This window comes from Streptomyces sp. NPDC050625 (assembly GCF_040654755.1).
Taxonomy (GTDB): Bacteria; Actinomycetota; Actinomycetes; order Streptomycetales; family Streptomycetaceae; genus Streptomyces.
This window is the reverse complement of record NZ_JBFAIQ010000001.1, coordinates 707,344-821,216: the sequence shown is the minus strand read 5'-3', so window position 1 is coordinate 821,216 and position 113,873 is coordinate 707,344. Positions and strand designations below refer to the sequence as shown.

Annotated in this window: 99 protein-coding genes and 3 pseudogenes (1 of these 102 running past the window's edge); 54 read left to right on the top strand and 48 right to left on the bottom strand. The window is 71.0% G+C overall.

Annotated elements, in window-relative coordinates:
- Positions 1-13 precede the first annotated feature (13 nt).
- Positions 14-277, top strand: a complete 264-nt coding sequence (locus AB0I54_RS03795; protein ID WP_363294231.1) for a CopG family transcriptional regulator — start codon at positions 14-16, stop codon at positions 275-277.
- Complete coding sequence (locus AB0I54_RS03790; RefSeq protein WP_363294230.1) at positions 274-687, top strand: PIN domain-containing protein; 414 nt, start codon at positions 274-276, stop codon at positions 685-687. The genes AB0I54_RS03795 and AB0I54_RS03790 overlap by 4 nt, the downstream gene beginning before the upstream one ends.
- Positions 688-936: 249 nt before the next feature.
- Here the strand turns inward: AB0I54_RS03790 and AB0I54_RS03785 are convergent, their stop codons facing one another.
- The 4 genes and pseudogenes from AB0I54_RS03785 to AB0I54_RS03770 form a co-directional block, all read right to left on the bottom strand.
- Entirely contained in the window at positions 937-1,719 is a 783-nt protein-coding gene (locus AB0I54_RS03785; RefSeq protein WP_363294228.1) for a hypothetical protein, read from the bottom strand.
- Positions 1,720-2,019: 300 nt separating this feature from the next.
- Positions 2,020-2,268 (bottom strand): annotated as a pseudogene (locus tag AB0I54_RS03780) (site-specific integrase); the annotation flags it as partial.
- 554 nt (positions 2,269-2,822) lie between these two features.
- Positions 2,823-4,019: an NAD(P)/FAD-dependent oxidoreductase gene (locus AB0I54_RS03775; protein WP_363294227.1), complete on the bottom strand. Its 1,197-nt coding sequence runs from the start codon at positions 4,017-4,019 to the stop codon at positions 2,823-2,825.
- Positions 4,020-4,053: 34 nt separating this feature from the next.
- A complete protein-coding gene (locus AB0I54_RS03770) occupies positions 4,054-4,545 on the bottom strand; it encodes a hypothetical protein (RefSeq protein WP_363294225.1) in 492 nt (163 codons plus the stop codon).
- 106 nt (positions 4,546-4,651) lie between these two features.
- Here AB0I54_RS03770 and AB0I54_RS03765 point away from each other — a divergent pair, with 106 nt between their 5' ends.
- Positions 4,652-5,311 carry a PadR family transcriptional regulator gene (locus AB0I54_RS03765; RefSeq protein WP_363294224.1) on the top strand — a complete coding sequence of 220 codons (660 nt, stop codon included), beginning with the start codon at positions 4,652-4,654 and terminating at the stop codon, positions 5,309-5,311.
- A 267-nt stretch (positions 5,312-5,578) separates the two neighbouring features.
- Here AB0I54_RS03765 and AB0I54_RS03760 read toward each other — a convergent pair whose 3' ends face one another.
- Entirely contained in the window at positions 5,579-7,258 is a 1,680-nt protein-coding gene (locus AB0I54_RS03760; RefSeq protein ID WP_363294223.1) for a hypothetical protein, read from the bottom strand.
- 810 nt (positions 7,259-8,068) lie between these two features.
- On the opposite strand from AB0I54_RS03760, the gene AB0I54_RS03755 reads away from it, so the two are divergent.
- The 10 genes from AB0I54_RS03755 (at position 8,069) to AB0I54_RS03710 (ending at position 21,041) form a co-directional block, all read left to right on the top strand.
- A complete protein-coding gene (locus AB0I54_RS03755) occupies positions 8,069-8,401 on the top strand; it encodes a hypothetical protein (RefSeq protein WP_363294222.1) in 333 nt (110 codons plus the stop codon).
- Between the two features lie 68 nt (positions 8,402-8,469).
- Positions 8,470-8,781, top strand: a complete 312-nt coding sequence (locus AB0I54_RS03750; protein ID WP_363294221.1) for a pore-forming ESAT-6 family protein — start codon at positions 8,470-8,472, stop codon at positions 8,779-8,781.
- 58 nt (positions 8,782-8,839) lie between these two features.
- The gene (locus AB0I54_RS03745; protein ID WP_363294220.1) at positions 8,840-9,253 is read left to right on the top strand and encodes a DUF6507 family protein; all 414 of its coding nucleotides are present in this window, start codon (positions 8,840-8,842) and stop codon (positions 9,251-9,253) included.
- Complete coding sequence (locus tag AB0I54_RS03740) at positions 9,250-11,580, top strand: hypothetical protein (RefSeq protein WP_363294219.1); 2,331 nt, start codon at positions 9,250-9,252, stop codon at positions 11,578-11,580. Before AB0I54_RS03745 ends, AB0I54_RS03740 begins: the two co-directional genes overlap by 4 nt.
- 122 nt (positions 11,581-11,702) lie before the next feature.
- A complete protein-coding gene (locus tag AB0I54_RS03735; RefSeq protein ID WP_363294218.1) occupies positions 11,703-12,596 on the top strand; it encodes a hypothetical protein in 894 nt (297 codons plus the stop codon).
- A gap of 216 nt (positions 12,597-12,812) precedes the next feature.
- Positions 12,813-13,109 carry a hypothetical protein gene (locus tag AB0I54_RS03730; RefSeq protein WP_363294217.1) on the top strand — a complete coding sequence of 99 codons (297 nt, stop codon included), beginning with the start codon at positions 12,813-12,815 and terminating at the stop codon, positions 13,107-13,109.
- A gap of 13 nt (positions 13,110-13,122) precedes the next feature.
- Positions 13,123-14,505, top strand: coding sequence for a type VII secretion integral membrane protein EccD (gene eccD, locus AB0I54_RS03725; protein ID WP_363294216.1), 1,383 nt, complete (start codon positions 13,123-13,125; stop codon positions 14,503-14,505).
- A gap of 31 nt (positions 14,506-14,536) precedes the next feature.
- Complete coding sequence (locus AB0I54_RS03720; protein WP_363294215.1) at positions 14,537-15,676, top strand: hypothetical protein; 1,140 nt, start codon at positions 14,537-14,539, stop codon at positions 15,674-15,676.
- The gene (gene eccCa, locus AB0I54_RS03715; RefSeq protein WP_363294214.1) at positions 15,673-19,653 is read left to right on the top strand and encodes a type VII secretion protein EccCa; all 3,981 of its coding nucleotides are present in this window, start codon (positions 15,673-15,675) and stop codon (positions 19,651-19,653) included. The genes AB0I54_RS03720 and eccCa overlap by 4 nt, the downstream gene beginning before the upstream one ends.
- Positions 19,650-21,041 carry a DUF6177 family protein gene (locus tag AB0I54_RS03710; RefSeq protein WP_363294213.1) on the top strand — a complete coding sequence of 464 codons (1,392 nt, stop codon included), beginning with the start codon at positions 19,650-19,652 and terminating at the stop codon, positions 21,039-21,041. The genes eccCa and AB0I54_RS03710 overlap by 4 nt, the downstream gene beginning before the upstream one ends.
- Before the next feature lie 100 nt (positions 21,042-21,141).
- Here AB0I54_RS03710 and AB0I54_RS03705 read toward each other — a convergent pair whose 3' ends face one another.
- Entirely contained in the window at positions 21,142-21,534 is a 393-nt protein-coding gene (locus AB0I54_RS03705; protein ID WP_363294212.1) for a hypothetical protein, read from the bottom strand.
- Positions 21,534-24,029: a DUF4132 domain-containing protein gene (locus AB0I54_RS03700; RefSeq protein WP_363294211.1), complete on the bottom strand. Its 2,496-nt coding sequence runs from the start codon at positions 24,027-24,029 to the stop codon at positions 21,534-21,536. The genes AB0I54_RS03705 and AB0I54_RS03700 overlap by 1 nt, the downstream gene beginning before the upstream one ends.
- A 140-nt stretch (positions 24,030-24,169) precedes the next feature.
- On the opposite strand from AB0I54_RS03700, the gene AB0I54_RS03695 reads away from it, so the two are divergent.
- Entirely contained in the window at positions 24,170-24,928 is a 759-nt protein-coding gene (locus AB0I54_RS03695; RefSeq protein ID WP_363294210.1) for an IclR family transcriptional regulator C-terminal domain-containing protein, read from the top strand.
- Between the two features lie 102 nt (positions 24,929-25,030).
- On the top strand, positions 25,031-26,302 hold the full coding sequence (locus tag AB0I54_RS03690) for a PP2C family protein-serine/threonine phosphatase (RefSeq protein WP_363294209.1): 1,272 nt from the start codon (positions 25,031-25,033) through the stop codon (positions 26,300-26,302).
- Between the two features lie 12 nt (positions 26,303-26,314).
- Here the strand turns inward: AB0I54_RS03690 and AB0I54_RS03685 are convergent, their stop codons facing one another.
- Positions 26,315-27,442, bottom strand: coding sequence for a Ku protein (locus AB0I54_RS03685; protein WP_363294208.1), 1,128 nt, complete (start codon positions 27,440-27,442; stop codon positions 26,315-26,317).
- A 66-nt stretch (positions 27,443-27,508) separates the two neighbouring features.
- On the opposite strand from AB0I54_RS03685, the gene ligD reads away from it, so the two are divergent.
- Complete coding sequence (gene ligD / locus AB0I54_RS03680) at positions 27,509-28,390, top strand: non-homologous end-joining DNA ligase (protein ID WP_363294207.1); 882 nt, start codon at positions 27,509-27,511, stop codon at positions 28,388-28,390.
- A gap of 106 nt (positions 28,391-28,496) precedes the next feature.
- Here the strand turns inward: ligD and AB0I54_RS03675 are convergent, their stop codons facing one another.
- The gene (locus AB0I54_RS03675) at positions 28,497-29,300 is read right to left on the bottom strand and encodes a nuclease-related domain-containing protein (protein WP_363294206.1); all 804 of its coding nucleotides are present in this window, start codon (positions 29,298-29,300) and stop codon (positions 28,497-28,499) included.
- 100 nt (positions 29,301-29,400) lie between these two features.
- On the opposite strand from AB0I54_RS03675, the gene AB0I54_RS03670 reads away from it, so the two are divergent.
- The 6 genes and pseudogenes from AB0I54_RS03670 (at position 29,401) to AB0I54_RS03645 (ending at position 35,523) form a co-directional block, all read left to right on the top strand.
- Positions 29,401-29,904 carry a protein phosphatase gene (locus AB0I54_RS03670; RefSeq protein ID WP_363294205.1) on the top strand — a complete coding sequence of 168 codons (504 nt, stop codon included), beginning with the start codon at positions 29,401-29,403 and terminating at the stop codon, positions 29,902-29,904.
- A gap of 161 nt (positions 29,905-30,065) precedes the next feature.
- Positions 30,066-30,788 (top strand): hypothetical protein, encoded by a 723-nt coding sequence (locus AB0I54_RS03665; protein WP_363294204.1) that lies wholly within the window; start codon positions 30,066-30,068, stop codon positions 30,786-30,788.
- Positions 30,785-32,074 carry a HAMP domain-containing sensor histidine kinase gene (locus AB0I54_RS03660; protein WP_363294203.1) on the top strand — a complete coding sequence of 430 codons (1,290 nt, stop codon included), beginning with the start codon at positions 30,785-30,787 and terminating at the stop codon, positions 32,072-32,074. Before AB0I54_RS03665 ends, AB0I54_RS03660 begins: the two co-directional genes overlap by 4 nt.
- Before the next feature lie 67 nt (positions 32,075-32,141).
- Positions 32,142-33,503 carry an FtsW/RodA/SpoVE family cell cycle protein gene (locus AB0I54_RS03655; RefSeq protein WP_363294202.1) on the top strand — a complete coding sequence of 454 codons (1,362 nt, stop codon included), beginning with the start codon at positions 32,142-32,144 and terminating at the stop codon, positions 33,501-33,503.
- Complete coding sequence (locus AB0I54_RS03650) at positions 33,500-34,957, top strand: penicillin-binding transpeptidase domain-containing protein (RefSeq protein ID WP_363294201.1); 1,458 nt, start codon at positions 33,500-33,502, stop codon at positions 34,955-34,957. The genes AB0I54_RS03655 and AB0I54_RS03650 overlap by 4 nt, the downstream gene beginning before the upstream one ends.
- A 45-nt stretch (positions 34,958-35,002) precedes the next feature.
- Positions 35,003-35,523: pseudogene (locus AB0I54_RS03645) on the top strand (DUF3291 domain-containing protein).
- On the opposite strand, the gene AB0I54_RS03640 reads toward AB0I54_RS03645, so the two are convergent.
- Together AB0I54_RS03640 and AB0I54_RS03635 are read right to left on the bottom strand one after the other, a co-directional pair.
- Positions 35,468-36,106, bottom strand: coding sequence for a Uma2 family endonuclease (locus AB0I54_RS03640; protein ID WP_363294200.1), 639 nt, complete (start codon positions 36,104-36,106; stop codon positions 35,468-35,470). The pseudogene AB0I54_RS03645 and the gene AB0I54_RS03640 sit on opposite strands and share 56 nt — an antisense overlap.
- A gap of 80 nt (positions 36,107-36,186) precedes the next feature.
- Positions 36,187-37,299: a ferritin-like domain-containing protein gene (locus AB0I54_RS03635; RefSeq protein WP_363294199.1), complete on the bottom strand. Its 1,113-nt coding sequence runs from the start codon at positions 37,297-37,299 to the stop codon at positions 36,187-36,189.
- A gap of 122 nt (positions 37,300-37,421) precedes the next feature.
- Here AB0I54_RS03635 and AB0I54_RS03630 point away from each other — a divergent pair, with 122 nt between their 5' ends.
- Positions 37,422-38,360: a diiron oxygenase gene (locus tag AB0I54_RS03630; protein WP_363294198.1), complete on the top strand. Its 939-nt coding sequence runs from the start codon at positions 37,422-37,424 to the stop codon at positions 38,358-38,360.
- A 165-nt stretch (positions 38,361-38,525) separates the two neighbouring features.
- Here AB0I54_RS03630 and AB0I54_RS03625 read toward each other — a convergent pair whose 3' ends face one another.
- Positions 38,526-38,987: a hypothetical protein gene (locus AB0I54_RS03625; RefSeq protein ID WP_363294197.1), complete on the bottom strand. Its 462-nt coding sequence runs from the start codon at positions 38,985-38,987 to the stop codon at positions 38,526-38,528.
- Positions 38,988-39,036: 49 nt separating this feature from the next.
- Here AB0I54_RS03625 and AB0I54_RS03620 point away from each other — a divergent pair, with 49 nt between their 5' ends.
- The 3 genes from AB0I54_RS03620 to AB0I54_RS03610 all read left to right on the top strand — a co-directional run bounded on the left by AB0I54_RS03620 (position 39,037) and on the right by AB0I54_RS03610 (position 41,264).
- On the top strand, positions 39,037-39,690 hold the full coding sequence (locus AB0I54_RS03620; RefSeq protein WP_363294196.1) for a TetR/AcrR family transcriptional regulator: 654 nt from the start codon (positions 39,037-39,039) through the stop codon (positions 39,688-39,690).
- A gap of 10 nt (positions 39,691-39,700) precedes the next feature.
- Entirely contained in the window at positions 39,701-40,015 is a 315-nt protein-coding gene (locus AB0I54_RS03615) for a hypothetical protein (protein ID WP_363294195.1), read from the top strand.
- A gap of 112 nt (positions 40,016-40,127) precedes the next feature.
- The gene (locus AB0I54_RS03610) at positions 40,128-41,264 is read left to right on the top strand and encodes an NlpC/P60 family protein (RefSeq protein ID WP_363294194.1); all 1,137 of its coding nucleotides are present in this window, start codon (positions 40,128-40,130) and stop codon (positions 41,262-41,264) included.
- Here the strand turns inward: AB0I54_RS03610 and AB0I54_RS03605 are convergent.
- From AB0I54_RS03605 to AB0I54_RS03585, 5 genes are read right to left on the bottom strand one after another with little or no spacing between them, the layout of a single operon-like run.
- Positions 41,225-42,490 (bottom strand): styrene monooxygenase/indole monooxygenase family protein, encoded by a 1,266-nt coding sequence (locus AB0I54_RS03605; protein ID WP_363294193.1) that lies wholly within the window; start codon positions 42,488-42,490, stop codon positions 41,225-41,227. The two genes, AB0I54_RS03610 and AB0I54_RS03605, sit on opposite strands and share 40 nt — an antisense overlap.
- A gap of 28 nt (positions 42,491-42,518) precedes the next feature.
- On the bottom strand, positions 42,519-43,166 hold the full coding sequence (locus tag AB0I54_RS03600; protein WP_363294192.1) for an ATP/GTP-binding protein: 648 nt from the start codon (positions 43,164-43,166) through the stop codon (positions 42,519-42,521).
- Positions 43,147-43,572 (bottom strand): DUF742 domain-containing protein, encoded by a 426-nt coding sequence (locus tag AB0I54_RS03595; protein WP_363294191.1) that lies wholly within the window; start codon positions 43,570-43,572, stop codon positions 43,147-43,149. The genes AB0I54_RS03600 and AB0I54_RS03595 overlap by 20 nt, the downstream gene beginning before the upstream one ends.
- Positions 43,569-44,072, bottom strand: a complete 504-nt coding sequence (locus tag AB0I54_RS03590) for a roadblock/LC7 domain-containing protein (RefSeq protein WP_363294190.1) — start codon at positions 44,070-44,072, stop codon at positions 43,569-43,571. Before AB0I54_RS03590 ends, AB0I54_RS03595 begins: the two co-directional genes overlap by 4 nt.
- Positions 44,069-47,413 (bottom strand): nitrate- and nitrite sensing domain-containing protein, encoded by a 3,345-nt coding sequence (locus AB0I54_RS03585; protein WP_363294189.1) that lies wholly within the window; start codon positions 47,411-47,413, stop codon positions 44,069-44,071. Before AB0I54_RS03585 ends, AB0I54_RS03590 begins: the two co-directional genes overlap by 4 nt.
- Before the next feature lie 418 nt (positions 47,414-47,831).
- On the opposite strand from AB0I54_RS03585, the gene AB0I54_RS03580 reads away from it, so the two are divergent.
- Positions 47,832-48,641, top strand: a complete 810-nt coding sequence (locus AB0I54_RS03580) for a protein phosphatase 2C domain-containing protein (RefSeq protein WP_363294188.1) — start codon at positions 47,832-47,834, stop codon at positions 48,639-48,641.
- On the opposite strand, the gene AB0I54_RS03575 is transcribed toward AB0I54_RS03580, so the two are convergent.
- Positions 48,628-49,119, bottom strand: a complete 492-nt coding sequence (locus AB0I54_RS03575) for a MarR family transcriptional regulator (protein ID WP_363294187.1) — start codon at positions 49,117-49,119, stop codon at positions 48,628-48,630. The two genes, AB0I54_RS03580 and AB0I54_RS03575, sit on opposite strands and share 14 nt — an antisense overlap.
- A 261-nt stretch (positions 49,120-49,380) precedes the next feature.
- Here AB0I54_RS03575 and AB0I54_RS03570 point away from each other — a divergent pair, with 261 nt between their 5' ends.
- Complete coding sequence (locus AB0I54_RS03570) at positions 49,381-50,205, top strand: lysozyme (protein WP_363294186.1); 825 nt, start codon at positions 49,381-49,383, stop codon at positions 50,203-50,205.
- Between the two features lie 68 nt (positions 50,206-50,273).
- Here the strand turns inward: AB0I54_RS03570 and AB0I54_RS03565 are convergent, their stop codons facing one another.
- From AB0I54_RS03565 to AB0I54_RS03555, 3 genes are all read right to left on the bottom strand, one after another.
- Positions 50,274-52,355, bottom strand: a complete 2,082-nt coding sequence (locus AB0I54_RS03565) for a hypothetical protein (RefSeq protein WP_363294185.1) — start codon at positions 52,353-52,355, stop codon at positions 50,274-50,276.
- 210 nt (positions 52,356-52,565) lie between these two features.
- Entirely contained in the window at positions 52,566-54,998 is a 2,433-nt protein-coding gene (lon, locus tag AB0I54_RS03560) for an endopeptidase La (protein WP_363294184.1), read from the bottom strand.
- Between the two features lie 137 nt (positions 54,999-55,135).
- Positions 55,136-56,068, bottom strand: a complete 933-nt coding sequence (locus tag AB0I54_RS03555) for a rhomboid-like protein (protein ID WP_363294183.1) — start codon at positions 56,066-56,068, stop codon at positions 55,136-55,138.
- Positions 56,069-56,300: 232 nt separating this feature from the next.
- Between AB0I54_RS03555 and AB0I54_RS03550 the strand changes: the two genes are divergently transcribed.
- The 4 genes from AB0I54_RS03550 to AB0I54_RS03535 all read left to right on the top strand — a co-directional run bounded on the left by AB0I54_RS03550 (position 56,301) and on the right by AB0I54_RS03535 (position 63,025).
- Positions 56,301-56,978, top strand: coding sequence for a spermidine synthase (locus AB0I54_RS03550; RefSeq protein ID WP_363294182.1), 678 nt, complete (start codon positions 56,301-56,303; stop codon positions 56,976-56,978).
- Between the two features lie 124 nt (positions 56,979-57,102).
- Complete coding sequence (locus tag AB0I54_RS03545; RefSeq protein ID WP_263212538.1) at positions 57,103-57,843, top strand: response regulator transcription factor; 741 nt, start codon at positions 57,103-57,105, stop codon at positions 57,841-57,843.
- Complete coding sequence (locus AB0I54_RS03540) at positions 57,840-58,949, top strand: ATP-binding protein (protein WP_363294181.1); 1,110 nt, start codon at positions 57,840-57,842, stop codon at positions 58,947-58,949. Before AB0I54_RS03545 ends, AB0I54_RS03540 begins: the two co-directional genes overlap by 4 nt.
- A 281-nt stretch (positions 58,950-59,230) precedes the next feature.
- On the top strand, positions 59,231-63,025 hold the full coding sequence (locus tag AB0I54_RS03535; RefSeq protein WP_363294180.1) for a multifunctional oxoglutarate decarboxylase/oxoglutarate dehydrogenase thiamine pyrophosphate-binding subunit/dihydrolipoyllysine-residue succinyltransferase subunit: 3,795 nt from the start codon (positions 59,231-59,233) through the stop codon (positions 63,023-63,025).
- 86 nt (positions 63,026-63,111) lie between these two features.
- Here the strand turns inward: AB0I54_RS03535 and fxsT are convergent, their stop codons facing one another.
- The 8 genes and pseudogenes from fxsT to AB0I54_RS03495 form a co-directional block, all read right to left on the bottom strand.
- Positions 63,112-66,123: an FxSxx-COOH system tetratricopeptide repeat protein gene (gene fxsT / locus AB0I54_RS03530; protein WP_363294179.1), complete on the bottom strand. Its 3,012-nt coding sequence runs from the start codon at positions 66,121-66,123 to the stop codon at positions 63,112-63,114.
- 140 nt (positions 66,124-66,263) lie between these two features.
- Positions 66,264-67,727: an HEXXH motif-containing putative peptide modification protein gene (locus AB0I54_RS03525; RefSeq protein ID WP_363294367.1), complete on the bottom strand. Its 1,464-nt coding sequence runs from the start codon at positions 67,725-67,727 to the stop codon at positions 66,264-66,266.
- Positions 67,727-68,923 carry an FxsB family cyclophane-forming radical SAM/SPASM peptide maturase gene (locus tag AB0I54_RS03520; protein ID WP_363294178.1) on the bottom strand — a complete coding sequence of 399 codons (1,197 nt, stop codon included), beginning with the start codon at positions 68,921-68,923 and terminating at the stop codon, positions 67,727-67,729. The genes AB0I54_RS03525 and AB0I54_RS03520 overlap by 1 nt, the downstream gene beginning before the upstream one ends.
- Positions 68,924-69,062: 139 nt before the next feature.
- Positions 69,063-69,290 (bottom strand): FxSxx-COOH cyclophane-containing RiPP peptide, encoded by a 228-nt coding sequence (fxsA, locus tag AB0I54_RS03515; RefSeq protein ID WP_363294177.1) that lies wholly within the window; start codon positions 69,288-69,290, stop codon positions 69,063-69,065.
- A gap of 41 nt (positions 69,291-69,331) precedes the next feature.
- The gene (locus tag AB0I54_RS03510) at positions 69,332-72,766 is read right to left on the bottom strand and encodes an SAV_2336 N-terminal domain-related protein (RefSeq protein ID WP_363294176.1); all 3,435 of its coding nucleotides are present in this window, start codon (positions 72,764-72,766) and stop codon (positions 69,332-69,334) included.
- Positions 72,767-72,773: 7 nt separating this feature from the next.
- Positions 72,774-73,802 (bottom strand): MoxR family ATPase, encoded by a 1,029-nt coding sequence (locus AB0I54_RS03505; RefSeq protein WP_363294175.1) that lies wholly within the window; start codon positions 73,800-73,802, stop codon positions 72,774-72,776.
- Positions 73,803-73,944: 142 nt separating this feature from the next.
- A complete protein-coding gene (locus AB0I54_RS03500) occupies positions 73,945-76,020 on the bottom strand; it encodes a trypsin-like peptidase domain-containing protein (protein ID WP_363294366.1) in 2,076 nt (691 codons plus the stop codon).
- Between the two features lie 761 nt (positions 76,021-76,781).
- Positions 76,782-77,135, bottom strand: a pseudogene (locus AB0I54_RS03495) (CU044_2847 family protein); the annotation flags it as partial.
- Between the two features lie 1,057 nt (positions 77,136-78,192).
- Here AB0I54_RS03495 and AB0I54_RS03490 point away from each other — a divergent pair.
- The gene (locus AB0I54_RS03490) at positions 78,193-78,372 is read left to right on the top strand and encodes a DUF6104 family protein (protein ID WP_003992906.1); all 180 of its coding nucleotides are present in this window, start codon (positions 78,193-78,195) and stop codon (positions 78,370-78,372) included.
- 52 nt (positions 78,373-78,424) lie between these two features.
- On the opposite strand, the gene AB0I54_RS03485 is transcribed toward AB0I54_RS03490, so the two are convergent.
- A complete protein-coding gene (locus AB0I54_RS03485; protein WP_363294174.1) occupies positions 78,425-79,282 on the bottom strand; it encodes a hypothetical protein in 858 nt (285 codons plus the stop codon).
- 152 nt (positions 79,283-79,434) lie between these two features.
- Here AB0I54_RS03485 and AB0I54_RS03480 point away from each other — a divergent pair, with 152 nt between their 5' ends.
- Both AB0I54_RS03480 and AB0I54_RS03475 read left to right on the top strand, forming a co-directional pair.
- Entirely contained in the window at positions 79,435-80,472 is a 1,038-nt protein-coding gene (locus tag AB0I54_RS03480) for a DUF4097 family beta strand repeat-containing protein (RefSeq protein WP_363294173.1), read from the top strand.
- A gap of 1 nt (position 80,473) precedes the next feature.
- A complete protein-coding gene (locus AB0I54_RS03475; protein WP_363294172.1) occupies positions 80,474-81,562 on the top strand; it encodes a helix-turn-helix transcriptional regulator in 1,089 nt (362 codons plus the stop codon).
- Positions 81,563-81,621: 59 nt separating this feature from the next.
- On the opposite strand, the gene AB0I54_RS03470 is transcribed toward AB0I54_RS03475, so the two are convergent.
- From AB0I54_RS03470 to AB0I54_RS03455, 4 genes are all read right to left on the bottom strand, one after another.
- Complete coding sequence (locus AB0I54_RS03470; RefSeq protein WP_363294171.1) at positions 81,622-82,179, bottom strand: Clp protease N-terminal domain-containing protein; 558 nt, start codon at positions 82,177-82,179, stop codon at positions 81,622-81,624.
- Positions 82,179-82,388 carry an HTH domain-containing protein gene (locus tag AB0I54_RS03465; protein WP_018571396.1) on the bottom strand — a complete coding sequence of 70 codons (210 nt, stop codon included), beginning with the start codon at positions 82,386-82,388 and terminating at the stop codon, positions 82,179-82,181. Before AB0I54_RS03465 ends, AB0I54_RS03470 begins: the two co-directional genes overlap by 1 nt.
- 134 nt (positions 82,389-82,522) lie before the next feature.
- Complete coding sequence (locus AB0I54_RS03460; RefSeq protein WP_363294170.1) at positions 82,523-83,488, bottom strand: zinc-binding dehydrogenase; 966 nt, start codon at positions 83,486-83,488, stop codon at positions 82,523-82,525.
- 190 nt (positions 83,489-83,678) lie between these two features.
- Positions 83,679-84,902 (bottom strand): NADP-dependent malic enzyme, encoded by a 1,224-nt coding sequence (locus tag AB0I54_RS03455; RefSeq protein WP_363294169.1) that lies wholly within the window; start codon positions 84,900-84,902, stop codon positions 83,679-83,681.
- Between the two features lie 555 nt (positions 84,903-85,457).
- Between AB0I54_RS03455 and AB0I54_RS03450 the strand changes: the two genes are divergently transcribed.
- From AB0I54_RS03450 to AB0I54_RS03440, 3 genes are read left to right on the top strand one after another with little or no spacing between them, the layout of a single operon-like run.
- Positions 85,458-86,417, top strand: coding sequence for an ABC transporter substrate-binding protein (locus AB0I54_RS03450; RefSeq protein ID WP_363294168.1), 960 nt, complete (start codon positions 85,458-85,460; stop codon positions 86,415-86,417).
- 31 nt (positions 86,418-86,448) lie between these two features.
- Positions 86,449-87,378 (top strand): amino acid ABC transporter permease, encoded by a 930-nt coding sequence (locus AB0I54_RS03445; RefSeq protein WP_363294167.1) that lies wholly within the window; start codon positions 86,449-86,451, stop codon positions 87,376-87,378.
- The gene (locus tag AB0I54_RS03440; protein WP_363294166.1) at positions 87,375-88,175 is read left to right on the top strand and encodes an amino acid ABC transporter ATP-binding protein; all 801 of its coding nucleotides are present in this window, start codon (positions 87,375-87,377) and stop codon (positions 88,173-88,175) included. Before AB0I54_RS03445 ends, AB0I54_RS03440 begins: the two co-directional genes overlap by 4 nt.
- A gap of 129 nt (positions 88,176-88,304) precedes the next feature.
- On the opposite strand, the gene AB0I54_RS03435 is transcribed toward AB0I54_RS03440, so the two are convergent.
- Positions 88,305-89,081, bottom strand: coding sequence for a class I SAM-dependent methyltransferase (locus tag AB0I54_RS03435; RefSeq protein ID WP_363294165.1), 777 nt, complete (start codon positions 89,079-89,081; stop codon positions 88,305-88,307).
- A 101-nt stretch (positions 89,082-89,182) separates the two neighbouring features.
- On the opposite strand from AB0I54_RS03435, the gene AB0I54_RS03430 reads away from it, so the two are divergent.
- Entirely contained in the window at positions 89,183-89,812 is a 630-nt protein-coding gene (locus tag AB0I54_RS03430) for a CGNR zinc finger domain-containing protein (RefSeq protein WP_363294164.1), read from the top strand.
- On the opposite strand, the gene sodX is transcribed toward AB0I54_RS03430, so the two are convergent.
- A complete protein-coding gene (gene sodX, locus AB0I54_RS03425) occupies positions 89,716-90,150 on the bottom strand; it encodes a nickel-type superoxide dismutase maturation protease (RefSeq protein WP_363294365.1) in 435 nt (144 codons plus the stop codon). The two genes, AB0I54_RS03430 and sodX, sit on opposite strands and share 97 nt — an antisense overlap.
- Positions 90,151-90,295: 145 nt before the next feature.
- Between sodX and sodN the strand changes: the two genes are divergently transcribed.
- The 7 genes from sodN to AB0I54_RS03390 all read left to right on the top strand — a co-directional run bounded on the left by sodN (position 90,296) and on the right by AB0I54_RS03390 (position 95,658).
- The gene (gene sodN, locus AB0I54_RS03420; protein WP_020136639.1) at positions 90,296-90,691 is read left to right on the top strand and encodes a superoxide dismutase, Ni; all 396 of its coding nucleotides are present in this window, start codon (positions 90,296-90,298) and stop codon (positions 90,689-90,691) included.
- Positions 90,692-90,840: 149 nt separating this feature from the next.
- Positions 90,841-91,239, top strand: a complete 399-nt coding sequence (locus tag AB0I54_RS03415; protein ID WP_363294163.1) for a helix-turn-helix transcriptional regulator — start codon at positions 90,841-90,843, stop codon at positions 91,237-91,239.
- A 107-nt stretch (positions 91,240-91,346) separates the two neighbouring features.
- Positions 91,347-91,721 (top strand): hypothetical protein, encoded by a 375-nt coding sequence (locus tag AB0I54_RS03410; RefSeq protein ID WP_363294162.1) that lies wholly within the window; start codon positions 91,347-91,349, stop codon positions 91,719-91,721.
- Position 91,722: 1 nt separating this feature from the next.
- Complete coding sequence (locus AB0I54_RS03405; protein WP_363294161.1) at positions 91,723-93,042, top strand: tetratricopeptide repeat protein; 1,320 nt, start codon at positions 91,723-91,725, stop codon at positions 93,040-93,042.
- Entirely contained in the window at positions 93,035-94,348 is a 1,314-nt protein-coding gene (locus AB0I54_RS03400) for a Clp protease N-terminal domain-containing protein (RefSeq protein ID WP_363294160.1), read from the top strand. The genes AB0I54_RS03405 and AB0I54_RS03400 overlap by 8 nt, the downstream gene beginning before the upstream one ends.
- A 37-nt stretch (positions 94,349-94,385) precedes the next feature.
- Positions 94,386-94,802, top strand: coding sequence for a VOC family protein (locus AB0I54_RS03395; RefSeq protein WP_363294159.1), 417 nt, complete (start codon positions 94,386-94,388; stop codon positions 94,800-94,802).
- 103 nt (positions 94,803-94,905) lie between these two features.
- Positions 94,906-95,658 (top strand): VOC family protein, encoded by a 753-nt coding sequence (locus AB0I54_RS03390; RefSeq protein ID WP_363294158.1) that lies wholly within the window; start codon positions 94,906-94,908, stop codon positions 95,656-95,658.
- 246 nt (positions 95,659-95,904) lie between these two features.
- Here AB0I54_RS03390 and AB0I54_RS03385 read toward each other — a convergent pair whose 3' ends face one another.
- The 5 genes from AB0I54_RS03385 to AB0I54_RS03365 all read right to left on the bottom strand — a co-directional run bounded on the left by AB0I54_RS03385 (position 95,905) and on the right by AB0I54_RS03365 (position 98,872).
- Entirely contained in the window at positions 95,905-96,237 is a 333-nt protein-coding gene (locus AB0I54_RS03385) for a DUF952 domain-containing protein (RefSeq protein WP_363294157.1), read from the bottom strand.
- A gap of 9 nt (positions 96,238-96,246) precedes the next feature.
- A complete protein-coding gene (locus tag AB0I54_RS03380; protein ID WP_363294156.1) occupies positions 96,247-97,455 on the bottom strand; it encodes a sigma-70 family RNA polymerase sigma factor in 1,209 nt (402 codons plus the stop codon).
- A 60-nt stretch (positions 97,456-97,515) separates the two neighbouring features.
- Positions 97,516-97,932 (bottom strand): YciI family protein, encoded by a 417-nt coding sequence (locus AB0I54_RS03375; protein ID WP_363294155.1) that lies wholly within the window; start codon positions 97,930-97,932, stop codon positions 97,516-97,518.
- An 85-nt stretch (positions 97,933-98,017) separates the two neighbouring features.
- Positions 98,018-98,215: a hypothetical protein gene (locus AB0I54_RS03370; protein WP_363294154.1), complete on the bottom strand. Its 198-nt coding sequence runs from the start codon at positions 98,213-98,215 to the stop codon at positions 98,018-98,020.
- Positions 98,216-98,287: 72 nt separating this feature from the next.
- Positions 98,288-98,872, bottom strand: a complete 585-nt coding sequence (locus tag AB0I54_RS03365) for a dihydrofolate reductase family protein (RefSeq protein WP_363294153.1) — start codon at positions 98,870-98,872, stop codon at positions 98,288-98,290.
- Between the two features lie 124 nt (positions 98,873-98,996).
- Here AB0I54_RS03365 and AB0I54_RS03360 point away from each other — a divergent pair, with 124 nt between their 5' ends.
- On the top strand, positions 98,997-99,587 hold the full coding sequence (locus AB0I54_RS03360) for a TetR family transcriptional regulator (protein ID WP_363294152.1): 591 nt from the start codon (positions 98,997-98,999) through the stop codon (positions 99,585-99,587).
- Positions 99,588-99,634: 47 nt separating this feature from the next.
- Here AB0I54_RS03360 and AB0I54_RS03355 read toward each other — a convergent pair whose 3' ends face one another.
- From AB0I54_RS03355 to AB0I54_RS03345, 3 genes are all read right to left on the bottom strand, one after another.
- The gene (locus AB0I54_RS03355; protein ID WP_363294151.1) at positions 99,635-100,222 is read right to left on the bottom strand and encodes a GNAT family N-acetyltransferase; all 588 of its coding nucleotides are present in this window, start codon (positions 100,220-100,222) and stop codon (positions 99,635-99,637) included.
- A 216-nt stretch (positions 100,223-100,438) separates the two neighbouring features.
- Positions 100,439-101,578 carry a family 2 encapsulin nanocompartment cargo protein polyprenyl transferase gene (locus tag AB0I54_RS03350; RefSeq protein ID WP_363294150.1) on the bottom strand — a complete coding sequence of 380 codons (1,140 nt, stop codon included), beginning with the start codon at positions 101,576-101,578 and terminating at the stop codon, positions 100,439-100,441.
- Positions 101,579-101,690: 112 nt separating this feature from the next.
- On the bottom strand, positions 101,691-103,097 hold the full coding sequence (locus AB0I54_RS03345) for a family 2B encapsulin nanocompartment shell protein (protein WP_363294149.1): 1,407 nt from the start codon (positions 103,095-103,097) through the stop codon (positions 101,691-101,693).
- Between the two features lie 207 nt (positions 103,098-103,304).
- Here AB0I54_RS03345 and AB0I54_RS03340 point away from each other — a divergent pair, with 207 nt between their 5' ends.
- Entirely contained in the window at positions 103,305-104,219 is a 915-nt protein-coding gene (locus tag AB0I54_RS03340) for a pyridoxal-phosphate dependent enzyme (RefSeq protein WP_363294148.1), read from the top strand.
- A gap of 13 nt (positions 104,220-104,232) precedes the next feature.
- Here AB0I54_RS03340 and AB0I54_RS03335 read toward each other — a convergent pair whose 3' ends face one another.
- Complete coding sequence (locus AB0I54_RS03335; protein ID WP_363294147.1) at positions 104,233-105,828, bottom strand: Na+/H+ antiporter; 1,596 nt, start codon at positions 105,826-105,828, stop codon at positions 104,233-104,235.
- Between the two features lie 60 nt (positions 105,829-105,888).
- Here AB0I54_RS03335 and AB0I54_RS03330 point away from each other — a divergent pair, with 60 nt between their 5' ends.
- The 3 genes from AB0I54_RS03330 (at position 105,889) to AB0I54_RS03320 (ending at position 107,905) form a co-directional block, all read left to right on the top strand.
- A complete protein-coding gene (locus AB0I54_RS03330) occupies positions 105,889-106,149 on the top strand; it encodes a UBP-type zinc finger domain-containing protein (RefSeq protein ID WP_363294146.1) in 261 nt (86 codons plus the stop codon).
- Between the two features lie 251 nt (positions 106,150-106,400).
- A complete protein-coding gene (locus AB0I54_RS03325; RefSeq protein ID WP_019058277.1) occupies positions 106,401-106,814 on the top strand; it encodes an anti-sigma regulatory factor in 414 nt (137 codons plus the stop codon).
- Positions 106,811-107,905, top strand: a complete 1,095-nt coding sequence (locus AB0I54_RS03320) for an RNA polymerase sigma factor SigF (protein WP_363294145.1) — start codon at positions 106,811-106,813, stop codon at positions 107,903-107,905. Before AB0I54_RS03325 ends, AB0I54_RS03320 begins: the two co-directional genes overlap by 4 nt.
- Before the next feature lie 793 nt (positions 107,906-108,698).
- On the opposite strand, the gene AB0I54_RS03315 is transcribed toward AB0I54_RS03320, so the two are convergent.
- Positions 108,699-109,154: a hypothetical protein gene (locus AB0I54_RS03315; protein WP_363294144.1), complete on the bottom strand. Its 456-nt coding sequence runs from the start codon at positions 109,152-109,154 to the stop codon at positions 108,699-108,701.
- 116 nt (positions 109,155-109,270) lie between these two features.
- Between AB0I54_RS03315 and AB0I54_RS03310 the strand changes: the two genes are divergently transcribed.
- On the top strand, positions 109,271-110,239 hold the full coding sequence (locus AB0I54_RS03310) for a diacylglycerol kinase family protein (protein WP_363294143.1): 969 nt from the start codon (positions 109,271-109,273) through the stop codon (positions 110,237-110,239).
- A 319-nt stretch (positions 110,240-110,558) separates the two neighbouring features.
- Complete coding sequence (locus AB0I54_RS03305; protein WP_003992873.1) at positions 110,559-110,816, top strand: WhiB family transcriptional regulator; 258 nt, start codon at positions 110,559-110,561, stop codon at positions 110,814-110,816.
- A gap of 281 nt (positions 110,817-111,097) precedes the next feature.
- Here AB0I54_RS03305 and AB0I54_RS03300 read toward each other — a convergent pair whose 3' ends face one another.
- Together AB0I54_RS03300 and AB0I54_RS03295 are read right to left on the bottom strand one after the other, a co-directional pair.
- Entirely contained in the window at positions 111,098-112,564 is a 1,467-nt protein-coding gene (locus AB0I54_RS03300) for a PAS domain-containing sensor histidine kinase (RefSeq protein WP_363294364.1), read from the bottom strand.
- 346 nt (positions 112,565-112,910) lie between these two features.
- On the bottom strand, positions 112,911-113,543 hold the full coding sequence (locus AB0I54_RS03295) for a TetR/AcrR family transcriptional regulator (protein WP_363294141.1): 633 nt from the start codon (positions 113,541-113,543) through the stop codon (positions 112,911-112,913).
- A 98-nt stretch (positions 113,544-113,641) separates the two neighbouring features.
- Between AB0I54_RS03295 and AB0I54_RS03290 the strand changes: the two genes are divergently transcribed.
- Positions 113,642-113,873, top strand: partial view of a glucose 1-dehydrogenase gene (locus AB0I54_RS03290; protein ID WP_363294140.1) — the 5' portion only. 521 nt of this gene lie beyond the right edge of the window; 232 of the gene's 753 nt are visible here — the first part of the coding sequence; the start codon lies at positions 113,642-113,644; its stop codon lies beyond the right edge, outside the window.

The following is a 113,873-nucleotide window of genomic DNA, read 5'->3' as shown; positions in this document are numbered from 1 at the left end:
TAGCATAAAGGGTATGAGCGAGCCCACCCAGAAGTACTCGATCACGATGCCCCGGGACATCGCTGACGCCGCCCGCGCCCGCAGCGGTCCCTCCGGCCTGTCCGCCTACGTCGCCGCCGCCGTCGCCCGGCAGATCGAGCGCGACAACCTCAACGAACTCATCCAGGTCGCAGAAGCGGAACACGGCCCCATCACCGATGACGAGGTGCAGGCACTTCGCGATCAACTGCACCAGGCACGCGCGCAGCAGACCAGTGACGGGAAGAACGCGGCGTGACACGCTCCTCCGCCACCCCGGGTGGCACGCTGGTACTCGACAGCGAAGGGCTGGCCAAGGCCGTGCTGCGCGATCGAACGGTCACCGCCTGGCTCGCCCTCGCCCGCGCCGACGACCTGCGCGTGATCACGTCCGCGGCCACCTTGGTGGAAGTGGTCCACCCACGCATCAATCGCCCCGCACTGGAATGGAGCCTCTCCCGCCTCGTCGTGGAGCCGGTCAGTGAGCCGATCGCCCGCCACGCCGCCGCCCTACTGGCCGATGCCGGCCTACACGGCCACAAATATGCGATCGACGCCATGCTGAGCGCGACCGCCCTCGCCGCCCCCGGGCCCGTCACCGTACTCACGTCCGACCCGGAAGACCTCACCGCACTTTGCGGGTCGCGCACGACGGTCATCAAGATCTGAGTCGCATATCGGAATGAACGCACTTTTCTAAATCACAGGACATGCGTGGGATGGCATCCCTGACGGGACCCCGTCACCAGCGGAAACGCTGAGCCGGGGTGTTCGCGTATGTGCCGGCGTATGTAGCTCGGAGCGGGCGTATGTCGGGGTCTGTGGACGAGGCGTGGACGGGATCTTGGAGCATCGTCGCAGGTGAGGCCCAGAAAATGGCGAGGCCCCTCACGAGCACGCCGACACTCACCAGGGCCGTCACGCTCCGCCCGCGGCTCGGAGCCGTAGACGGTGATGCATCAGCCCCGCCACGCACACCACGACCGGGACTCCGATAGCGGGCACGGTCCACCACGGGATGCCGATCCACACGGCCGGGAGCCCCACGCCGAAGCAGGCGCCAATGCTGGTGAAGAGCAGCCGCCTGCCGTACGGATCCCAGCTAAACGGCTCGTAACCGCGAGGCCTGACAAGGCGTACCGCGCCGAACACGAACGCCTGAGCCGCGACAAGCGCGGCGAGCATGCCGAGGGCGGCGTTCATCTGAAGCTCGTCACGGGGCGCCTCGGAGCTGTTCTGCCGGACCCCGTCCTTGCTGAGCACGACGATGTCGCGGCGCCAGACGGTGGCAGTGACCCGGTCACCCGGCTCCAGCCGCTCCAGGAGCGGTCCCGGGTCGCCGAAGGCCACGACTCCCCGCCAGGAGTCCTCATCCTTCAGGGTCGCCTTGTAGCTGGAACTCTTCCCAGCGCTCTTGATGACCGTCTTCACGACGGTGAAATGCCAGGTGCTCAGGCAGTCACTCTCCACCGGCACCGTCGCATGAGCGGGACAAGGCTCGGCTGCCTGGTAGTCCCGGTAGCGCTCCCTATCGGAGGGCAACCACGCAGCGAATGCGACGTAGCAGAGCACCGCCGATATCAGTGACAGCAGGATCAGCAGCACGCCCACGAACCGCACCCGACCCGGCGACCGCCGGTCGGCACCGCCCTTGCCCGGCAGTCTGCCCCCACTGTGAGCCTTCGCCCGTGCCGTTGGCATCTCCTACCCCCTCTGCCCCAGCGTCCATCAGCCAGAGACAGGAATACACCGAGGTCGTCCGGCAGTCTGTGAGAGGAGCCGGCTTCCGCATCCCGGCAAACCCAACACGAGGGGCGGACGCACAGAGTGAGGTTTGTTCTGATTGTCAGCATTTGATGGAGGTCGGATCACGAGAGAGGCCAGTCTCACCCCCGGCTGCTGAAGCCCCGACAGTGCCGACGACGTAAGGGGCCGTAACACCTCGGGGTGTTTCGGCCCTGTAGTCAGGTCGGCCCGCTGCCACGCTGGCGAAACTCGCTGTCACTCGTACTCGCGGAACAGGTCCTCGATACGTCGGTTGGCAACCTCCTGACGCCCGTCGAGACACTTCGCGTAGCGGGTCAGCAGGACCTCGACACTGTTGCCGGCCCGTTCGACCGCCTCCGTGGGATCAACGCCCGCGTTCAGCCATGTCGAGAGGGCCGAGTGCCGAAGGTCGTACGGACGGCACGCGAGCGGCGAGGCCGCTACGGCCGGCGGTAGCGCGAGGAGACGAGCTTCCTGCCACACACCAGAGGGCCCCCGCGTGCGCGTTCCAGAGGACGGCTGCTGCGTAGTCGTAGCACTTGTCTCGGTACTGCTGCATCGACAGGACACGGAGCCTGATGTCTGGGCGTTGACCAGCCGGCAGGAAATCCATCCGGATGATTTCGATCGCACTGGTGAACTCCTCAGTCGGCTCGCGGCCAGGGCCCGCGAGCGGCACCGAGACTCCGACGGCAGCGTTGGCCCAGGATGGATCCGGTTTCACGAAGAGCGTCGGCCCGAGCCACTGGTTGTACCTGACAGCACAGTCGTCTGGCCGTCGTAGATCCGCGTCCACGCCGTACGCCGGTGTGATGGGGGTGGCGATAGAGATACTGATCGTGGACTGGTCGCGTGCAGAGGCAGCAGCGTCCGGCGATCCGGAAGATCTGCTGAGCGATGCCTGGACGACCGGCACCTGCCGGCGCTGCTCGACCTGAAGGAGCCCTCCGAACTCGGCATGGGCCCGCACGGGCTGTGCGTCGGTGCAACCGGCTCGTGCAAGAGCGAACTGCTGCATGTCGGATGTCGCCTGCGCATCAGGCCGGCACCACGGGCGCGTCCCAGTCGATCCGGTACCGGTGCGTCCAGCCGAACATCTTCTCCGGCTTCAGGAACGTCCGCGTCGCCAGCGGCATCAGCAGGGCCGTGATCCTCGTCGCGACCGGGCCCATCGACTTCTGGCTGTTGGTCCTCGCGGCCTGGGCCGCGACCTTTTCCACCCGGTCCCGCCTCAGCTGCTCGTACGTCGCGAAGGCCGCGCGCACGTCGGGGATGTCCCGCAGACACCGCGCCAGTTGCACCGCGCTCTCCATCGCGAGGGACGCGCCCTGTCCCGAACTGGAGGACGGCGCGTGGGCCGCGTCGCCGACCAGGACCATCCGTCCCCGGTACCACTTCGGCACCGAAGGCAACGTCTCCAACCCTCCGAACGTGAGCAGTTCGTCGTCGCCCGTGCCCCGGAGCAGGTCGCGGCCGGGCACGTCCCCGGCGAACTTCTCCCGCAGGATCCGCATCCATGCGGCCGGCGGTGTCGCACGGGCCTGCTCCGCGCTGAGCGGCTCGTCGTACGGCAGGTTGGCGAACCAGGCGGTGCCCGATCCGGGCACTGGCCAGTAGCCGAGGAACGCGTGCTCGCCGAAAGCGAAGTACATGGTGTCCGGCCGCGCCTGACGGACCTCCGCCGTCGAGTACGCGCCGAAGCCGAGCAGGCCGGCGTACCGGGGGCCGGGCGCTGCCGGGTCGATCAGCTGCCGGACCGTCGACCGGATGCCGTCGGCCCCGATCAGGACGTCCGCGGTCACCTGGGTCCCGTCGGTGAACTCGGCGGTGACGCCCGCCGGGGTTTCCTCGACCCCGGTCAGCCGCTTGCCGTACACGGTCCGTACGCCCGCCGCGGCGGCCCGCTCGCGCACCGTCCGGTACAGGTCGGCACGCCACATCACCTGGCTGGGCGGCAGGCCCGTCAGCCCGCCGAACTCGCCCATCCGTCGGCCCTGCCCGTCGGTCATGGCCATACGGTGAATCGGCTGCCCCGCCAAGCCCTGGTCCACACCGACGACTTCCAGGGCGCTGAGCCCGTTGGGGGCGACCATCAGCATGCCGCCGATGCCGTCCGCGGTGTTCTCGTAGGCCTCGTAGACGGTCGCCTCGATGCCCGCCCTGAGCAGTGCGAGGGCCGTTACCGGGCCGGCTATGCCGCCTCCGATGACGGCCGCCGTCTTGATCGCGCTCATGGGTCTGTCCCTTTCCCGTACCTGGGCCGGATGTTCAGTGGCCGTGCGAACGCGTCGGGTCGTCGACGGTCGGGTGACCGCCGGTCCGGTGGGCAAGCCGTAGGTCCTGGAGGTAGGCGCGGGAGCACATGGCGCTGAGGACCGCGATGCCGCCGCGGTGCACGCGAACCTCGCTGTCGGTTGCGACTCCGGTCAGACGGATCCGCCGGGCGCCGGCGAGGGCCGGTTCCTCCGCGGTCCGGCCCTGCGCGTCCTTGACCTTGCCGCGGGCCCTCCAGCGCAGGTCCCAGTGCTCGACGACGGCGTCGTCCGGCACCAGCAGCTTGATCGTGGCGCGCTCGAGTTCCACGCGCAGCTCGATGTCGTCGGGCAGGTCCGGCGAGCGCAGGTCGAGCACGGCCAGCCCCCGGCGGGTGCGCACCTGGATGTCTCCGGCGCGGGTCCAGTTGCCCAGCCGCTTGACCACGGCGTGGTCGGCGTGAATGCGCTCGGTGGCGACGGTCGCCTCAGTGCGGGTGGTGGTCATCTCCGTGGTCTCCGTCCGTTCGTGGTCCCTGCTCCACTGTCGGGTCGATAGTTGCAGTGCAACTAGTTCTGAGTCAACTAGTTTCGCCGTAGGTAGTATGCGAGGCATGAGCACCCCCTCCCGCAGCTCCCCGCTGGCCCTGACCGTGCTGGCCCTGCTGCATTTCCAGCCACTGCACCCGTACGGAATCCAGAGACTGATCAAGCAGTGGGGGAAGGACCAGGTCGTCAACGTCGGCCAGCGCGCGAGTCTCTACCGGACGATCGACCGGCTGCTCACGACGGGCCTGGTCACGGTCCGGGAGACCGGCCGCGACCAGCAGTACCCCGAGCGGACGGTGTACGAGCTGACCGACGCGGGACGCTCGACCATGCGCGTCTGGCTCAACGAGATGCTGGGTGCGCCGAAGCAGGAGTTCCCGCAGTTCCCCGCCGCGCTGTCCTTCGTCCTCATGCTCGCCCCGGAGGAGGCCCTCGACGTACTGGAACAGCGCGCCGAGGCTCTCGCGCAGACCCTTGACGCGCACGACAAGTCCTTGGCGGAGGAGTCGGATGTCCACGGCCTGCCGCGGGTGACCATGCTCGAAGGGGAGTATCTGCGCGCCATGACCGCCGCAGAACTGGACTGGATCCGCGGCGTCACCGGCGATCTGCGCAGCGGTCGGCTCAGCTGGAGCCTCGAGGAGCTGAGCGGTTTCGCCCAGAGCACCGGGCAGCAGGCCCTGACCGGCCGAACGTCCTCAAAGCCGGACCACGACCTGCAGTGACCACAAGCCGTGCAGCACGGCGGCCCCAAGTCGTGGACCTGGGATTCTGCGTCTTCCGGAAGATTTCCCAGAAGACTCCTCCTCACGTCCGCCAGGTCGGCGGACGTCGCCGAAGCCGCCGTCTGCGAGGGCAGGGGGCCAGGTACGAACACGCGTCACCGGCGGAATGCCCTCGGCCCGCCGGGCCTCCGGCCGCGCGCCGGGCACAAGTCGCCACCGACCGGCAAGAGAGCTCTGGTCCAGGAGTCCCCGAGATGCCGTCGCGCCTCACAGGGCGTGTTCGTCCATGAGGCGCATCAGGTTCCGCCTGCGTCTCTGGGCCGCGCGCAGGGCCGTGACATACGCGGTGAACTCGTCCGGCGTGCCCAGGCGGCGGTGGCAGTCCCGGATGCTCAGCAGGAGGCCGACGAGCTTCTCGTAGACCGCGTTGCCGGTCTGCTTGAGCAGCGGCTCGGCCAGGTGCAGGTAGACGCCGAGCGCGTCGGCGGGACGGTCGGCACATGCCTGGTCGGCGAGGATGAGCCACTGCCCGTCATGGGCTCCGGTCTGGGTGGCGGCCTGCCACGCGGCCTCGACGTCCTCGTCGTCGAGCAGGGCGTCGATCAGGACCGGGCCGCCGTACCAGCCTTGTCGCTGCCGCCCCGCGTCGGCGCGCAGCAGGTCCAGCGCCCTCTCGCGCTCCGTCGGCCAGCAGTCGGCGGCCTGCGCGGCGGCCCTCAACTGCTGGTAGGCGAGCAGGGAGTGCCGGGCACCGAAGTGGTCGCGGCGCACGGCGACGGCATCCGACAGACGGTACGCCCGCGCGTAGCGGTCGCAGACGTAGTCGACGAGGGCGGTGTCGACGGCGGCGAGGTCCCGGGTTTCCCGGATGCCGCGTTCCGCCCAGCCCAGTGCCTCCTCGGAGCGCTGGGCGTTGTCCAGCTCGCGGGCGATGACCAGGTGCGTGTGGCCGTTCGGCGCGAGGTCGGCCGCGTGCACGGCGATCACCGTGTCGACATCGCCTCCGGCCTTGGCCAGACGCTCCATCAGGTACTTCTCCGCCCAGCCTCGACGGTTGCCCCGCCACGCCTCGACCGCCGACTTCCGCAGGACGGCCATTCCCTCTTGGCCGAGGACGTCCTCATAGTCGAGCGGATCGATGTCGGTCAGGCCGCCGTCGTCGATGTCACCGAGCGCATGGCCGACCAGCCAGCGCGCGAGCTCCTCGGGGTCGGGGCGCACCGCACGGCACGCATCGAGGTGGGCGTCGGCGAGGTCTGCGCCGATCTGCCCGAGTCGGCCGTCCGAGTCGTCGACGCTCTCCACCGCCTCGGCCAGCAGCCGCATCGCCTCCCGCGCCAGGGTGATCGCATCTGCGGCCCGGCCCGAGCCGGTCAGGGCGCCGATCGCGGACACCGCCTGCCCGGCCTGGTCGGCGTAGGCGCGGGCATCGGTGTACTCGACGTACCCGTACTGCGCGAAAGGGCCGATGTCGAGGAGTTCGCGAACGAGGGTCCGGATCCCGACCAGATCCCCACGGGCGCCGGCCGCCCGCAGTTCCAAGCGGCGACGCAGTTGCGGGTCCCCGGCGATCTGGTCCTTCAGGAGAGCAAGCAGTTCCTCCTTGGAGAGACCTGACAGCCACGCAGACAGCTCCTGGGCGCGGTCACGCGCCGCTTTCCGCTGCTGCGGCAGGCTATCCCGCTGGGCGAGCACCCTCAGGCCCAGGGCGACCAGGTGCTTGCAGAAATTGCCCTCCAGACCATATGGGCAGTCGCATGTGCCGGCCAGCCCTCCGGGCCCGTCCAGGGTCAGCTCAACCTCGTACCGTTCCGTGCCGTGAACGGTGGCGGTGATCCAGCCGTCACCGACCTCGACTCCGGACACCGCATCCAGGTATCCGAGCGCACGCTCGAAAGAACGGGCACCGGCCAGCGCCCCGAGGTTGGCCTCCGTGAGACTGTCCATGGTTCCCGCCTGCCCCAGGGTTGGCACTTGACAGGCCATGAGCCTAGGGCTGCCAGGAGGTGCGGGCCCAAAAGTCCTGTAATTCGACCTCGAATCCAACGCGGACCCATCTCGCGGGTTCATCATCGAGGCACACCGGGCACGGTCCCCAGTGTTCGTCGCCGCCACGGGCGCCGGTGACCTGCGTCCGCATCGTCTGGCACGGCCTGCCCAGCCCTGCCCCTGCTTCTGTCCCAGTTTGAGCTGATCGAGCATCGAGTCCAGAAGAGCCGCTGGTTCGCGGTCCGGCGAGCGTGACTCTGTTCTCCCGTCCATGTACCCCGCGAGGAACTCGAACCCGCGGTTACGTGCCGACGCCCTACCGGTTCAGCTGCGCCACGGTTTGAACGACCAACTGGCAGCCAACGACCAGCGGTGCCGCCCGCCCCCATGCTCCGAGTGCCCCGCCCAGCGCTCGAACCTGCGGCCAACCGGCGAGCTGCCTCAGAGGTGGCAGCACACTGAGACCGTAGAACCTGCTGGTGGAGTAGCTCCGCAGGGCCGTCAAGCAGAGCAGACCGAAGCCGGTGCAAGGCTTCACTGACTTCCTGTCTGGGCCTTCAAAGCGGCTTGAGTCGACTCCTGACTACCTGATCCCCGGCAAGTCCCTCGCCCCATGAACCAGATCACGCCAATCCAGCCGCTTTCGCGTTGCGTCTGCAACGCAGCATGCGAGAGGATGTTCGATGCGCTGCGGGCTCTGTGAGACTCACCGTGACACAGGGGCGATTGAGCAGTCGCAGCACACAACACGCTTACGGGGGTGGGTTGATGAAGTTCGACATGGGCTCTACGACCTTGTCGGAGCTCGGCAAGAGCACCGTCGGCTCGGTCGAGGACCTGGGCACGCTGATCAAGTGGCTGATCCAGGCTGCGGAGCCGTTGGAAGGGAAGTTCAACGGAGCAGGTAAGGCCGCGTTCGACACGTTCAAGGCGCATGCCGACGAGATCACGAACGACCTGAACAGCTCGCTCAACGCGATTCTGGGCGGCCAGTCCGGCATGGACACCGCGTTCGGCAGCGGTGATGTGGAGTTGGGGGACAACGCGCACCACAACATGGGTGCGGCGAACTTCGACGCGGCCCGTTTCGGCGCGCGGTAGCAGCCGCATCCGCCGAAACCGCTGTCTTCACCGGCACCGTTTTTCTGTTTTCGAGGGGGAACTCGACCATGGGCCAGAACCAGGACCGCCGCTCCTACGACACCGGCGCCTCCGCCGATGTGCAGCTGAGCCTGGCGGCCGTCATCGGCCAGTTGGAAAGCGTCCTGACCGACCGCGACCGCGCGGTGAAGGCCGCGATGGCCGACTTCACGGCGGACGGCGTGGCCGACGAGTACCACGGCAAGGAGGTCCGCTGGCACCGCGCCGCGAGCGAGGTCCGGGAGATCATCCGCCTGGTCCGCACGACGCTGGAGCAGAACGACGGGACCGCGCAGTCGACGCTGGCCAAGGCGCGGGCGGCTGTCGACAACATCGGCTGAGACCAAGGCCGTTCAGACGGCTGCCGAGTAACAAGCGGTATCTCACGGGGGGTTGGATATGAGCGGGTGGGACATCACGCCGTCCGGGGTCGGCTCCGTGATCTCCCATGTCGGAGAAGTCATGAGCGTCCTGAACGACATCGTCGACGCTTACTCCGATGATGTGGAAGGTGCGGCCACCTCGGCCGGGACACTTGCTCCGGGTGGGGCGAGCGGGGAGCACAAGGGGCAGGGCGGGCTGGTCGCCGCCGCACTTGCCGAGTTCGTCGAAGGTACGGCGGACGAGCTGAAGTTCATCGGTGTGCGGGTCGGCAAGTCGGTCAACGGCGCGGTCGAGGCCACCTTGGCCTACCAGGACGGCGACCTGGAGATGGCGGCCGAGGCGCAGCACCGGGCGGGCGGCGTGGTCGAGCCGGACATGCCGGCCGGGTGGAGGTCGGGGTCGGTCGGCTGGAAGGCGGATCGCCCGTGATCAAACCGGAGTCCATTCCGCTGTTCACCGGGAATCTGGGGCAGCTGGAGCATCACGTGCAGGCTCTGCGGCACGAGGCGGACGGCATCCGCCAGGGCGGTGACGCCGCACACCGGCAGTTCCAGGGTCTGTCGGCCTTCTACCAGGCCCCTGAGGCGGAGGAACTGTTCGCCTCCACCGCACCGGCGCGGGATGCCGCCGACACGTTCGCCGACAAGGTCGCAACGGTCGCAGACGCGCTGTCCACCTACGCCGCCGAGGTCGCGCCCATCGCCAAGCGCCTCGAAGCCCTGCACAGCCGGGCAGCCGCCTTCGTCGCGGGGCTGAGGACCGACAGCGGCACGTTCGACGAGAACTGGAACCATGATCCGGACAAGGTCGATGAGCACCATGCCCTGATGCATGAGGTGAACGTCGCGCAGCATGCGTTCGCGGCGGCCGAGATCGCCTGCAGCAACAAGATCACGTCGCTGGTCGGCGGCACCCAGTACGTGATGCACACCGGCGACACCCAGTTCATCCCGCGCGGCGCGGAACTCTACGGCTACAGCGCCGAGATGCTGGACCAGGCCAAGGAACTGCCCTGGGGCACGCCGGAGAGCCAGTCCCACAACTGGTGGGACCCGCACGACTTCAACTACTACTTCAAGAGCTTCGTCTGGGACGGGCTGCTCGTCGACAACGTCTGGGGCACCGTCGACGGCCTGTCCTCCCTGGTCGGCGCCAATGGCTCGCAGGATTTCAAGGACTCCTGGACCGGCCTGGTGCGCGTGGTGGTCGGGGCCGAGACCTACCTCATGGAGTCCGGCGGCCAGAAGCCGACGGGTGTCTTCGCCTCCGACTTCGCCCAGGGCAGCAAGGTGTACGCGAAGGAGTTCGCCAAATCCTTTGTCGCCTGGGACAAGTGGAAGGAAAACCCGGCCCGCGCCTCGGCCACCGTCCTCTTCAACGCCCTCACCCTGGGGGCCGGCCCCCTCAAGGCCGCCTCCGCAGGCCGGGCAGGCACCGCCGCCAAGGCGGCCGCCACAGTGGCGAAGGTCGGAGATGCCATCGACCCGATCAACGCCACGGTCAAGGTCACGGGACACGCCATACCCAAGATCGCCGAGGTCACCGCGAACCTGCGCGGCATGAACAACATCCCCGACGTGCGCGTACCGCACAGCGTGCTGGAACTCTCCGACGGTTCCAAACTCCTCGTCGAGGACGGCAAATTCATTCGGCTCGACAACTCAGACAGGCCCCTCAGCGACATCCCGCCCCGGGAACTGTCCGCCGATGACCGCGGCGCAGGGGCTGTTCCAGCCCGTGATGGTGATCTCGTCGGAGCGGGTGCCGGCTCTCGCACCCCCGAAGCGACAGCCCGGCTCGGCTCGGAGGACGCAGGCGTGCCGCGATCCACCGGGCAGGAGATGGCAGCGGGCGGCGAGGGCGGCACTCCCTCCCCTCACCACCCCGCAGCTTCAGGCCATTCAGCGGGGCGCGGATCCGATTCTGAAGGCGCCCATCACGGGCTTGAATCGGGTGACACCCATACGTCTGGTGGCGGCCACGGGGATACAGGCCACACGGACACGACGGCGGACTGGGGGGAGGCGAGCGATCCTGAAGGTACTCACAGCGACCACGAGTCCGGTGGGAGCCATGGATCAATCGACGCCGGCCCCCTGGAGTTGGGGGGTGAGGCTGAGCGGCGGCTTCGAGAAGGAATCAAGGGTATTCCCAGGAACACCATCAAGCCGAAGGTCGTAGAGAAGATCGTGAGCAGGCTGAGCGAGGACCCCTCTGGACGGGAAATCGCCGATATCATCAGCTCCGGTCACCTCTCGCAGATGCCCGGTTACAAAGACGTGGTGGCCATGCTGGGATCTGGCATACAAAGCCACTTCCCGAGCGCCGTGGATCAGATCCGCCTTGCCGAGCAGTTCCACCAGAGCGGCGTACATGATATAGCGTTCGAAATCAAGAACCCTTCGATCAAGGCGGACATCGACGTAAAGGTAACGGACGACGCCGGCCGCACCTACGGTTACCAGATGAAACGCCTCAACAACCCCAAGAATCCCTTCGATTCGATCACGAAGGCGGATAATCTGGGCCAGTTGTCGAAGTCGGTGGCCGACAACAAGATCATGCTCGTGGATGGGCAGGGCACCATCTCTGAATGGGAGGCTCGAGGGATTTTCGACGAGCTCCTGCAGGTGCATCACGGCGAGCACCCGTTCAAGAGCGAAAAGGGGCGTGGCATCCTGTTCGTGCTGCGACTCGACGACGGAACGGTTGTGATTCCGCCGGGGTCCAAGGTTGATCCGCGAGGTGTTCTTTGATTACGACGACTCCAGTTGGCCTCTGGTCCTGGGAGACGAAGCGGCAGCTTGCCGCGACAGACCTGGTGACATCCTGCCTGCAGGACGCACTCGACTCGTGGCTGGTGCTGCAGTCCGCAGGCGTGGCCGACGGCGCGGCTCGAGCCGACCTCATTGTCAGCGGCGAGGGGGGCTCCGCTCTTCACAGCCTGAAGGGAGTCGGTGTCGAGTCACCCGGAAACCGGAATGGGAGGGAACTACTCGGAACATTGCCCTCCTTGGACCGCCTTGAGGAGGCCAAGGAGGTGACCGTCGACCTCTCGGTGCCTGGCACCTGCCTGCATGGCGGCAAAGCACACCGAGTCGAGAAACTCTTCGTGATCTCGGTCGACGCGTGGGCCAGCGGTGCCGGAACAGTAACCCTCCGCACCTTCTCTGATGCTTGGATGTCCCACGACCTGCGTGGTCACAAGCAGTCTGATGTCCAGGCAGAGAACGCCCCACGGCTCAGCACGGTGCTTTCTGGGCTGACGCGTCTGACTGAAGCGGAAACAATCCCAGGCGATCCAACTCTATATGGCATTCCAACCGATTGTGGATTCGAGGACCTTCCGGACGAAGACTCGGATCTGCTGGACTCTTGGTACATGTTTGAGGTACCGCGCCGGACGGAGGCGCTTCGGGCACACCTTCCGTCGAAGGGGGCGCCGTTGGGTGAGCCGGATCCCGACTCTCGAGTCAGGTTCGCGGAGGTGGGCCTCGGAGGGCGTGTCATCGGCTTCTTGTGGGCGACGATCGATGAACGCGCTTCAGGATACGAACCGTACACACCAGCTGGCGATGCAGCGCTCGACGCCGCCCTTACGTGGCTGGCCCGGCTGAGCGAAGCGAGGGAGCGAGGCGCCACTCCGTCCCAGGCACTGCGGGAACTGTCAGCCTTGCCCAGCGATGATGCCCAATCCGGATTGGTCGTGCCTGGTTCGCTGAGAGAGGCTGCTTCGCTGGAGTACGTGCAGGACCTGTCCGGTCGCGAGTGACTGGAATGCCGACGTCTCCGGATCTCCTGATCGGCACTGGCTGGAACCTCGGGGCAGGCGCGAGCCGGGGGGTGGGGGCATCACGTTCGCCATGCGCGTTGAGGATAAGCAGCACATGCCTCCGGACATCACTGTCCTCTCCTCGCACTTGATGAGTTCCCCACCTGAGCCACACATGACGAAGTCCGTTCCCGTCGAGACAGGTGATCGAAGACCGTGACAGCCCAGGACTACGACAACCAACTCCTCGAGTCGGTGTCCGTCCGCCGCCGTCGGCTGCGCGACGCTCTGCTCTTCGGTGCAAAGCGGCAGCGGCGGTCACTGGACGAACGGGTCGGGAAGACGTTCGCCGGGGTGGTGATCGCAGCGGTGCTGTGTGCCGGATGCGTGGGGTGGTCTTTCGTGTCGCACCGGGTCATCGGGAAAAGCCCGTACGGCACTTCCGTGTCGCCGTCGTCCCAACCGTCCGTGACGCCGTCGTCTTCGGCCTCCGATGCCTCTTCTACCCGGTGATAGGTTCGAACACGTGATAGCCACGGGGTCCTCGAGTCGTTCCACGACCGGTAGTCGTACGGCACTCAGCCGCGTCACCCTGGTCGGCGAACGGCGCCGGGTCGACCTCGTACTGCCCTCGCGGGAACCGGTCGCGATTCTGCTGCCGGAGATCATGCGACTGCTGGACGACCAGGTGGGGGCGCGGCCGCAGTTGCGGCACCTCGTGACCGCGGACGGCTCGGCGCTGGCGCACGACGGCACGCTGGAGTCCGCCGGGGTTTCCGACGGGGCCGTGCTGCGGCTGGTGCGCGCGGAGGACGCACCGTCGGCTCCCGTCGTGCACGACGTCACCGATGAGGTCGCCGACGATCTCGACGTGCGGGTGTGGCGGTGGCGGCCTGCGGTGCGTCGGCCGGTCGCCGGACTGAGCACCGTGTTCTGGGCGCTGGCCGCCGGTGTGCTGGCCCGGGGCGGGTTCGCTCTGTCGGCGGTTGCCGGGGGGCTGGTGGCCGTGGCGGGCGCGTGCGCCATCGCCGGCGTGCTGTGCGCTCGGGTGCGGCAGCGCGGGTTGGCCGCCACGCTGATCGTCACGGCGGGTGCGCTGGGCGCGTTGGGGGCCTGGACGGCAGCGGATGCCTTCGGCTGGTCCGGCGCGGCTCGGCTGGCGGGCGTCGTGGCCGCCGCGGTTGTCGGACTGGTGCTTGCCGGGTGGTGCACTCCGCTCGGGCGTGGGGCACTGATCGGGGCTGGGGCGCTCGGCGGGTTTCTTGTGCTGTGGGAGGCCGTGGTCGCCCTGCAGGACGGTGCGGGGAACGGCGTAGCACAGGCTCGGGTCGGTGCGCTGCTGGCCGTCACCTCGCTCGTCCTGCTGGGGGTGTTGCCGCGGCTGGCGTTGATGGCGTCGGGGCTGACCGGGTTGGACGACCGCCGTACGGGCGGGGTGTCGGTGAGCCGGTACGACGTCACCACCGCGCTCGCGGCCACGCACCGTGGGCTGGCGCTCGCGACGATCGTGCTCGCCGGCTCCGCGGCCGCGGCCGGTGTGCTTGTACTGCACTCGGTGTCCGTGTGGACGGTGCTGTCGGGCGCGGCTGTCGCGGTGGTGCTGGCGCTGCGGGCACGCGCCTTTCCGCTCACCGCCGAGGTCGTGGCGCTGCTGCTCGCCGCGGCGGTCGTCACCGTGCGACTGGTCGTGGTGTGGCTCGGGCATGCCGCTGCCTTGGGTCCCGTTGCTGTGCTCGCGCTGCTGGCGGTCGTGCCTCTCGTCGTGCTGGCCGTGGAGCCGGCCGAGCATGTGCGGGTGCGGCTGCGGCGTGTCGGCGACGTTCTGGAGTCCGTCGCCGTGATCGCGCTGTTCCCGCTGGTCATCGGCGTGTTCGGGGTGTACGGGCGGCTGCTGGGCACCTTCGCGTAAGCACGCGGAGGCCAAGGACGTGGGGATCACCATGGCTCAGGGAGGGGACTGGCAGCAGGACGTGTTGCGCGAGCTGGCCGACGGTGCCCAGGACGGCACGCCGTTGCCTTCGCGTCCGGCTGCGTCCGAAGCGATACCAGGTGGGACCGCTGAAGCGATACCAGGTGGGGCCGCGCCGGACGAGGCCCCCGAATCGATTCCCGCCGCCCCTCCGGTACCCCGGCAGTCCCACGATCCCCGCGTCGCCGCTCCGGCCCCCGAGTCCGTGCCCACGGTCGACCCACGGCTCGCCATCGCGTTGGGCCGCCCGCAGCACGGCGACTCGGTCGCGCGCCGCACCGGCCGGTCGCTGCGCAGGCTCGCCGCGTCGGCCGGGCAGGAGGTCGCCGAGCAGACGCGCCTCGCGCAGGAAGTGCAGCTACCGGTCACCACCGGCCGCGTCGTCGCGGTGACGTCGATCCGCGGCGGCGTAGGCAAATCCACGGTATCCGCGCTGCTGGGCCGCACCTTCAACCACTACCGCCACGACCCGGTCCTCACCCTGGAAGCGGACACCGCCCTGGGCACCCTGCCGGTGCGGATGGGCGCGGAGTCGGTTCGCTGGTCGTGCGGCGACCTGGCCCGGATCCTCACGCCCGCCATGCAACTCACAGACATCACCGGCTACTTGGTTCCGGTGTCCGACGGCGGATGGCTGCTGCCCGCCGGACAGGGCCGCGTGGGCGCCCCGCTGGACGTGCGCACGTACCGTACGGTGACGCTCGCCCTGCGCCGGTACTTCGCGGTGACCGTGGTGGACTGCGAGACCCTGCCCGGCGACGTGGCTCGTACGGCGATGGACACCGCCCACGCCCGCGTGGTGGTCGCGCCGATGACCGCCGAGGGTGTGAACGGCACCCGCCAGGTCCTCGACTGGCTGGCCCAGTTGCCGCACTCCGCCCTGGCGTCGACCGTGGTCGCCCTCAGCGCCAACTCGCCCGACACCACGCTCGATCCGAAGGCCGCGGCCGCGCACCTGCGCGAACCCGGCGTGCCCGTGGTGCTGCTCCCCTATGACCGCCACCTCGCCCAAGGAGGCACCATTCACACCGCGATGCTGGGCAAGGACACCCGCACTGCGGCCGTCCGCCTGGCCGCCGAGGCGATGCACCGGGCAGTGAGGGTGCGATGACTCGGCAACTGGTCCATCGTCCGGCCCGCAGCACCCGCCCTCTCGCGCCCGCACCGCCCCGCACCATCGAGGCTCCCCCGAACCTCCCCGAAGGAAAGGTCGGCAACGCGGCCACCGCGCTGCTGCCGATGGCGGGTGTCATCAGCTCCGTCGTGATGATGACCATCATCCGCAACACCCAGTTCGCCGCGCTGGGCGCGCTCGTGCTGGTCGTTGCCCTGCTGGGGGCGGTGGCGCTGTTCCTGTCACAGCGGGGCAAGGCCCAGCGCACCCGGCGCGTCCAGCGCGAGCGGTACCTGGAGTATCTGGAGCAGCTGCGCGAGGAGCTGGGCCGCGCCGAACGGGAGCACCGGCGCCTGGCCCGGCGCCTCGATCCGCCGCCGGAGGCGCTGTACGACATCGTGCGCGACCCTGCCCGGCTGTGGGAGCGCCGCCGTCAGGACGCCGACTTCCTGCGGGTGCGGGCGGGCACCGGCGACATCCCCCTGCAGGAGCTGGCCGTCGGCCAGAACAGCACCGGCGGTGTCCTGACCCCGCCGGATCCCTTCATGCTCAACGAGGCCCGTTCCCTGCAGGGCCGATTCGGCACGGCCTCGGACTTCCCGCTCACGGTGCCGCTGGACCGTGCCGGGAACGTCAGCGTCGTGGGCGATCGGGAGGGAGTTCTGCGTGTCGCCCGGGCGCTGCTGCTGCAGACGGCCGTGACGCACGCGCCGGACGACGTGGCCCTCGCCCTCGCCACCGTCGAGGAGTCCACGTGGGAGTGGGTCAAGTGGCTGCCGCACATCCTCGACCCGCAGTCCTACGAGGGCCGGGTCGCCGCCCGCCGGATCGCGCCCGACCTGGCTCGGCTGGCTCGGCTGTGCGCGTCGGACCTGCGGCAGCGCGCCGCGTACGCCGCCGAGGTGCGGCGGGGGCTGGCCGGCCCGGACGCGCTGCGACTGACCGCCAGGCTCCTGGTCGTCAGCGACACGTACGGCGAGACCGCGGCCGAACTCCCGCGCCCGGACTCGGCCGTCGGCCTGCCGGAGACCGGCGTGACCGTGCTGCACCTCCTGGAGCAGCAGGTGCACGAACCCGACGAGGTGAGCGTGCGCATCACCGTCGACAGTGACCGGATCACCGTCGAAGACCTGCGCACACCCGGCACCCTCGCAGCGCACGGCACGTCCGACGCCGTGACCGGCCCCGGGGCCGAGGGCATCGCCCGCATGCTGGCCCCGCTGCGCCTGTCCGCCGAGTCGGCCGCCGAAGGGGCCCCGGTCTCCGGGCCGGTGGATTTCCCCACTCTGCTCGGCATCGACGCCCCCGCCGCCCTCGACCTCGCCCGGCTGTGGGCCCCGCGCGGCGATCGCGACTTCCTGCGCGTGCCCATCGGCCTGACCGACCGGCATGAGCCCGCGCTGCTGGACCTGAAGGAGTCCTCACAGCTCGGGATGGGCCCGCACGGGCTCTGCGTGGGGGCTACCGGCTCCGGCAAGAGCGAACTGCTGCGCACCCTCGTCCTCGCGCTCGCCACCACCCACTCCCCCGAGGACCTCGCCCTGGTCCTGGTCGACTACAAGGGCGGCGCCACCTTCGCCCCGTTCGCCCAACTCCCCCACGTCGCCGGGGTGATCACCAACCTGGAGAACCAGGCAGGCCTCGTCGAACGCGTCCACACCAGCCTCACCGGCGAGGTCAAACGCCGTCAGCAGGTCCTGAAGGACGCGGGGAATGTCGCCGACATCGGCCACTACACCCACCTGCGCGCCACCGAACGCCCTGATCTGGAGCCCCTGCCGCACCTGTTCGTCGTCATCGACGAGTTCGGCGAACTGATCTCCGCCAAACCGGACTTCATCGACCTGTTCCTGTCCATCGGACGCATCGGCCGCTCCATCGGCGTCCATCTGCTGCTGTCCAGCCAGCGCATCGAGGGCGGCAAGCTGAAGGGCCTGGACACCTACCTCTCCTACCGTCTCGGCCTGCGGACCTTCTCCGCCGACGAGTCCCGCACCGTCCTCGACACCACCGACGCCTTCCATCTGCCGCCACTGCCCGGCTTCGGCTACCTCAAGGTCGACACCTCCACCTACGAGCGTTTCAAGGCAGGTTACGTCTCCGGCGCCTACCACGGCCCGACCCTGCACGAGCAGGCGGACGACGCACCGCTGGCCTGGCCCTACCCGACGTACACCACGCCCCAGGAGGAGACAGAGACGCGAGAGGTAGCCGCAGCCACCCGGCGCGAGAGTGGCCCGACCGTCCTGTCCGTCATGGTCGACCAGCTCGCCACGGCAGCACCACCGGTACGGCGCATCTGGCTGCCCCCGCTGCCGGACGCCGTCACCCTGGACACGGCGGCCGGTCCGCTGCGGGCCGGTCCCGAAGGCCTGCGCCTCACGCACGGCGACGGCCTCATGCGGGTCCCGCTGGGCGTCCTCGACGACCCGGCCCGGCAGTGGCAGCAGCCCTGGCTGCTGGACCTCACCGTCGCCGGTGGTCACGTCGCGGTCATCGGCGGCCCGCAGTCCGGCAAGACCACCCTGCTGCGCACGCTCACCCTCGCCCTGGCCCTCACCCACACGCCGTACGACGTCGCCGTATACGGCCTCGACCTGGTCGGCGGGGGCCTGTCCGCCCTGTCCGGGCTCCCGCACGTCGGCGACATCGCCACACGCGCCGACCACGAGCGGGCCGCCCGCACCGTCGCCGAGATGCGCACGATGCTGGCCGAGCGCGAGGAACTCTTCCGCGAGCTGGGCATCGACTCCGTCGACCAACTGCGCCACCTCAGAGCCAAGAAACAGCTGCCCCAGCTCGCCGCCACCGACATCGTCCTGCTCATCGACGGATTCGGCACCCTGCGCGATGAGTTCGCCGACCTCGACGACACGGTCGCCGACCTCCTCAAACGCGGCGGCGGCTACGGCATCCACGTCGTGGCCGGCATGCTCCGCTGGAACGACGTGCGCATCGCCTCCCAGTCCATGTTCGGCACACGCATCGAGCTGCGCCTGAACGACCCGGCGGACTCGTCGATCGACCGCAAGCTCTCCGAGACCCTCGCCCCCGACGTGTCCGGCCGAGCACTGACCGACGGCAAACTGTTCGCGCAGGTGGCGGTGCCCCGCATCGACAGCCGTGCGGCCACGGACGAGCTGGGTCCGACCCTCGAACGTACCGCCCGCACCATCCGCGCCTCCTGGCACGGCGAACTCGCCCCGCCCGTACGGGTACTGCCCACCCGGCTGCCCGCCGCCCATCTCCCCTCCCCCACCGCCGAAGCGACAAAGATCCCCCTCGGCGTCGACCAGGACGCCCTCGCACCGGTCCTGCTCGACCTGTTCGGCGCCGACCAGCACCTACTGGTCCTCGGCGACAACGAGTGCGGCAAGACCAACCTGCTCAATCTGATCGCAACCCAGCTCGTCGAGCGCCACACGGACAAAGAACTCGTCTTCGGCGTCTTCGACCCGCGCCGCGGCCTGCGTGGCGTCATCCCCGAGCCGTACCGCGGCGGCTACGCCCACAACGCCAAACTCGCCGCCGCCCTGTCCACCGGCATCGCCACCGAGCTGGACAAACGCCTGCCCGAAACCGCCGACCCGGACAGCACCGGAACCGAGCCCTCCTTCCAAGGCCCCCGCATCGTCATCCTCATCGACGACTACGACATCCTCACCACGGCCGGACAGCAGCCGCTCACGCCTTTCCTGCCGTACATCTCCTCCGCCCAGGACATCGGCCTGCACTTCGTCATCGCCCGCCGCACCGCCGGAGCCTCCCGCGCCCTGTACGACCCGCTGCTGACCACCCTGCGCGAGACGGGCACGGCGGCCCTGGTCATGACCGGCGACCGCACCGAAGGGCAGCTCTTCCCCGGTCTGTACGCCGGCAGGCAACCGCCCGGCCGCGGCACCCTCGTCCGCCGCGGACGCCCCCACCAGCTCATCCAGACCGCTCTGACCGCAGAAGAGGCCCCGCAAGAGTGACCAAGGACGTCATCGCCCTCACCCCGAAGATGCCGGACCTGAACACGCTCCTGGCCGGCCTTTACGCCGGGGGCCCGGACCTCGGTGTGAACACCACGGCCGACGGCGCCGTCGTACAACTCTGCGCCCCCGACGGCCGCCCCCTGGTCTCCGTGGAGGCGCCGATCCTGGTCCAGGTTCCCGGCGAGGCCACCCGCCTGCTGGGCTGCGCCGCCCCGGACGGGCCCGTGTGGTGGACCGAGGCCCGCGCCTCCACCGCGGTCGCCGAGGCCGGACGGCTCGCGGGCTCCTTCGCCGGACGACTGGCCACCGTCCTCGGCGGCACGGTCTGGCCGCCGGAAGCCGCCTCCACCGACGTCGTCCCCCTCACCACCGACGTCTCCGCCGTCCCGGTCCCCGCCACCGCCGCTCCCGCCGTGGACGTCCTGACCACCTCCACGGCCGTGGTCATCCAGGACCGCCCCCTGGTCCCCCTGACCAGCTGGCTCACCGACGCCCTGCGCACCGCGACCACCGCCGACCGCGCACTGCAGATCGTCACCCCGTCCACCACACGCCTCACCCTCCCCACCCGCACCGCCCTGCACGGCCTGCCCAACCGCTGGGTCGTCCAGCACCCCGAACACGGCTACTACGACGGTCTGTCCGGCGCCGTACTCCACTGGAAGAACGGCACCTTCACCCCCGTAGGCGACGAGAACGGCACCGCCCAGCCGGCCGAGGCATTCAAAGCCGTCGAGGACTCGGGAGAGCGCCAACTCCTGCTCGCCCTGCGCACCCGCCACCCCGCCGACGCAGACCTCGTCCTCGGCCGCGCCCTGGAAACCGCCTTCCAACACCTCACCGACGCCCCGCCGGCCGGCTGGAGCACTGCCGAGCTCCCCTGGTCGACGAGGGAGTTGACCGACCTCGCCCGCGCCCGCGCACCGCAGCCCACCTGGCTGACCGCCGTCGGCCACCCCGACCGCCCCGCACTTGCCACCATGCGCATCCTGAGGACCCCGGCAGGAGTCGAGGAGGACATCACCCTCGCCCTCGGCTACGGCGAGGACGAATCCCCACCCCTGGACGCGATCGAGCCACTCGCCGCAGCCCTCTCCGGCGAGCACGGCCTCGCCACCCTGCTCACCTCACTCCGCACAGCCCGCCGCGACCTCACGGTTCCTCCACACCTCGAAGCGCCGCCCATCCCCGTCGCGCTCACTCTCGGCCAGGACGAGATCAGGAGCATTGGCCGCAGCCGAGCCGAACACCCGCCGCTCGGCCCCACTCCCACCCGACTCGGCCAGACGGCCGAACCCGCCCTCCATTACCCGCTCGGAGACGGAAACGACTCCCAGAGCTGGATCACGTTCCAACACCTCACTCAGCACCTGAAGCGGGTATGACCGGCTCTGGGCTCCGCACTCGACGAATGCTGTGTGCGTGAACTGGTAGGTCACGCACGGCTTGCGCCAGTAGGGCACTGGTTCTACAAGGTCCGGTCTCTCAGCCACCGACCAGGGCGACCAGCTTGATGAAGACCAGGTCTGGATCGGTGGTGAGGTCCACGACTTCGTCCAGGTCCTCGACCTGGCGGTCGCCGGCCAGGATGAAGAACCCGTTGGACAGGAAAGCGCGCTCGGCGATGTCCGCCTGGCGCTGCCAGTCGATGCGGCGGGGTTCGTGGAGTCGGTAGCCGTTCAGCTCTGTTTCGGCGTCGTCGGGGCGGACTAGGCCGTTGAAGTGGTTGGTCGGGCGGGCGTTGTGCCGGGCGGCCTCCTCGCGGACCCGGAGTCTGATCAGCTCCCGTACGGTCATCCGTTCGGGCTGGCCGGCGACCTCCCACTCGGTGAGCGGCTTGCCCGTCGCGGTCTCGTCCCGGAACGTCACGGTGGCCATCAGGCACCTCGCTTGATCTGCTTGAGAATGGACTCGTCGGTGATGTGCGTGTCGGCGGCCAGCAGGAACGCCTTGCTGAGGATCAAGGAGAGACGGTCGTCCTCGAACGGGAGGAATACCTTGCCGTTCGCCGCGCGTCGCTCCGGGACGATGCAGAGGTAGGCGTCGTCCGGTTCCATCAGGATGTTGGCCGAGCCCAGGTGGATCTTGTACGTGCGCAGGTCCCCTCGGACCAGCAGGAAGCGGCCGTCGAGTGTGCACCGGGCGGCGATCTTCAGGCGCGGGAGGATTCGTTCCAGGGCCTCGCGGCGGATCTCGGCGCTCGCCGTCAGGGCGCCGAACGTGGCCGTGCGCCAGTACGCGGCGTAGCGGTCCTCGCCGCGGTCGGTCCAGTCGGGGTCGGCGGCGATCGAGGTCACGCCGACGAAGAGGTCGACGTCGCGCATCGCCTCGCTGAACACCAGTGGAGGCACGTCGGCGAGGGGAGCCTCCCGCCAGCGCCGGCCGTCCCGCCGCTCGAAGCGGACCTGGTCCGTCGCTGCGTGCTCGGGCGCGTAGCCGCCGGCGTCGTCCGCGGCGGGCTCGTGGTGGAAACAGGCCCGCCACTCGCCGCCGCCGAACTCGGCCCGGGCCTCGCCGTCGTAGCCGCCGTCGTACCGGCCGAGGAAGTTGGCCTGCCAGCCGCGTTCCTTGAACAGCGCGTAGAGCTGCGGGTAGTGGACGATGTGGGCGGCGAACCGGTTGGAGTAGACGCCGGTCTCCTCCTCCGCCGGGGTGAGCAGGTAGATCTCCCGGAAGGCCTGTTTGAACGGCTGCCGCAGCCGCTCGGCGACGATCCGCTCCCGCCATGCCCTGATGTCGTTCGTCGACGCCCGGATCGGATGCCACAACCGGACGCGCTCGGGCTCGCCGGGCGGCTCGGCCGTCGGTGCCACCGCACGCCACTCGCCGTCCGTGTCCTGGAACTCCCATATCAGGCCGCGGACGAGAGTCCCGATGACCGGATGGTCGCGGTAGTGGCGGCACCACTCGTCGTACGGCCACTCGCGCCCGGCCGACATCAGCGCCTCGACGCGGGCCCGCTCGGCCGACAGTGTCCCCCGCACCTCCTTGGCCAGGGTCCTCAACTCCTGGAGCTCGTCCGGGAAGCCGTCCTTCACCGCCGCCGGGGCTGTGCGCGACGTCCTCCCGTCGGGGCGCGTGAAGGTGAGCCGCACGGTCGCCGCTTCCTCGATCGCCACCCGTACCCGGTGTCCGCCCAGCTCCCGTTCCAGCGAGCCGTCCGGCGTCAGGCCGTGGTCCGGCACGCTGCGCTCGATGAGCTGGTCCGCCGTGATGCCCTGCTTCCCGGCTGCCCTCACCAGCGCGGTGTCGAGCTGCTTGCGCAGAGCCCGGTGCTTGATCCGGGAGCGCAACCGCCACAGGGCCTCCAGAGAGGCCGGATCGCCGGTCTCGGCCAGCGCGTTGATCGCCGCGCCCGCCAGCTTGAGGTCCTCCGTCACGTCGCTTCGGGGGCCGCCGGTCCGCAGAGCGAGCGCGCCGAGGTGCCGCACCGCGGCCGGGCCACCGGTCAGCGCGGCCGCCCAGACGACACCGCGCGCCAGGTCCCCGTCGTTCTGGTGGACGACGTAGTGGTAGTGGTAACCACCTCCGATCCAGCCGGTGTGCGCACCGCTTCTCCTGCTGCACAGCGGATCGTCCTCGGCCAGCGCCCGCAGGACGTCGGCCACGAGGTCCCGCGCCGATGCCGTGTCCACGAGTTCGAGGCACGTACGCCGCCACCTCTGCGTGGGACGCGGTCCGTTCAGGCTCGCCAAGTGCCGTACGAAGCAGGCCAGTTCCGGTGTCGGAGAGGTCTTCGCGCGGTCGCTCAGCGGGACGGCCCAGGGAGCGTCGGCGGGGATCAGTCCCTCGGGGATGCATGCCTCGTCCACGCTCGCGAGCAGCGCGCGCAGGCGCTGGGCGAGCGATGCGTGCGAGCTCGCCCCGACGGCGGTGTCCATGAGCTCCGTGTGTGCGTGCCGCAGCCAGGGCATGACCGCGCGGCGGCCGTCGGCGTCGAGCTGCTCGGCGGCGTTCAGCACCAGCCCCAGCTCACCGGCGAACCAGTGGCCCATGTCGTACTCGGTGGCGCGGAGCAGCATCACCGCGACCTCGTCGGGTGTCCAGCCACGTACCCGCGCGATCAGGGCCCCGATCTCGGTGTCGTACTGCCACAGGCTCGTGTCGTCGAAGCAGGCGGCCAGCATGAGGCACAGGACCGCGGCCCTGCCCTCCTCGTCCGCGCAGGCCGCGAGCCGCCTGTCGATCTCGGCCCGGGTCGCCGCGCCCGCCGCCTCGTATCGCCGGTGGTCCTCGTGTATGGCTAGCCGGAACTCGGTCCGCTGCCGTTCCAGTAGGTCGACGAGCCAACGGACGCGGTGCAGCGCCGCGCACCTCACGTCGTCGAGCGAGTCGTTCCTGCGGGATTCGGCCACCAAGGCGTCGTACAGCATGGCGGGATGATGACAGGGGGGACTGACAGTGCGATCAACCCGCGGGTCCACCCCGGAGTTCAGCCACATCGACAGTTGGTGCTTCCCGCCGCGGGTGGGCTTGTCTTGCCTCTCCTGCGGGCCCGGCGCACCCTTGTCCCATGGGTGCGCGTGAGGGGCCCACGCTCATCGGATCCGTGCAGCGGGCGTTTCGGCTGTTGGAAGCCGTGAGTGGGCATGTGAACGGGGCACCGGCCAAGCAGTTGGCGCGGGAGACCGGATTGCCCCTGGCCACCGCCTATCACTTGCTGCGCACACTGGTGCACGACGGGTATGTGCAGAAGCTGGACGACGGCGGGTTCGTGCTCGGGGACCGGTTGCGGGTGCTCACCGACGCCAGTGGCGGGCAGGCGCTGCTCAGCCGAGTCCGGCCGACCCTCGCCACGCTGCGCGACGAGCTCTCGGCCGCCGCCTACCTCACCTTCTACGAGGAGGGCGAGATCCGGGTCGCCGAGATCGTCGACGGGCCGCGTGCGCCGCGGGTCGACCTGTGGGTGGGGTTCGAGGACGCCGGGCATGCCACCGCGCTGGGCAAGTCCGTGCTGCGGGAGATGGACGAGGACTCCCGCATGGATTACCTGTCCCGTCACTCGCTGGCCGATCTCACCCCTCGGACGATCACCGACCGCCCGGAGCTGCTCCGGCGGATCGACGACGCGCCCCTGGCACCGGCGGTCACGGACCTGGAGGAGTACTCGCTCGGCACGGTGTGCGTCGCGGTGCCCGTCTACAGTGGGGACACCCTCGGCTCGCTCGGCGTCTCGCTGCGGGCGGACCAGCTCTCCCGGCTGGAGAAGGCCAGGGCCCTGTTGATCCCGACCGCGAGCCGCGTGACCAGGAGCCTGTCGCTCACTATCTGAAAATCCGCCGCTTGTGGCGACCCCGGTCCAACCCTTTATCTGGATCGAAAGGACATTCCGGGCGAACATCGCCCTCGTACAGATGAGGACTGCGGACCGATCATGAGCCAGAGGCGACACCATGGTGGCGAACGCCGGCGGACGTGGCCCCTCCTGGGCCGTGCGGCCGGTCCCGCGCTGTCGGTCCGGGGGCGGACCGCCGAGCAGTCGGCCACTGCCCTGCTGCCGCTCCTGCCCGTGCTGATCGTCTCCGCCGTCGTGTCCGTCGACCTCGTCTACGGCGCGGGGCTGACCTGGGTACCGCTGCTCGCGGCCGGGCCCGCGCTGGCCGCCACCACGAACGGGCCCCGCGGGGTCCTGTGCGTGGGCCTGCTGGCCACGGGGCTGGGTACGGCCCTCGGCATCCGTGACCGTGCGCAGAGCCATGAGCTGGCGATCGTACTGGCCGCCCTGGTGGCCGTCACCCTGGCGAGCGCCCTGGCCAGCGCGTTGCGCCGGCGCCGGGAGCTGGTGCTCGCGGCCGTCCGCTCCGTTGCGGAGGCCGCCCAGCACGCGCTCCTGCAGCCCGTACCGGCGGCCGTCGGCCCGTTCCAGGTGGCCGTCCGCTACAGCGCGGCCGCCGCGGAGGCCCGTATCGGCGGCGATCTGTACGCCCTGGTGCCCACCCCGCACGGTGTACGGCTCATCGTCGGCGACGTACGCGGCAAGGGACTGCCGGCCGTCGGGACCGCCGCTCTCGTCCTGGGCATCTTCCGTGAGGCCGCCTACGACGAGCCCGATCTCCTCGCCGTCGTCGACCGGATCGAGCGCAGCCTCGCGCGCAACCTCGGTCAGGACGACTTCGTCACCGCCGTGGTCGCCGGATATCCCGAGCCCGGGCGGCTGGAGGTGGTCAACTGCGGCCACGCGCCCCCGCTGCTGGTGCGCGGCTCCGAGGTCATCGCCGTCGAGCCCGCCCAGCCCGCCCCGCCCCTCGGGCTGCGCGCCCTCAGCGGTGAGAACCCCCGCCTCCAGGTGCTGTCCTTCTCCGACGGGGACCAGCTGCTGCTCTACACGGACGGCGTCACCGAGGCCCGCGACCACGGCCGTGAGTTCTATCCGCTCGCCGAGGGTCTGGCGCGGCACGTGTGCCATGAGCCGGTCCGTACGCTGACCGCACTCCACGACGATCTGCTGGCTCACGTGGGCGGCCGGCTGCATGACGACGCGGCTCTGCTTCTGCTTCGCATGCCCGACGGCGCCGATGTGGCTGTGGCCGGCGTGGCTGGTGTGGCTGATGTGGCCGACATGGGCGATGTCGCCCGTGTGGTGGATCAGTCCGAGCAGGCTCTTGAGCGGAAGGCCACCACCGCCAAGGTCACGCTCCAGCACTGACGCGCTCAGCGTTCACGCGGTGCGCTTGCGGGGCGTGGCCTTCTTCTCCGCCGCCTTCGTCGCCGCCTTCGTCGCCTTCTTGGCCGCCGTCTTCTTCGCGGTCGTCTGCTTCGCGGTCGTCTGCTTCGCGGTCGTCTGCTTCGCGGTCGTCTGCTTCGCGGTCGTCTGCTTGGCCGTCGTCTTCTTCGCGGCGCTCTTCGACTTGCTGGCGGGCGCGGCCGTCTTCTTCGCCGCGGCCGTCGTCTTCTTGCCGCCCGTCTCCTTGGGCGCGGCCCGGGTCGTTCTGCGCCGCGGGAGCGGGGTGACCTCGGCCCCCGCCTCGGCTGCCTCCTCCGCCTCACCGGCCACTTCCTCGCCCCGGGACTCCTTCGCCGCCCGCACGCTCTTCTCCAGGGCCGCCATCAGGTCGAGCACCTTGCCGCCGGGCGCGGGAGCGGGGGCCTCGGGCAGCTCCTCGCCGGCCGCCTTCGCGGCGATGACCTCTTCCAGGGCCACGCGGTACTCGTCGTGCAGGTCCTCCAGGTCGACCTCGCCGAGGGTGTCCATCAGGGCGTCCGCGAGGTCGAGTTCCTTGTCGCGGACCGTGACGTCCACGTCCGGGGCGACACCCTCGGGAGCGCGGACCTCGTCCGGCCACAGCAGACCGTGCATCGCGATGGCGTTGCCGACCACGCGCAGCATGCCCAGGCGTTCGCGGCCGCGCAGCGCGTACTTCGCGATGGCCACCTTGTTGCTGCGCTTGAGGGCCTCTCGCAGCAGGGTGTACGGCTTCGCGGCCGGGGCGCCGCCGGCCGCGAGGTAGTACGCGGCGTCCATCTGGAGCGGGTCGATCCGGTCGGCCGGGACGAAGGCGACGATGTCGATGGTCCGTGCGGTCGGGATCGGAAGGTTGGCCAGGTCCTCGTCGGTGATCGGGATGATCGTGCCGTCCGCGTCCTCGTACCCCTTGCCGATCTCCGCGCCGCTGACCTCACGGTCCTCCAGTTCGCAGACCTTGCGGTAGCGGATGCGGCCGCCGTCCTCGGTGTGGATCTGGCGGAACGAGATCGCGTGGCTCTCGGTGGCGTTCACCAGCTTGATCGGGATGCTGACCAGGCCGAAGGAGATGGCGCCGTTCCATATGGATCGCACGTGCAGCACCCTTCCGATCGGTATACGAGACTGCGTATACGCCGGTTTGTTGCGGTTTCGTGGGATTCTCATCGTATGACGCCGATCACTGAGGTGGAGGGGCGACGGGTCGCGCTCAGCAATCTGGAGAAGGTGCTGTATCCGGCGACCGGCTTCACCAAGGGCGAGCTGCTGCACTACTACGCGACCGTCGCGGAGGCCCTGCTTCCGCATCTCCGGGACAGGCCGGTGTCCTTCCTGCGGTACCCGGACGGGCCGGACGGTCAGGTGTTCTTCACCAAGAACGTGCCGCCCGGTACGCCCGACTGGGTCACCACCGCGGAGGTGCCGCGGTCGGACGGGCCCGCGCGGATGGTGCTCGTGCAGGATCTGGCCTCGCTGATGTGGGCGTCGAACCTCGTCACCGAGTTCCACACGCCCCAGTGGCTGATCGAGGCGCCCGAGGAGGCGGACCGGCTCGTCTTCGACCTCGATCCCGGTGCCCCGGCGACGATCGTGCACTGCTGTGAGGTCGCGTTGTGGCTACGGGCGCGGCTGGCCGACGACGGGGTCGAGGCGTATGCGAAGACGTCCGGGTCGAAGGGGCTGCATCTGCTCGCGGCGGTGCGGGGGGTGTCGTCGGAGCGGGCGTCGGAGTACGCCAAGAGGCTGGCCGTGGAGGCGGAGCGGGCGCTGCCCCGGCTCGTGGTGCACCGGATGACGCGGAGTCTGCGGCCCGGCAAGGTGTTCGTGGACTGGAGCCAGAACGCCGCGCGGAAGACCACGGCGGCTCCGTACACCCTTCGGGCGCGGCGTGAGCCGGCCGTCTCCACGCCGGTGACGTGGGAGGAGGTCGAGGAGTGCCGGGAGGCGGGGCGGCTGGCCTTCCGGGCGGGGGACGTCGCGCCGCGGTTGCAGGACTTCGGGGATCTGATGGCGCCGTTGCTGGACGCGGGGCGCGCGAGCCCCTTGCCGTGAGCGCCGCGCTCATCGGGATTACCGGGATTACCGGGATTACCGGGATTACCGCGAGGTGCTCACCCTCACCTGCACGACCGCCCGCAGCCGAGCGTCCAGCCGGCCCTCACACCCTCGACCACGTGTTCCGGTCCCGGGCCATCGCATGCAGCGCCTCCACGTCCGCCGGCTTCAGCACACCCCCCAGCCGGGCCAGCCCCGCCAGCTCGGTGTCCTGCAGCACGCGGATCTCGCGGAGCGGGGCCGGGACCGAGAGGGTCGCGGGGCCCGCCAGGGCCAGGACCGGGCGGACCTCGGCCGTCAGGGCGTACGACGCCCGGTCGGCGTCGGCGCGGACGCGGCGCAGCAGCGGGCGCGGCTCGTGGCGGCCCAGGGCGACCATGGGGTCGGCCATCAGGACCCGCTGCTTGCGGGCGTAGAGGGCGTGCAGGGCGAACAGCCCGCCGGGGCCGATGAGCAGATGGTGGATGCGGTCGCCGCCGGGCAGCGGGACCGAGTGCAGCGCGTGCCAGCCCACGCCGTCCAGGCGGTCCAGGGCCTCGCCCACCGCCTGCTCGGCCAGCAGCGCCCGGCGGCGCGGGTCCGGGCGGAGGCGGTGGGGCGGGGCCGGGTCCCGGTCCAGGTCCACGAGGAGGGCCTCGCCGGGGCGGTTCGGGGCCAGGTCGTCGTCGGGGTGGAGCGAGAGGCGGGCGAGCTCCGCCGGTGTCGGGACCGGGGGCGGGCCCACCAGTACCGGGCCGGTCAGGAAGGGGCCCAGCGCCTCCATCACGTCCTCCCTGCTCTCCTCGCTGAGCAGGTTGACCCGGGCCGCCTCACGGTCGTACCAGGCGATGTTCCTTCCGTCCGTGAGACAGACGTACAGCCGTTCCTGGCCGTGCCGCCAGACCGGCACGACGCGCAGTCCGCTCATGTGCCATCACCCCTCGACCATGGGAACAGGAGGGGTGCTTCAGGGGCAAGAACCCGGCTACCTTTGAGACCAGTTGGGAGGGGCAGGTGGGGAGGCGCCGTTGCGGACCCGCAGGAAGCAACCCGACGTACCGGCTCCGGACAGCCCATGGAGCGAGATAGTGCCCGGTCTGTGGATGGGCGGGCACGAGTTCAAGGGGCCGTCGGGGCTGGAGCTCGCCGTCGTCCGGGACGAGTTCGATCTTGTGCAGACCTTGCTGAGGCTGCCGGGGCACGGGCCGGACCCCGGTGTGGAGCACCATGTGTGGCCGATACCGGACGGTCCGCTGGACAGCACCCAGCTCGCCGGTGTCATGCGGCTGGCCCGGGCCGCGGGCGACGCGCTGGACGCGGGGCGGAGCGTGCTCGTGCGGTGTTACAGCGGCTACAACCGCTCGGGGCTGGTGGTCGCGCACGCCCTGGTCGGCCGGGGGCACTCCGCCGAGGAGGCCATCCGGCTCATCCGCAGCCGCCGCTCCCCCTGGGCGCTGCACAACGAGCTGTTCGTCGACTATCTGCGCACGGGCCTGCCGACCGTCCGGCTCCTGGAGGAGCTGGCCGAGTAGCGAAGTCCTGCCACCGCAACCTGCCACCACACCCACCACCGCAACCTGCCACCACACCTGCCACCGCCCCCGCCGCCGGGACCGCCAAGTAGCGGGATAAGCGTTTCTCCGGACGAATAGGGTGTACGGCGCCACCGATCGATCCGAGCCACAGGAGTACCGTGCCCTTCAGCCGTCCCGCGCGCACCGCTCTCTCCGCCGTCGTCGTCGGCCTTCTCGCGGCGACGGCGGCAGCCTGCGGCGACATGGGCGAACTGCGACGCGACGGTGCGACCCCCACCGCGATCAGCCCCGTGAAGCTCTGGCCGGATCTGCGGCCGGCGTCCAGCCCGGCCTACAAGTACGACGAGGGGTCGACCGAGGTGGTGAAGGGCTTCACCGATCCCGGCCGGGACATCCGCAAGATCGATCCGGTGGCCGTCGTACGGGCGGAGATCGCCGCGCACCCGGCCGACTACGGCGCCAACGGCCCGTACCACGAGACGGCCGCGCGGATGGACGAGTGCGGCAAGGGCGGCAGCAGCGGCCGGTGCCCGCTGCTGAAGGCGTACTACCGGGACCTGACCGGCGACGGCCGGGAGGACATGACACTGGGCTTCCGGCTGCTGCCGACCAACCAGACGGCCGTGCGCGTGTACGCCTTCGAGGGGGACCGGCTGGTCCAGGTCATGTCCGACAACGACGCGATCATCGGGGTCGAGCTCGCCGGACGGGCGGTGATCGTGCGCTCTCCGGCCGGGATCACCGGCTACGAGTACCGCACGACCTGGGAGTGGGACCAGAGCCAGCACGCGATGGTGTTCACGCGCGACGAGTTCCTGCGCACCGGCCGGCGCAAGCACTCGCCCGCCCCGTCCGCCTCCCCCTCGGCGAGCGGGCGATGAGGATGAGCCTGCCCCAGTGGACCGGGACGCTCGCGGCGAAGTCCGCCGCGTTCATCGCGGTGATGTGCTGTGCGCTGGCCGCCCTGCTCGGCATCCTGGTGCATGTCTCGGTGACCAACCAGACCGTCGGCCAGGCCCGGGACCAGGCGCTGGACCGGCTGGCGGACGCCACCAGGGCGTACCAGGCAGGGGACGCGCTGCTGCCGGGCGCCGGGGTGGACCCCGCCGGGCTGCCGGAGCCGCTGCGGACGCTGGCGGTGGCCGGGGACCGCGGCACGATGGTGGCGGTCCATCGCGGGCGCCCCACGATGTGGGCGGCGGGCCCGGCCGACGGCAGGCGGGCACTGGCCGTCGAGGTCGACTACTCGCAGCAGGCCCGCACCATCGCCGCGCTCGACCGGTCGATCCTGTGGTCGTCGGTGCTGGCGATCGCGGTGACCCTGCTGATCGGCGCGTTCGCGGTGACCCGGGTGACCCGGCGGCTGCACGGCACGGCACGGGTGGCCCGGCGGATCAGCGCGGGCGACCTGGACGCGCGCGTGAACGACCCACGGACGAAGGACGTGGCCCGCTCCCACGACGAGGTGGCCGCGGTCGCCGCCGCGCTGGACTCGATGGCGTCGTCGCTGCAGAGCAAGCTGCTGAGCGAGCAGCGGTTCACCGCGGACGTGGCGCACGAGCTGCGCACCCCGCTGACCGGGCTGCACGCGGCGGCCGAACTGCTGCCGCCGGGCCGGCCGACGGAGCTGGTGCGGGACCGGGTGGCGGCGCTGCGCACGCTCACCGAGGACCTGCTGGAGATCTCCCGGCTCGACACCGGGCGGGAGCGGCTGGACCTGGACACGGAGGAGCTGGGCGCGCTGGCCCGGCGGGTGGTGTGCGGGTCGGGCACCGACACCGAGGTGAAGGTCGTGCGCGACGTCCGGGTGGAGACCGACCGGCGCCGGCTGGAGCGGGTGCTCGGGAACCTGGTGGCGAACGCGCACAAGCACGGGCGGGGCCCGGTGGTGCTGACGGTGGACGGTCCGGTCGTGGTCGTACGGGACCACGGGGACGGTTATCCGGACTACCTGGTGGAGCACGGACCGCAGCGCTTCCGCACCGAGGGCGGGGCGAGGGGCCACGGTCTCGGGCTGACCATCGCGCTGGGCCAGGCGGAGGTGCTCGGCGCCCGGCTCACCTTCGCCAACGCCCTCGACGACGGCGCGGTGGCCACGCTGACGCTGCCGTCGGCGCCGCCGGCGGCCGGTCCGGGGACGTCCGAGGCGACGTTTACGGGACCTTGACCGGGGCTCGCCACGCTGGCGTCGGCCACAGGACGCGCAAGGCGCCCCATTTAGGTAAGTTCCGGACATGACGAAGGCCGGAACCACCGTGACGGCGAGGCAGGCCCCCGCGCCCGATGTACGTCTCCCCCGGCGCCGTGGCATCGAACTCGCCCTGATCGTGCTGGCCGTACTGCTGTCCGTGTACGGCTACTGCGACGTCGGCCTGGCGAAGACCGGCACCATCCCGCCCGGTGCCGTCGGCTACGGCGCCGGGCTCGGCGTGCTCGCCCTGCTCGCGCACATCGCGGTCCGCGTCAGGGCCCCGTACGCCGATCCCCTCCCGCTGCCCATCGGCGTGCTGCTCAACGGCCTCGGTCTGGTCCTCATCTACCGGCTCGACCTGGAGACGCCCGGGGACCGGGCCGCCCCCGCCCAACTCGTCTGGTCCACGCTGGGCGTGGCGCTGTTCATCGTGGTGGTGCTGCTGCTGCGCGACCACCGGGTGCTCCAGCGCTACGCGTACGTCAGCGTGGTCACCGCCCTCGCCCTGCTCATGGTGCCGATTCTCTTCCCGGCCGTGAACGGCGCCCACATCTGGATCCTGTTCGCCGGATTCTCCATCCAGCCGGGCGAGTTCGCGAAGGTGCTCCTCGCGGTGTTCTTCGCCGCGTACCTGGCGGCCAACCGCAACGCGCTCGCCTACGCGGGCCGCCGGATCTGGTTCGTGCAGCTGCCCACCGGCCGGGTCCTCGGCCCGGTCCTCGCCATCTGGCTGATCAGCGTGGGCGTCCTGGTCCTGGAGCGGGACCTCGGCACCTCGCTGCTCTTCTTCGGCCTGTTCGTCGTCCTGCTGTACGTGGCCACCGGCCGCACCGGCTGGATCGCGGTCGGCCTGCTGCTCGCGGTGTTCGGCGCGGTCGCCGTCGGCTGGCTGGAACCGCATGTGCACAGCAGGGTCCAGGACTGGCAGCACCCGTTCGCCACGATCGAGGCGGGCCTCGGCCCCAACCAGCTCGCCCAGTCCCTGTTCGCCTTCGCGGCGGGCGGGATCCTCGGCGCCGGGCTGGGCCTCGGCCACTCCATCCTGATCGGCTTCGCGGCCAAGTCGGACTTCATCCTGGCGACGGCCGGGGAGGAGCTGGGCCTGGCCGGCCTGTCGGCGATCTTCATCCTGTACGGCCTCCTCGTGGAGCGCGGCTACCGGGCCGGGCTCGCGCTGCGCGACCCCTTCGGTCGGCTGCTCGCCCTCGGCCTCGCCTCGATCGTGGCGCTCCAGGTGTTCGTGATCGCGGGCGGGGTGACCGGGCTGATCCCGCTGACCGGCATGGCGATGCCGTTCCTGGCGCAGGGCGGCTCCTCCGTCGTCACCAACTGGACGATCGTGGCCCTGCTGATCCGGGTCAGCGACTCGGCCCGCAGCCAGTACGACGGCCGGGTGGCCCCGTGACCAAGTACATGCGGCACGCCGCCGCGTTCTGCGCCCTGCTGATGGTGGCGCTGCTCGTCAACGCCGCCCGCGTCCAGGTCGTCCAGGCCCCCTCCTACGACGGGAACACGGCCAACCGCCGCTCCGCGATCGCCCGTTACGGCCAGCCGCGCGGCGACATCCTGGTCGACGGCGTCCCGGTCACCGGCTCCAAGGACACCGGCGAGCAGCTCCGCCACGAACGGACCTACCGGAACGGGCCGTTGTACGCCCCGGTGACCGGCTTCGCCTCGCAGGTGTACGGCACGACGTTCCTGGAGCACGCCGAGGACGGCATCCTGTCCGGCACCGACCCGATGCTGTCGCTGTTCCCCCTGTGGAACGACGTCACGCGGGCGCGGAACCGGCCCGGGAACGTCGTCACGACGCTCAACCGGGCCGCACAGGAGGCGGCGTACCGGGGGCTCGGCGCGCGCAAGGGAGCGGTGGCGGCCGTCGAGCCGTCGACCGGCCGGATCCTGGCGCTGGTCTCCACCCCCTCGTACGACCCCGCCGAACTGTCCGGCAACGGCGACCGGGTGACCTCGGCCTGGGCGCGGCTCAACGACGACCCGGAGCAGCCGATGCTCAACCGGGCCGTACGGCAGACCTATCCGCCGGGTTCCACCTTCAAGGTGGTCACCGCGGCGGCGGCGCTGGACGCGGGGGTCGTCAGCGACCTGGACGCGCCCACCGACTCCCCCGACCCCTACAAGCTGCCGGGCACGAGGACGCGTCTGACGAACGAGTCCGACGACTGCGAGGACAGCTCGGTGCGGGCCGCGTTCGAGTGGTCGTGCAACACGGTGTTCGCGAAGCTGGGCGTGGACGTGGGGCTCGAAGCCATGGCCTCGACGGCCCAGGCCTTCGGCTTCAACGACACCGGCCTGAGGATCCCCTTCTCGGTCGCGCCGAGCACCTTCGACACCCAGGTGGACAAGGCGCAGTTGGCTCTGTCGTCCATCGGTCAGTACAACACGCGGGCCACGCCGCTCCAGATGGCGATGGTCGCGGCGGCCGTCGCCAACGGCGGGCAGGTGCGGACGCCGTATCTGGTGGAGCGGACCGTCCGCAGGGGCGGCGAGACGGTCGCGACGACCGGTTCCCGTCCGATCCGCCAGGCGATGAACCCGGCGACGGCCGTGCGGATGCGGGAGTTGATGACCGACGTGGTGCGGGAGGGCACCGGCGCCAACGCCGCGATCCCCGGCGCCACGGTCGGCGGCAAGACCGGTACCGCCCAGCACGGCATCGGCAACTCCGGTGTGCCGTATGCCTGGTTCGTGTCGTGGGCGCAGCGCGACGACCAGCTGGAGCCGAGGGTGGCGGTGGCCGTGGTGGTGGAGGACGCGGCGGCGGACCGCGGGGACATCAGCGGGGGCGGGGACGCTGCACCGATCGCGAAGGCGGTGATGCGGGCGGTTCTCGACTCGTGAGGCGGGGGGTACCGCGGGCCGGGTGGCCCGACCTACCGTTCGGTCATGACCGCATCCACAGCCGCGTACGAACTCGCCCAGGTCAATATCGCCCGTCTCAAGTTCCCGCTGGATTCACCCGAGTTGAAGTACTTCGTCGATGCGCTCGACCCCGTGAACGCCGTGGCGGACGCCGCCGACGGGTTCGTGTGGCGCCTGCAGAGCGACTCCGGCAACGCGACCGACATCCCCGTCCTCGGGGACGAGTGGCTGGTCATCAACATGTCGGTGTGGCGGGACATCAACGCGCTCACGGCGTTCATGTATCAGGGGCAGCACCGGGAGTTGCTGGCCCGGCGCAGATGGGGGTCCCCCCTGCTCGAACGAAGTTGAGAGCTTGGGGGAGGTTCGAGCGGGTCGAGGAGGCGATGGCCGCGCTGTGGTGGGTTCCGGCGGGGCATCGGCCCACGGTGGGGGAGGCGGAGGAGCGGTTGCTGCATCTGCGGGAGCATGGTCCGACGGAGTACGCGTTCACTCTGCGGACGTCGTTTCCTGCGCGGGAGGTGCAACCGGCGGTCGGCGGTTGATCGCGGTGAGGTCGATCTCGATGGGGAACGGGACGGCCGTCTTCAATCGCTCGTGGTGAATGCCGGTAATGCTGTACGTGCCCGTGGACCGATCAAGTTCGTAGGCGTAGACCACGGGTAGGCCCTCGCTCTCCTCCACCCGCCAGTAATGCGGAATGCCCGCTGTGGCGTACTTGCGAGGCTTGACCTCCCGATCGCGTTCCACTGAGTCCTCGGAAACGACTTCGATAGCGAGAACGACGGCGTCGGAGTGGTGCCAGGTCTGCTGGGGTCCGGTATCTGCGTCCGCACGGTACACCAGCACATCGGGCACCGGCCGGTTGCGTCGATCGAGCTTGACGCTGAACTCCCGGTCGACGTCGTACGCGTCGGGCACCTGGCTCAGAAGGGCGTACTCCAGAAGTCGCACCGTGCGCAGGTGAAAACGGGTCTGCGGACTCACGAAGACGAGACTCCCGTCGATCAGCTCCGTGTGCGGAGGCAGGTTCGGGAGCCGGTCCAGGTCGTCCGCCGTCCACCCGCCGACCGGCGGACGGGGCCACTCGTAGTCCTCGTCCAGCCCGTACTCGCGTGCGGCGCTCATGATTACTCCCATGCGACGGAGTCTTCCTGGCATGGCCAGCGTACCCAAAGGAATATGCCGATTCGCCCGTCGATCGGTGATCAACCGATGAGGCGTTGACCCTCGTCGATCGCCTCCTCCACCTCCGCCACCCGCTCCCGCTCCTCCACCGCGAACCGCTCCGCGTCCAGCTTTTCGGCGATCTCCTCGTCCTGGGCCATCAGCAGGTCCAGGTTGGAGTCGCCCATCTCCAGTACGCCCATGTCGACATAGGCCCGCTGGAGGCGCTCGCCCCACAGGCCGATGTCCTTCACGCAGGGCACGATGCGGCTGAACAGCAGCTTGCGGAAGAGCTGGAGGAACTCGGAGCGCTCGCTGAGTTCCTCGGCCTCCGCCTTCGGGATGCCGAAGTTCTCCAGGACCTCCACCCCGCGCAGCCGGTCGCGCATCAGATAGCAGCCCTCGATGACGAACTCCTCGCGCTCACGCAGCTCGGCGTCGCTGAGCTGCTTGTAGTAGTCGCGCAGCGCCATGCGACCGAAGGCCACGTGCCGGGCCTCGTCCTGCATGACGTAGGCCAGGATCTGCTTGGGCAGGGGCTTGTCGGTGGTGTCCCGGATCATGCCGAAGGCGGCCAGCGCGAGCCCCTCGATGAGGACCTGCATGCCCAGGTAGGGCATGTCCCAGCGGCTGTCGCGGAGGGTGTCGCCGAGCAGGGCCTGGAGGTTGTCGTTGATCGGGTAGAGCATCCCGATCTTCTCGTGCAGGAAACGCCCGTAGATCTCGGCGTGCCGGGCCTCGTCCATCGTCTGGGTCGCGGAGTAGAACTTGGCGTCCAGGTCGGGGACGGACTCCACGATCCGCGCCGCGCAGATCATCGCGCCCTGCTCGCCGTGCAGGAACTGGCTGAACTGCCAGGAGGCGTAGTGCTGCCGCAGGTCGCCCTTGTCCTTGTCGGTGAGCTTCGCCCAGTACTTGCTGCCGTACAGGGACATCGCCTCGTCGGGGGTGCCGAGCGGGTCGTACGGGTCGACCTCCAGGTGCCAGTCGATCCGCTTCTGTCCGTCCCACTGCTTGTCCTTGCCCTTCTGATAAAGGGCGAGCAGTCGGTCACGGCCTTCGTCGTACTCCCAGCTGAACCGGGCCGCTCCGGTCGCGGGCACCTGCCAGTGGGGGTCTCCCGGGTGCTTGGCGTACAGGTCGTTGGTCGGCATACCCGCAGGCTCACACGTAGACGGCGAGTCAACAAGTCATGCGCAAGGGATTGACGGTCTTGCTGACAGGCAGTCTCATAAGAGGCGACCTACTTACCCCCGGGTAACGAGATGAGGGAGTTATGACGACCCTGACGGAAGCCGACGCGGTCGAGGGTCTGCGCGACGCGCTGGGCCTGCTCAAGGACCGCGAGCAGGTGGCCGAGCGGCTGCTCGTCTCTTCCGCCAAGCACTCCTTCGACCCCGACAAGGAGCTGGACTGGGACGCGCCCTTCGAGGAGGGCAAGTGGTTCTGGCCGCCGGAGCTGGTGTCGCTGTACGGCACGCCGCTGTGGAAGCGGATGAGCGAGGAGCAGCGGATCCTGCTCTCCCAGCACGAGTCGGCGGCGCTGGCCTCGCTGGGCATCTGGTTCGAGATCATCCTGATGCAGCTGCTGGTACGGCACATCTACGACAAGGCGGCGACGAGCGCGCACGTGCGGTACGCGCTCACCGAGATCGAGGACGAGTGCCGGCACTCCAAGATGTTCGCCCGGCTGATCTCGCGGGGCGACGCGCCCTGGTATCCGGTGAGCCCGGCCCACCTGGCGCTGGGCCGCGTCTTCAAGACGATCTCCACCACCCCGGGTTCCTTCACCGCCACGCTGCTCGGCGAGGAGGTCCTCGACTGGATGCAGCGGCTGACGTTCCCCGACGAGCGGGTCCAGCCGCTCATCCGCGGGGTGACCCGTATCCACGTGGTCGAGGAGGCCCGTCACGTCCGCTACGCCCGCGAGGAGCTCCGCCGCCAGATGCTGACGGCTCCCCGGTGGTCCCAGGAGTTCACCCGGGTCACCTCCGGCGAGTTCGCCCGCATCTTCTCCGTGGCCTTCGTGAACCCCGAGGTCTACACCAACGTGGGCCTGGACAAGCGGGAGGCACTGGCCCAGGTGAAGGCCAGCGCCCACCGCCGCGAGGTGATGCAGACGGGAGCGAAGCGCCTGACGGACTTCCTGGACGACATCGGGGTGCTGCGGGGCGTGGGCCGACGCCTGTGGAAGTCCTCGGGGCTGCTGGCCTAGGTCCTGTCGTCAAACTCGCGTCGTCCGCCCGAAGGACAGGCCTCGCCGCGTCACGGGGGTGCCCCCTGCTCGAGCGCAGCCGAGAGCTTGGGGGAGCGTGCATGGCGTCGCGAGGCAGGCGGGAGTTTGACGACAGGGCCCAGGGGCCGGCCTGTCCGTCCGGATTCACAGGTGGGCCAGGATCTGGCGTACGGGGTGACCGAGGGCGTCGGCGGTCTCGGTCAGCTCGGCCTCCGTCAGCCAGGCCCGGTCAGGGTGGAGGACGGTGAGCCGGAATCTCGCGAAACCCATCGGCCAGTCGTAGACCAGGTCGTTCAGCGAGATTCCGGTGCCGCAGCAGGGGACGGTGACGTCGAGCGTGGCGGAGCCGTCCTCGAAACGCTCCGTGATGGCCTCGCCCAGCCAGGTTCCGGTGTGCAGGTCCGCGCCGCAGCGGGGGCAGGTGACCCGCTCCAGGTTCGCGAAGCAGTGCACCACCTCCACGGTGTCGTGCCACAGCGCCTCAAGGCCCCGTCGTCCCTGCTCGGAGAGCATCCCGGCGAGTGCCGCGGCGGCTCGGCCCGCCGTCGCGCGCTCCGGTTGCCAGTACGGATCCTCCGGGATCACGATCAGCCAGTTGTCGCTCATCCCCACCTCCGGCCGTCACCGTAGCGCCGCCACGGTTACGCTGCGGGACATGACCCCGCCGGCCACCACCCCCGCCTATCGTCGCCTCAGTGTCGAGGAGCGGCGGCGCCAGCTGCTCGACACGGCGCTCTCGCTCTTCGCGCACCGCGCCCCGGAGGACGTGTCGCTGGACGACGTGGCGGAGGCGGCCGGAGTCTCGCGGCCGCTGGTCTACCGGTACTTCCCGGGCGGCAAGCAGCAGCTGTACGAGGCCGCGCTCGGGTCCGCCGCAGAAGAGCTCCAGCAGTGCTTCGACGAGCCCCGCCAAGGTGCCCTCGTCCCCCGCCTCGCCCGCGCCCTGGACCGCTACCTCACCTTCGTCGACGAGCACGACGCCGGCTTCAGCGCGCTGCTCCAGGGCGGCAGCGTGGTCGAGACCTCGCGGACCACCGCCATCGTGGACGGCGTGCGCCGGGCCGCCGCCGAGCACATCCTCAGCCACCTCGGCGTCACGGACCCCGGCCCGCGTCTGCGCATGACCGTGCGGATGTGGATCACCGCCGTGGAGGCGGCCTCCCTGATCTGGCTCGACGAGGACAAGCAGCCCCCCGCCGACGAGCTCCGCGACTGGCTGGTCGAGCAGTTCGTGGCCGTCCTGACGGTCACCGCCGGCCGCGACCCGCAGACGGCCGCGCTCGTCGCGGCGCTGTCGACGGATGGCTGAGACTGGTGCCGTGAAGACACAGGACACCCCCTTCGAGGGCGGGCCCATGGACGGGCGCGTGCTCCCCGTGCTGGTGGGGCCCACCGGCCACCCCCCGAAGACGTACCGCATCCCGGTCCCGGACGCGCACGGCGGCAGGCCCACCGTCCTCGTCTACCGCCGTGTCCCCCGGGGGCACAGCAAGCGGCTCGGGCTGGTCCAGTCGTGGAAGTACGCGTACGACCCGGAAGGCAGGAAGGGCGGCCGGCTGAAGTGGCCCTGGTCGAAACCCGGCATCGAGCCAGACGCCACGCCGTCCGGCAACCGGGATGACACCCACGGGTGAAGCCGTTGCACCGAACCGCGTACGTTCGGCGCGCGAGTCGCACCACCACGTCTATTTCTCACGGTGCGGAGAGAAGCGGAAGGCCCGCCCTCCCCGGTCCGGAGGTGACGACGTGTCAGAAAGGTTTCTGCGCCTGGCTTGCACGGCCGCGGTGGCGGCCCAGGCCATGCTCGCGCCCGTCCCCGCGGCGGCCGCGCCCGGCCCGCAGCGCCCGGTGTCCCAGCTGCTGACGGACCTTCAGCGGCTGTACCGGCAGGCCGAGCAGGCCACCGAGACCTACAACGCCACCGGGGAGAAGCTGAAGAAGCAGCGCGCCCGGGTGGAACGGTTGGACGGCGAACTCGCCCGTGCCCGGCTGGCCCTGCTCGGCAGCCGCAGCGCTGCCGGACGCCTCGCCCGGCAGCAGTACCAGGGCAGCACCGGGATCTCCTCGTACGTACGCCTCCTCCTCGCCGACGACCCGCAGCACGCCCTCGACGCGGGACATGTCATCGGGCAGTTGTCACGGGAGCGGGCCGAGACGGTGGGACGGCTCGTGGGCAGCGAGAAGAGGAAGGAGGACCTGGCGAGGGAGGCCCGCAAGGCCCTCGACAGGCAACTCAGCCTCGCCGAGCGGCAGAAGAAGCAGCGGGACGACGTGCGCAAGCGGCTCGGCGACGTCGAGGAGATGCTCGCCTCGCTCAGCCGCGACCAGCTCTCCGCGCTCGCCGAGTTCGAGCGCATCGGGATCGCGGGCGCGCAGCGGAAGGTCATGGCGTCCGGCGCCCTCAGCAGCGTGCGGGCCCCCTCGAAGCAGGGCGACGAGGCCGTGCGCTATGCGGTGGCCCAGCTCGGGAAGCCGTACCAGTGGGGTGCGGTGGGCCCGTCGGCGTACGACTGCTCGGGGCTGACCTCCCAGGCCTGGGAGCACGCCGGGACGCCCATTCCGCGGACCAGCCAGGAGCAGTGGGCCCGGCTGCGGCACGTTCCGCTGCGCGAGCTGCGGCCCGGTGACCTCGTCGTGTACTTCCCGCAGGCCACGCACGTCGCCCTCTACCTCGGCGACGGAAGGGTCGTACAGGCACCGCGGCCCGGCGCCAAGGTCAAGGTGTCGCCGATCGCGGCCAACCCGGTGCTCGGCGCCGTACGACCCGACCCGGGCGGGGAGCCCCTGCCGCGCTACACGCCGCCGAAGCTCCCCCGCGGTGCGCTGAAGGGCGCCGACCAGGGTTACGCCTCGGCCGCCGCTCCGGCCACGGCGGCGAGGTAGGCCTCGGTCTTCTCGGGCTCGTAGAAGAAGTTCTCGAAGTCGGCCGGGTCGTTGAAGGCGTTGGCGAACCGGTCGGCCACCGGCTGGAGCTGACCCGCCGCCCCGATCAGGTTGAGGATGTGCTCCGGCGGCGGGGCCAGCATGGCGTTCGTCCACTTGGTCACGTGCTGGGCCGTGTTCCAGTAGCGGTCGAACGTCTGCTGCATCCAGGCCTCGTCGAACTCCTTCTCGCCCTGTTCGAGAATCGAGGCGAGGTACGAGGCCGCGCACTTGGACGCCGAGTTGGAGCCCTGGCCGGTGATCGGGTCGTTGGCGACGACGACGTCCGCGACACCCAGCACGAGGCCGCCGCCGGGGAGGCGGCCGATGGGGTTGCGGACGGTGGGGGCGTAGCGGCCGGCGAGGGTGCCGCCCGCGTCGGTCAGTTCGACGCCCTTGGCCCGGTCGTGCTCCCAGGGCGTGAACCTCTCCATGAGTTCCAGGGTCAGGGAGAGGTGCTCGGCCGGGTCCTTGACGCCGTTGAAGGCGTCCAGCGGGCCACCGGGGATGCCTTCCCAGAACAGGATGTCCGCGCGGCCCGACGTGGTCAGCGTCGGCATGACGAACAGCTCGCCGACGCCGGGGACCAGATTGCAGCGGACCGCGTAGAAGTCCGGGTGCTCGGGGCGCGGCCCCATGCCGTGCACATACGCCACCGCCAGCGCGCGCTGCGGCTCGCTGTACGGCGAGCGGGACGCGTCCCGGCCGAACATGGAGACCAGCTCGCCCTTGCCCGCGGAGATCAGCACCAGGTCGTAGGCGCGGGAGAAGTAGTCGAGGTCGGAGACCGCCGCGCCGTGGATGACCAACTGGCCGCCGCGCTGGGCGAAGGTCTCCATCCAGCCGGCCATCTTCACCCGCTGGTCGACCGACTGCGCGAACCCGTCGAGCCTGCCGACCCAGTCGATCGCGCGGGCCGCGGGGCCCTCGCTCCAGGAGCCGGGGGCCGCGACCGAGACACCGAGTCCTTCGATCTTCGGGGCCTGGGACTCCCAGAAGTTCAGCTGGAGATCACGCTCGTGCTGCAGTGCCGTGTGGAACATGCACTGCGTCGACATGACCCGGCCGGAGCGGATCTCGTCCGCGGTCCGGTTCGACATCAGGGTGACCTCGTACCCGTGCGACTGGAGTCCGAGGGCGAGCTGGAGTCCGGACTGGCCGGCTCCGACGACGAGTATCTTGCGCATGCGGGTGGTGCCTCCTACGGCTTGGGGGCTACTCGGGGGTTTCTTCGAGCGCGTGGGCGACGAGGGCCAGGAGGGTCTCGATCACCGAGATCCGGTGGCGCGCATCCATGATCATTACAGGGATGTGCGCGGGGATCGTCAACGCCTCGCGAACGTCCTCCGGTTCGAACAGCTCGCTGCCGTCGAAGTGGTTGACCGCGACGATGTACGGCAGCCCGCAGCTCTCGAAGTAGTCCAGCGCGGGGAAGCAGTCCTTGAGGCGGCGGGTGTCGGCCAGGACCACGGCGCCGATCGCGCCGCGCACCAGGTCGTCCCACATGAACCAGAACCGCTGCTGACCCGGCGTGCCGAACAGGTAGAGCACCAGGTCGTCGTCGAGAGTGATGCGGCCGAAGTCCATGGCCACGGTGGTGGTGAGCTTGTCGGGCGTGGCGGTGAGGTCGTCGGTGGCCTCGCTCGCCTCGGTCATCAGCGCCTCGGTCTGCAGCGGCGTGATCTCCGAGACGGCGGTGACCAGCGTCGTCTTGCCGGCACCGAAGCCACCCGCCACGACTATCTTCGTGGCTATCGGGGCTCGGGTGCGGTCCGTCTGCCAGGACCTCAGATCCTCGTCGGGTTCGTCGGGACCGACGAGGGGAGCAACGCCATGAGCGGCGTCAGAGACGACGGAGTCCACTCAGCACCCTTTCCAGCAGAGCGCGGTCCGGGCGGCCCACCCCGTGGCCGGTGCCGGTTCCGTACACACGGATCTTTCCCTGGTCCGCGAGATCGCTCAGGAGGACGCGGACCACGCCGAGCGGCATCTGCAGCAGCGCGGCGATCTCGGCCACCGTACGCATACGGCGGCACAGTTCGACGATGGCCCGCATCTCCGGCATGACCCGGGTGCCCAGCGAACCGTTCGTCAGTTCCTTGCGCCCCTCGGGGGCCTCCAGTGCCGCCGTGCTGGCCACGAACGTCTCCACGAGGAGGACGTGGCCGAAGCGGGTGCGGCCGCCGGTGAGCGAGTAGGGGCGGACCCGGGCGGGCTTGCGGTCGCCGCCGCGCACCGGGAGCTGCCTCTTCTTCGAGGAGTCGCTCATCGGGCGCTCCCCGGCGCCTCGGTCTCCAGCGATTTTCGGAGCTCGCTGCGGAGTTCGGGCGTCAGGACGTGGCCGGCCCGCCCGACGAAGAGCGCCATGTGGTACGCCACGACGCTCATGTCGCAGTCCGCGGAGCCGTGCACGCCGAGCAGCGAGCCGTCGCTGATGGACATCACGAAGAGGCTGCCCTCGTCCATCGCGACCATCGTGTGCTTGACCCCGCCGAACTGCATCAGCCGGGCGGCGCCGACGGTGAGGCTGCCGATGCCGGAGACGATGGTGGCGAGGTCGGCGGAGGAGCCGCGGGGGCCGGTCGGCCTCTCGGTGCGGGCCTCTCTGGCCTGGGCGTTGCGGCCGGGGTCCGAGGAGAGCAGGAGCAGGCCGTCGGAGGAGACCACGGCGACCGACTGGATGCCCGGCACCTCCTCGACCAGGTTCGTCAGCAGCCAGTGCAGGTTGCGGGCCTCACTGCTCAGTCCGAAGGTACTGGGCGCGGTCAACTGCTTGCCTCCTCGACTGTGCCCCCCGTGACATCTCCGGCGTGTGCTGGTGCTGCGTCCGGCCGCTCGTTCTGGGCCGTCTCTTCGGCGATCTCCGCCTCCACGTCCCTGCGGCCCGCTTCCGCCCCCCGACGGAAGCCGCCGAGACGCCGCCGGAGGGCTTCGGCGTCGACGGAGCCGGTCCGCTGGCGCGGGGCGCGGTCCGGGGAGGTGATCTTCGGGGTCCGCTTGGGGAGGCCCTTGCTGGTGACCTCGTCCTCGGCATCCGCCGCTTCCGCGACTTCCGCCGCTGGTGCAGGCACGACGGCCTCGTCGGGAGTCCGCTCGTGCGCGTCCGGCCCGATGGCGTACGGGTCGGCGACGGGCACCGGGGCCAGCAACTCCATCGTGGTCTCGGCAGGAGCCTCGACCGGGACCTCGACGGAAGGCCCGGCCGGGGTCTCGACGGAAGGCCGGGTCGGGGCCTCGGCGGGAGTGCGCGCGGGGGCCTCGGCGAAAGGCCGCGCGGGGGCCTCGGCGGAGGGCCCAGCCGGGATCTCAGCGGCAGGCAAGGACGGGGCCTCGGCGGAAGGCCCGGGCGAAGTCTCGGCGGCAGGCCGGAACGGGGCCTGGGCGAAAGCACCAGTCGGAGTCTCGGCAGAAGCCCGGGCCGCAGCCTCGGCGGCCCTGGACGGAACCTCGGCAGAAGCCTGAGCCGGAACCTCTGAGAAAGCACCCTCCGACGTCTGGGCAGAAGCCCCGGCCGCGGCCTCGGCGAAAGCACCGGCCGCAGTCTCATCAGAAACCCCGGCCGGGATCTCAGCGGCAGGCCGGGACGAGGCCTCGGCGAAAGCACCGCTCGAAGTCTCGGCAGAAGCCCCGAACGCAGTCTCGGCGGCAGCCCTGGACGGAGCTTCGGCGAAAGCACCGCTCGAAGTCTCGGCAGAAGCCTGAGCCGGAACCTCGGCGAAAGAACCGGCCGAAGTCTCAGCAGAAACCCCGGCCGCTGCCTCAGCCGCAGGCCGGGACGGAGCCTCGGCGAAAGCGCCGGCAGCAGTCTGGGCCGGAGACTCGGCGAAAGCACCGGACGGAGTCCCGGCCGGGGTCGGCTTCCCGTTGGGGGTTTCTCGTGTGGCCTGTTCTGCCAGGGCCACCAGTGGATCGGTGTCCTTGGCGCGGCCGTGCAGGACGTTGGAGTTGGCCTCGGCGTCGGCGCCGGGCAGGGAGAAGGTGTGGGTGCCGCCGGGCACGGTCGCGGTCGGCGGGACCGCCGTGGCCGGGGCCTGGGCCAGCAGTGCGCCGGGGAGGACCACGACCGCCGCGATGCCGCCCTGCTTCTGCTCGCGCAGCTGGACGCGGGCGCCGTGGCGGTGGGCGAGGCGGGCGACGACGTACAGGCCGAGGCCCAGGCCTTCGTCGCCCTCCTGCTCGTACGGGGAGTCCGGGTCGAAGTCGGCGAGCCTGGAGTTGAAGTGGGCCAGGCGCTCGCCGGTCATGCCGATGCCCTCGTCCTGCACGGAGAGCATGACCTCGCCGCTCTCCAGCAGCCAGCCGGAGACCTCGACGTGCGCGTCGGGCGGGGAGAACGAGGTGGCGTTCTCCATCAGCTCGGCCAGCAGGTGGGAGAGGTCGTCGGCGGCGAAGCCCACGACGTGCGCGTGCGGCGGGAGGGCCGCGATACGGACCCGCTCGTAGCGCTCGATCTCGCTGACCGCGGCCCGTACGACGTCCACCAGCGGGACCGGCCCATGGTGCTGCTGGACGTGCTCCGTACCGGCGAGGACGAGGAGGTTCTCGCTGTGCCGGCGCATGACCGTGGCGAAGTGGTCGAGCTTGAAGAGCGTGGAGAGGCGCTCGGGGTCCTGCTCGCGCTCCTCCAGGCCCTCGATGACGGCCAGCTGTCGCTCGACGAGGCCGAGGGTGCGCAGGGCCAGATTGACGAAGGTGCCGCCGATGCTGGCCCGCAGCCGCTCCAGCTGGGCCGCCGCGTCGGCGACCTCGGTGCGCAGCTCCTCGCGGGCGTCGGCCATCTTCTGGCGCTGGCCGACCAGGTGCTTGCGGTCGGACTCCAGCGTGGCGATGCGCTCGTGGAGGGCGGCGGCGTGCGCGTGCAGGGCGTTGACGGAGCGGACGACCTGGGCGAACTCGTCGTTGCGGCCGGTGAACTTGACGGGTTCCTCGGCGGCCGGGTTCTCCGACTCGGCCAGCCGGGCCGAGCCCCGGCGCAGCACCGACAGCGGGCGGGTCAGGGTGCGCGCCATGGCGGTCGCGACACCGACGGCGACCAGCATCAGGGCGCCGAGGACGGCGATGCGGATCTCCCACGCGGTGACGTCGTCGTCGCGCAGCTGGGCGAGGTCCTTGGTGCGGTGGTCGTAGAGGGCGGCCTCGGCACCGCGCATCTGGTCGACGCGGGCGGACAGCGCCGCGTCCAGCTTCTTGGCGCTGATGCCGAGGTCACCGTCGGAGAGCGTCGGCCCGTCGGTGAGCTGGGCGAGGTACTTCTCGGCGGAGTTCACCTCGGGGCCGGTGACCGTCGAGTCGTACGAGTCGACCGCGGACTTGGGCGCGGTGTCACGGAAGTCGGCGAGGGCGGCGTCGGAGCGCAGCCGGGCCTGCTGGGCGGCGGCGCTGAGCGCGTCGCGCTGCTTCTTGTCGGCCGCGGAGGTGGTGGAGGTCGTGCTGGGCAGGCCCGTGAGGGGGTCGATGACCGTCTGGGTGGTGCTCGGCACGTTGAGGGCCGCGAGGAGCAGGCCGCGGGCGGCGGCGGACTGCTGGACGGCGGAGTCCAGCTCGGCGAGCGCGTGGGCGCCGGCGCCGGCCCGTGGGGGCATCTGCTCGGCCAGGTCCTCGGCGAGCCGGTGCAGCTCGCCGATCGCGGCCGAGTAGGCCTGGTGCGCCTCCAGCGCCGTGCTCTTGCCGGTGAGCGCGGCCCTGCGCACGGCCGCGATGCCGTCCAGGTCCGAGCGCAGCCAGGCGGGCGTGTCGGTGTCGGCGCGCAGATCGTCCACCTGCCGGTCGACACGGGCGCTGCGCTGCTCGGAGGGCGCCTTGGACTTGGGGCGGCCGGCCGCGACGTAGGAGGTGACCTCGTCGCGCTCGTCGGCGAGCGAGTGGGCGAGGGCGAGCGCGTCCTGGGTGCGCCCGGCGAGGGTCACCAGTTCCTGGGAGTCACTCAGTTGCCCGGAGGCGGCGAGCACGGACGGGGCTCCGGCCCCGGCGATGGCGGCGGCCACCACGGCCACCGCGACGATCAGCCGGTTGCGTACGTGGGTCGGGCGGCCGGTGCCGACGGGAGTGCGCTCGGCGCCCCCTTCGGAGGCCGTCTGCCTGGCTGTGCCCCGAGACCGCTTCTTCTGCACCGATGCTCGCATTCCTGAACTCGTCTACCCATGGGCCCGGGTGGCACCCCGTCGTTCCGGTGCCGAGCAATGCGTTCACCCTCCCCCACGCTCGGCTTCGGCTCACGCGCGGGACGCCCCCATCGGTCCCCGACCCTCCCAGCGCCGGTGGGCAGTGGTCGTACATCACCTGACCGGCCACCCGAAGGAGTGAACATCGGAGGGGAGTTGGCGGGCAAGTTGCCGCGGCCGGCGCGGGGGTGATTACCGGCGGGCCGGTTGGACGCGGGACGCAGGCTTTGACAGGATTCGCCGACACGCCTTCGCGGAGTGCGTCATTCCCTCCCAAACCAGGCGCCTGACCTGCGCCGCGGTGACAATTCCGGGACCGTTGCCAGCCTTTGGCGAACACTGTGAAGGCCTCGTGCAGACTGGCCGAATGCGTACTGAAGTCGTATCGGAGCCCGGCAGCGCGGACCGCCCCAACGAGGACTTCGCCGGTGTCGGACTACCGGCCTCGGGGCAGGGGGGCTGCGTGATCGTCCTGGACGGGGTGACCCCGCCGGACAGCGGTACGGGCTGTCTCCATTCGGTCTCCTGGTTCACCGCGCGACTCGGCGGAGCCCTGACCGAACTGACCGTTTCCGACCGAGATCTGACGCTGCCGGAGATTCTTTCCGCGGCGATCGCCCGCACCGCGGAAACCCACGCGACCACCTGTGACCTTTCTCACCCACGTACGCCCCAGGCCACGGTCGTCCTGGCCCGCTGGTCCACCGACACGGTCGAGTACCTGGTCCTGTCCGACTCCGCCCTCCTCCTGGAGTCCCCCGACGGCACGGTCACCCCCGTCCTGGACGACCGCCTCTCCCGGCTGCCCCGCGCGTCCCTGGTGAGCGACGCCGTCGCCGACGCCACGGTCCGCAACAGGGAGGGCGGCTTCTTCACGGCCGCCGCCGACCCCTCGGTCGCCTCCCGGGCGGTCACGGGCACGCTCCCGCGCGACGGGGTCCGCGCCCTGGCCGCCCTCACCGACGGGGCGACCCGCTGGGTGGAGAAGTTCCGTGAGGGCGACTGGCGGGACTGCTTCACCGTCGTACGGAAGGAGGGCGCGCGGGCGCTGGTGGAGCGCGTACGGGCGCTGGAGGCGGCGGACCGGGAGGAGCGGGCGTTCCTGCGGCGGAGCAAGACGCACGACGACGCGACGGTGGTGTACGTGGAGCTTGCCTGTCCGGCTACTTGTCCATGACGCCGTTCAACTCGTGCAGCAGCCGCGCCAGTTCCGCGACCTCCTGCCGGTCCCAGTGGGCGAGCTGGCTGACGTAGCGGGCGCGGCGGGCCTCACGGACCTTGCCGACGCGGCGGCGGCCCTCGGCGGTGAGGGCCACCAGCCAGGCACGCCCGTCCGCGGGGTCCGGCTCGCGGGCGACCAGGCCGAGTTCCTCCAGGGCACGCAGCTGGCGGGACATGGTGGCCTTGCCGACGCCGATGTAGGCGGCGAGTTCCGTGGCGCGATGGCCGCCGTGCTCGTCGAGGCGGACCAGGAGGCCGTACGCGGCGGACTCCAGGTCGGGGTGGACCTCGCGGGCCATCTCGCCCTGACTCGCGCGGGCACGCCGCAGCAGCACCGTCAACTCGCGTTCCAGCGCCAGGAATTCCTGGTCTGCACCACTCGGTGTCAGCTGGCCGGCGACGTGACGTCCGTCGCCGTTTCCGTCCTCGTGCACGTCAGCACCCCTGATCGGTTTCGCGGTCCTGAAAGTTTCTGCCAAACGCCGCCGTTGCCGCAGCTCCGTCAGTATTTCGCAGGCGTAGACCAACGGCAGCCTCCGGACCCCCTTTCCACCTGCCCGTCTACGTGCGTAGTTTCCTTGACAGGCAACTCATGGCATGCCCACGCCAGTGGGTCATCCGCGGTCCCCCACCCCCTCTTCGGGGTCCCCCCACCCCATCTTCGGGGTCCCCCACCCCCTCCTCGGAGGCACGTCATGCCCGTGCACAGACCCGGTTCCATCCGCCCGCGCCCGCTCACGGCCGTCGTGGCCGTGCTCCTGGCGGCGCTCTCCCTCACCCTCCCGCTGTCCACCGCCGACGCCGCGACCACCCCCACCCGCGGCTCGGCGTACATGGGCATGGGCGTCCCGGCCCACGACGGCAGGGACGGCACGCCCAGCACCGGTGACGCCACCCAGACCGAGGGCGTCGACGTCTCCGGCCACCAGGGCAACGTCGCCTGGTCCACGCTGTGGAACAGCGGGGTCCGATGGGCCTACACGAAGGCGACGGAAGGCACGTACTACACGAACCCGTACTTCGCCCAGCAGTACAACGGCTCCTACAACGTCGGCATGATCCGCGGGGCGTACCACTTCGCCACCCCGGACACGACCAGCGGCGCGACCCAGGCCAACTACTTCGTCAGCCACGGCGGCGGCTGGTCCAGGGACGGCAGGACCCTGCCCGGCGTCCTGGACATCGAGTGGAATCCGTACGGCGCCGCCTGCTACGGGAAGTCGGCCGCCGGGATGGTGAGCTGGATCGCCGACTTCCTGAACACGTACAAGGCGCGCACGGGCCGGGACGCCGTGATCTACACGGCCACCAGCTGGTGGACCCAGTGCACCGGCAACTACGGCGGTTTCGCGGCGTACAACCCGCTGTGGATCGCCCGGTACGCCTCGGACCCCGGGACGCTGCCCGCCGGATGGTCGTACTACACGATGTGGCAGTACACCTCCTCCGGACCGACGGTCGGGGACCACGACAAGTTCAACGGGGCCCTGGACCGGGTGGTGGCGCTCGCCAACGGCTGATCGCGCACACCGGAGCACCGGGTCGGCGCGAGGACGCCGGCCCGGTGCTCCCCTGTTGTGTACGCCGCTCAGCCGACCAGGCCGGTCGGGTCCCGGGGCGCGTCGCCGGCCGGGGCCGTCCGCTGCTGCGGGAACACCAGGTCCGCGGCTTCCGCCGGGCGGTCCGCCGCCCGCTCCACCGCGGCCCGGTCGGCCAGGGCGTTGACGGCCGCGTTGAACCGCTCCAGGGAGGTCGGGTGGTCCGGACCCAGGACGTACTCCTTGAGGGTGCGGCGCTCCGCGGCCATCGGGTCGTAGCGCGGCTCACGGACCGAGCGCAGGATCTCCGGCAGCCGCTCACAGGCGCGGTCGAGCAGCTGGGCGCCCCCGGCGGTGGTGTACGCGGCGCGGAACTCCTCGTCGGGCAGGTCGTGGGCGTTGGTCAGGACGTACGGCTTGAGACTGGCGACGAAGTCGGCGACCACGGAGGAGACGTCGCTGATGAGGACGTCCGCCTGGTTGAAGCACTCGTAGAGCGTCGGCAGCTGCTTGAGGACGACGTGGTGCCGGACCGGGCCCCGGCTCTCCCAGTACAGGCGGTGCCACTCGGCGTGCAGTTCCCGCCACTCGGCGGCGCCGTCCTGGTCGGGGACCCGCGCGTCACGGATCTGCTCGGCGTCGTCACCGTCGTGATGTCCGGCCAGTTCGTCGAGCCGGGCCCTGATCTCCCGCAGCCGGGGCGCGGCGGCGGTGGCGGCCGCCGCGGCCGACGCGGCCTCGCGCCGCTCGTTGTCGGCCCGCAGCAGCTCCCGGACGGCCCGGTCGGCCTCGGCCGCCTCGGGCGAGCGCTTGCCGGTGAGCGGGTGCGGCTTGTAGACGACGCGCACGTTCTCCGTGAGAAGGCGCTCGACCAGGGTCACGCCCATCGGTATCAGCGAGGTGTGGCAGTCGTCGTCGCTCCAGCCCTCCCAGGTCGGGGCGTAGAGCACGGTCGGCAGCGGGCCCGGCGTGTGGTCGGCGTGCAGCCGGATCGGGGCCAGCTGGGGCCGGCCCACCTCGACGATGGCCGAGTCGCTGATGGCGTGCCGCACCCGCTGGTAGCGGTCGCGGCCCGCCCGTCCGGCCACCCAGATCTCGTCGTACACCTTGCTGACCCGGTTGCTGCTGGCGAGCTTGTCGCTGTCGCCGTGGCCGATGAACACGTGCTTGGCCTCGGCGATGCGCAGCATGTGCACGTTCTTGCCGGCGTTTCCGGGATAGAGCACGACTCGGACGCCGGACAGTTCCAGTTCGGCCAGGTCGTCGGCCTTGGGCACGCAGACCACCGGGATCCAGGTGCGGCTCAGATGGCGGAACGAGGCCCGCTCGCGCAGCACGATCACCGGGCGCAGGTCGAGCTGCTCCAGCGTCTCGATCCACATGTTGACCTGGTACATGAAGTCCCGGGACACGGAGGCGAAGCTGAAGTACAGGGCGACTTCGGGCCCGTACGCCGCCAGCTGCCGGTTGACCTCGGCGAACACCTCGTCCGGGGCCGGCATCCGGCGGACCCGGCGGTACTGCCCCAGCAGGGCCGTCACGGCCGCCACGGACAGCCCGGTCGTCAGCGCGAAGCCGACGCCCGCCGGGTACCAGACCCCCGCCGCCAGCGCGGTGAGCAGTCCCGCGTGGGCCGGCACGTCGAGGTGGAGCAGCTTGCGCAGGAAGCGCCGGTAGAGGACGGCGGGCGGGCGCCGCGGGACGTCCAGTGCGCTCAGGTCGAGGTTGCGCACCACCAGCGGCAGCACCCGTCGCAGCCGGATGGCGTGGTGGGCGGCCGAGTACAGCATCACCAGCGCGAAGTGCACGCTGAAGACGGCCAGCGCGGCGACCAGCACCCGGTCCGGCGCGTCCGTCCGGCTGGCCAGCGCGAGCAGCATCACCGTGCGGACCGCGAACCGCAGGGTGCGGTTGAGCTGCAGTGTCGCGAGCCTGCGGACGAAGCCGGGCGCACGCGTGTGCAGTACCTCGTCCACGACATAGGTCACGGCCGACGCCACGGCGAACCCCGCGACCGACGGCAGCAACGCGAAGACGGGCAGCGCGGCGAAGCCGGCCCCGAGCAGGAGCACGAGGAGCAGGTCGGTCGTCCCGCGTACCCGCAGGGCACCGCACAACCGACGGATGATCACGGACAAGACGTTCCCCCCACGGGATTGCACACGGTCTGCCAAAAGCCGTTGTTCGCCAGTTCGACAGAGAAGGGGGGTCAAGAGTTGTACATCTGTCGCACGGAAATATTTCACTTTGCGTTGGTGCGGGGTTGACCTCGCCATGGGGCACCGAAAAGGCCCGGGCCTCCCTCACGGGACCCGGGCCTTTCCTTCATCCGATGACGTCCGTCACGCCGCCACCGGAACCTCCGGCGCCGCGCCGTTCGTGGCCGGCGACAGGGCCAGTTCCAGGACCTGCCGGACGTCCGTGACGGCGTGGACGTCGAGCTTGTCCAGCACCTCGGACGGGACGTCGTCCAGGTCGGGCTCGTTGCGCTTGGGGATGATCACGGTCGTGACCCCGGCCCGGTGCGCGGCCAGCAGCTTCTGCTTCACGCCGCCGATCGGGAGGACCCGGCCGGTGAGCGAGACCTCGCCGGTCATCGCCACGTCCGTACGCACCAGGCGTCCGGAAAGCAGCGAGGCCAGGGCCGTGGTCATCGTGATGCCGGCGCTCGGGCCGTCCTTGGGGACCGCGCCCGCCGGGAAGTGGATGTGCACGCCCCGGTCCTTGAGATCGGCCACCGGCAGCTCCAGCTCGGCACCGTGGCTGCGCAGGAAGCTCAGCGCGATCTGCGCCGACTCCTTCATCACGTCGCCCAGCTGGCCCGTCAGCGTCAGACCCGCCGCGCCCGTCTCCGGGTCGGCGAGGGACGCCTCCACGAAGAGGACATCTCCACCGGCGCCGGTCACCGCGAGGCCCGTCGCCACGCCGGGGACCGCGGTGCGGCGCTCCGCCGGGTCCTGGGCGGACTCGGGTACGTGGTGCGGCCGGCCGACCAGGGCCCGCAGGTCCTCGTCCCTGATCGTGAACGGCAGCTCGCGCTCGCCCAGTTCGTGCTGGGCCGCGACCTTGCGCAGCAGCCGGGCGATGGACCGCTCCAGGTTGCGGACGCCCGCCTCCCGCGTGTACTCGCCGGCCAGCTTGCGCAGCGCGCTCTCGTCGAGGGTCACCTCGTCCTTGCCGATGCCCGCCCGCTCCAGCTGGCGCGGGAGCAGGTGGTCACGGGCGATGACGACCTTCTCGTCCTCGGTGTAGCCGTCCAGGCGGACCAGCTCCATACGGTCGAGCAGGGCCTCCGGGATGGCCTCCAGGACGTTGGCGGTGGCGAGGAAGACGACGTCCGACAGGTCCAGCTCCACCTCCAGGTAGTGATCCCGGAAGGTGTGGTTCTGGGCCGGGTCGAGGACCTCCAGCAGGGCGGCGGCCGGGTCGCCCCGGAAGTCGGACCCCACCTTGTCGATCTCGTCGAGCAGGACCACCGGGTTCATCGACCCGGCCTCCTTGATCGCGCGCACGATCCGGCCGGGCAGCGCCCCGACGTACGTACGGCGGTGGCCGCGGATCTCGGCCTCGTCGCGGACGCCGCCGAGGGCGACGCGGACGAACTTGCGGCCCATGGCGTGTGCGACGCTCTCGCCGAGGCTCGTCTTGCCGACGCCGGGCGGGCCGACGAGGGCCAGGACGGCGCCTCCGCGCCGGCCGCCGATCACGCCGAGACCGCGGTCGGTACGGCGCTTGCGCACCGCCAGGTACTCGGTGATCCGCTCCTTCACGTCCTCCAGGCCCGCGTGCTCGGCGTCGAGGACGGCCTTGGCGCCCTGGATGTCGTACACATCCTGGGTCCGCTCGTTCCACGGGAGTTCGAGGACGGTGTCGAGCCAGGTGCGGATCCACGACCCCTCGGGCGACTGGTCGCTGGACCGCTCCAGCTTGTCGACCTCCTTGAGCGCGGCCTCACGGACCTTCTCGGGCAGGTCGGCGGCCTCGACGCGGGCGCGGTAGTCGTCGGACTCCTCGGCGGAATCCTTGCCGTTCTCCCCGTTCAGCTCGCGCAGCTCCTTGCGGACCGCTTCCAGCTGACGGCGGAGCAGGAACTCGCGCTGCTGCTTGTCGACGCCCTCCTGGACGTCCTTGGCGATGGTCTCGGCGACGTCCTGCTCGGCGAGGTGGTCGCGCAGCTGCTGGGCGGCGAGCTTGAGGCGGGCCACCGGGTCGGCCGTCTCCAGCAGTTCGACCTTCTGTTCGGTGGTCAGGAACGGCGAGTAGCCGGAGTTGTCGGCGAGCGCGGAGACGTCGTCGATGGCCTGGACCCGGTCGACGACCTGCCAGGCGCCGCGCTTGCGCAGCCAGGCGGTGGCCAGTGCCTTGTACTCCTTGACCAGTTCGGCGACGTGGCCCGGCAGCGGCTCGGGCACCTTCTCGTCGATGCGCGTGCCCTCGACCCAGAGCGCGGCGCCCGGTCCGGTGGTCCCGGCGCCGATCCGCACCCGGCCGCGGCCGCGGATCAGCGCGCCCGGGTCACCGTCCGCCAGCCGGCCGACCTGCTCGACGGTGCCGAGCACACCCGTGCTCGGGTACGTCCCGTCGATGCGCGGCACCAGGAGAACCTTCGGCTTTCCGGGTTCCGACCGGGCGGCGGCCTGGGCGGCCTCCACCGCGGCGCGTACGTCGGCGTCGTTCAGGTCCAGCGGAACCACCATCCCGGGCAGCACGACCTCGTCGTCGAGCGGCAGCACAGGCAGAGTGAGCGGTGTGAACGCCGTGGACTCAGCAGCCATGATCTCCCCTTCGGCAGTCAAGTTGAGCTATGCCGACTCAATGCACGGGAGCCCTCGGATGTTCCCCCGACCGCGTTCGCTCTGAGCGATCACCACATCACCCTGCACTACCAGCGGAAACGGGGTGAGGCGCGGGGTTATGCCCCGGGAAGGACCGACCGCAAAGCCCGGGCCCGGTGCCAGCGGCGCAGTGCGGGCCACATGGCGATCCCTATCGTCAGCGAGATCAGATGGCCCCAGTCGGTCATCGGATCCGTGTACGCGACGAGGTCCTGCAGCAGCATGCCGCCGAACAGCGCGACGACGGGCCAGCGCAGCCAGGGGGTGAGCAGTCCGGCCAGGGCGCCCGTGCTGGCGGCGACGCCGAAGCTGATGCCGTAGTCCAGGCGGTGCAGGGAGCTGCCGGGCAGGTGTCCCGCCACGACCGCGATCCCGACGGGGACCTCGGTCGCCAGGGTGGCGAGCACATGCCCGAGCAGGAAGACGGTGGCCGCGCGCAGTCCTCCTATGCGCCGCTCCAGCGCGGTCAGGACGACCAGGAAGCACATGGCGTACGGCGACACGACCCCGCCGGCGATCCACAGCGCGCTCGCCAGCAGCACCTGCACGGGGGTGCGCACCAGGTGGGCGACATCGGTGCTGGAGGCCTGGTAGAGGCTGTGCACCAGCCCGGGGGCGGCGTCGGCGGCGATCAGCGAGGTGACCGCGAGCAGGGCCGCGTAGGCGAAGGTGAACGGCGTTCCCGTGGGGGTGGGCAGCAGCCGCCAGGGGTGGAGGGCGCGAAGCCGCCGGGCGAGGAGGCGGTGCGGGGCGGGGAAGGGCTGCGCGACGGTTGCCGGCGCAGTGGTCCGGGACCGAAAGGGCGCGGCTGCCGGGGTGGCCGCCGCGAGGGCGACCGGTGGGGTGTCGAGTGCGGCACCGTCCGCCGTGGCACCGCGCTGGCGCGGCATCCCGTCCAGCAGGTCGGCCAGCCCGGTGGGCGACAGCGCGCTGTCGTCGGAAAGCTCGGAAAGAGGCGTGCCCGGGGGCGGGGGCGAGGCCGTCGTGCCGGCCGTCGCGGGCGGTTCCACGGTGAGGCGCTCCTTCCGTCCCGCCCCACACTTCGCGCCGCACGGGCCCCTGTCTATGACCGACGCCACGCGAGACCCCGATTCACAGGATTTTCTGAGGAACCGATCGACTCACGCTGGGGCTTCGACAGATTCGACAGAACGGGAAGCGCTCGAACGAGTGATGTGCGCCGACCTGCCCACCATCCGTAATTCCCGTGGCCGTAAAGCCGTGTTCGTGCAGGATGGGCGTATGGCCGCCACGTACGAATCTCCCGTAGTCCTGGACCGACACGAGGGCCCGCACGGGGAGGTGGTGCTGCGCAGACACGGTGAGTCACTACAGATCATCGCCAACGGCTGCTTCCTCATGGACACCTCCGACGGGCGCTCGGAGCGGCTGCTGGTCGACGCCGCGTACGACGCCCTGGGCGGACGGCCGGAGCCGGACGTGCTGATCGGCGGCCTGGGCGTCGGATTCTCGCTCGCACATGCCGCTGCCGACCCCCGCTGGGGACGGATCACCGTGGTCGAGCGCGAACCCGCCGTGATCGGCTGGCACCGCGCGGGCCCGCTGTCCGGGCTGTCCGTCGCCGCGCTCGACGACCCGCGCACCGAGATCGTCGAAGCCGACCTGTTGATGCACGTCAATGAGACTTCCGCCACGTACGACGCCCTGTGCCTGGACATCGACAACGGCCCCGGCTGGACCGTGACCGAGGACAACGACGGCCTCTACTCACCGGCCGGACTGGCAAGCTGCGCAAGGGTGTTGGCCCCCGGAGGGGTATTGGCCGTATGGTCGGCGCAGCCCTCTCCGGATTTCGAGGGAACCTTGCGGAATGCCGGGTTCCAACAGGTGCGTACCGAAGAGATCCCGGTTGCCCGGGGCGTTCCGGACGCTGTGCACCTCGCCGTACGCCCTGGATAGCGACGGTGCCTCCGGTCCCCGTAATGTGCTTCCCTGACGCGGATCATTCAAGCGTCAATCGCAAACCATGCGCAGACCGAGGAACCACCCCACTGGTTCCGGAAAGCACACTCAGGGGCGGGCGATGGAGCAGACACACACCTCGCACAGCGGTACGGCGGCGGCTACTCCGGGCGCGCAGCGCCGGGTGCTGGTGATCGAGGACGACCCGACGATCGTGGACGCCATCGCGGCCCGGCTCCGCGCAGAGGGATTCCTGGTGCAAACCGCGGCCGACGGTCCTTCCGCGGTCGACACCGCCGAGGCCTGGCAGCCCGACCTGCTGATCCTCGACATCATGCTGCCCGGCTTCGACGGCCTGGAGGTCTGCCGCCGTGTGCAGGCCCAGCGCCCGGTGCCGGTGCTGATGCTCACCGCGCGCGACGACGAGACCGACATGCTGGTCGGGCTCGGCGTCGGCGCCGACGACTACATGACCAAGCCGTTCTCGATGCGGGAGCTGGCCGCGCGGGTGCACGTCCTGCTGCGCCGCGTGGAGCGGGCCGCCATCGCCGCGGCCACACCGCGCTCCGGCATCCTGCGCCTCGGCGAGCTGGAGATCGACCACGCGCAGCGCCGGGTGCGGGTGCGCAGCGAGGACGTCCACCTCACGCCCACCGAGTTCGACCTGCTGGTGTGCCTGGCGAACACCCCGCGCGCGGTGCTCTCCCGTGAGCAGCTGCTGGCCGAGGTGTGGGACTGGGCGGACGCCTCCGGCACCCGGACCGTCGACAGCCACATCAAGGCGCTGCGCCGGAAGATCGGCGCCGAGCGGATCCGCACGGTGCACGGCGTGGGCTACGCGTTGGAGACCCCGACGCCATGAGCGCCGGGCCGGCCGCACGGAGAAGCCCCGGGGAGGAGCCCTGGGGCGGCGTACGTCCGTTCTCGATCAAGACCAAGCTGGGCGCGCTCGTCGTCATCTCGGTGCTGATCACCACGGGTCTGTCGATGATCGCGGTGCACACCAAGACGGAGCTTCGCTTCATCACGGTCTTCTCGATGATCGCCACACTGTTGATAACGCAGTTCGTGGCGCATTCGCTCACCTCGCCGCTGGACGAGATGAACGCGGTGGCCCGGTCGATCTCGCAGGGCGACTACACGCGCCGGGTGCGGGAGAACCGCCGGGACGAGCTGGGCGACCTGGCCGGGACGATCAATGTCATGGCCGACGAGCTGGAGGCCCAGGACCGCCAGCGCAAGGAGCTGGTGGCGAACGTCTCGCACGAGCTGCGCACGCCCATCGCCGCCCTGCGGGCCGTCCTGGAGAACGTCGTGGACGGCATCGCCGAGCCGGACACCGAGACGATGCGTACGGCGCTCAAGCAGACCGAGCGGCTCGGGCGGCTGGTGGAGACGCTGCTGGACCTGTCCCGGCTGGACAACGGCGTCGTACCGCTGCGCAAGCGGCGTTTCGAGGTGTGGCCGTACCTCTCCGGCGTGCTCAAGGAGGCCAACATGGTCGCCTCCGCGCGCGGGGGCATGGCGTCGGGCTCCGGGAACCACACGCGGACGGACGTCCATCTGCACCTGGACGTCTCCCCGCCGGAGCTGACCGCGCAGGCGGACCCGGAGCGGATCCACCAGGTGGTGGCCAATCTGATCGACAACGCGGTCAAGCACAGCCCGCCGCACGGCCGGGTCACGGTGAAGGCGCGGCGCGGGCCGCAGCCGGAGTCGCTGGAGCTGGAGGTCCTGGACGAGGGCCCCGGCATCCCGAAGTCGGAGTGGCACAAGGTCTTCGAACGCTTCAACCGGGGAGCCGTCAGCCGCCCGCACGGTCCGGGCAGCGACGGCGGTACGGGTCTGGGGCTGGCGATCGCCCGCTGGGCGGTGGATCTGCACGGCGGCCGGATCGGAGTGGCCGAATCCGAGCGGGGCTGCCGGATTCTCGTCACCCTTCCGGGAGAGCGATCCCTGTCGAGTTGACGTAAGGTTCGAACCGGAGTCACAAGATCCACGAGCGTCCCCACTGACGGACACGTGTGATCAGGGACGGCCCGCGCCCGTGAGGCGCCGAGGCCGCGGCCGATGCATCCCTGCCACAGGCAAACCACGCTTGTTTCCCGCCATATCAGCCGCCGAAACGCGCTTTCCGATGTGACTTACACGACGATGAACGGGCCCGACCTGACCTTCACCCTCAGGGAGGCGTAGCCTTTATTTCCGCTGTCCATCACCTTGTGAAGCGGAAGAGGGCGGTTGCCGCCGTGTCGCCACAGTCCCCCAGTAACTCGAGCATCTCGACCGAAGACCAAGCCGGGAAGAACCCCGCCGCTGCGTTCGGTCCCAACGAGTGGCTCGTCGACGAGATCTATCAGCAGTACCTCCAGGACCCGAATTCGGTAGACCGAGCCTGGTGGGACTTCTTCGCCGACTACAAGCCGGGCGTCGCTGGCGCCCAGGCTCCGTCGGGTGCTGCGGCCGCGGGGGCCGCAGGAACCACCACGACGGCCGCTCCGGCCCGGCCCGCGGCTCCGGTGGCCCCCGCCGCGCCCGCCGCCCCGGCGCCCGCGGCCCCCAAGCCGGCCGCCGCCGCCCCGGCGCCCGCCGCTCCGGCCGCGCCCAAGCCCGCCGCCGCGGCCCCGGCCGCGAGGCCCGCCGCGAAGGCCGCGCCCGCCACCGAGGCGCCCGAGGGTCCCGAGTTCGTGACGCTGCGCGGCCCCTCCGCCGCGGTCGCCAAGAACATGAACGCCTCGCTGGAGCTGCCGACGGCCACCTCGGTCCGCGCGGTCCCGGTGAAGCTGCTGTTCGACAACCGCATCGTCATCAACAACCACCTGAAGCGCGCGCGCGGCGGGAAGATCTCCTTCACGCACCTCATCGGCTTCGCGATGGTCCAGGCCATCAAGGCCATGCCGTCGATGAACCACTCGTTCGGCGAGAAGGACGGCAAGCCGACCCTCGTCAAGCCGGCGCACGTCAACCTCGGCCTGGCCATCGACCTGGTGAAGCCCAACGGCGACCGCCAGCTCGTCGTGGCCGCCATCAAGAAGGCCGAGACCCTGAACTTCTTCGAGTTCTGGCAGGCCTACGAGGACATCGTCCGCCGCGCCCGCGACGGCAAGCTGACGATGGACGACTTCACCGGCGTCACGGTCTCCCTGACCAACCCCGGCGGCCTCGGCACCGTCCACTCCGTCCCGCGGCTGATGCCCGGCCAGTCCGTGATCATGGGCGTCGGCTCCATGGACTACCCGGCGGAGTTCCAGGGCACCAGCCAGGACACCCTGAACAAGCTCGGCATCTCGAAGGTCATGACGCTCACGTCGACCTACGACCACCGGGTGATCCAGGGCGCCGCCTCCGGCGAGTTCCTGCGCCAGGTCGCCAACCTGCTGCTCGGCGAGAACGGCTTCTACGACGCCATCTTCGAGTCGCTGCGCATCCCCTACGAGCCGGTCCGCTGGCTCAAGGACATCGACGCCTCGCACGACGACGACGTCACCAAGGCCGCGCGCGTCTTCGAGCTGATCCACTCCTACCGGGTCCGCGGCCACGTCATGGCCGACACCGACCCGCTGGAGTACCGCCAGCGCAAGCACCCCGACCTGGACATCGTCGAGCACGGCCTCACCCTGTGGGACCTGGAGCGCGAGTTCGCCGTCGGCGGCTTCGCCGGCAAGTCGATGATGAAGCTGCGCGACATCCTCGGCGTGCTGCGCGACTCGTACTGCCGCACCACCGGCATCGAGTTCATGCACATCCAGGACCCCAAGCAGCGCAAGTGGATCCAGGACCGCGTCGAGCGCCCGCACTCCAAGCCGGAGCGCGAGGAGCAGCTGCGCATCCTGCGCCGGCTGAACGCGGCGGAAGCCTTCGAGACCTTCCTGCAGACCAAGTACGTCGGCCAGAAGCGCTTCTCCCTGGAGGGCGGCGAGTCCGTCATCCCGCTGCTGGACGCGGTGCTGGACTCGGCCGCCGAGTCCCGCCTGGACGAGGTCGTCATCGGCATGGCCCACCGCGGCCGGCTGAACGTGCTGGCCAACATCGTCGGCAAGTCGTACGCCCAGATCTTCCGCGAGTTCGAGGGCAACCTCGACCCGAAGTCGATGCACGGCTCCGGCGACGTGAAGTACCACCTGGGCGCCCAGGGCACCTTCACGGGCCTGGACGGCGAGCAGATCACGGTCTCGCTGGCGGCCAACCCGTCCCACCTGGAGACCGTCGACCCGGTCATCGAGGGCATCGCCCGCGCCAAGCAGGACATCATCAACAAGGGCGGCACGGACTTCACGGTCCTGCCGGTGGCGATCCACGGCGACGCGGCCTTCGCGGGCCAGGGCGTGGTGGCCGAGACCCTGAACATGTCGCAGCTGCGCGGCTACCGCACGGGCGGCACGGTCCACGTCGTCATCAACAACCAGGTCGGCTTCACCGCGGCCCCCGAGTCCTCGCGCTCCTCGATGTACGCGACGGACGTGGCCCGCATGATCGAGGCCCCGATCTTCCACGTGAACGGCGACGACCCGGAGGCCGTGGTCCGCGTGGCCCGGCTGGCCTTCGAGTTCCGCCAGGCGTTCAACAAGGACGTGGTGATCGACCTCATCTGCTACCGCCGCCGCGGTCACAACGAGTCGGACAACCCGGCCTTCACCCAGCCGCTGATGTACGACCTGATCGACAAGAAGCGCTCGGTGCGCAAGCTCTACACCGAGTCCCTGATCGGTCGCGGCGACATCACCCTGGAAGAGGCCGAGCAGGCGCTGCAGGACTACCAGGGCCAGCTGGAGAAGGTCTTCACGGAGGTCCGTGAGGCAACCTCCCAGCCCATCTCCGCGGAGGCGCAGGCGCCGCAGGACGGCTTCCCGATCGCGGTGCCGACGGCGATCTCCTCCGAGGTCGTCAAGCGCATCGCCGAGTCCCAGGTCAACATCCCCGACCACTTCACCGTCCACCCGCGGCTGCTGCCGCAGCTCCAGCGCCGGACGGCGATGGTCGAGGACGGCACGATCGACTGGGGCATGGGCGAGACGCTCGCGATCGGCTCGCTGCTCCTGGAGGGCACGCCGGTCCGGCTGTCCGGCCAGGACTCCCAGCGCGGCACCTTCGGCCAGCGCCACGCGGTGCTGATCGACCGCGAGACGGGTGCGGACTACACCCCGCTGCTCTACCTGTCCGAGGACCAGGCCCGGTACAACGTCTACAACTCGCTGCTGTCCGAGTACGCGGTCATGGGCTTCGAGTACGGCTACTCGCTGGCCCGCCCCGACGCGCTCGTGATGTGGGAGGCGCAGTTCGGCGACTTCGTCAACGGCGCCCAGACGGTCGTCGACGAGTACATCTCGGCGGCGGAGCAGAAGTGGGGCCAGACGTCCGGCGTCACCCTGCTCCTCCCGCACGGCTACGAGGGCCAGGGCCCGGACCACTCCTCGGCCCGTGTCGAGCGCTTCCTCCAGCTGTGCGCCCAGAACAACATGACGGTCGCGATGCCCACGCTCCCGTCGAACTACTTCCACCTCCTGCGCTGGCAGGTGCACAACCCGCACCACAAGCCGCTCATCGTCTTCACCCCGAAGTCGATGCTGCGTCTGAAGGCGGCGGCGTCGAAGGCGGAGGAGTTCACGAGCGGCGAGTTCCGCCCGGTCATCGGCGACGCGTCGATCACCGACCCGGCGGCCGTGAAGAAGGTCGTCTTCTGCGCGGGCAAGGTCTACTACGACCTGGAGGCCGAGCGGCAGAAGCGCGGTGTCACGGACACGGCGATCATCCGAATCGAGCGCCTGTACCCGCTGCCGGGTGCGGAGATCCAGGCGGAGGTCAACAAGTACCCGAACGCCGAGAAGTACCTGTGGACCCAGGAGGAGCCGGCGAACCAGGGTGCCTGGCCGTTCATCGCGCTCAACCTGATCGACCACCTGGACCTGGCGGTCGGCCCGGACGTCCCGCACAGCGAGCGGCTGCGCCGTATCTCGCGTCCGCACGGCTCGTCCCCGGCGGTGGGTTCCGCGAAGCGGCACCAGGCCGAGCAGGAGCAGCTGGTCCGTGAGGTGTTCGAGGCGTAGGTCTCGCGGCACGACAGCGCAAGGGCCCGGCCCCGGAGAGAACTCCGGGGCCGGGCCCTTCGGTCATGTCCTGGGTGCCGGGCCGCTCACGACACCTGGGGCTCGAAGTCCCAGTAGGGCCGGTTGCGGGCGCGTGCCGACAGGGTGTGCACATGCTGGGGCCCGAGCGTGGCGGCGAGGTCGGACAGCGCCTCCTGCTCCGTCTTCTCGGCCTCCCGGCGGTTGCCGAGCCCGCGCAGATCGGCGGCGTGGGCGATACGGGCCGTCAGGGTCAGCGGATGGGTGCGGCCGAGGGTCTCGGTGGCGCGCAGGGCGGCGGACCTGCTGAGTCCGGCCGCGGACTCCGTGTCCCCGACCAGGTTGCGCAGGGCGGAGGCGTTGACGGCGCAGCCCACGGTCCAGGGGTGGTTCTCCCCCACGGCCGCCGTCATGTCGGCCATCGACTGCTCGATCAGGGCGTGGGCCTGGTCGCGTTCGCCGACGCTGCGCAGGATGAGCGCGTGGTTGGTGCGGGCTCCGGCGAGGAACGGATGTCCTTCGGCGTGCATGGCCTCGTAGCGCGCGATGACGTACTCGCTGGTCTCCCGTGCCTGGTCGATGTCGCCGTGCTCGCGGGCGAAGCAGCTGTGGCTGACGGCCGCGGCCAGCGTCTGCGGGTCCTTCTCGCCGAGCTTGCGCTCGTAGCGCTCCAGTACGCGGGTGAACATCGGACCCGCCTTGCCGCGGTCGCCGATGCGGTAGAGGCACAGGGCGAGGTTGTGCTCGGCCAGCAGGGTCTGCGGGTTCTCGGCGCCCATCACGAGGCGGTACTCGCGCACGTTCTTCGCCTGGACGGACTCGGCCTCGGTGTAGCGGCCCAGCAGCCGCAGATTGGTCGCGTAGTGGATCTCGGAGAAGAGCGTCCACGGGTGACGGTTCTTCAGCAGCAGCCGGCGTGCCTCCATGGTCCGCCGGTCGATCTCCAGGCTCTCCCCGTAGCGGCCGAGCAGCCTGAGCGCGAAGCCCAGGTTGTTCAGGGCGTTGAGGGTCCGCGAGTCCTGTTCGCCGAGCAGGTCGCGGTAGGCCGGGTAGAGCCACTCGTACAGTTCCCGTGCCTCGTCGTAGCGCCCGAGGCCCCACAGGTCGGCGCCCAGGCCGTTGGCCGCGCGCAGATGGTCCAGGTCCTGCTCGCCGCGCTCCATCCGGAGGTGGTCGACGGCGACGCGCTCGATGGCCTCGGTACGCGCGTACTCGCCGGCCGCGCGGAGGAGGTTGGCGTAGTGGTAGGTCAGCTCCCAGATCCGCGGATGGGTGTCGCCGAGCAGTGACTTCCACGCGTTCATGGCGCGCTCGCCGAGCTTCATTCCGGACTGGTACTCGCCCGTGAAGTACATGTAGCGCAGACAGTTGAGGACCAGGTTCTGCACGGTCCGGTCCTTGCTGTTCAGCACGTCCGCGTGCTTGAGGTGCGGCACGATCTCCGCGTACTCGTCCCACAGGCGGGTGTCCGTGGCCCGGCCGGGGTCGGCGGCGGCCAGGGCTCTGCGGACCACGTCGATGAACTCGCGCCGGTCCTCGTCGGGCATGTCCTTGTGCACGATCTGGTGCACCATGCGGTGCAGATACAGCGACTCGCCGGAGGAGACCGACTCGTCGCCGGCCGACTCGTGCGACTCCAGGCGTACGACGGAGTACTGGCGGAGCTGGTTGATCGCCTTGTTCCACAGCAGGGGGTCGTTGAGCAACCCGGCGATCTGTTCGGGCAGTTCCTCGTGCGGCATCTCCCGCAGCAGCCGTACGGGGATGAAACCGGGCGCGAAGAAGGTGCACAGGCGCAGCAGGTCGACGGATTCCGGGACGGTCTCGCGGAGTTTGTTCAGCAGTATCGACCAGGCTGTCTGGAAGGCGACGGGGAAGTCCGCGGAGACCTTCACCACGTCCCCGTCGATGCCGCCCTCCAGGAGCGCGATGTAGTCCTCCACCGACAGGTCGGAGTCGTTGAGCCAGCCGGCGGTCTGGTCGAGCAGCAGCGGCAGGTCCTCCAGCGCCTCGGCCAGCTGGTCGGCGTCCTCCTCGCTCAGCCGGGGCGCGCGGCGGCGGACGAAGGCCACCGATTCGTCGCGGGCGTAGACGGGCACCTCCAGCAGTTTGCTGTTGTGCTCGCTCCACTCGGGGTTGCGCGAGGTGATCAGGACATGGCCCGGCCCGGTGGGGACGAGGTCCCAGATCTGGTCGGGTTCGTCGGCGCCGTCCAGGATCAGCAGCCAGCGGGAGTAGGGGTCGCCGCGGCGCAGCGAGTCGCGTACGGCACGCAGCCGCTCGCCGTACTCGGCGCCGGTGGACAGGCCGAGCTTCGGGGCGAGTTCGGCCATCAGCCGGCGGTAGGTCACCCGGCCCTCGGCGTTGACCCACCACACCACGTCGTACTCGGAGCCGAAGCGGTAGACGTACTCGGCGGCGAGCTGTGTCTTGCCGACCCCGGACATGCCGTGCAGGGTGAGGACGCCGGCGCCCGGCTCGGAGCCCTGCAGCAGGTGGTAGGCGTCGTTCAGGAACGGCTCGCGTCCGGTGAAGCGGGTGTTGCGCCGCGGTACGCCGCCCCACACCTCGGGCATGGAGGCCGGGAAGCGCGGTCCGCGCCGCTCGCCCTCGGCCGGCTCCACCGTCGGTTCTGTCGGCAGGCCGAGCCGCTCGATCAGGCGCCGCTCGGCCTCGTCGGCGCCCATGTTGGTCAGCTGCGCCGGGGCGAGCACGGTGGTGGCGGTGGGTACGGACGCGGTGGTGATCGAGACGGCGGCGAACCGGGACGGGTCGGGGGCCACGACCTCGCGCAGCGCCGCGTTCCACTCCTCGTGGGTGCGCGGGCCGAGTTGGAAGAACCACTCGCTGACGAGGATGAGGATCCGGCCCTCGGCGAGTTTCAGGTCCCGCAGCAGGTCCACCAGCGGGACCTCGGCCGGGGAGTCCCAGCGCATGTACACGACCCGCAGGCCACGCCGCTCCAGCCGGTCCGCGATCCAGGCCGCCCAGGCCCGGTTGAATCCCGCGAAGCTGATCGTGACGGTAGGCTTCGCGGTCCCTTTGTCGGCTGCCCCGACCGGCCTACGAACTCCAGACATGCAGCGGCCTCCCCGCACGTAATGTTAGAACCTCGGCGCGGCACCGCGATAGGCGCTGACAGGTATCCGTCGTACTCGCGCGCTTCGGTCACATCTCTTCCCGCAAGCGCAACGATCTTCACTCGAACTGGCAACATATTTCACCCAGTTGGCGGAGTTCGACGAGCCGAGAACAAGCCACGCGCCGCTGCCACATAGGCCTGTGCCCGTACGGCGTGGCCACGGGGCGCGGGATGCTCGTCGAGCCGTTCGTACACGGCCACCATCTGGTCGACGAACCGGCGTCCCGGCACGGTCAGGTCCGGCGATCCGACGAGCGCGGGCAGCGCCGCGCCGACCTGTTCGCGGCAGCGGGCGTGTTCGGCCCAGGCCGCCTCCCGGTCGGCGGGCCGCGTGAGGGTGAGCGCGCGCTGCTGGAAGAAGTCGGCCAGCGCGAGGTGCGAGTAAGTGCCCTGCAGCAGACCGTCGTAGGGGCGTGGATCGGTGCGCCAGGGGGCGAAGTACCGTTTTCGCCCATCGGCCCGGTGGAGGGTGACCGCCTCGCTGAGGGCGACGAGTTTGGTGTGCTGAAGCTCGTGCACCAGGGTCGCGGCCAGGACCGTGGGGGCGTGCGGGGCGCTGCTGAGCACGGCGCCGAAGGCCTCGCGCCGGGTGCCGCTGCAGGTGCCCGTGCAGTCGCCCGGCTCCGAGCCGGGCGGCGCGGCGAGCGGCACGAGGCAGCGCAGCAGGCGGACGGCCTCCAGGAGTCGCTGCTCACCGCCCAGCCGGAGTTCCACCGCGGTCCCCGACCAGGAGTGCAGCCAGCGCTTGCGCTCCGCGTCGTCGAGGCTCGCCGGACCGCTCAGCCCGAGGTGGTGGACGCCGTCCTGCACCCATCGGTACGGGTCGAGGTCGTCCAGCGGGGTGGGCGGGGCGCCGGTCGTGAGGCCGGGCAGGGCGTACGCGGGCGTCCAGGAGGCGGCACCGGACCAGGCTCCCGTGCCGCGCTCCACATGGACGACGACATCGGCCGCGCCCCGCCGCCGCATGGTCAACCGTCCGCCCCTGTGGACGACTTCGACCGAGGTGTCCCCTGTCTCCGCCGTGCGCAGTGCCCCGAGGGAGGGCAGTACGAGCAGTCCGTCCCGGGCGGTGAGCCGTACGGCGAACGAAAGCCCGGCGCGGGCCGCCGCGGCGGCGGCCAGTGCGCTGAAGTGATCGAGGTCGCGCCGGAATTCGCGGGCCCGCTGCGGCGCGCCCGGCCGCGCGGGGTCCGTGCCGAGGCCGCGCAGACACCGCTGGGCCCATGCTCCGACCAGCGGGGCGAGGAGGCGGACCCGGGCGGGTGAACCCGTCGGGCCTTTCGTGACCGACGTGTCTCCCGCCGGCTCGTCCGCGGCAGCGGTCGCGTCCGCCGCCTCCAGCAGCGCCCAGTCCTCAAGGAGCCGCCGCCCGGCGTCGGCCGGGCACAGCGCCGGGTCGGCTCCCGCCACGGCGTCGAGCACCGCGCGCAGCAGGAGCAGCCGGCGGGTGTCCTGGTCGCGGGCCAGGAACGCGAGGGCCTCGGGGCCGCCTCCGGTACGGCCGAGTTCGAGGAGGATCCGGTCCGGGACCTCCGGAAGTATCACGGAACGCCCCCTTCCCGAGAGTCGGCGGACGGGGCGGCCCGCACCGTGTCCGCACGGAGTCGGCCCGCCACGTGGCGGATGAGGCGCTGCAGGTCGGCGCAGTACACGGAGGGGTTGGTGAAGCCGTGCCCGGCGCGGTAGCGGTGGGCGTACTGGCCGCCGCCGCAGACGTTCAGGAGCGGGCAGGCCCGGCAGGTCGCGGCCAGCGACGCGGCGCCCGCCTGCCGGGCCGCCACCGCGGGGTGGCGCAGTGCGTCGTCGAAGGTGTGCCGGTGGATGTCGAGGCCGGTCCGTGCTGCCCCGTCGTACGCGGACTTCAGCGAGTCGACCTGTTCGATCGACCCGTCGGTCTCCACCACCACGGCGTCGAAGGGGGTGAGGCCGAGCGACTCCGTGGCCGCGGGCAGGCCCAGCAGCAGCGCGAGACACTCCTCGAAGAGCCGTACCCGGGTCTCCCTGCGCCCCGCCTGCCACCAGCGGTCGAAGACGGCGCACAGCCAGTCGCCGTACACGGTGCCCGAGTCGTCCCAGTGCGGCGGCGGGGTCGACCAGTTCCCGTGCGGCAGCAGCAGGTCGAGAGCGGGCGGGCTCAGGGCGACCAGGGACTCGTACATCTCCACCGGGTCCAGGGTGGGATCGACGACCGCGAGGATTCCGGCGTACGACTCCGGGAAGCGGGCGGCGACGAGCCGGGCGCCGCGCGAGGCATCGGGCCACGACGGCCGTCCGGACGGGCGGACCCGGAGCGCGTTGTGGGCGGGCAGGCCTCCGTCGAGGCTGATGCCGACGCGGATGCGGTGGCGGGCCAGGGACGCGAGGCGCTGCTCCGTCAGCAGGGTGGCGTTGGTCTGGACGGTGGCATGGACCGTGCAGCCGGTCGGCACCCGGTCGCGTACCAGACCGGTGAACCGGGCGAGCGTGGCCACACCGGCCAGCAGCGGCTCTCCGCCATGCAGGACCAGGGAGAGATCGGTCAGTACGTGGGCGCGGGCGTGTTCGGCGATGCGGGAGGCGGTGCGGTCCAGCACGCCGGGGGGCGCCGCGGCGGGACGGTCGCGCCAGGTCCGGTCGGGGCCCTCGTAGAGGTAGCAGTAGCGGCAGGCGAGGTTGCAGCGGCCGTGGACCTTCACGACGAACTGACGGAAGGGGATGCGGCGTGCCGCTGCCGGATCGGGTGCGCCCTCTCCAGACACTCCAGCACCCCCATGCCGTACGTCCGCGCCGCGAGCCCCCGCTCGTACGGAACCGCCTTCCCTGGCCGGTGATCCCGACAAACGCAGATCGTTCGACGTTGACCGATTCAATGGCGAAAATGACCGGCGTTACATGTTTTCAGAGCGCACTGTTGAAGCCCCAGAGCATCTCGCTCGGCCGCGTGGAACGCTCGCGCAGATCCTCAACCACCTCGCTCAGCACGGGGTGCTGAATGGTCCTCAGCTCCGACAGGCTCAGATCCGACAGACCTGACAACTCCGACAACTCCGACAGCTCCGGAAGCGTCTCCTCCGCCTCGGTCCGGCGCATGGCCGTCTGCCGCTGCGGCTCGTCCCGTACGTCCATCCCATCCCCCTCTCGTCGCGTGGCGTCCCGCCACGACCGGGTCACTCCAGGTCGGCCAGCCGCTGTGCCGTCTGACCGGCCGTCGGCTCACTCGTGGTCACGTGGTCGTCCGGCAGCTTGGACCACTCCGCCCGGGCCGCCCGATAGGCCTCGCGGGCGGCGCGTGGACGCGCGGCCGCCTCGTAGGTCATACCCCGCCAGTGGTGTGCCTGCGCACCCAGTTCGACTGATTCCTGACGGCGGCGGTCCGTCTCCGCGTCCTGTTCCGCCTCCCGGGCCGCCTCCGCGGCCGACCGGAACGCGTCGACCGCCTCGTCCAGCCGTGCCGGACGGCCCAGACTCTGGTACGCCTCGAACTGGACCTGCCCCAGTTCCAGCCAGCACCGCGCGGCCAGCAGCGGATCGTCGGCGCCGGCCGCCGCGAGGCCGAGGAGATGCTCAGCCTCGCGCAGATCGACGCGGTCGCCGCGGGCCCGGTACCTGAGCATCAGCGCCCGGCCCAGCAGGAGGAGCCGGCCGGCCAGCAGGCCGCTGCCCGCGGGTGTCTCCGTGCGGCAGTCCCGCAGCACCCGGATCGCCCGGGACAGGGGCTCCTGGGCGGAGAACCCCCTCTCCAGCGCGGCCCGGCGCAGCAGCACCTCGCCCCACTCGGCGAGCACATCGGCATGGGCCGACTCGTCCCGGGGCATCCGCTGGGCGGCCTGCTCGAAGTGCCGGGCCGCATCCTGGAGTTCACGCGGATCGCCCGACTCGTCGTACCGGGCCGCGGCGATGCGGCCGGCCCGCACCAACAGGGCCGAGCGCGGGCTCTGTTCACGGGTGAGGGCCAGCGCCTCGTCGACCCGCGCCTGCGCCTCGTCCAGCGCTCCGCCCGACAGCAGGAGCGCGTCGACCAGATCGAGCAGGACCCTGACGGGCGCAGGCCCTTCACCGGCGTCGGAGTCGTGCTCAAGAGCGCTGCGCAGCGAATGCGCGCTCTGCTCCGCGTACCGGCGGGCCTGTTCCCGGTCGGGCGTCACTCCGGACAGCCGCAGCAGGACACGGCCGTGCGCGAGGGGGAGTTCGGGCGGACGACCGCGGCGGTCGGGCCAGGCGTCGGCGAAGGCCTCCAGCATGCCGACCGCGCCCTGCAGCAGGGCACTGTCCCCGCCGAGCCGCCACTGCGCCTCCAGGGCACCCACCCGTTCCAGGGTGAGCCGCAGCGCCTCCGTCTCGTCCAGGTCGGGCGCCCCGCACGCGACGGCGTACTCACGGTCGGCACGGCGCAGCAGTTCGAGCGCGGCGCGCTGGTCCCCGTGGCGCCTGCGGTCCGTGGCCGCGGCCCGCAACACCCGTGCCAGTACGGCCCGTTCGCGCACCGCACGGGGATGGGCGACCGCGCGCTCGGCGGCCGTCTCCGCCTCGCGCAACAGCTCCGCACCGCCCTGCATCTCCCACAGCCGCAGGACGCAGTGGGCGTACTCGGCCCACAGCTCGGAGTCCCGGCCCGCGGACCGTTCGTGCTCGGTGGCGCCGCGCAGCAGCTGAACGGCGTCGATGATGTCCTGCACCATGCCCTCGCGGTCGAACCGCTCGACCAGCGTGCGGGCCCGGACGACGGCCGGGTGCGCGGGGCGCCCCCGGTCCGTCTGCTCCCGCTCCCGGCTGCCGTACAGGGCGAACTGCTCCGGCAGCGGCATGAACCGCTCCAGGACCCGCGCGGCGACCTCGGCGAAGGGCTGCGGGACCGGAGTCGCGGCGCCGCTGTCGCCGTTCTCGGCCGGGTATCCGCCGGGCGCGTACGGCCGCCCGCCGCCGCCGTTGCCGAGCTGGGCGAGGGCCAGCGCCGGGAAGTTGGGGCCACCCTTGCCGAAGCGCTGCTCGATGTACTGCGAGCAGTGCTTGAGCACCAGCAGGGCCTCGTCCCGGCCCAGCGACGACAGCAGCGACTCCTGTACGCCCGGCGCGAAGTCGTACCACTGGACGCCGTCCTGGGCGCGCTCCTCGCGGGCCCGCGCCAGCAGGCCGCTGAGCAGCACCTCGGCCAGTTCGGAGGGACCGGAGTCGGGCATCATGGTCCGCTGCACCAGTTGCATCACGGGCAGACAGAGCGGGGCGGCCGCCAGATGGACGGCGAGGCGTCCCGCGGCCGGGGAGGCCGTGGAGCGGAACCTGCTGACCAGTTCGAGCGGGGACGCACGGCGCCCGGGACGGCCCGCCGACACCGGCGGCTGGTCGGCCCGCACCCAGCCGACGGCACCGGCCACCGGCCCGGTGCCCGCCCCGGACAGCAGCCGCGCCCAGGCTCCCAGGGCCACCGGCTCGGGCGGCAGCACGGGCACGGGCAGCTCACCGCGGCGCGCCTCCGTGGGCGTTCCGGTGTGTGTGCGCACCCGCAGGGCGGTGGCGCCGCCCAGGCTCTCGCCGCGCATCAACTCGCCGTAGAGCACGGGGAGCCGGGTGCGGTTCCACATGCGCTGGGGCAATGGCTGGAGCACGGCGGCCGGGGCCTGCCGGGAGAGATGGTGGAGCAGCCGGTGGGCCCGGCCGGACCGCCACAGGGGTCCCGCGCAGTCGCTGACCAGCAGGGTGATGCGGCGTCCCGTGGGATCGCTGAGCCGGTCGACGGAGTGCAGCGGGGCGGCATGGGGTTCGGGGCTGCGGCTGACGGCCGGTTCACCGTCCGGACCCTGGTGCAGATGGCTGACCTCGATGTCCCAGAAGGCGCCCAACTGTGCGAAGACCTGCTCCAGTTCGGTGAACATGCGGTCCCACACCCGCATGGACGAGGAGGCGTCCATCACCAGCTGGAGCCGCGCGTCGGCCCGGCGCACGGCCCGGAACACGGGAATGACGAGTCCGCCCGCCCGCGCGCTCAGCTCCGCCGTCGCCGTCTCGTCGAGCGTCGAGCGCAGCGGTGGAGCCGGGCTCCGGTAGCCCTGCAACGGCCGTAAGGCGCGCTGGAGTTCGAGTGGAGCGGGAAAGGCGGGGGCAGCGGGTACCCCGACGGGCAGGGGTGCCGCCCGGCCCGGACCGCTCTTGGGCGGGGCGCTGGAGAACGGCAGGGGATACAGGGCCACACGGCGGTCGACGCCCGCGTCGTACTCCTGTGGCTCCGGCGGCTCGGGGGCCCGGTCCGGGGGCCGGGGCCGGCCCGTGGCGGTTGCCGGGTCCGGGAAGGTCCGCTCGCCGCCGTACCCCGCCGCCGGGCCGCCCGGCCGGGTGACCCGGTCCTCGGGCTCGGCGGCACCCGTGGGATGCGTCCGGCCGGCCAGCCACAGGGCGTCGCACAGCCCCTCGGCGTCCGGGTCGAGGCCGATCTCCCGCAGCCGGACGATCAGTTCGGCGATCGGGTCGGCGACCGGGTCCGCGATCAGTCCGGCGATCGGGTCGCCGCCGGGCACGGCGGAACCCCCTGTTTCGGGCGCGCCCGAAGGCCCGTCCTCGGGGCCGCTGCCGGGCCGGCCGGGGCCGTGTCGCGCCGCTGCGTCGGGCATCAGCGCCTCACCTCGGGCGGTCGAGTCGCTGGATGAGCAGGTCGGCGAGGCGGTCACGGCTGGGCGGGGCCGCCGCGTCGGTGAGATAGATGGCGTTCAGCAGCTGGTCGGCGGCGAGGAGTTCACTGCGGGAGCGCTCCAGGAAACGGCCGATCAGGTCGTCGCCCGCGCGCGCCGCCTCGTCGCCGAGGTGGGCACGGACGAACGTGGCGAGCCTGTTGTGGTCGGGGCGGCCCAGTTCGAGGTGGATGCAGCGGCGCATCAGGGGGGCCGGGAAGTCCCGTTCCCCGTTGCTGGTGAGGACCACGAACGGGAAGGCCCGGCAGCGCACCCGGCCGTCGCGGACGCGGACCTTGGTGCCGTCGGCGGTGAGCACCTCGGCCTCGCCGTCGGGCAGCCGGTCGGCGAGGCGCTCCAGCTCGGGGATCTCGAACTCGCCCTCCTCCAGCACGTTCAGCAGGTCGTTGGGCAGATCGATGTCGCTCTTGTCGAGCTCGTCGATGAGCAGTACGCGCGGGGTGTCCGAGGGCAGCAGGGCGGTGCCGAGCGGGCCGAGGCGGATGTAGCTGCCGATCGCCTCGACGGCTCCGGGGCTGCCGGCCGCCGCCCCGTAGCCGCCCTGTGCGGCGATCTGCACGTCCTGGAGGCGGGCGATGGCGTCGTAGTGGTACAGACCGTCCTGGAGCGTGGAGCGGCTGACGATGGACCAGCGCAGGACGTCGCCGAGCCCCAGTTCGTACGCCACGGAATGGGCCAGCGTGCTCTTGCCCGCGCCGGGGCTGCCGGTGACGAGGAGGGGGCGGCGCAGATAGAGCGCCGCGTTGATCATTTCGAGCTCTTCGGCGCCCGGCCGGTGCAGTTCCGCCAGATGCCGGTGCGCGCCCAGCCTGCGGTCCTGGGAGCCGTCGCCGTCGCCGTCGCGCGCCGCGTCCCGGCCGGCGAAGTCCCGCCAGGGCGGCGGGGGAGGCAACCGGCTCATTCCGTCGTGGGGTTCCCCGGCGCCTCGGTAGATGAGCCACTCACTGGATTCGGTCATGGTCCGGTCCTCGTCGTCACTCGTACCACCACGGCAGCCGTCGAACGTGCCTCACGGTATCGACACACGGGAAAGCTGGTAAGGGGCCGGAAGGCGCACGGGCCGCGCCGCCTCAGGGGGCGTCGGGTCAGGGGGCGTCGCATCAGGGAGCCTCCAGCAGATCGCCTGTTCCGGGCAGGGGTTGGTGCGGATCGTCGTACAACAGCGCGATGCCGTCGGCCCAGTAGGCCTCGACGAGCCCCGCGCGGAGATCCACCCGGAGCCGGTGCACCAGGTCGGGCAGGAACGCCGCGCCGTCCCCGTCGTCGACGACCTTCCTGGCTCCGCGGTGGAACTCCCCGCACACGGCGTCCGGTTGGCTTCGCCAGCGGCGCCACAGGACCACGCCGAAGCCGGCGTGCACGATCCTGCCGAGCGCGGCGCCGTCGTCCTCGTAGCGCCGGTCGCCGTAGCGGCAGAGCACCGGGATCGTACGGGGCCCCAGACCGCGCAGTTCGTCCATGGTCGGCACCGGCTCGCGCACCCCGTCGTCGCAGTCGAGGACTTCGGCCTGCGCGTCACGGGCGTGCAGCCGGCGCCAGCGGTCCAGGCGCTCGTGGTCCTCGTCGCCGTCCTCGCCCCACTCGGGGCCGGACATCCCGAACTCGCCGTCACCGGGCAGCTGGTCGCGATCGGAACAGCGCACGACGACCGGCCGCTGCTCGCCCAGCGGGGGCCCGTCCGGCCGCACCTTCCACTCGTCCACGGCCAGCCCGAGCAACTGATGCGGCAGGGCCGCGTGCAGGGCGGCGGGCCGCCCCGGTTCGTCGCAGCGGCGGAAGGCCTCCGCGAGCGGAGCGACGACCTGCGCCGGAAGGTCGTCCAACGGTGTGCGCTCGGCCTCGTGGAGACGGGTCACGTCGCCGTCGGGGCGGGCCACGCAGACCGACCAGTCGCAGCGGTCGGGCTCCCAGCCCCTGGGCAGCACTTCGAGCAGCACGGACAGTGCGGGCCCGGCGTCCCGGGGGTGCTCGGGAAGTCGCTCCCCCGGTGTCGTCGGCGCGGGGAGCTGCGCGGTCGCGGGACGGCGGCGCAGCCCCAGCCATTTGGCGCGCTGCCGGACCAGGCCGTTGCGGTACCCGCTGTCGAGCCCCGTCGACGCCTTCTTCACCCAGTCCCACAGGGCCTGTTCGGCATTCAGCGTGCTGGGTGTCGCGGGACGCTCGGCGCACATGACCTGCATCGCGTAGTCGAGGACGAGTTTCAGCTCACCGTCGTGCCGGGCGTTCTCGTAGAGCATGCCGAGGCCGTCGCGCCAGCCGCGCGGCGCGGGCATCAGGGACGGGAACTGGAAGTTCGGCAGGGAGTCGAGGAGGTCGAGCAGACCGCGGGTGGTGGCGGGAGGCGGCAGGTCGGCGAGCCGGCCGAGCAGCTCGCTGCGCTCGTCCGGGCCGAGCGTGCGGCCGGGGCGGGTGCCGAGGTCTCCCTGCACGTCGGCCCAGGTGGGGCGGCGGGAGTCGGAGGGCTGCTGCCGGTCGCGGTGGTAGCGGTCATGGGCGTGGAAGACGGCCTGGTAGACGTCGTCGTGCTCGGTGCGCACCCCGTCCGGCGGCACCTGTAGCGTCCGCAGGCGCTCGATGCCCGTGGAGGTGCCGCCCGTGCCGTGGTCGGCACGGGACTTCAGTACGCCGATGACCTCGCCGCGCACCGGGTCGATCACGGGCCCGCCCGAGACACCGGGTGGCAGATCGTTCTGCCCGAGCCGCATCTGCACCCCCGCCGACCAGCCGCCGATGGTTCCCTGCACGGAGAGGAACCCGTCCAGGATCTGCAGCTGCCCTCCGGTCACGGTCCAGCCCGCGTAGAACACCCTGCCCTCGCCGTAGTGCGCCGTGGGCCGCTCGGAGACGTACACGCAGTCGTGGTCGACGGGTTCACGGAGCCGGACGAGCGCGAGGTCCGGGGCGGGCCAGCTGCCGGGCATCCGGCGCTCCACATGCTCGGGCAGGGTCACGGCGACCCGCCCGTGGACGGCGGACGGCCCCTGGCCCGGTCCGGTCTCATAGACCACCGACACTTCGCCGCCCTCCCCTCCGTCTTCTCCGTCTACTCCGTCTACGACGTGTGCGCAGGTCAGAACCCAGTTCGGCGCGATGAAGAAGCCACTGCCTAGGAAGGTGCCGGGTTCGTCCAGGGCATACCCGACACCTGTGCGATGAATGCGCACGGTCGCCGCCATGACGAGTTCACGCAGAGCATGGTGGGCGGCATGAAACCCATCCGACGCGCCCCCGTCGTGCCGGTCGGTCATACCCCGCCCCCACCGACGGCCCCCCGGGCGCCCCCATGCACCGGGGCGCCGGTGGACGCGCCCGCGCGTGGGGGGCGGTCGGGGTTGGGTGGGGGGTTGTTGCCGGGGGTGGGGGGAGTGGTGCTGGGGGTGGGGTGTGGGTAGTGCGGGGCGGGGGCCTGGGGCGCCGTGGGTGCCGGGGATGCTGTGGGCGCCGTGGGCGCCGCGGATGCGGGGGTCGGGGCAGCGCCGGGAACCACAGGATCGGGGCGGGACGCCGTGACGCCGACCGGGCCTGCGGGCGCCGAGGCCGGCGCAACGCCAGGGGCCACAGGAACGAGGCCGGCCCCCGGGACCGTGGCTGGGCCTGTGCGCGCCGAGGCCGAGCGCGAAACCGGCACCGGGACCCGACCCACAGACCCCGAGGGCGAGCCCGGACCGGTGGCCGGGGATGCCAAGGCCGACGCAGCGCCGGGGCCCGCACGATCGAGGCGGGGCTCCGCGACCGCGGCCGGGCCTGTCGATGCCGAGGCCGAGCGCGAGACCGGCACCGGGACACGACCCGCAGATGCCGAGGGCGAGCCCGGAGCGGGAGACGGGGCGGGGGCCGGGGATGCCGGGGTCGGGGCTGTGCCTGGGGGCGCTGGGGCCGGGCCGGACGACGGGGCCGGGTGCGAAGTCGGGGCCGGGGCCGGGTCCGGGGACGACGGATCCGGTGGGCCGCCGCCGTTCCACGTCAGGGTCACCGTGATGCCTGCCTTGGCCTCACCGTCCGCGAGCAGTCCCACGACCTTGCCTGCCTTCGCGGTCAGCTCGATCCCGAACTCGACGCTCACCTCGTCCGGCCGCACCGCGCGCAGCGGACCGGCCAGTGACCGCGCGACACCGGTGACGAGCGAGTGCAGGCTCTCGACGCTCGCCTCCACCCGCTCGGCGAACCCGGTGTCCGTGTACGACAACTCCCCCGACGGCACGGCCAGTTCCTCGGCCCCCGATATCCGGGCCCACACCGGCGTACCGTCCGGCAGCTCGATCCGCGCTACCCGCGTCACTTCCTGTCCCATACGAATCCCCGTTCCCCCGTCGCTTCCCGTTCTGCGCGTGCGGCAAGGCCTCACTGCCCGTACCGGAACGCCTCACCTTCCCCGCAGGGAAAGACTCCTTCCCCCGGCAGCCGGGCCCTACCCCTTCGCCGAACCGAGGCCGAAAAGTGCACCTCCCGCACCGGAAGCCGCCGACGGCACTCGCGGCCGGGTCCACCGCCCCGAGGACGGCGGACCCTGCGATCACCGCTGATCACCGCTGGTTCCACCAGATGAGGCCGGTCACGATGGCCCCGCCGGTCGCGGACGCCAAGCCCTGGACCAGGCCATGACCGGCGGTGCGACCCAAGGACCGCAGATCACGACGCCGCTTCGGTGCGTCCCGCCCGACGGGAGACCCCGTCGGTGTGCCGGTCGTCGGCCTGCGGCGAGCGCGGCAGGATGACGCGGCCTCCGGGTCCCCCGTAGGCTCGGGAGTGCTACCCATGGTTCTCTCCTTGAGTCGGTGGAGCTGTTGGGCTAGGCACGCGGCCTCCTGTGAGCGCAGGGGGCCGCAGCCGTTTTCCCCTCCTTTCGCCGGTGTGCCGGGAGGGGCCGGTACGGATCGTCGTAGAAGAGCACCACCATCTCGCCCCCTCCTGACGCGAGACCGTGCGCGTAGGTCAGCAGCCGGTCGGGGGCGATGAAGAAGCCGGACCCCCAGCGGCCCGCCGGGTTCGTCCCAGGGCATACCCGAGCCCCGAACGGCGGATGCGTACGGTCACCGCCATGACGGCCTCACGCAGAGCACGAACGTCGCCGGTGGACTCGCCCGATGCGACCCCGTCGTACCGGTCCGTCGTCCTCGCGCCCCCGGGTCGGGGTATCCGGCGCTTCTCTCCACCGGCGCGGCGCCCGCCCCGGCTCCGGCACTCCCGTACAGCCCGCTCCGGCCCTCCCACCAGGTCCGGAAGGCCCATGGCGAGAGGCCGGGCGGCCCACTGGTGCCGTGTTCTGTACGCCTATCCTTTTCTTGTCCGTCCCTCGCGGCTTCCCGCACGGGGAAACCGCGCCTCTTCCTTCCCACGGAGCACCATCCATGTACTTCACCGACCGAGGCATCGAGGAACTGGAGAAGCGGCGCGGCGAGGAGGAGGTCACCTTCGAGTGGCTCGCCGAGCAGCTCCGTACGTTCGTCGATCTGAACCCCGACTTCGAGGTCCCGGTGGAGCGCCTGGCGACGTGGCTGGCCCGCCTGGACGACGAGGACGACGAGTAGCGAGCCGCCGGGGGCCTCCCCCAAAAGACCCCGGTCAGCCGGAAGGCAGCGGTCAGTCGCGCGGGCGCACCAGCTCGTACGCGAGCCCCAGCGCCCCGTGCGCCACCAGCAGCGCCCCCGCGGTGACCCACCCTCCACTGCGTCGCCGTACACCCCACACCATGACCGGCAGGCCCACCACGACCTGGGCCAGGGCGAGCGCACGGGCCTGCGGATCCCCGGCCCACGGCAGCCACGGCGCCAGCCGCCCCCGCTCCACCACCTCCAGTTCGGCTCGCACCGCCTCCCGCCAGCCCGCCACGACCCCCAGCCCCTCGATCCGCCGCGCGTCGGCCGGGGCGAGGGCGGCCTCGTGGAGCCGGTCGGCGGGTTCGCCGGGGAGCACCCCCGCGGGCAGAGCCACTCCCGCGCGCGTGAGGACGGCGAGCAGCCCGCGTAGCCGATCGCGGCCGTCGGCCTCGGAGTCCGCCCCGGTCAGCAGGCCGAGGGACGCCACGTCCAGTACGGGATCGAGCCCCAGCCGCGCGGCGAAGGTACTCATCGCCTCGTCCTCCCCCACCGGGGTGCCGTTGGCCAGCCAGACGTAGCCGACGGGACGGCGGAAGCCGGAGGCGAGGGTGAACCCGGCGCGGTCGGCGTCCCACCACAGCGCGAGCACGGGCCAGGACGAACCGACGGCCAGCGCCGCGGCCCAGCCGTTCACGACACGGTCGACCGGCTCCCCGGCGTGGAGCCACGGGCTGCCCTCGGGTACGAGCAGGCTCCATTCTTCACCGGCCCCGGTCAGCAGCATCCGCTCGCGCAGCAGGTTGGCGGCCGGGGCGACGGAGTCCGGCGCCGCCCGGCAGAGCAGCAGGGCACCGGGGGCGGCAGCGCCCGGTGAACCGGCCCGAAACCCATCCGTCGACATGCTCACACGCTAGGCAATTCATCCATGTCACGCCCGATATGAGGCATCGCCGATCACGCGAACGAGTGTCTTGACTTTCCATGGCCGCGATATATCGTGTTTTACGGAAGACGCGATATGGCGTGTCGCGTCCCGTGAAGGAGGTCAGCACCATGTCCGAGTGGTCCGTCGCCGAGCCCACGAAGCTCACCTTCGACGATCCGGTGAGCGAGCTGCACGTACGCATCGTCAACGGAACGGTCAACGTCATGGGCACGGACCAGGGTTCCGCGCATCTGGAGATCTCGGACATGGAGGGCCCACCCCTCGTGGTCACCCAGGAGGGCGGCACACTCACGGTGGCGTACGAGGACCTGCCCTGGAAGGGCTTCCTCAAATGGCTCGACCGCAAGGGCTGGCGGCGCAGCGCGGTCGTCTCCCTCGCGGTCCCCGCGCAGACCCGCGTGGAGGTCGGGGTGGTCGGCGCCGGCGCCGTCGTCTCGGGCATCCGCGGCCACTCGGAGATCAAGGGCGTCACGGGCGACACCACACTGGTCGCCCTCTCCGGCCCGGTCCGCGCGAGCACGGTGTCCGGAAACCTGGAGGCCCAGTCCGTCACCGGGGACCTGCGCTTCAACTCCGTCTCCGGCGACCTGACCGTCGTCGACGCCTCGGGCTCCTCCGTGCGCGCCGACTCGGTCAGCGGCTCCATGATCATCGACCTCGACCCGGACGGCCCGACGGACGTCAGACTGACCAGCGTCTCCGGCGAGATCGCCATAAGGCTTCCGCACCCGGCGGACGCCGAGGTCGAGGCGAACACGGCGAGCGGCAGCATCTCGAACGCCTTCGACGGCCTGCGGGTCCACGGCCAGTGGGGCGCCCACAAGATCACCGGCCGCCTCGGCGCCGGCACCGGCAAGCTCAGGGCCACCACGGTGTCCGGCTCGATCGCCCTGCTGCGCCGCCCCCCGAGGGAGGACGAGGACGAGGTCGAGACCTGGGACGCCGAACCACCGTTCAAGAAGGCCGGGTTCGTCTCCGACGTCGCGGCCGAGGGGACGGCAGCCCCGTCGAGGGACGGCACCGTGGCCGAAACACAGGGCGGCTTGGGGGAGAATTCCGTTTCCGGCCCGGACGACGCCGCGCGCGAGGACTCCGCGAGCGACGACGCCCCGGCCGACGGCACGACCGACAAGAAGGTGCTCTGACATGCCTCCCGTCTTCGCCCACGGCCGCCTCCGCCTCTACCTGCTCAAGCTGCTCGACGAGGCCCCGCGCCACGGCTACGAGGTGATCCGCCTGCTGGAGGAGCGCTTCCAGGGGCTGTACGCACCGTCGGCGGGCACCGTCTACCCCCGCCTGGCCAAGCTGGAGGCCGAGGGCCTGGTCACGCACACCACCGAGGGCGGCCGCAAGGTGTACGCCATCACGGACGCCGGCCGCGCCGAACTGGCCGACCGCAGCGGCGAACTGGCCGACCTGGAGCTGGAGATCCGCGAGTCGGTCGCGGAACTCGCCGCCGAGATCCGGGCCGACGTGCGCGGCGCGGCGGGCGACCTGCGCCGTGAGGTGCGCGCGGCCGCCACCGAGGCCCGGCACGGCACCTGGACCGGCACCGGGGAACACGGCCCCTCCGGGGACTACGGCGACCTGGGCGACAAGGAGGCCTGGCGGGCGGCCAAGGAGGAGATGCGCCGCGTCAAGCAGGAGTGGAAGGAGCAGGCCCGGCGCGCCAAGGACGAGAGCCGCCGCGCCCGCGAGGAGGCCCAGCGTGCCCGCCGCCAGGCCCAGGAGGCGCAGAACCGGGCCCGGGCCCAGGCGCAGGAGGAGATGCAGCGCATCGCCCGGCGGGTCCAGGACCATGTGCAGGACCACTTCGCTCGGGGCGACTGGCCGACGGGGGTGCGCGAGGGTCTGACCGAACTGGCCAAGGAATTCGGCGAGTTCGGGAAGGACTTCGGGAAGGGGTTCGGCAAGGACCTGGGATTCGGACGGCCCGGGACAGGGGCCGGGACCAGGACCGGGGCCGGTTCCGCCACCGGCAAGTCCGCACCGGAGCCGGAGTACATCCAGGCCCCCGAGGACTTCCCGGCCGACTACGCACCGGCCTGGGCCCACGAGGACACCACCGGTGACCCGGTGCGCGACCTGGACCGTCTCCTCGACCGCTTCCGGGACGACATCCGCGACGCCGCCCGCGACCACGGTGTGACGGTCGACCAGCTCCGCGACGCCCGGCGCCATCTGTCGACGGCGGCGGCACACATCGGCGCGATACTGCGCGGGCCGAAGGTCTGAGCGCTGTCCGGCAGCGCGCCCACCGTGACGGGCGGGCGCGCTGCCGGGGGCGGCGGCCGTCAGCCCGCCTTCGCCTCTCCCCCGCCGTACAGCACGCGGGTCAGCGACTCGTGCGTCACCCCGTGCTCGGCGAGCGCCTCGGCGGCCACGCCCGGGCACGAGGTCAGGGCGAGGAGGAGGTGCTCGTCGCCGATGTGGCGGTCGCGGTGCCCGAGGGCGACGCGCAGGGACCGGGTCAGCAGATCCTTGGCACCCCGGCTGAACGGCCGCCGCCCCAAAGATCCCTTCCGCCCGGCCGCCAAGGCCCCTTCCCCATGGGCCTCCTCCACCCGGGACACGATCTCCGAGAGGTCGATCCCCAGCCCCGACAGCGCGTCCGCGTCGGCCCGGGAGAGTCCGCCGCGGCGCCGGGCCTCGGCCAGGGCGCGCGCCACTCCCTCGCGCCGCCCCGCCGACAGCCCGAGCGACGCGAGGGCGAACGAACCCCGGCTGCCCTCCCGTTCGAGAAGGGCGAGCAGGAGATGCGACTCCTCCACCCGCTCGTCGCCCAGCCGCTCGGCATGCGCGACCGCACCTTGTACAGCGGCACGGGCATCCTTCGTGAACCGTTCGAACATCACTGCCTCCCGTACTTCTTGTGCACGGCCTGCCTGCTGACGCCGAGTTCGGCGGCGATCTCCTGCCACGACCAGCCCTGGTTGCGGGCGCTGCGCACCTGCACCGCCTCCAGCTGCTCCAGCAGCCTGCGCAGTGCGGCGACGGCGCGCAGTCCGACCCGTGGATCGCGGTCTCCGGCCCGCTCGGCGAGATCCGTTGCTTCGGTCATGATGTCAACTTAGGTTGACAAGACCCTCATGTCAACCGTGATTGACAAACGCCGACGGCCGGCCCGGAAACCGGACCGGCCGTCGTATCGAGTCGGCAGTCGGCGGACTGCGGCGGCGGTCAGCCGCTCGACGATCAGCCGTTGGTGAGCACGATCTTTCCGAACTGGTCGCCGGACTCCAGCCGCTCGAAGCCCTCGCGGGCGCGGTCGAGCGGGAGGACCTCGTCGATGACGGGACGCACACCGGTGGCGGCGCAGAAGGAGAGCAGGTCCTCCAGCTCGTCCTTGGTGCCCATCGTGGAGCCGACCACCTTCAGTTCCAGGAAGAAGATACGGGTCAGCTCGGCGTGCGAGGGGCGGTCGCCGCTCGTGGCGCCGGAGATGACGATCGTGCCGCCCGGACGCAACGACTTCACCGAGTGGGACCAGGTGGCGGCGCCGACGGTCTCGATGACGGCGTCCACCCGCTGGGGCAGCCGCGCCCCCGACTCGACCGCCTCCACGGCGCCGAGTTCCAGGGCGCGCTTGCGCTTGGCCTCGTCACGGCTGGTGGCGAAGACCCGCAGTCCCGCAGCCTTGCCGAGCGCGATCGCGGCCGTGGCGACACCACCGCCGGCGCCCTGCACGAGGACGGAGTCCCCGGGCCGTACGCCGGCATTGGTGAAGAGCATCCGGTAGGCCGTCAGCCAGGCCGTGGGCAGACAGGCGGCCTCCTCGAAGGAGAGTTCCTTGGGCTTGGGCAGGATGTTCCAGGTCGGTACGACGACCCGCTCGGCGAAGGTGCCCTGGTAGCGCTCGGTCAGGATCGAGCGGGGCTCGTCGGGACCGACGCCGTAACCGCTCTGGCCGATGACGGAGTGCAGGACGACCTCGTTGCCGTCCTCGTCGACGCCGGCGGCGTCGCAGCCGAGGATCATCGGCAGCCGTTCCTCGGGGAGGCCGACGCCGCGGAGGGACCAGAGGTCGTGGTGGTTGAGGGAGGCGGCCCTGACGTCGACGGTGCTCCAGCCGGGGCGGGCCTCGGGGGCCGGGCGCTCCCCCAACTCAAGGCCGGAGAGCGGCTGGTCGCGGTCGATTCGGGCGGCGTAGACAGCGAACATGGGCTCGACGATAGGTTCCCGATCAGCCGGACGGAACCACGGCCCGCTGTGACACATGCCCTGTTGCGCAACGGCGCGGGGGCCCGAGGCCGCCGGCCTCCCGGGCGACAACACCCTCGAAATCACCCGGTCGGCCGGGTGGGTGGGCAAAAAAATGGCCCCGCCCGGACGGACGGGGCCATTCCGGGCGTCACCGACGGGCGACACCCTCGGCCCGAGCGGCAGCCGCGACCGCCGCGGTCACCGCCGGAGCAACCCGCTCGTCGAACGGCGACGGAATGACATAGTCGGCGGCCAGATCGTCGCCGACGACCGCGGCCAGCGCCTCGGCCGCCGCGATCTTCATCCCCTCGGTGATCCGGGAGGCCCGCACCTGGAGCGCGCCCGCGAAGATCCCGGGGAATGCCAGCACGTTGTTGATCTGGTTCGGGAAGTCCGACCGGCCGGTGGCGACGACCGCCGCGTACTTGTGCGCGACGTCGGGGTGCACCTCGGGGTTCGGGTTGGCCATCGCGAAGACGAAGGCGCCCTTGGCCATGGAGGCCACCGCCGCCTCGGCGACCGTACCGCCGGAGACGCCGATGAAGACGTCGGCGCCCGCCAGCGCGTCCTCCAGCGAACCGCTGATGCCCGCCTTGTTGGTGAACCCGGCGAGCTCGCGCTTGACCGGCGTCAGGTCCTCCCGGTCGGCCGACACGACGCCCTTGCGGTCGGCCAGCGCGACATCCCCGATGCCGGCCTCGACCAGCATCTTGGCGATGGCGACACCGGCCGCGCCGGCACCCGAGATGACCGCGCGCAGGTCACCGATCGAGCGCCCGCTCAGCCGCGCCGCGTTCCGCAGCGCCGCCAGCGTCACGACCGCCGTACCGTGCTGGTCGTCGTGGAAGACCGGGATGTCCAGCCGCTCCTGGAGCTTGCGCTCGATCTCGAAGCACCGCGGCGCCGAGATGTCCTCCAGGTTCACCCCGCCGAAGGACGGGGCCAGCCGGACGACGGTCTCCACGATCTCGTCGACGCCGGTGCAGTCGAGCGCGATCGGGACGGCGTCCACGCCGCCGAACTGCTTGAAGAGGATCGCCTTCCCCTCCATCACCGGAAGGGAGGCCTGGGGGCCGATGTCCCCGAGCCCGAGGACGGCCGTACCGTCGGTCACGACCGCGACCACGGACGACTTCCACGTGTAGTCGTTGACCAGGTCCGGCTGCTCCGCGATCGCGGTGCACACGCGCGCGACGCCGGGTGTGTACGCGAGGGACAGGTCGTCCTTGTCGCGCAGCGGCACGGTGGCCTGCACAGCCATCTTGCCGCCGCGGTGCAGCGCGAACGCCGGATCGAAGGAATCGAGGGGCTCGGCCCCGCCGTCCTGCTCCGTACTGTTGTCGCTGCGAGGATTGACGATCTCCGCTGCCACTTCGTTTTACCCCTTAAATATTCATGGTTTGAGGGTTGACCACTCCTGGTGAAGAGTGGGCGGGACCGCATATGACCCGATTGCCTGATTCGTACGGGTCGTACACGACGGGCGCGCCGCACACGCGCCCTGAGCCCCGGATGAGGGGTGTAAAGAACCTTCTTACCCGACGGACAGGGCCGACGACGAGTCCATTAGGTGCAAGGTCACATCACGGGACTAGAAGGTCACGTCCTGATGACATCGAGGCGACGTCGAGGCGGGATGGAGCGCCCTTTGCACGTCGGGGAACGTCCGGGCAAGCACCGATCACATGGTGAGATGCACCGAAGGAATTTCGGCCGGTACCGGGGATTTCCGCAGACGGTCCGGCTTGATGTGCCCACCTGACGCGGTTCGGGGGTCACCCGTTATCCGATTTTGACATAGTGAGTCCCCTGAATAGCGCAGTCCGAATGGCAAGATGCCGTAAACCCACGAGGTCGCGACACCCGAAGGTGTGTGTTCTCGTCGACCTAACGGCAATCTCCACCCCTTCCGCCGGAGGAACCAACCATGACCGCAAGCTCCACCCGTCGTACGACCGCCCGCACCCGTACTGCCGCGGTCGGTGCGATCGCGGTCGCTGGCGCCCTGATCCTCACCGGCTGCGGTGACCAGACGGACAAGGGCAGCGACGGCGGTTCGTCCACGGCCTCCGCCGCGGCGCCGCTCGCCGACAAGCTCCCCGCGGACATCAAGAAGGCGGGCGTCATCAAGGTGGGCTCCGACATCGCCTACCCGCCGGTCGAGTACATGGAGAACGGCAAGGCCGTCGGCATCGACCCCGACGTCGCGGACGCCCTCGGCAAGCAGCTGGGCGTGCAGTTCCAGTTCACGAACGGCAAGTTCGACCAGCTCATCGTCGGTCTGCAGGGTGGCCGTTCCAACGTCATCATGTCGGCGATGAACGACACGAAGGACCGCCAGAACGGCATCGACTCCGACAGCGGCAAGAAGGTCGGCAACGGCGTCGACTTCGTCGACTACTTCACCGCCGGCACCTCGATCCTCGTCCAGAAGGGCAACCCGAAGGGCATCAAGTCCCTGGACGACCTGTGCGGCAAGGTCGTGGCCCTGCAGCGCGGCACCACGTCCGAGGGCATCGCCAAGAAGCAGAGCACCAAGTGCACCAAGGACGGCAAGAAGGCCATCACGCTGCAGACCTTCGACACCGACCCCGAGGCGCTGCTCCGTCTGAAGCAGGGCGCGTCCGTCGCCGACCTGAACGACTTCCCCGTCGCGGCCTACAACGCCAAGACCTCCGGCAGCGGCAAGGACTTCGAGGTCGTCGGCGACCAGATCGAGGCCGGTCCGTACGGCATCGCGGTCGGCAAGAAGGACACCCAGCTGCGCGACGCGCTGCAGGCCGCCATGAACGCCATCATCAAGAACGGCGAGTACCAGAAGATCCTCGAAAAGTGGAACGTCACGCAGGGCGCGGTCACCGAGGCGAAGATCAACGGCGGCTCTTGAGCAGCCCGGGCAAGACTGAAGGGCTGTCCCTGTGACTGACAAGGTCGACAAGATTCCGGCGTCAACGGTGCCGCCGGAGCAGATCAAGGCGATCCCGGTGCGCCACTACGGCCGCTGGGTGGCGGGCGCCGGCGTCGTCGCCGTCCTGGTGCTGATCGGTCTGGCGTTCTCCAACGCGAACATCAACTACAGCATCATCCCGGACTACCTGACGGATGCCACCATCCTGTCCGGCGTCTGGCACACGCTGTACATCTCGGTGCTCGCGATGGTGCTGGGCCTCGTGCTCGGCGTCATCCTCGCGGTGATGCGGATGTCGTCGAACCCGGTGACCAGCACCGTGGCGTGGCTGTACATCTGGTTCTTCCGCGGCACTCCGGTGCTGGTGCAGCTGCTGCTCTGGTACAACCTCTCCCTCGTGTTCCCCATCCTCAACCTGGGGTTCTACAAGGACGAGATGAACCAGGTCATGACGCCGTTCCTGGCGGCGCTGCTGGGCCTCGGTCTGAACGAGGCCGCGTACATGTCGGAGATCGTCCGGGCCGGCATCCAGTCGGTCGACCTGGGACAGACCGAGGCGTCCCACGCACTGGGCATGACCAGCGGCAAGACCCTGCGCCGGGTGGTCCTGCCGCAGGCGATGCGGGTGATCGTGCCGCCCACCGGCAACGAGTTCATCAACATGCTGAAGACCTCGTCGCTGGCCTACGCGGTACAGTTCAATGAACTGATCAAGCGTGCCACGGACATCTCCAGCACCTCGCTGGCGGTCGTCGAGATGTACTTCGTCGCGTCGATCTGGTACCTGATCCTCACCAGCGTCTTCAGCGTCGGCCAGTACTACCTCGAACGCCGTTACGCCCGCGGCTCGACGCGGAACCTGCCGCCGACCCCGTTCCAGCGTCTGAAGAAGAACCTCCGACTGTTCGGTTCTTTCCGCCGCCCGGAGGTGGCCCGATGACCGGTCTGAGCAAGGACATCGCACAGCCGACGAGCGGTGCGCCGATGGTCAAGGCCGAGGGCGTGCACAAGTCCTTCGGGCTGGCGCACATCCTCAAGGGCATCGACCTGGTGGTGAACCCGCGCGAGGTGTTCTGCCTGATCGGCCCGTCCGGTTCCGGCAAGTCCACCTTCCTGCGGTGCATCAACCACCTGGAGAAGATCAGCGCCGGCCGGCTGTACGTCGACGGTGACCTGGTCGGCTACCGCCAGAAGGGCGACAAGCTCTACGAGCTGAAGGAGAAGGAGGTCGCGGCGCAGCGACGGGACATCGGCATGGTGTTCCAGCGCTTCAACCTCTTCCCGCACATGACGGCTCTGGAGAACGTCATGGAGGCTCCGGTCCAGGTCAAGGGCGAGACCAAGGCGGTCGCCCGGGAGCGGGCCGAGCGGCTGCTGGACCGGGTGGGCCTCGGCGACCGCAAGGGCCACTACCCGGCGCAGCTCTCCGGTGGTCAGCAGCAGCGTGTCGCCATCGCCCGCGCGCTGGCGATGCAGCCGAAGCTGATGCTCTTCGACGAGCCGACCTCGGCCCTCGACCCGGAGCTGGTCGGCGAGGTCCTCGATGTGATGCGGGACCTGGCCGAGGACGGTATGACGATGATCGTCGTCACGCACGAGATGGGCTTCGCGCGTGAGGTGGGCGACTCGCTGGTGTTCATGGACGACGGTCTGGTGGTCGAGTCCGGCCACCCGCGCGACGTCCTGACGAACCCGCAGCACGACCGGACGAAGTCGTTCCTGTCCAAGGTCCTCTGAGGCCGGCTGAGGTTCTCTGACACTGCGCTGCGAGAAAGGGCGGTACGGGATTTCCCGTACCGCCCTTCGCCGTACCGCCTGTCCTAGCGCCGTACCGCCTTTCGCCGTGCCGTCGAGCCCGCCTGTCGCCTACTTGAGCGCGAGAAGCAGCGTGTCCGAGGGCGAGCACCACACCGGCCGGGCCTCGGCGAAGCCCTTCTCGCGCAGCACGCGCGCGTGCCAGGCGGCCGAGGGCATGTCGCCGTCGGCGTGCTCGCCGTAGATCTCGAAGCGCCGAGCGGTCGGCCCGGCGAGGACCGGGTCCTTGGCGGCGAGCTGCCACCATTCGGCCCAGTCGAGCGCGCCGTCCCGCTTGGCCTGATCCATACGGGCGTGACGCCCCGCGCGCTCGGCAGCGTTGATCCGCGGCGTGGACTCGTCGATCATGTGGTCCGCGTTCATGAAGACACCGCCGTCGCGGACCAGTTCCGCGACCTGACCGTAGAGAGCCGCGAGGGGTTCGCTGTGCAGCCAGTGCAGGGCCGTGGCGGTCAGGACGGCGTCGTACGAGTCGTACGGCAGCTTCGCGGGCCAGTCCGGGTCCTTGAGGTCGGCGGTCATGAAGCCGACCCGCCCGTCACCGGCGAAGGTGCCCTCGGCGATGGCGAGGAGGGCCGGGTCGAGGTCGACGCCGGTGCTGGTGGCCTGCGGGAACCTGTGCAGCAGCCGCGCGGTGATGGTGCCCGTGCCGCAGGCCAGGTCCAGCACGCGGGGCGCGGTCCCGACGAGGGCCTCGACCATGTCGAGCATGATCCGGAAGCGTTCCTCGCGGTCCGGCATGTACCACTCCTGCTGCCGGTCCCAGCTCTCCTGCCAGGCCGGCCAGTCCGCGCCGGCCGCCACCATGTGCGCGTCCGCGTTCGTCATCGAACTCCTCCACCCCGTCGATCGCGTAATACCCTGTAGGCACGACCGTCTATTACTCGACCGCACCCCACGACCATAGAGCGCCCCCGTAAGGACTACAAGTGGAACTGGCCTATTACTCGGATTACGCCGTCCGTCTCGTCAACAGCGAGGAACCGGCCCGGGGCAAGGACACCCTGACCTCGGTCGAGGCCGTCCGCGATCTGTTCGGCGGCAACCAGTCCGCGGCCCGTCGCGCCACCGACGCGGACGTCACGCGCTTCCGCTCCGTACGGGCCCGGCTGCGAGCGGTCTTCGAGGCCGCCGACAAGGGCGACGAGACGCTCGCGGTGGACCTGCTGAACTCGCTCCTGCTGGAGTTCCCGGTGAGCCCGCAGATCTCCGGGCACGACTTCCGGGACGACGACGGCCGTCCGCTGTGGCACATGCACCTCGCCGACCACCCGTCGAACGCGACCGCGGGGTACGCGGCGATCGCGGCGATGGGCCTCGCGTTCCATCTGACCGAGTACGGCGTGGACCGCCTGGGCCTGTGCCAGGCGCCCCCCTGCCGCAACGCCTATCTGGACACGTCGACGAACCGCTCCCGGCGCTACTGCTCCGACCGCTGCGCGACCCGCGCCAACGTGGCCGCCTACCGGGCCCGCAAGCGCCTGGAGGCCGACCGCCCGGACAGGACGGGCCTGGCGGCCGAGAGCGCCCAGCGCACCAGCGCGAGCGGCGAGCGCTGATCGCGGCGGAGCGGCCGGTAGCGCAGCCGGACCCGGCCGAGGATCAGGTCCTCCGGCACGGTCCCGTAGTCGGTGCTGTCCCCTCCGGCGTACGGATTGTCCCCGAGGACCCACCAGCCGCCCTCGCGCCGCTCGGCGGCCCGCTTGACGACGAGCAGGTCCTGCTGGAACGGGTGGCGCAGGACCACGACGTCACCGGGCCTGATCCGGGCCCCGTAGTGCACCACGAGCTGGTCCCCGTGGTGGAGCGTGGGCACCATGGACGGCCCGGTCACCTCGGCCAGTCCGAAAGGCGTCACCGCCCTCCCCCGCTCGGTCTCCTGCGACAGCTCCGGCATCCCCGGCACCTCCCCGGTCCGTTCCTCCACCAGTCTCAGTCTGACCCCGGACTTTTGTCCTAAGCCCAAGGGGGCACTCGCGAAAACCCGTCCCTCAGGGAGTAATGTCCCACCTGAGAAGACGATCACGAGGAAGGAATGCTCCATGCTTTCCCGCCTGTTTGCCCCCAAGGTCAAGGTCAGCGCACACTGCGACCTGCCCTGCGGTGTGTACGACCCGGCCCAGGCCCGCATCGAGGCGGAGTCGGTGAAGGCCGTCCAGGAGAAGATGGCCGCCAACGACGACCCGCACTTCCAGGCACGTGCCACGGTCATCAAGGAGCAGCGTGCCGAGCTCGCGAAGCACCACGTCTCGGTGCTCTGGAGCGACTACTTCAAGCCCCCGCACTTCGAGAAGTACCCGGAGCTGCACCAGCTGGTCAACGACACCCTGAAGGCCCTCTCGGCCGCCAAGGCGTCCACCGACCCGGCGACCGGCCAGAAGGCCCTGGACTACATCGCCCAGATCGACAAGATCTTCTGGGAGACCAAGAAGGCCTGATCCCGTATCAGGATCCCGGTCCTTCCGGAGCACTTGTGAAGGGGCCCTGCCGAAGACCCGGCCGGGCCCCTTCGCCGTCCGTCGGCGGGGGAGCGGGGTCGTCGAAAGCCGGGGGACCCGGCCGCGTGCTCCTGTGCGAAGCTGAAGGGGTGAGCATCGAGGACCTGGTGCGGCTGCGGCGGGCGCGCGACCGTATGGACCGCGAGTACGCCGAGCCGCTCGACATCGCCGAGCTCGCGCGCACCGCGCTGATGTCCCCGGGGCACTTCCAGCGCAGCTTCCGCGAGGCGTACGGCGAGACGCCGTACAGCTATCTGATGACCCGTCGTATCGAGCGGGCCAAGACCCTGCTGCGCCGCGGCGACCTCAGCGTCACGGAGGTCTGCCTCGCCGTCGGCTGTACCTCGCTCGGCTCCTTCAGCTCCCGGTTCACGGAGCTGGTCGGCGAGACCCCGAGCGCCTACCGGGCCCGGTCGCACGAGGAGAGCGCGGTGATCCCGTCCTGTGTCGCCCGTACCTTCACCCGTCCGCGGCGCCGCCCCTACTGACAGCATCCCGGACTGACGGCATCCCGGCCTCTCCCGCCCCACGGCCCTACACTGGGATCTCTCAACAACGTTGCCCGTCAAGGTCTTTGATGAGAGCCGGGGGAGCCGTGGCGACTGCACGCATATCCGTCCTGAGCCGGGACCCGATCACGGACGCCGAGTCCCTCACGGACTGGCTCAGGGGCGAGCCGGCACTCGCCGGGAAGGTCCGCCTCGACGGCGCCGGACCCGAGCCCGGGCAACTGGGCACCGCGCTCGACACGGTGACCGTGCTCCTCGGCGCGGGCGGCCCGCTCACGGTGCTCGCCTCCTGCCTGCGCGCCTGGATCACGCAGCCGCGTCGCAGCGACGTACGCCTGGAGGTACGGCGCGCGGACGGCTCCGGCGTCGAGATCGACGCCGAGCGGGTGCGCGGCGAGGATCTGGAAGGCCTGCTGCGGCGGATCCTCCAGGAGGGTCCGGACCAGGACGTACGGGAGTGACGTGCGCCTTCCCGACCCCCACCGCTCCCGGGTCGTACTGATCGGCGCGAGCCGGTACTCCGACCCGGACCTGCCCGACCTCCCGTCCGTCCACCGCACCATCACCGACCTGGCCGGACTCCTCACCGACCCGTACTACGGGCTGGTCCCGGACAGCCACTGCACGGTGCTGCTCGACGACGGCGACCTGCGCACCGTCGGCGGACGGCTGCGGGCGGCCGTGGCCGAGGCGGAGGACCTGCTCCTCGTCCACTACGCCGGGCACGGCCTGGTCGGCGGCCGGCGCCACGCCCTCCATCTGGCGCTGCCCGACAGCGAGTGGGCCGCGCCCGAGTTCAACTCCCTGGAGTACGAGAAGCTGCGCGACGCCGTGCTCGACAGTCCGGCCAGGACCAAGCTGGTCGTCCTGGACTGCTGCTTCTCCGGCCGTGCCCTGGGCGACTCCCTGGCCGGAGGCGGCGACGCCGAGCGGCTCGGGCAGCTCGCGGTGGCGGGCACCTACGTGCTGACCTCGGCGCAGCGCGACCAGGTCGCCCTCGCGCTGCCGGAGGAGGAGCACACCGCGTTCTCCGGGAGGCTCATGCGGCTGCTGCGCGAGGGGGTGGTCGGCGGGCCCGAACTGCTCACGATCGACGACCTCTACCGCCGGCTCCGGGCGATCATGGCGGCCGAGGGCCTGCCCACCCCGCTCAACCGCGCCGCAGGAACCGCACACGAGATCGCCCTCACCATCAACCGCGCCTTCGCCGCGACAGCCGGACCCGAACTGCGCCGGCAGCAGATCGCCGCGGTCGAGCACGGCAAGGCCGGGGACTGGAAGGGCGCGGCGGAGCAGCTCCAGAAGATCCTCGACGAACAGACCAGGATCCACGGACCCGAGCACGCCGACACCCTGCGCACCCGCCAGTCCTACGCCCACAGCCTGGGCGGCGCGGGCACCCCGGTGCAGGCCGCGGGGCTGCTCCGGCAGCTCCTCGCCGAACAGCTGCGGCTGCTCGGCCCGGACCACGAGGACACGCTCCGCACCCGGCAGTTCCTCGCCGTGAACCTGGGCGAGGCGGGGCACCGGGAGGAGGCCGTCGGCATGCTGAGGGTCCTGCTCGCCGACCGGTGCCGGGTCCTGGGCGCGGAACATCCGCACACCCTGCGCACGCGGCACATCCTGGCCCGGAATCTCGCCCTGACGGGCGGGCGGGACGAGGCGCTGGCACTGCTGCGGCAGCTGGTGGTGGAGCGGGAGCGGGTGCTGGGGGCGGAGCATCCGCACACGCGCAGGGCCCAGGAGGATCTGGCGGGGGTGGAGGGGGACGGGAATGGCTGACGACGGGTTCGGGGAGGGGGCGCGGCAGGTCGTGCAGCGCGCCGAGGCGTACGCCCGTCGGCTCCGTCACCACTCCGTCGCGCCGGGGCACCTCCTGCTGGCCCTGCTCGACGACACGCCTGACGGCACCGCAGCGGAGATCGAGAGCCTGACCGGCGCCCCGGCCGCGCGGATACGTGACTCGATGCGGAAGGCCCTCGGTGCGGGGGCCACCGAGCAAGGGGGGTTCATGCCCCTCGCCGCGGAGACCAGGTCCGTGCTCGAACTCGCACCCCGTGAGGCCGCCCGCCTCAAAGCCACGACCGTCGAGCCGGCACACGTGCTACGCGCGCTGCTCGCCCAGGGCAACGGCACCGTGACGGGCGTCCTCCAGCGGAACGGCGCGGACCTGAATCGCTTGCGGCAGCTGAACGACCGCCCTGCCCCGGCCCCACAGCTCCGCGGCCCCCTCTCGTCCGTCACCCGCGACCTGGGCGCCGTGACAGCCCCCGTCGTCGGCCGCACGCACGAGGTCGACCGCGTCATCCGGACCCTCACCCGCCACCGACGCAACGTGCCCCTCCTGATCGGCGAACCCGGTGTCGGCAAGGAGGCCGTGGCCCGGAAAGTCGCCCTCGCGATCGCCGAGGGACGCGTGCCGCCGGCCCTGCGGGGCCGTACCGTGCGGGCCCTGGACCTCGCCGCCGTGCTCGCCGATCCGCGGCACCGGGCCCGGGGCAGCGCCCTGGTCACGGAGCTGCTGAGCGAGGCCGGGGACAGTGCGCCCCTCGTGCTCCACCTCAGCGGCGCTCTCACCCCCCTGCACCTGTCCGAGGGCACGACCACGCCGCTCGGCCTCTTCCGTTCCGTGCTCGAAGCACCGGAGGTGTTCGTGCTCGGCGACTGCGGCCGCACGGAGTACGAGCACCGGGACCCGGACCCCGGCCTCGACCGCCTCGTCCAACCGATCTTCGTCGAGGAGCCACCCGCGGAGGACGTACGGGAGATCCTGCGCGCCGTCCGGGGGCGCCTGGAGAGCCACCACCACGCGGTCCTCACCAACGAGGCCCTGGCGGCCGCCGCGACACTGGCCCGCCACCACGTCCCCGATCAGGCGCTCCCCGGAGCGGCCATCGGACTGCTGGACGAAGCCGGAGCCCTGGCCCGGATCCGCGCCGCACGCTCGGACGTGTCCCCGGGCCGGCCCCTGGAAGTGACCGACGCCGACGTCTCCCAGGCCCTCGCCGCCTACTCCGGCATCCGGACCCCGCCCCGCCGGCCCGCCATCCCCGTCCGGCACGACCCTTCCGTCTGGTCCATGAGTTGAACGGGCGCGGCCCGCGCAACCGCCCTAGCGTGAGGCCATGGACCTGAAACTCAAACAGTGCTTCATCGCCGTCGACGACCACGACAAGGCCCTCGCCTTCTACGTCGACGTGCTCGGCATGGAAGTCCGCAACGACGTGGGCTTCGAGGGCATGCGGTGGGTCACCGTCGGCTCACCGCTCCAGCCGGACGTGGAGATCGTGCTGGAGCCGCCCGGCGCGAACCCGGACGCCTCCCCCGCCGACCGGCAGGCGATGGCCGAGCTGCTCGCCAAGGGCATGCTGCGCGGGGTCATCTTCACCACCACCGACTGCGACGCCCTGTACGCCAGGGTCGAGGCAGCCGGTGCGGATGTGCTCCAGGAGCCGATGGACCAGCCGTACGGGGTGCGCGACTGCGCGTTCCGGGACCCGGCCGGGAACATGCTGCGGTTCATGGAGCGCGCGGACAAGTGACGGGGCGGGTGACCGGGCAGGAGTGCAGGCAGATGTACGGGCAGGCGTACGGGCAGGCGTACGGGCAGCTGGTGCGCGGGACCGCCGCGCCTACGATCGCTCCATGACAATCCGCTGGACCTACGCCTTCGTCGACCGCCCCGCCGCACGCCTCGCCGCGACCCACGCCTTCTGGACCGCGGTCACCGGCACCCGGCTGTCCGAACTCCGGGGAGATCAGCAGGAGTTCGTGACCCTGGTGCCCGAGGACGGCACCGACGCCTGTGTGAAGGTCCAGGGGGTCGTCTCCGGCGAGGGCGGCGCGCATCTCGACTTCTCGGTGGAGGACATGGCGGAGTTCGTGGCATCGGCCCGGAAGCTGGGCGCCGCTGTGGTCACCGGGCACGAGGGGTGGGCCGTACTGCGCTCGCCCGCCGGGCAGTTGTTCTGCGCGGTGCCGTGGCACGGGGAGTCGGTGCGGCCGCCGGTGGTGGCGGGCAGCCGGCTGGACCAGGTGTGCCTGGACATCGCGCCGTCCGCGTACGAGGCCGAGGCCGCCTTCTGGGCGGGGCTGACGGGCTGGGACCTGCTGACCGGCTCGCTCCCGGAGTTCCGGGTGCTCAGGCCGCCGTCCGGGCTGCCCGTCCGTGTCCTCCTGCAGCGCCTCGGCGACGAGCGGCCCGCCTCCGCCCATCTCGACCTGGCCTGCGCGGACATCGAGGCGACCCGCGCCCGTCACGAGGAACTGGGGGCCGCGCTCGTCGCCCGCGGCACCCACTGGACGGTGCTGCGCGACCCGGCGGGCGGCACGTACTGCCTGACCGGACGCGACCCGGAGACGGGCACGCTGCCGTCGCCGTCGGTCAGCGACGCATAGTCGAGACCGCGCAAAGGGTCGCCACCGGCCCGTCGGGCCTGGGAGATGCCGACGGGCACCCGCTGTCGTCCGCGTCCTGCCGGAGCGGTGGCGCCGGGGAGTCGTGGGTCTCCTGCCGGCTGTACGGCTCCCGCGGCTCGGTCGAGTCCTGAAGCCACAGGGTGAGCACTCCCCCGCCGACCACGGCCACCGCCCACACCGACACGACCCAGCGCCATGACCGACGGCGGCGTCCCCCCTCCCCGGTCACCCCCAGGGCTCCACATCCACCACGGCGTCGACCGGGACGGGGCCGTACACGTGCGGGAACTCCTCGCCGCCCGGCTCCATGGCCTCGTACTTCACGGGTACGCCGACCAGGGCGGGGTCCACGACCAGGACCACCAGTTCGTCCGGGCCGTCGTAGGAGCCGTACACGAAGGACGCCACGCGCGGGAGCTGGTCGCGGGTGGAGAAGTGGATGAAGCCCTGCTCCTGGAGGGTGCGGCCGCGAGTGGAGATCTCGTAGGTGCCGCGCTCGCGGGCCGCGTCCCACAGGGAGCGCTCGGTGATGTGGAGGATGTGGGGCAGTTTCGGCATGCGGCCACGCTACGGCGTCAGTCGCGCCGCCCGCGACCGCAGATACCGCTGCTCCGGCAGGCTCAGGGTGCGGGCGGCGGCCGCTTCGTAGGCGGCCCGGGCGGACGCGTACTCGCCCGCGCGCTCCAGGAGGTGCCCCCGGACCGCGTCCAGTCGGTGACTGCCACCCAACTCGCCCTCCAGCGCGTCCACTTCTGCCAGCGCGGCGCGTGGGCCGTGCACCATGGCCACGGCGACCGCGCGGTTGAGGCGTTCGACGGGACCGGGGACCAGGCGGACCAGGAGGTCGTACAGGCCGAGGATCTCCCGCCAGTCCGTGGCGTCGGCGGACGGCGCCTCGTCGTGCACGGCCGCGATCGCCGCGCGCAGCCCGTACGGCCCGGCCGGTCCCCGGGACAGCGCCCGGGTGACGAGGGCGACACCCTCCTCGATCGCCGCCCGGTCCCAGCGGTCACGGTCCTGTTCGTCGAGCGGTACGAGCTCGCCGTGCGGGCCGGTGCGCGCCTCGCGGCGGGCGTCGGTGAGCAGCATCAGGGCGAGCAGACCCGCCACCTCGCCGTCGTCGGGGAGGAGACGGTGGACGGTGCGGGTCAGCCGGATCGCCTCGCCGGCCAGGTCCCGGCGCTGGAGGCTCGCGCCGGAGGTGGCCGTGTAGCCCTCGTTGAAGATCAGGTACAGCGTGTGCAGCACGGCGGGCAGGCGCAGCTCCCAGTTGTCCGGCCGCCCGAAGCCGACCGAGCGCACCTTCTGCTTGGCCCGGCTGATGCGCTGGGCCATCGTCGCCTCGGGGACCAGATACGCACGGGCGATCTCCGCCGTGGTCAGGCCGCCGACCGCGCGCAGGGTGAGCCCGATCCGCGCGGGCGCGGTCAGGTCCGGGTGACAGCACAGGAAGAGCAGGGAGAGCGTGTCGTCCTCGCGCGGAGCCCGGTCCGGGACGGTCACCCGCGCGGACAGTTGCGCCACCCGCTCCTCCCGGGCCCGGCGGGCCTCGTCGGCGCGCAGGGTGTCGGCGAGCCGCCGTGCCGCGACCCTGATCAGCCAGCCGCGCGGATTGCCGGGCACCCCGTCCGACGGCCACTGCCGGGCGGCCGCGAGGAGCGCCTCCTGTACGGCGTCCTCGGCAGCGTCGAAGTGTCCGTACCGTCGGACCAGCGCACCGAGGACCTGCGGCGCGTGGCGGCGCAGCAGGTCCTCGGTCTCGGTCGTGCGGTTCATACCGTGCTCATGCCCGTGCTCATGCCCGTGCTCGTGCCGTGCTCGTGCCGTCGATACGGCTCAGCAGATGTCCCCGGCGCCGTCCATGATGGGCCGGATCACCACCGGGTGGCCGGTCTGGCCCTTGGGGCCGGGGCAGCGGCTGACGCGCTCGGCGATCTCCGTGACCCGCTCCAGGCTCTCGCACTCCAGGACCCAGTAGCCGGCCATCAGTTCCTTGGTCTCGCTGTACGGGCCGTCGGTGATCTCCGTGCCGCCGTCGGGGGTCCGGCTGACCAGCCGGGTCCTCGCGGGCTCGGCCAGGCCCTGGGCGTCGATGATCTCGCCGGACTCCGCGAGGTCGTCGTTGATCGCGCCCATGTAGGCGTACATGGCCTGGAGTTCCTCCTCGGTCCAGGTCGCGGCGTGCTCGGACGCCTTGCCGCGCATGCCCTCGTAGTCCGCCTGCGTGCCCTGCACCATCACGAGGTACTTCATCGGTCCGCTCCTTCGGCTCTCGCCACCCGCTGCGGGCGGCTTTCACGGGGGACGTCGGAGCCAGGCCGGGATTCGCGACACGGGCTCAGGATTTTTTCGCGGCGGATTGATCGGGCTCCGGTGGCCGGGGCTCGACGACGGGGTCTACGCAGGCCTCGCAGTCGGGGTTGTGGCAGGGGCCGGGACCCCACACGGGGACCCAGGCGCCGAGCGTCTTGTGCCGCCGGACGACCGTTTCGACGGGCTGTCCGCAGACGGGACAGACGTGTTCTTCGCTGTCCATGTCCTCAGGGTAGGGCGGGCCGGAGTGCGGCGCTCCCCCTTGCGTGAAGGCGCTCGGCTCGCGCGAAGGAGCTCAGCGCTTTCTGCTGTAGGTCCGCACGAGCACCCCGTTCTCGAACGTGCGCACGGATTCCAGGCCGAAGTCGGTGACGGCGAAGCCGCTGCCGAACATCGGCATGCCGGAGCCGTACACCTGGGGGTAGGTCTTGATGACGATCTCGTCGATCTCGTCGATCAGTTCACCCGCGATCCGGGAGCCGCCGCAGAGCCAGATGCCGAGTTCGCCGTCCTCGGCCTTCAACTCGCGCACGGCGGCAACCAGATCGTCGTCGATCACCGTCACATTGGCGTCGGGCGAGGTGCCGAGAGTACGGGAGGCGACGTACTCGCGCAGATGTCCGTAGGGGCTGGTGACGCCGATGTCGAGGGCGAGCCGGTAGCTTCCGTGGCCCTGGATCACGGTGTCGAAGTGCCTGTTCCCGGCGCCCTTGAGGCCGAGCGGCTCCCGGCCCTGGGCCGCGATGGTCTCGGGGTACGTCGAGGTCAGGAACCCCAGGAACTCCTCGTCGAGGAAGGCGAACATGGAAGAGGCGTCGCCGCCCGGGTCCCCGATGAAGCCGTCGATGGAGCAGGCGACGAAGTACGTGAGCTTTCGCAAGCGGGTCTCTTTTCGTAGGCTGCGCTGCGTTGACCACTCCAGTTGTAGTACTTCGGTTGTAGTGGTTGCAAGGATGTTTCCGGTACGGGACGGAGACCGGGACAAGTGGGAGAGGGGATTCCGTATGGCGGGCAATCCGGAGCGCCGGGCCGCCCTGGTGGACGCCGGGATCGAGGTGCTCGCGCGCGAAGGGGCGCGCGGGCTGACATTTCGCGCGGTGGACACCGGGGCCGGGGTGCCGGTGGGCACCGCCTCGAACTACTTCACCGGGCGCGACGACCTGCTCCGCCAGATCGACGCCCGGCTGCACACCCGGCTCGCGCCCGACCCCGAGGTGCTCACCGCGCTGATGCGGTCGCCCAAGGACCGCGCTCTGGTGACGGCCCTGATGCGCGACCTCATGCGGCGCGTGACCCGGGACCGCACGGGTTATCTGGCCCTGCTGGAGATGCGCCTGGAGGCCACCCGGCGCCCGGAGCTCCGCGACTCCTTCACCAGGTCGGTGCGTGGCGAACTGGAATACGGCATGGAGTTCCACCGGCAGGCCGGCCTGCCCGGCGGCGACGAGACCGTCGCCGTGCTCTATCTCGCGATGCTCGGCCTGATCCTGGAACACCTCACGCTGCCGGGCGTCCTGAACGGCGTACTGCCCGGGGTGGACGTCCCCGACGGCCTGGTCGAGCGGTTGGTGGAGACGATCGTGCCCCCGCGATAGCCCGGCGACTCAGCCGCCCAGCCCCCAGCCCCCAGCCACTCAGCCGCTCAGCCGCTCGGCTCGCGCCACATCGGCCACATCGGCGGGCCGTCCGGCAGGACGAGGGGTTCGCCGGTGACGAACCCGAGTCGCTCGTACAGCCTGCGGCTGCGGGCGTTGCTCGCCTCCAGGTAGGCCGGGCGGGCCTCGCGATCGCAGCGGTCGAGGGCGGACCCGAGGAGCGCGGTGCCCATGCCGCGGCCCTGGCGCTGCGGGGTCACGGCGATCATCCAGAGGTATTCATGGGCGCGGCCGCGGGGGTGGACTCCGGCGGTCAGCCGGGCTATCAGGTCGAGGCGTACGTTGTCCGGGTCGACCGCCTCCATGAGCCGGGCCGCGGCTTCGTCGTCGGGGTGGTCGTCCTCCGGCACGGACAGCCACAGCGCGCACGCCGAGCCGTCCTCGGTGACATCGATCCGGCCCTCGTCGAGCACGACGTCGGTGAACTCGGCCATCAGGCGCGGATGCGTCGTACGGCGGTACTGCGCACCCGGGAAGATCCAGCCGCTGACCGGATCGTCCTGGAAGGCCGCGTCCAGCAACCGCACCACGGACTCCCGGTCGCCCTCATCCGCCGCCCGGATCCCCACGCCCATGTCCACCCCGCCTCCCGTGCACAGCCGACGGTCGATCCAACGGATGCCGAGCGTGCCGGGTTCCAGGGATACGGCGGGTCCAGGGATACGGCGGGCCCCGCACGCCGTGGGGATGCGCGGGACCCGCCGGGCCGGCGCCCCCGGTGGCCATGCGGAGTCAGGAGCCGCACGGCCCCGGAGGCGCCGGGGTCCATCAGGTGCCGACGGGCGTCGGCCTCAACTGCTGCGCCGGGTCACGAACTCGGCCAGCGCGAGCAGGTCGCCCGCCGACTCCGGGTCGGGGACCGCGCGGGCCAGCTCCTGCACCGCCCGGCCCATCCGGTCGGCCGCCTGGGCCTGTGCCCAGTCACGACCGCCCGCCCGCTCGACGGCCAGCACCGTCCGCTCCAGGTCCTGCCGCTCGTACGGCCGTCCGTACAACTCGGCGAGCTCGGCCGCCGCCGGCGTGCCGGAGGCGAGCGCCGCGACCACGGGCAGCGACTTCTTGCGGGCGGCGAGGTCCGCACCGGCCGGCTTGCCGGTGCGGCTGGGGTCGCCCCATATGCCGATCACGTCGTCGATCAGCTGGAAGGCGAGCCCGGCCTGCCGCCCGAACGCGTCCAGCGCCGCCACCTCGCCCTCCCCGGCCCCCGCGTACAGCGCGCCGAGGGCACAGGCGCACCCGAGCAGCGCGCCGGTCTTGGCCTCGGCCATGGCGAGCGCCTCGTCGAGGGTGACCTCGTCCGGACGGCGCTTCTCCAGGGCCGTGTCCGCGTGCTGGCCCGCGCACAACTCGACGACGCAGTCGGCGAGCCGCGCGGCGGCCGCCCCCGCGGCCGGGTGCGGATCCCCGGCGAGCAGCTTGAGGGCCAGCGCCTGGAGGGCGTCCCCGGCGAGGATCGCGTCGGCGTCGCCGAACACGGTCCACGCCGTGGGCCGGTGTCTGCGGGAGGTGTCCCGGTCCATCACGTCGTCGTGCAGCAGCGTGAAGTTGTGGACCAGTTCCACCGCCACCGCCGCCCGTACGGCCGTGGCCCGTGCGCCCGGTCCGCCCAGCGCGGTGGCCGCGGCGAGGACGAGCGCGGGTCTGATCGCCTTGCCCGCGTTGCCCGCCGCCGCAGTGCCGTCCGCCTGCTCCCACCCGAAGTGGTGGAGCGCGATCCGGCGCATCGATCCGGGCAACGATTCGATGGCGGCGCGCAGTTGGGGGTCGACCGACGCCCTGGCCCGGTCCAGGATCACCGCCGCCTCGTGCTCGTCGAGCGGGCCGGGCCCGGCCACCCCGGCGGGCCTTCGCCGCCGGCACGGCTCCGGCGACCCATTGGCCTGCGGTACTACGGCGGGGCGCTGCTTCGTCTCCGTCATGAACTCGGCCATGGGCCCCCTTCGCGGCGTCGGCGGACGGTGGCGCTTCCGCTCCGACTGGGCGCGTACCCGGATGACCTACCCGCCCCGAGGGGCGGGGACACGGCCGCGAAGTGCGCGAACGTCACCTCCAGCGACCGATCTCGACGTTCTCCAGCACGCCGAGCGCGTCCGGGACCAGGACCGCTGCCGAGTAATAGGCCGTGACCAGGTAGTTGATGATGGCCTGTTCGTTGATGCCCATGAAGCGGACGGACAGGCTCGGCTCGATCTCGTCCGGGATTCCGGCCTGCCGCAGCCCGATGACGCCCTGCTCGTCCTCGCCCGTACGCATGGCGATGATCGACGTCGTGCGCTCCGGGGTGACCGGGATCTTGTTGCACGGGTAGATCGGCACTCCGCGCCAGGTGGGGATGCGGTTGCCCCCGATCTCTACGGTCTCCGGGACGAGTCCCCGCTTGTTGAGCTCACGGCCGAACGCGGAGATCGCGCGCGGGTGGGCCAGGAAGAGCTTGGTGCCGCGCCGGCGGCTGAGCAGCTCGTCCATGTCGTCCGGGCTGGGTACGCCGTCGTGCGGCTGGAGCCGCTGGTCGTACTCGCAGTTGTTCAGCAGCCCGAACTCACGGTTGTTGACGAGCTCGTGCTCCTGGCGCTCCTTCAACGCCTCGACCGTCAGCCGGAGCTGCTGTTCCGTCTGGTTCATCGGCTGGTTGTAGAGGTCGGCCACGCGCGTGTGGATGCGCAGCACGGTCTGGGCGATGCTCAGTTCGTACTCCCGCGGCCTGGCCTCGTAGTCGACGAAGGTGTGCGGGATGTCCGGCTCACCGCTGTGGCCGGCCGCGAGGTCGACCGCTTTCTCGCCGTACTTGTTGGTGCGCTGCTCGGGGATCGAGCGCATCTGCCGGAGGTGCTCACGCAGCGAGTCGGCGCGCTCGGCGACCTGCTCGAAGTGCTCGCGGGACAGGATCAGCACGGTGCAGGCGGTGTCCGCGCGGGCCGTGTACTCCCAGATGGCGTCGGGGTCGAGCAGCGACTGCTCGCCGAAGTAGGACCCGTCGCCGAGGACGCCGAGGACCGCGTCGTCGCCGTACGGGCCGGTGCCGACCTTCTCGACCCTGCCGTGGGCCAGCAGGTACACCTCGTCGGTCCGGCTGCCGAAGGAGGCGATGACCTCACCCGGTGCGAAGTCCCGCTGCCGGCAGCGCTGGGCCAGCTCCGACAGCACCTCCCCGTCCTCGTACGACCGCAGGGCCGGCAGCTCGCCGAGCTCGGCCGGGATGACCTCGACACGGTCGCCGGTCTTCACGAAGGTGATGCGGCCGTCGCCGACCGCGTACGTCAGTCGCCGGTTGACCCGGTACGTGCCGCCGTGCACGTTCACCCATGGCAGCGTCCGCAGCAGCCAGCGGGAGCTGATCTCCTGCATCTGAGGAGCGGACTTGGTGGTGGTGGCCAGGTTCCGCGCGGCAGCGGTGTCCAGGGACTGCTGCGGCTTGCCCTGATCCGTGCGGACCTCTTCGCCTACCGACATAAGGAAACGCCCTCCCGGTCATGCCGAGCGCCGAACTGCGCGGGCCTCGGTCTCTAGCCAGCGTCCCTCACTCAGCGTGTCCGCTCAATTACCCGAAAGAGCGGGAATGGATCATCGTACGACTGGGCAGGCAGAGCGATCCTGTCCAGTACCGGCGACCGCAGCGCGGCCCGCCCACCGGCGGACCCGGCGGGCGACAATGGCCGGGTGACCAGCGCCGACACCCCCGATCCCGCCGCCCTTGGCCCCCGGCTCCCCTCACCGCTCCAGGCGATCGGGGACGACCGCTTCGAGTCTCACGGCGTCCGTCTCCTCCTCAAGCGCGACGATCTGATCCACCCCGAGCTGATCGGCAACAAGTGGCGCAAACTCGTGCCGAACATCGAGGCGGCGGCGGGGCGCGCGCTGGTCACCTTCGGCGGGGCGTACTCCAACCATCTGCGGGCCACGGCCGCCGCGGGCCGTCTGCTCGGTCTGTCCACGGTCGGCGTGGTCCGCGGCCAGGAGCTGGCCGACCGCCCCCTCAACCCCTCCCTCGCCCGCTGCGCCGCCGACGGCATGCGGCTGCACTTCGTCGACAGGACGACGTACCGACGCAAAGCGGAGCCGGAGACCCTGGACGCCGTCCTGCGCGCAGCCGGCGCCGAGGACGCGTACGTCGTTCCGGAGGGTGGCAGCAACGCCGCGGCCGTGCGCGGCTGCCGGGCCCTCGGCGAGGAGTTGCGCGGCCGGGCCGACGTCGTCGCCCTCGCCTGCGGCACCGGCGGCACACTGGCCGGCCTCGCCGCCGGACTCGCCCCGGAGCAGCGCGCTCTGGGCATCGCCGTCCTCAAGGGCGGCTTTCTGACCGCCGACATACGGTCCCTGCAGGAGCGGGCCTTCCGTGCCCGCATCGGCACCTGGTCCGTCGACGACCACTTCCACTTCGGCGGTTACGCCCGCACCACCCCCGAGCTCGACGCCTTCGCCGAGGACTTCGAGGACCGGCACGGCCTGCCCGTCGAACGTCTCTATGTCGCCAAGTTGCTGTACGGACTCGTCACCCTGGCAGAGGCGGGCGCCTTCCCGCGCGGGACGACCCTCGCGGCGGTCGTCACCGGCCGCCCCTTCCCCGAACGCTAGGACCCGGCCGGCTCTAGGCCGCTTCCCGGTAGGCCGCCGCCTCCTCCAGGTCCAGCCTGCGCAGCAGGGTGCGGAGCATCTCGTCGTCGATGTAGCGGTGGTCGCGCAGTTTGACGAACACCTCGCGCTCGGCGCCGATCATCTCCCGGGACAGCCGGCGGTAGGTGTCGTCGACCGTCTCGCCGGTGATGGGATTGACCTGCCCGAGCCGCTCCCAGACGGCGTTGCGGCGGCGCTCCAGGACGGTGCGGAGGCGGTCGGCGAGCGGCGGCGGCAGGGCGTTGCGCTCGTCGGACAGGAGCTCGTCGAGGCGCTGCTCGGCGGCCCGGGACGCCTGCGCCTGCGCGTTGGCCTCGGCGAGCGTCTCGGCCTGCGCGTCGCGGCCGGGGAACTTCAGCAGGCGGATCAGCGGGGGCAGCGTCAGCCCCTGCACCACCAGCGTCCCGATGACCGTCGTGAAGGTCAGGAAAAGGATCAGGTTGCGCTGCGGGAAGGGGTGGCCGCCGTGCGTCGTGGCCGGGATGGAGAAGGCGATGGCCAGGGACACCACACCGCGCATTCCCGCCCACGAGGTGACCATCGCCCCCCTCCAGGTGGGGTCCGCCTCGCGTTCCCTGATCCGCGCCGACAGCATCCGCGGCAGGAAGGTCGCCGGATAGACCCAGACGAACCGGGCCACGACGACCACCAGGAAGACGGCCACCGCGTACCAGGTGGCCCGCGGGCCCTCGTACTCGCCGAGGCCCTTGAGGACGACCGGCAGCTGCAGTCCGATGAGCGCGAAGACCGCCGACTCCAGGATGAAGGCGACCATCTTCCACACCGCCTCCTCCTGGAGGCGGGTGGCGAAGTCGACCTCCCACGCGCGGTGCCCCAGATAGAGGGCGACGACCACGACCGCGAGGACGCCCGAGGCGTGCACCTGCTCGGCGACGCCGTACGCGACGAACGGGATCAGCAGGGAGAGCGTGTTCTGGATCAGCGGCTCCTTCAGGTGCGTACGCAGCCAGTGGAGGGGGGCCATCAGCACCAGACCGACCCCGACGCCGCCGACGGCCGCGACCAGGAACTCCCGGATCCCACCGGCCCAGCTGGCGGCCTCGCCGACGGCGGCGGCCAGCGCCACCTTGTAGGCGGTGATCGCGGTGGCGTCGTTTAGCAGGGACTCACCCTGGAGGATCGTCGTGATGCGGGAGGGAAGCCCCACCCGGCGCGCGACCGCCGTCGCCGCCACCGCGTCCGGCGGCGCGACCACCGCGCCGAGCACCAGTGCCGCGGTCAGCGGCATCCCCGGGACGATCTGATAGACGGCCCAGCCGACGACGAAGGTCGCGAAGAGCACGTATCCGACCGACAGCAGCGCCACCGGCCGCAGCTGCGCGCGCAGGTCCAGGTACGAGCTGTCGGTGGCCGAGGTGTACAGCAGCGGGGGCAGCAGAAGCGGGAGTACGACCTCGGGGTCGAGGGTGTAGTCGGGCACCCCGGGGACGTACGAGACGGCCAGGCCGACCGCGACCAGCAGCAGCGGCGCCGGCACCGGGGTGCGCCGCGCCGCCGCGGCGACCGCCGCACTGCCCGCCACCAGCAACAGCAGCGGCATCACGTCCATGTCCTCGCCCGCCCTCTTTTTCCGCGCGGCCACCCGCACGCCCGTCGTAATCTGGCAATCATGAAACAGTGCACGCATGCCGACGCGCTGCCGCACCCCGAACCGGAGCCGCAGAACGAGACCTGTCCGGAGTGTCTCGCGCGCGGTACGCACCCGGTGCAGCTGCGGTTGTGCCTGAGCTGTGGCCACGTCGGCTGCTGCGACTCCTCACCGGGGAGACACGCCACGGAGCACCACGAGCAGTCCGGTCACCCCGTGATGCGGACCTTCGAGCCCGGTGAGAACTGGCGGTGGTGCTTCGTCGACCATGTACTCGTGTGACCCTGGATCCGGACGGTTCGACGGTCTGACGTCTGGGTACGTCAACCCGGCGCGCGCTCTTCCCATTTGGGCCCGCGGACCCTCTAGACACGGAGCGTATCCACAGCTTTACTGTGAGTGACGCCAGGGGGTTGGGGTCCCGGGGACAGAAAAGTTCGGAGCGCGATAGCGTCACCGCTGAACCACGTAGTGCGTTTACCCCGAGGGGCGACCCTCGGCCCCGAATAGCTTGTACCACCATGGAGGTGAGGGTGTCCCAGATCGCAGGCGAGCCCGCGACCCAGGACTTCGTGGAAGTCCGGCTGCCGGCTGCGGGTGCCTACCTTTCGGTGCTTCGGACGGCCACGGCCGGTCTCGCGGCCCGCTTGGACTTCACCCTGGACGAGATCGAGGACCTGCGCATCGCGGTGGACGAGGCCTGCGCGATCCTGCTCCAGCAGGCCGTGCCCGGCTCGGTGCTCAGCTGTGTCTTCCGGCTCGTCGACGACTCGCTGGAGGTCACGGTGTCGGCCCCGACGACGGACGGCCACGCGCCCGCGCGGGACACCTTCGCCTGGACCGTGCTGTCGGCCCTGGCGGGCAAGGTCTCCTCGGCCGTCGACGAGGACAAGACCGTGTCGATCAGCCTCTACAAACAGCGCGGCGCGGGACCCGGGCCGGCGTGAGGAACGGGGACGGGCCGGTGCGGGACGAAGAGCGCGGCACACGGGAGTTGCCGGTCGAGGGCGCAGGCTCTGCGGACGGTTCCCGACGCATGGCTGACGGCATCGACGGCATCCCCGAGCAGGCCAGGCCTCATCCGGAGGACGACTCCGCGGAGGCCGGCTTCGAAGGTGCCGTGCAGAGCGCGTCTCCGGCAGGGCGGAACGGGGGCGTGTCCCCGATCCGAGCCGAGGCGAGGGCTCGGGGAAGGGCGACGGGCGGGACGATGAGCGAGCACGAACGGGACGACGAGCAGGGCGCGCAGGGCGTACCGGGTCTGCAGGGTGCGCATCACGACCCGCAGGACCGCAGCGGAGCGCGCGCTATGTTCGTCGAGCTGCGCAAGCTGAAGGAGGGCAGCCCCGAGTACGCGGAGCTGCGCAATCAGCTGGTCCGCATGCATCTGCCGCTCGTCGAGCACCTCGCGCGCCGGTTCCGTAACCGCGGCGAGCCGCTGGACGACCTCACCCAGGTCGCCACCATCGGGCTGATCAAGTCGGTGGACCGCTTCGACCCGGATCGCGGCGTGGAGTTCTCGACGTACGCCACGCCGACGGTCGTCGGCGAGATCAAGCGGCACTTCCGGGACAAGGGCTGGGCGGTCCGCGTTCCGCGCCGTCTGCAGGAACTGCGCCTGGCGCTGACCACGGCCACGGCCGAGCTCTCCCAGCAGCACGGGCGCTCCCCCACGGTCCACGAACTCGCCGAGAAGCTCGCCATCTCGGAGGAGGAGGTCCTGGAGGGCCTGGAGTCGGCCAACGCGTACTCCACCCTCTCCCTGGACGTCCCCGACACCGACGACGAGTCGCCGGCCGTCGCCGACACCCTCGGCGCGGAGGACGAGGCCCTGGAAGGCGTGGAGTACCGCGAGTCCCTCAAGCCGCTCCTGGAGGACCTCCCGCCTCGCGAGAAGCGAATCCTGCTGCTCCGCTTCTTCGGCAACATGACCCAGTCCCAGATCGCCCAGGAGGTGGGCATCTCCCAGATGCACGTCTCCCGCCTACTGGCCCGAACCCTGGCTCAGCTCCGGGAGAAGCTGCTGGTGGAGGAGTAGCACCCGACGGACGGGGCACAGGCGCTGCCGCCGGAAACACCGGCCAGGCGAGCAACCCGCCGAACACGAGGAAACGCGAGCCGCACACCCAAGATCGGCTCGCCCCTCCGGGGACACCCACGCCCACCTGCCCGATGCCCGGCAGAGGGCTCCATGGCTCAGCCCCGACCGCTGGGAACGTCCGCCCCAGTCACCAGACACCTTCGCCCCGCGCTCTCGGCCGATCGCGGACGCCCCCGCCTCATCAGCGGCCCGACGGATGCGATCGCCGAGCACGCACGCACAGCCCGCGGGAACCGCACGCCTCTACCGCCAGGCACACACGCACCGGCCGACCCCGAGCACGAGCGCCCCCACGAGGCACGCTCACCCTGCCCTCCGGAACCCCCGGCCCAGGCCCCGAGCGCTCTCGCACGGACCGTCGAGAGCGCCCACCTCGCCCGCGCGGCCGCTGGCACCGCTCATACGGTCACAAGTGCCCGCACTCCGCCCGCCGGGAGCACTCGCCCCGGTCGCCAAGCACCTTCGCCCCGTTCTCCAAGCGCTCACCCTGCCCTCCGGAAGAGCCCACGCCCCCGGGCCCCGAGCACTCTCGCGGCGCGCGCGGAGCCCACAGCCCCGCCCGCAGGCAAACTCGCACCGATCAGTTGGAGGCGCGCCCGTACGCGACAGTGCTCTGCGCCGTCGCTCGGCACCCTCACCTCGCCTGCCGGGAGCACTCGCCCCGTTCTCCGCACGCGCTCACTCGCGGCACCGGCCGCCGACAGCAGCCCGCGTCGGCCACCGCCCAGGGTTACCCCTTCGGCTCCTCCGAGCGCCCCGGCCCCCGGATTCCCAGGGCCTGGGTCGTCGTCGGGTTGACCAGCAGGACCAGGGACGTCACCGCGACCACGGCCAGGGCGATGCCGGCCGGGATGGCCATGCTGTCGGCCTGGAGGAGGTTGTAGGCCACGGGCAGGGCCATGATCTGGGTGATCACGGCGGGACCGCGGCTCCAGCCGCGCCGCAGCAGCAGGCCACGCGCGGCGAGCAGCGGAAGCAGGGCGAGGACGATCAGCGTGACGCCTCCGGTCACCGCCTGCTGCCGGTCGTCGGGGTCGCCGCTGACACCGAGCACGAGCATCCACACGCCCCCGATCAGCAGCGCGGCGCCCTCCAGCGCGGCCAGCGCCGCCGCGTACGTCAGGCGTCGCGGGCGCGGGCCGTCGGCTTCCATGGTGTCCGTGGTGGGGTTCTGCTCGCTGCTCACCTCTGAAGGGTAGCCCTCGCCGAACAGCCCCAGGTGTCCAGGCTCACGGCCCTGTCTCTTACCTGATCCCTACCTCGGTATGGGCCCAGTACCACCCAGTAGGTACGCTGCAACTCATGCGTGCACTTCTCGTGGTCAATCCGGCGGCAACCACCACAAGCGCACGTAGGCGTGACGTGCTGATCCACGCCCTGGCGAGTGAGATGAAGCTGGAGGCGGTCACCACCGAGTACCGCGGCCATGCACGTGACCTCGGCCGCCAGGCCGCCGAGAGCGACGACATAGACCTGGTGGTGGCCCTCGGCGGCGACGGCACCGTCAACGAGGTCGTCAACGGCCTCCTCCACAACGGCCCCGATCCCGAGCGCCTCCCCGGCCTCGCCGTGGTCCCCGGCGGCTCCACCAATGTGTTCGCCCGCGCCCTGGGCCTGCCCAACGACCCCGTGGAGGCCACCGGCGCCCTGCTGGACGCGCTGCGTGAAGAACGCGAGCGCATCGTCGGCCTGGGACTCACCTCGGGCACTCCCGCCACGGATGACGAGGCCGTTCCCGCCCGCTGGTTCACCTTCAACGCCGGCCTCGGTTTCGACGCGGGCGTCGTCGGCCGCGTCGAGCAGCAGCGCGAGCGCGGCAGGAAGTCCACCCACGCGCTCTACGTCCGTCAGGTCGTCCGGCAGTTCCTCGGCGAGCAGCACCGGCGACACGGCCCGATCACGCTCGAACGGCCCGGCGCCGACCCGGTGACCGATCTCGTCGTGGCGATAGTCTCGAACACGTCCCCTTGGACCTATCTCGGCAATCGCCCTATGTACACGTCACCTAAGGCCTCGTTCGATAAAGGCATCGACGTACTCGGTCTCAGCCGTCTGTCCACGGCCGCGGTTGCCCGGTATGGCACACAGTTGCTCACTTCGTCCCCCGAGCGCGGCCCCCATGGCAGGCATGCCACCTCCCTGCACGACCTGGACCAGTTCACCTTGCATTCGAAGGTGCCACTGCCCCTCCAGATGGACGGAGACCACCTCGGGCTGCGTACGAGCGTGACGTTCACAGGCGTACGCCGCGCACTGCGTGTGATTGTGTGAGTGGAACAGGCAAAAGTCCTTTCACTCGAACGTTTAGGCCAGGATCCACCCCATGGAAGTACGGCTGTGACCCAGTCGACACCGAGGAATCAAAAAAAACTTTTCGGAAGGGGTTGTATCCGCCGCTGAGGTTTGCGAGTCTCTACGTGGCGATCGGGACGGCCCGCAACACCGGCCTCCGCTGATCACCAGAACCCCTCTTCAAACCACAGGACCACGCCGGTGAACCTGGCAGTAGGCCCTTCCCTTGTTGAGGGATTCGTGAAAGCGTTCACATTCACAAGCAATCAGCACGTAATACCAAGGAGAGGTAGCAGCCATGGACTGGCGTCACAACGCCGTTTGCCGCGAGGAAGACCCCGAGCTCTTCTTCCCCATCGGCAACACCGGTCCTGCGCTGCTGCAGATCGAGGAAGCCAAGGCCGTCTGCCGTCGCTGCCCCGTTATCGAGCAGTGTCTGCAGTGGGCGCTTGAGTCCGGCCAGGACTCCGGCGTCTGGGGTGGTCTCAGCGAGGACGAGCGCCGCGCCATGAAGCGCCGCGCCGCCCGCAACCGGGCCCGTCAGGCCTCCGCCTGACCCAACCCACCCCGCTCTGACAGCCTGAGCTTGGCGGCGCGTACAGCGAGTACGCATCTCCCGCCCCCGAGCCGCAGCGCGCAGTACCCCCGATGCGCTTAGTAGTAGAAGAGCAGCAGCGAGCACTGGCCTCGGACCTGAACAAAGGTCCGGGGCTCTTTGCTGTGCGGGGTGAGGGGGGTGCCGTCCGCCGTCCGGGGCGATGTGCCGTCCGATCGGCATCCGGCCCAATACCCCCTATTTCCACCTTGCTTGCGCCTTACTGACGCCTCACTTGCGTCTTACTTATGCGCTCGTACCGGAATGTCCAGGATCACCCGTGTCCCCCGCCCCGGCGCCGGGACCATGTCGAACGTGCCGCCCAACTCGCCCTCGACCAGGGTCCGTACGATCTGCAGCCCCAGATTGCCCGCGGTCTGCGGGTCGAAGTCCTCGGGCAGACCGACCCCGTCGTCCTGGACGGTGACAAGGAGCCGGGCCTCCTTGCTGGTGCCGCCGCGGACCGCCGAGACCTCGACCGTGCCGGTGTCACTCTCCCGGAAGCCGTGTTCCAGGGCGTTCTGCAGGATTTCGGTCAGGACCATGGACAACGGGGTGGCGACCTCGGCGTCGAGCACGCCGAAGACGCCGCTGCGCCGGCCGGTGACCTTGCCGGGCGAGATCTCGGCGACCATCGCGAGCACCCGGTCGGCGATCTCGTCGAACTCCACGCGCTCGTCCAGGTTCTGGGACAGCGTCTCGTGCACGATCGCGATCGAGCCGACCCGCCGTACGGCCTCCTCCAGCGCCTCCCGGCCCCGGTCGGACTCGATGCGCCGGGCCTGGAGGCGCAGCAGGGCCGCGACCGTCTGGAGGTTGTTCTTCACCCGGTGGTGGATCTCCCGGATGGTCGCGTCCTTGGTGATCAACTCGCGTTCGCGGCGGCGCAGTTCGGTGACGTCCCGGAGCAGCACCAGCGAACCGATGCGGGTGCCCTTGGGCTTGAGCGGGATCGCCCGGAACTGGATCACTCCGTCGTTCGCCTCGATCTCGAACTCCCTCGGCGCCCAACCGCTGGCGACCTTGGCCAGCGCCTCGTCCACCGGCCCCCGGGTCGGGGCGAGTTCGGCGGTGGTCGTGCCCAGGTGATGGCCGACGAGGTCGGAGGCGAGGCCCATGCGGTGGTAGGCGGACAGGGCGTTCGGCGAGGCGTACTGGACGATGCCGTCCGCGTCGACCCGGATCAGGCCGTCGCCGACGCGCGGCGAGGCATCCATGTCGACCTGCTGGTTGGGGAAGGGGAAGGAACCGGCCGCGATCATCTGCGCGAGGTCGGACGCGCTCTGGAGGTAGGTCAGCTCCAGGCGGCTCGGGGTCCGCACGGTGAGCAGATTGGTGTTGCGGGCGATGACACCGAGGACCCGCCCCTCCCGCCGTACGGGGATGGACTCGACCCGTACGGGGACCTCCTCGCGCCACTCCGGGTCGCCCTCGCGCACGATCCGGCCCTCGTCGAGCGCCGCGTCCAGCATGGGGCGGCGGCCGCGCGGGACGAGGTGGCCGACCATGTCGTCCTGGTAGGAGGTGGGGCCGGTGTTGGGCCGCATCTGGGCGACCGAGACGTACCGCGTGCCGTCGAGCGTGGGAACCCACAGGACCAGGTCGGCGAAGGACAGGTCGGAGAGCAGCTGCCACTCCGAGACCAGCAGGTGGAGCCACTCGAGATCGGAGTCGTCGAGGGCGGTGTGCTGGCGTACGAGTTCGTTCATGGAGGGCACGTGTGCGAGCGTACCCGGGCATTTGTGCACGGCCGAAAAACACCCGCGGGCCGCGGCGCCTGGGAGGGACCCTCAACCCTCCCGGCACCGCAGCCCGGAGCAGTATCGGCCGTGGGGTGTGCGGTCCCGGTCGGCCGAAGGATGAGGAACCGGGGCAGTCAGGGCAGAGAGCTCCGGATCCTCGGTCCGCCCTCCTGTGCGGGGAAGACGGAAGAGTGCGGCTGCGTCGCGGTCATACCGCACGCAGGCCTCCTACGCATTGTGGACTAGACCACGTTGTGTGTCCATGCGTTGGAGGTTGTTCACAGTTGACGGATGGCAGCCTAGCCCGCCCGGGTCAGCTGCGGGGCCAGATGGCCATGGCAATTTCCGCGACTGCCTCCAGTTCCTCACGGCTCGCGCCGTCGCGCGCCTGCTGGGACATGCCCTGGAAGACGGCGGCCGCATGGCGGGCGAGCGCGCCGGCGTCGGCCCCCTCCGGCAGCTCACCGGTCGCGACGTCCGCTCTTATACGGCTCTCCAGGGCCGCCACGTTGGCGTTGCGCTGCCGCCGCAAGGCCTCCTCGACCTCGGGAGTCGTGCAGTTGGTGGCGGCATGGGTCACCAGGCAGCCGTACGGATGGCCGGGATCGGTGAACTCCACCGCCGCCTCGCGCAGCAGCCGCTCCACCGCGGCGCGAGCCGTCGTCTCCTCGTCCAGGGCGCGGCGCGTGAACGAGCCGTACGACCCGGCGTAGACCCGTACCACCTCCTCGAACAGGGAGCGCTTGTCCCCGAAGGCCGCATACAGGCTCGGGGCGCCGATGCCCATGATCCGGGTGAGGTCGGAGACGGAGGTCGCCTCGTAGCCGCGCTCCCAGAAGGCCATGACGGCCTTCTCCAGCGCCGTCCCGCGATCGAAGGAGCGGGGGCGGCCGCGCGCCTTGGTCACGGCCCCGGCCTGCGGTTTCGTCTCCTCGTTACGCACCATGGAGGGTATTTTATAGCGGGCCCTAGAGAAATGTCGGCGGGGTGTTGTACGGTCTTTTCTGTAGCGACCACTAGAAAAACGTGGAGGGGGGCGCCGGCATGGGCGTGCTCAGCGGCAGGACGGCATTGGTCACGGGAGCGAGCAGGGGAATCGGGCGCGGCATCGCGGAGCGGCTGGGGCGGGACGGAGCCCGGGTCGCGGTGCACTACGGACGCCACGAGAAGGCGGCCGAGAAGACGGTCGCCGCGATCGAGGAGGCGGGCGGCAGCGCGTTCGCGATCAGGGCGGAGCTGGGCATGCCGGGGGACGCCGAGCACCTGTGGGAGGAGT

What these genes read in the sequence shown, in the direction of transcription:
- sodN (WP_020136639.1), top strand. Translation starts at nt 90,296, where the DNA reads ATGCTTTCCCGCCTGTTTGCCCCCAAGGTCAAGGTCAGCGCACACTGC.
- AB0I54_RS03440 (WP_363294166.1), top strand. Translation starts at nt 87,375, where the DNA reads ATGACCGGTCTGAGCAAGGACATCGCACAGCCGACGAGCGGTGCGCCG.
- AB0I54_RS03355 (WP_363294151.1), bottom strand. Translation starts at nt 100,222, where the DNA reads ATGGGCGTGGGGATCCGGGCGGCGGATGAGGGCGACCGGGAGTCCGTG.
- AB0I54_RS03460 (WP_363294170.1), bottom strand. Translation starts at nt 83,488, where the DNA reads ATGTTCGCTGTCTACGCCGCCCGAATCGACCGCGACCAGCCGCTCTCC.
- AB0I54_RS03775 (WP_363294227.1), bottom strand. Translation starts at nt 4,019, where the DNA reads ATGAGCGCGATCAAGACGGCGGCCGTCATCGGAGGCGGCATAGCCGGC.
- AB0I54_RS03640 (WP_363294200.1), bottom strand. Translation starts at nt 36,106, where the DNA reads ATGAGCGCCGCACGCGAGTACGGGCTGGACGAGGACTACGAGTGGCCC.
- ligD (WP_363294207.1), top strand. Translation starts at nt 27,509, where the DNA reads ATGACGCCGATCACTGAGGTGGAGGGGCGACGGGTCGCGCTCAGCAAT.
- AB0I54_RS03635 (WP_363294199.1), bottom strand. Translation starts at nt 37,299, where the DNA reads ATGCCGACCAACGACCTGTACGCCAAGCACCCGGGAGACCCCCACTGG.
- AB0I54_RS03770 (WP_363294225.1), bottom strand. Translation starts at nt 4,545, where the DNA reads ATGACCACCACCCGCACTGAGGCGACCGTCGCCACCGAGCGCATTCAC.
- AB0I54_RS03400 (WP_363294160.1), top strand. Translation starts at nt 93,035, where the DNA reads ATGGCTGACGACGGGTTCGGGGAGGGGGCGCGGCAGGTCGTGCAGCGC.
- AB0I54_RS03360 (WP_363294152.1), top strand. Translation starts at nt 98,997, where the DNA reads ATGGCGGGCAATCCGGAGCGCCGGGCCGCCCTGGTGGACGCCGGGATC.
- AB0I54_RS03300 (WP_363294364.1), bottom strand. Translation starts at nt 112,564, where the DNA reads ATGAACGAACTCGTACGCCAGCACACCGCCCTCGACGACTCCGATCTC.
- AB0I54_RS03695 (WP_363294210.1), top strand. Translation starts at nt 24,170, where the DNA reads ATGGGTGCGCGTGAGGGGCCCACGCTCATCGGATCCGTGCAGCGGGCG.
- AB0I54_RS03480 (WP_363294173.1), top strand. Translation starts at nt 79,435, where the DNA reads ATGTCCGAGTGGTCCGTCGCCGAGCCCACGAAGCTCACCTTCGACGAT.
- AB0I54_RS03485 (WP_363294174.1), bottom strand. Translation starts at nt 79,282, where the DNA reads ATGTCGACGGATGGGTTTCGGGCCGGTTCACCGGGCGCTGCCGCCCCC.
- fxsT (WP_363294179.1), bottom strand. Translation starts at nt 66,123, where the DNA reads ATGTCTGGAGTTCGTAGGCCGGTCGGGGCAGCCGACAAAGGGACCGCG.
- AB0I54_RS03605 (WP_363294193.1), bottom strand. Translation starts at nt 42,490, where the DNA reads ATGCGCAAGATACTCGTCGTCGGAGCCGGCCAGTCCGGACTCCAGCTC.
- AB0I54_RS03660 (WP_363294203.1), top strand. Translation starts at nt 30,785, where the DNA reads ATGAGGATGAGCCTGCCCCAGTGGACCGGGACGCTCGCGGCGAAGTCC.
- AB0I54_RS03330 (WP_363294146.1), top strand. Translation starts at nt 105,889, where the DNA reads ATGAAACAGTGCACGCATGCCGACGCGCTGCCGCACCCCGAACCGGAG.
- AB0I54_RS03395 (WP_363294159.1), top strand. Translation starts at nt 94,386, where the DNA reads ATGGACCTGAAACTCAAACAGTGCTTCATCGCCGTCGACGACCACGAC.
- AB0I54_RS03570 (WP_363294186.1), top strand. Translation starts at nt 49,381, where the DNA reads ATGCCCGTGCACAGACCCGGTTCCATCCGCCCGCGCCCGCTCACGGCC.
- eccCa (WP_363294214.1), top strand. Translation starts at nt 15,673, where the DNA reads ATGACTCGGCAACTGGTCCATCGTCCGGCCCGCAGCACCCGCCCTCTC.
- AB0I54_RS03795 (WP_363294231.1), top strand. Translation starts at nt 14, where the DNA reads ATGAGCGAGCCCACCCAGAAGTACTCGATCACGATGCCCCGGGACATC.
- lon (WP_363294184.1), bottom strand. Translation starts at nt 54,998, where the DNA reads ATGGCTGCTGAGTCCACGGCGTTCACACCGCTCACTCTGCCTGTGCTG.
- AB0I54_RS03630 (WP_363294198.1), top strand. Translation starts at nt 37,422, where the DNA reads ATGACGACCCTGACGGAAGCCGACGCGGTCGAGGGTCTGCGCGACGCG.
- fxsA (WP_363294177.1), bottom strand. Translation starts at nt 69,290, where the DNA reads ATGGACGTACGGGACGAGCCGCAGCGGCAGACGGCCATGCGCCGGACC.
- AB0I54_RS03375 (WP_363294155.1), bottom strand. Translation starts at nt 97,932, where the DNA reads ATGAAGTACCTCGTGATGGTGCAGGGCACGCAGGCGGACTACGAGGGC.
- AB0I54_RS03785 (WP_363294228.1), bottom strand. Translation starts at nt 1,719, where the DNA reads ATGCCAACGGCACGGGCGAAGGCTCACAGTGGGGGCAGACTGCCGGGC.
- AB0I54_RS03465 (WP_018571396.1), bottom strand. Translation starts at nt 82,388, where the DNA reads ATGACCGAAGCAACGGATCTCGCCGAGCGGGCCGGAGACCGCGATCCA.
- AB0I54_RS03690 (WP_363294209.1), top strand. Translation starts at nt 25,031, where the DNA reads ATGAGCCAGAGGCGACACCATGGTGGCGAACGCCGGCGGACGTGGCCC.
- AB0I54_RS03390 (WP_363294158.1), top strand. Translation starts at nt 94,906, where the DNA reads ATGACAATCCGCTGGACCTACGCCTTCGTCGACCGCCCCGCCGCACGC.
- AB0I54_RS03580 (WP_363294188.1), top strand. Translation starts at nt 47,832, where the DNA reads ATGCGTACTGAAGTCGTATCGGAGCCCGGCAGCGCGGACCGCCCCAAC.
- AB0I54_RS03620 (WP_363294196.1), top strand. Translation starts at nt 39,037, where the DNA reads ATGACCCCGCCGGCCACCACCCCCGCCTATCGTCGCCTCAGTGTCGAG.
- AB0I54_RS03755 (WP_363294222.1), top strand. Translation starts at nt 8,069, where the DNA reads ATGAAGTTCGACATGGGCTCTACGACCTTGTCGGAGCTCGGCAAGAGC.
- AB0I54_RS03475 (WP_363294172.1), top strand. Translation starts at nt 80,474, where the DNA reads ATGCCTCCCGTCTTCGCCCACGGCCGCCTCCGCCTCTACCTGCTCAAG.
- AB0I54_RS03700 (WP_363294211.1), bottom strand. Translation starts at nt 24,029, where the DNA reads ATGCTGTACGACGCCTTGGTGGCCGAATCCCGCAGGAACGACTCGCTC.
- AB0I54_RS03310 (WP_363294143.1), top strand. Translation starts at nt 109,271, where the DNA reads ATGCGTGCACTTCTCGTGGTCAATCCGGCGGCAACCACCACAAGCGCA.
- AB0I54_RS03550 (WP_363294182.1), top strand. Translation starts at nt 56,301, where the DNA reads ATGGCCGCCACGTACGAATCTCCCGTAGTCCTGGACCGACACGAGGGC.
- AB0I54_RS03335 (WP_363294147.1), bottom strand. Translation starts at nt 105,828, where the DNA reads ATGGACGTGATGCCGCTGCTGTTGCTGGTGGCGGGCAGTGCGGCGGTC.
- AB0I54_RS03625 (WP_363294197.1), bottom strand. Translation starts at nt 38,987, where the DNA reads ATGAGCGACAACTGGCTGATCGTGATCCCGGAGGATCCGTACTGGCAA.
- AB0I54_RS03720 (WP_363294215.1), top strand. Translation starts at nt 14,537, where the DNA reads ATGGCTCAGGGAGGGGACTGGCAGCAGGACGTGTTGCGCGAGCTGGCC.
- AB0I54_RS03305 (WP_003992873.1), top strand. Translation starts at nt 110,559, where the DNA reads ATGGACTGGCGTCACAACGCCGTTTGCCGCGAGGAAGACCCCGAGCTC.
- AB0I54_RS03380 (WP_363294156.1), bottom strand. Translation starts at nt 97,455, where the DNA reads ATGAACCGCACGACCGAGACCGAGGACCTGCTGCGCCGCCACGCGCCG.
- AB0I54_RS03510 (WP_363294176.1), bottom strand. Translation starts at nt 72,766, where the DNA reads ATGCCCGACGCAGCGGCGCGACACGGCCCCGGCCGGCCCGGCAGCGGC.
- AB0I54_RS03545 (WP_263212538.1), top strand. Translation starts at nt 57,103, where the DNA reads ATGGAGCAGACACACACCTCGCACAGCGGTACGGCGGCGGCTACTCCG.
- AB0I54_RS03435 (WP_363294165.1), bottom strand. Translation starts at nt 89,081, where the DNA reads ATGACGAACGCGGACGCGCACATGGTGGCGGCCGGCGCGGACTGGCCG.
- AB0I54_RS03350 (WP_363294150.1), bottom strand. Translation starts at nt 101,578, where the DNA reads ATGGCCGAGTTCATGACGGAGACGAAGCAGCGCCCCGCCGTAGTACCG.
- AB0I54_RS03750 (WP_363294221.1), top strand. Translation starts at nt 8,470, where the DNA reads ATGGGCCAGAACCAGGACCGCCGCTCCTACGACACCGGCGCCTCCGCC.
- AB0I54_RS03470 (WP_363294171.1), bottom strand. Translation starts at nt 82,179, where the DNA reads ATGTTCGAACGGTTCACGAAGGATGCCCGTGCCGCTGTACAAGGTGCG.
- AB0I54_RS03490 (WP_003992906.1), top strand. Translation starts at nt 78,193, where the DNA reads ATGTACTTCACCGACCGAGGCATCGAGGAACTGGAGAAGCGGCGCGGC.
- AB0I54_RS03500 (WP_363294366.1), bottom strand. Translation starts at nt 76,020, where the DNA reads ATGGCGGCGACCGTGCGCATTCATCGCACAGGTGTCGGGTATGCCCTG.
- AB0I54_RS03760 (WP_363294223.1), bottom strand. Translation starts at nt 7,258, where the DNA reads ATGGACAGTCTCACGGAGGCCAACCTCGGGGCGCTGGCCGGTGCCCGT.
- AB0I54_RS03765 (WP_363294224.1), top strand. Translation starts at nt 4,652, where the DNA reads ATGAGCACCCCCTCCCGCAGCTCCCCGCTGGCCCTGACCGTGCTGGCC.
- AB0I54_RS03595 (WP_363294191.1), bottom strand. Translation starts at nt 43,572, where the DNA reads ATGAGCGACTCCTCGAAGAAGAGGCAGCTCCCGGTGCGCGGCGGCGAC.
- AB0I54_RS03705 (WP_363294212.1), bottom strand. Translation starts at nt 21,534, where the DNA reads ATGGCCACCGTGACGTTCCGGGACGAGACCGCGACGGGCAAGCCGCTC.
- AB0I54_RS03505 (WP_363294175.1), bottom strand. Translation starts at nt 73,802, where the DNA reads ATGACCGAATCCAGTGAGTGGCTCATCTACCGAGGCGCCGGGGAACCC.
- AB0I54_RS03655 (WP_363294202.1), top strand. Translation starts at nt 32,142, where the DNA reads ATGACGAAGGCCGGAACCACCGTGACGGCGAGGCAGGCCCCCGCGCCC.
- AB0I54_RS03295 (WP_363294141.1), bottom strand. Translation starts at nt 113,543, where the DNA reads ATGGTGCGTAACGAGGAGACGAAACCGCAGGCCGGGGCCGTGACCAAG.
- sodX (WP_363294365.1), bottom strand. Translation starts at nt 90,150, where the DNA reads ATGCCGGAGCTGTCGCAGGAGACCGAGCGGGGGAGGGCGGTGACGCCT.
- AB0I54_RS03370 (WP_363294154.1), bottom strand. Translation starts at nt 98,215, where the DNA reads ATGGACAGCGAAGAACACGTCTGTCCCGTCTGCGGACAGCCCGTCGAA.
- AB0I54_RS03385 (WP_363294157.1), bottom strand. Translation starts at nt 96,237, where the DNA reads ATGCCGAAACTGCCCCACATCCTCCACATCACCGAGCGCTCCCTGTGG.
- AB0I54_RS03345 (WP_363294149.1), bottom strand. Translation starts at nt 103,097, where the DNA reads ATGTCGGTAGGCGAAGAGGTCCGCACGGATCAGGGCAAGCCGCAGCAG.
- AB0I54_RS03745 (WP_363294220.1), top strand. Translation starts at nt 8,840, where the DNA reads ATGAGCGGGTGGGACATCACGCCGTCCGGGGTCGGCTCCGTGATCTCC.
- AB0I54_RS03450 (WP_363294168.1), top strand. Translation starts at nt 85,458, where the DNA reads ATGACCGCAAGCTCCACCCGTCGTACGACCGCCCGCACCCGTACTGCC.
- AB0I54_RS03540 (WP_363294181.1), top strand. Translation starts at nt 57,840, where the DNA reads ATGAGCGCCGGGCCGGCCGCACGGAGAAGCCCCGGGGAGGAGCCCTGG.
- AB0I54_RS03675 (WP_363294206.1), bottom strand. Translation starts at nt 29,300, where the DNA reads ATGAGCGGACTGCGCGTCGTGCCGGTCTGGCGGCACGGCCAGGAACGG.